106 protein-coding genes, 1 tRNA gene, 17 pseudogenes and 1 riboswitch (1 of these 125 running past the window's edge) are annotated in these 102,115 nt (G+C 54.0%); of the genes and pseudogenes, 75 read left to right on the top strand and 49 right to left on the bottom strand.

The window, feature by feature from the left end; all coding sequences use genetic code 11:
* From JCM15764_RS21990 to JCM15764_RS05495, 8 genes and pseudogenes are all read right to left on the bottom strand, one after another.
* On the bottom strand, positions 1 to 222 hold a 222-nt coding region (locus JCM15764_RS21990; RefSeq protein WP_243688423.1), incomplete at its 3' end, for a hypothetical protein.
* A 491-nt stretch (positions 223 to 713) separates the two neighbouring features.
* Complete coding sequence (gene cls, locus JCM15764_RS05525; protein ID WP_054693437.1) at positions 714 to 1,901, bottom strand: cardiolipin synthase; 1,188 nt, start codon at positions 1,899 to 1,901, stop codon at positions 714 to 716.
* A 94-nt stretch (positions 1,902 to 1,995) separates the two neighbouring features.
* On the bottom strand, positions 1,996 to 2,217 hold the full coding sequence (locus JCM15764_RS05520) for a NifU family protein (protein ID WP_012646841.1): 222 nt from the start codon (positions 2,215 to 2,217) through the stop codon (positions 1,996 to 1,998).
* A gap of 59 nt (positions 2,218 to 2,276) precedes the next feature.
* Positions 2,277 to 3,676: pseudogene (locus tag JCM15764_RS05515) on the bottom strand (aspartate ammonia-lyase).
* A 51-nt stretch (positions 3,677 to 3,727) separates the two neighbouring features.
* Positions 3,728 to 4,366 carry an HAD family hydrolase gene (locus tag JCM15764_RS05510; protein WP_054693436.1) on the bottom strand — a complete coding sequence of 213 codons (639 nt, stop codon included), beginning with the start codon at positions 4,364 to 4,366 and terminating at the stop codon, positions 3,728 to 3,730.
* A 94-nt stretch (positions 4,367 to 4,460) separates the two neighbouring features.
* Positions 4,461 to 5,608 (bottom strand): annotated as a pseudogene (locus JCM15764_RS05505) (class I SAM-dependent methyltransferase).
* A gap of 46 nt (positions 5,609 to 5,654) precedes the next feature.
* Positions 5,655 to 6,687, bottom strand: a pseudogene (locus JCM15764_RS05500) (helix-turn-helix transcriptional regulator).
* Positions 6,674 to 8,043 (bottom strand): annotated as a pseudogene (locus JCM15764_RS05495) (DEAD/DEAH box helicase). The pseudogenes JCM15764_RS05500 and JCM15764_RS05495 overlap by 14 nt, the downstream one beginning before the upstream one ends.
* A 172-nt stretch (positions 8,044 to 8,215) precedes the next feature.
* Here JCM15764_RS05495 and trmB point away from each other — a divergent pair.
* Entirely contained in the window at positions 8,216 to 8,845 is a 630-nt protein-coding gene (gene trmB, locus JCM15764_RS05490; protein WP_054693433.1) for a tRNA (guanosine(46)-N7)-methyltransferase TrmB, read from the top strand.
* Positions 8,846 to 8,861: 16 nt separating this feature from the next.
* On the opposite strand, the gene JCM15764_RS05485 is transcribed toward trmB, so the two are convergent.
* The 6 genes and pseudogenes from JCM15764_RS05485 to JCM15764_RS05460 all read right to left on the bottom strand — a co-directional run bounded on the left by JCM15764_RS05485 (position 8,862) and on the right by JCM15764_RS05460 (position 15,252).
* On the bottom strand, positions 8,862 to 10,517 hold the full coding sequence (locus tag JCM15764_RS05485) for a HAMP domain-containing methyl-accepting chemotaxis protein (RefSeq protein ID WP_054693430.1): 1,656 nt from the start codon (positions 10,515 to 10,517) through the stop codon (positions 8,862 to 8,864).
* On the bottom strand, positions 10,510 to 10,923 hold the full coding sequence (locus tag JCM15764_RS05480) for a hypothetical protein (RefSeq protein ID WP_054693427.1): 414 nt from the start codon (positions 10,921 to 10,923) through the stop codon (positions 10,510 to 10,512). Before JCM15764_RS05480 ends, JCM15764_RS05485 begins: the two co-directional genes overlap by 8 nt.
* Positions 10,924 to 11,014: 91 nt before the next feature.
* A complete protein-coding gene (locus tag JCM15764_RS05475; RefSeq protein WP_054693424.1) occupies positions 11,015 to 11,314 on the bottom strand; it encodes a hypothetical protein in 300 nt (99 codons plus the stop codon).
* 90 nt (positions 11,315 to 11,404) lie between these two features.
* Positions 11,405 to 14,352: pseudogene (locus JCM15764_RS05470) on the bottom strand (NAD-glutamate dehydrogenase domain-containing protein).
* A gap of 216 nt (positions 14,353 to 14,568) precedes the next feature.
* The gene (locus JCM15764_RS05465) at positions 14,569 to 14,769 is read right to left on the bottom strand and encodes a cold-shock protein (protein WP_054693421.1); all 201 of its coding nucleotides are present in this window, start codon (positions 14,767 to 14,769) and stop codon (positions 14,569 to 14,571) included.
* 132 nt (positions 14,770 to 14,901) lie between these two features.
* Positions 14,902 to 15,252, bottom strand: coding sequence for a DUF4136 domain-containing protein (locus tag JCM15764_RS05460; RefSeq protein ID WP_054693416.1), 351 nt, complete (start codon positions 15,250 to 15,252; stop codon positions 14,902 to 14,904).
* 375 nt (positions 15,253 to 15,627) lie between these two features.
* On the opposite strand from JCM15764_RS05460, the gene JCM15764_RS05455 reads away from it, so the two are divergent.
* Together JCM15764_RS05455 and JCM15764_RS21985 are read left to right on the top strand one after the other, a co-directional pair.
* Positions 15,628 to 16,620 (top strand): hypothetical protein, encoded by a 993-nt coding sequence (locus tag JCM15764_RS05455; RefSeq protein WP_243688422.1) that lies wholly within the window; start codon positions 15,628 to 15,630, stop codon positions 16,618 to 16,620.
* 5 nt (positions 16,621 to 16,625) lie between these two features.
* Positions 16,626 to 16,778, top strand: coding sequence for a hypothetical protein (locus JCM15764_RS21985; RefSeq protein ID WP_243688421.1), 153 nt, complete (start codon positions 16,626 to 16,628; stop codon positions 16,776 to 16,778).
* A 230-nt stretch (positions 16,779 to 17,008) separates the two neighbouring features.
* Here JCM15764_RS21985 and JCM15764_RS21980 read toward each other — a convergent pair whose 3' ends face one another.
* The 5 genes from JCM15764_RS21980 to JCM15764_RS26150 form a co-directional block, all read right to left on the bottom strand.
* Positions 17,009 to 17,161: a hypothetical protein gene (locus JCM15764_RS21980; protein ID WP_243688420.1), complete on the bottom strand. Its 153-nt coding sequence runs from the start codon at positions 17,159 to 17,161 to the stop codon at positions 17,009 to 17,011.
* Positions 17,140 to 17,274, bottom strand: a complete 135-nt coding sequence (locus JCM15764_RS26160; RefSeq protein WP_279384289.1) for a hypothetical protein — start codon at positions 17,272 to 17,274, stop codon at positions 17,140 to 17,142. Before JCM15764_RS26160 ends, JCM15764_RS21980 begins: the two co-directional genes overlap by 22 nt.
* Before the next feature lie 14 nt (positions 17,275 to 17,288).
* Entirely contained in the window at positions 17,289 to 17,885 is a 597-nt protein-coding gene (locus JCM15764_RS05445; protein ID WP_054693412.1) for a chemotaxis protein CheD, read from the bottom strand.
* 163 nt (positions 17,886 to 18,048) lie between these two features.
* The gene (locus tag JCM15764_RS26155) at positions 18,049 to 18,525 is read right to left on the bottom strand and encodes a DUF4382 domain-containing protein (protein WP_279384294.1); all 477 of its coding nucleotides are present in this window, start codon (positions 18,523 to 18,525) and stop codon (positions 18,049 to 18,051) included.
* Positions 18,431 to 18,943, bottom strand: a complete 513-nt coding sequence (locus JCM15764_RS26150; protein ID WP_279384288.1) for a DUF4382 domain-containing protein — start codon at positions 18,941 to 18,943, stop codon at positions 18,431 to 18,433. Before JCM15764_RS26150 ends, JCM15764_RS26155 begins: the two co-directional genes overlap by 95 nt.
* Positions 18,944 to 19,023: 80 nt before the next feature.
* Positions 19,024 to 19,100: riboswitch (cyclic di-GMP riboswitch) on the bottom strand.
* Positions 19,101 to 19,355: 255 nt separating this feature from the next.
* Between JCM15764_RS26150 and JCM15764_RS05435 the strand changes: the two genes are divergently transcribed.
* Positions 19,356 to 19,904 (top strand): class I SAM-dependent methyltransferase, encoded by a 549-nt coding sequence (locus JCM15764_RS05435; protein WP_054693409.1) that lies wholly within the window; start codon positions 19,356 to 19,358, stop codon positions 19,902 to 19,904.
* Positions 19,905 to 20,142: 238 nt separating this feature from the next.
* Here JCM15764_RS05435 and JCM15764_RS21975 read toward each other — a convergent pair whose 3' ends face one another.
* The 3 genes from JCM15764_RS21975 to JCM15764_RS05425 all read right to left on the bottom strand — a co-directional run bounded on the left by JCM15764_RS21975 (position 20,143) and on the right by JCM15764_RS05425 (position 21,645).
* The gene (locus JCM15764_RS21975; protein ID WP_243688419.1) at positions 20,143 to 20,475 is read right to left on the bottom strand and encodes a hypothetical protein; all 333 of its coding nucleotides are present in this window, start codon (positions 20,473 to 20,475) and stop codon (positions 20,143 to 20,145) included.
* Between the two features lie 23 nt (positions 20,476 to 20,498).
* Complete coding sequence (locus JCM15764_RS05430) at positions 20,499 to 21,269, bottom strand: Fic family protein (protein ID WP_243688418.1); 771 nt, start codon at positions 21,267 to 21,269, stop codon at positions 20,499 to 20,501.
* Positions 21,270 to 21,547: 278 nt separating this feature from the next.
* A tRNA-Sec gene (locus JCM15764_RS05425) sits at positions 21,548 to 21,645 on the bottom strand.
* A 208-nt stretch (positions 21,646 to 21,853) separates the two neighbouring features.
* On the opposite strand from JCM15764_RS05425, the gene JCM15764_RS05420 reads away from it, so the two are divergent.
* Positions 21,854 to 22,537 carry a hypothetical protein gene (locus JCM15764_RS05420; RefSeq protein WP_054693407.1) on the top strand — a complete coding sequence of 228 codons (684 nt, stop codon included), beginning with the start codon at positions 21,854 to 21,856 and terminating at the stop codon, positions 22,535 to 22,537.
* A 154-nt stretch (positions 22,538 to 22,691) separates the two neighbouring features.
* A pseudogene (locus JCM15764_RS05415) lies at positions 22,692 to 23,990 on the top strand (hemolysin family protein).
* 66 nt (positions 23,991 to 24,056) lie between these two features.
* On the opposite strand, the pseudogene JCM15764_RS05410 reads toward JCM15764_RS05415, so the two are convergent.
* The 3 genes and pseudogenes from JCM15764_RS05410 to JCM15764_RS05400 form a co-directional block, all read right to left on the bottom strand.
* Positions 24,057 to 24,984 (bottom strand): annotated as a pseudogene (locus JCM15764_RS05410) (TerC family protein).
* An 86-nt stretch (positions 24,985 to 25,070) separates the two neighbouring features.
* On the bottom strand, positions 25,071 to 25,928 hold the full coding sequence (gene htpX / locus JCM15764_RS05405) for a zinc metalloprotease HtpX (protein ID WP_054693404.1): 858 nt from the start codon (positions 25,926 to 25,928) through the stop codon (positions 25,071 to 25,073).
* Between the two features lie 234 nt (positions 25,929 to 26,162).
* Complete coding sequence (locus JCM15764_RS05400) at positions 26,163 to 26,738, bottom strand: ANTAR domain-containing response regulator (protein WP_279384293.1); 576 nt, start codon at positions 26,736 to 26,738, stop codon at positions 26,163 to 26,165.
* 130 nt (positions 26,739 to 26,868) lie between these two features.
* Between JCM15764_RS05400 and JCM15764_RS21970 the strand changes: the two genes are divergently transcribed.
* The 11 genes and pseudogenes from JCM15764_RS21970 (at position 26,869) to JCM15764_RS05355 (ending at position 36,518) form a co-directional block, all read left to right on the top strand.
* The gene (locus tag JCM15764_RS21970) at positions 26,869 to 27,156 is read left to right on the top strand and encodes an HlyD family secretion protein (RefSeq protein WP_243688417.1); all 288 of its coding nucleotides are present in this window, start codon (positions 26,869 to 26,871) and stop codon (positions 27,154 to 27,156) included.
* 32 nt (positions 27,157 to 27,188) lie between these two features.
* On the top strand, positions 27,189 to 27,878 hold the full coding sequence (locus JCM15764_RS21965) for an HlyD family secretion protein (protein ID WP_500778422.1): 690 nt from the start codon (positions 27,189 to 27,191) through the stop codon (positions 27,876 to 27,878).
* A gap of 40 nt (positions 27,879 to 27,918) precedes the next feature.
* On the top strand, positions 27,919 to 28,161 hold the full coding sequence (locus tag JCM15764_RS29350; RefSeq protein ID WP_439645262.1) for an ATP-binding cassette domain-containing protein: 243 nt from the start codon (positions 27,919 to 27,921) through the stop codon (positions 28,159 to 28,161).
* Positions 28,158 to 28,760, top strand: a pseudogene (locus JCM15764_RS05390) (ABC transporter ATP-binding protein); the annotation flags it as partial. The gene JCM15764_RS29350 and the pseudogene JCM15764_RS05390, both read left to right, overlap by 4 nt.
* A gap of 78 nt (positions 28,761 to 28,838) precedes the next feature.
* Positions 28,839 to 29,808: pseudogene (locus JCM15764_RS27890) on the top strand (ABC transporter ATP-binding protein).
* A gap of 223 nt (positions 29,809 to 30,031) precedes the next feature.
* Positions 30,032 to 31,164 (top strand): annotated as a pseudogene (locus JCM15764_RS05380) (ABC transporter permease).
* An 85-nt stretch (positions 31,165 to 31,249) separates the two neighbouring features.
* Complete coding sequence (locus tag JCM15764_RS05375; protein ID WP_054693398.1) at positions 31,250 to 32,380, top strand: ABC transporter permease; 1,131 nt, start codon at positions 31,250 to 31,252, stop codon at positions 32,378 to 32,380.
* A 132-nt stretch (positions 32,381 to 32,512) separates the two neighbouring features.
* Entirely contained in the window at positions 32,513 to 33,979 is a 1,467-nt protein-coding gene (locus tag JCM15764_RS05370) for a sigma 54-interacting transcriptional regulator (RefSeq protein ID WP_054693394.1), read from the top strand.
* Between the two features lie 316 nt (positions 33,980 to 34,295).
* Positions 34,296 to 35,318 carry a hypothetical protein gene (locus JCM15764_RS05365; RefSeq protein WP_054693392.1) on the top strand — a complete coding sequence of 341 codons (1,023 nt, stop codon included), beginning with the start codon at positions 34,296 to 34,298 and terminating at the stop codon, positions 35,316 to 35,318.
* A 94-nt stretch (positions 35,319 to 35,412) separates the two neighbouring features.
* Entirely contained in the window at positions 35,413 to 35,814 is a 402-nt protein-coding gene (locus JCM15764_RS05360) for a hypothetical protein (RefSeq protein ID WP_054693389.1), read from the top strand.
* An 89-nt stretch (positions 35,815 to 35,903) separates the two neighbouring features.
* Positions 35,904 to 36,518, top strand: a complete 615-nt coding sequence (locus JCM15764_RS05355) for a C39 family peptidase (protein WP_243688414.1) — start codon at positions 35,904 to 35,906, stop codon at positions 36,516 to 36,518.
* A 301-nt stretch (positions 36,519 to 36,819) separates the two neighbouring features.
* Here JCM15764_RS05355 and JCM15764_RS05350 read toward each other — a convergent pair whose 3' ends face one another.
* Positions 36,820 to 37,089, bottom strand: a complete 270-nt coding sequence (locus tag JCM15764_RS05350) for a hypothetical protein (protein WP_054693382.1) — start codon at positions 37,087 to 37,089, stop codon at positions 36,820 to 36,822.
* A gap of 147 nt (positions 37,090 to 37,236) precedes the next feature.
* On the bottom strand, positions 37,237 to 38,442 hold the full coding sequence (locus tag JCM15764_RS05345; protein ID WP_054693379.1) for a transporter: 1,206 nt from the start codon (positions 38,440 to 38,442) through the stop codon (positions 37,237 to 37,239).
* A gap of 265 nt (positions 38,443 to 38,707) precedes the next feature.
* On the opposite strand from JCM15764_RS05345, the gene JCM15764_RS05340 reads away from it, so the two are divergent.
* From JCM15764_RS05340 to JCM15764_RS05320, 7 genes are read left to right on the top strand one after another with little or no spacing between them, the layout of a single operon-like run.
* Positions 38,708 to 40,063 (top strand): cadherin-like domain-containing protein, encoded by a 1,356-nt coding sequence (locus JCM15764_RS05340; RefSeq protein ID WP_054693376.1) that lies wholly within the window; start codon positions 38,708 to 38,710, stop codon positions 40,061 to 40,063.
* Positions 40,060 to 40,680, top strand: coding sequence for a hypothetical protein (locus JCM15764_RS05335; protein ID WP_054693373.1), 621 nt, complete (start codon positions 40,060 to 40,062; stop codon positions 40,678 to 40,680). Before JCM15764_RS05340 ends, JCM15764_RS05335 begins: the two co-directional genes overlap by 4 nt.
* Positions 40,635 to 42,359 (top strand): Ig-like domain-containing protein, encoded by a 1,725-nt coding sequence (locus tag JCM15764_RS05330; RefSeq protein WP_243688413.1) that lies wholly within the window; start codon positions 40,635 to 40,637, stop codon positions 42,357 to 42,359. The genes JCM15764_RS05335 and JCM15764_RS05330 overlap by 46 nt, the downstream gene beginning before the upstream one ends.
* Positions 42,335 to 43,039, top strand: a complete 705-nt coding sequence (locus JCM15764_RS05325) for a hypothetical protein (protein ID WP_054693367.1) — start codon at positions 42,335 to 42,337, stop codon at positions 43,037 to 43,039. The genes JCM15764_RS05330 and JCM15764_RS05325 overlap by 25 nt, the downstream gene beginning before the upstream one ends.
* Positions 43,040 to 43,062: 23 nt before the next feature.
* On the top strand, positions 43,063 to 43,218 hold the full coding sequence (locus JCM15764_RS21950; protein WP_243688412.1) for a hypothetical protein: 156 nt from the start codon (positions 43,063 to 43,065) through the stop codon (positions 43,216 to 43,218).
* Between the two features lie 28 nt (positions 43,219 to 43,246).
* On the top strand, positions 43,247 to 43,609 hold the full coding sequence (locus tag JCM15764_RS21945; protein WP_243688411.1) for a hypothetical protein: 363 nt from the start codon (positions 43,247 to 43,249) through the stop codon (positions 43,607 to 43,609).
* Entirely contained in the window at positions 43,603 to 44,544 is a 942-nt protein-coding gene (locus tag JCM15764_RS05320; RefSeq protein ID WP_243688410.1) for a hypothetical protein, read from the top strand. Before JCM15764_RS21945 ends, JCM15764_RS05320 begins: the two co-directional genes overlap by 7 nt.
* A gap of 141 nt (positions 44,545 to 44,685) precedes the next feature.
* Here the strand turns inward: JCM15764_RS05320 and JCM15764_RS05315 are convergent, their stop codons facing one another.
* Positions 44,686 to 45,021 carry a hypothetical protein gene (locus JCM15764_RS05315; RefSeq protein ID WP_243688409.1) on the bottom strand — a complete coding sequence of 112 codons (336 nt, stop codon included), beginning with the start codon at positions 45,019 to 45,021 and terminating at the stop codon, positions 44,686 to 44,688.
* Positions 45,022 to 45,401: 380 nt separating this feature from the next.
* Here JCM15764_RS05315 and JCM15764_RS05310 point away from each other — a divergent pair, with 380 nt between their 5' ends.
* From JCM15764_RS05310 to galU, 10 genes and pseudogenes are all read left to right on the top strand, one after another.
* Positions 45,402 to 45,713: a YggT family protein gene (locus JCM15764_RS05310; protein WP_054693364.1), complete on the top strand. Its 312-nt coding sequence runs from the start codon at positions 45,402 to 45,404 to the stop codon at positions 45,711 to 45,713.
* A 2-nt stretch (positions 45,714 to 45,715) separates the two neighbouring features.
* The gene (locus JCM15764_RS05305; RefSeq protein WP_243688408.1) at positions 45,716 to 46,114 is read left to right on the top strand and encodes a DivIVA domain-containing protein; all 399 of its coding nucleotides are present in this window, start codon (positions 45,716 to 45,718) and stop codon (positions 46,112 to 46,114) included.
* A gap of 39 nt (positions 46,115 to 46,153) precedes the next feature.
* On the top strand, positions 46,154 to 46,462 hold the full coding sequence (locus JCM15764_RS05300) for a DUF167 domain-containing protein (protein ID WP_054693362.1): 309 nt from the start codon (positions 46,154 to 46,156) through the stop codon (positions 46,460 to 46,462).
* Positions 46,463 to 46,482: 20 nt separating this feature from the next.
* The gene (locus tag JCM15764_RS21940; RefSeq protein ID WP_243688407.1) at positions 46,483 to 46,689 is read left to right on the top strand and encodes a CBS domain-containing protein; all 207 of its coding nucleotides are present in this window, start codon (positions 46,483 to 46,485) and stop codon (positions 46,687 to 46,689) included.
* Complete coding sequence (locus tag JCM15764_RS21935) at positions 46,686 to 46,946, top strand: CBS domain-containing protein (protein WP_243688406.1); 261 nt, start codon at positions 46,686 to 46,688, stop codon at positions 46,944 to 46,946. The genes JCM15764_RS21940 and JCM15764_RS21935 overlap by 4 nt, the downstream gene beginning before the upstream one ends.
* 70 nt (positions 46,947 to 47,016) lie before the next feature.
* A pseudogene (locus JCM15764_RS05290) lies at positions 47,017 to 47,264 on the top strand (FmdB family zinc ribbon protein).
* A gap of 157 nt (positions 47,265 to 47,421) precedes the next feature.
* Positions 47,422 to 48,264, top strand: coding sequence for a bifunctional methylenetetrahydrofolate dehydrogenase/methenyltetrahydrofolate cyclohydrolase FolD (folD, locus tag JCM15764_RS05285; RefSeq protein WP_054693359.1), 843 nt, complete (start codon positions 47,422 to 47,424; stop codon positions 48,262 to 48,264).
* A complete protein-coding gene (locus JCM15764_RS05280) occupies positions 48,264 to 49,001 on the top strand; it encodes a methylenetetrahydrofolate reductase C-terminal domain-containing protein (RefSeq protein WP_243688405.1) in 738 nt (245 codons plus the stop codon). The genes folD and JCM15764_RS05280 overlap by 1 nt, the downstream gene beginning before the upstream one ends.
* Positions 48,998 to 49,876, top strand: a complete 879-nt coding sequence (locus tag JCM15764_RS05275; RefSeq protein WP_054693356.1) for a methylenetetrahydrofolate reductase — start codon at positions 48,998 to 49,000, stop codon at positions 49,874 to 49,876. The genes JCM15764_RS05280 and JCM15764_RS05275 overlap by 4 nt, the downstream gene beginning before the upstream one ends.
* A gap of 36 nt (positions 49,877 to 49,912) precedes the next feature.
* Positions 49,913 to 50,787: pseudogene (galU, locus tag JCM15764_RS05270) on the top strand (UTP--glucose-1-phosphate uridylyltransferase GalU).
* On the opposite strand, the gene JCM15764_RS05265 reads toward galU, so the two are convergent.
* Together JCM15764_RS05265 and JCM15764_RS05260 are read right to left on the bottom strand one after the other, a co-directional pair.
* On the bottom strand, positions 50,788 to 51,642 hold the full coding sequence (locus JCM15764_RS05265; RefSeq protein ID WP_054693353.1) for an energy transducer TonB: 855 nt from the start codon (positions 51,640 to 51,642) through the stop codon (positions 50,788 to 50,790).
* A 206-nt stretch (positions 51,643 to 51,848) separates the two neighbouring features.
* On the bottom strand, positions 51,849 to 52,328 hold the full coding sequence (locus tag JCM15764_RS05260) for a TMEM165/GDT1 family protein (RefSeq protein WP_243688404.1): 480 nt from the start codon (positions 52,326 to 52,328) through the stop codon (positions 51,849 to 51,851).
* A 211-nt stretch (positions 52,329 to 52,539) separates the two neighbouring features.
* Here JCM15764_RS05260 and JCM15764_RS05255 point away from each other — a divergent pair, with 211 nt between their 5' ends.
* Both JCM15764_RS05255 and JCM15764_RS05250 read left to right on the top strand, forming a co-directional pair.
* Positions 52,540 to 53,040, top strand: a complete 501-nt coding sequence (locus JCM15764_RS05255) for a substrate-binding domain-containing protein (RefSeq protein ID WP_054693350.1) — start codon at positions 52,540 to 52,542, stop codon at positions 53,038 to 53,040.
* Positions 53,037 to 53,285, top strand: coding sequence for a type 2 periplasmic-binding domain-containing protein (locus JCM15764_RS05250; protein WP_054693347.1), 249 nt, complete (start codon positions 53,037 to 53,039; stop codon positions 53,283 to 53,285). Before JCM15764_RS05255 ends, JCM15764_RS05250 begins: the two co-directional genes overlap by 4 nt.
* A gap of 48 nt (positions 53,286 to 53,333) precedes the next feature.
* On the opposite strand, the gene JCM15764_RS29345 is transcribed toward JCM15764_RS05250, so the two are convergent.
* From JCM15764_RS29345 to JCM15764_RS05240, 3 genes are all read right to left on the bottom strand, one after another.
* The gene (locus JCM15764_RS29345; RefSeq protein WP_243688403.1) at positions 53,334 to 53,606 is read right to left on the bottom strand and encodes an amidohydrolase family protein; all 273 of its coding nucleotides are present in this window, start codon (positions 53,604 to 53,606) and stop codon (positions 53,334 to 53,336) included.
* Complete coding sequence (locus JCM15764_RS29340; RefSeq protein WP_243688402.1) at positions 53,570 to 54,013, bottom strand: amidohydrolase family protein; 444 nt, start codon at positions 54,011 to 54,013, stop codon at positions 53,570 to 53,572. Before JCM15764_RS29340 ends, JCM15764_RS29345 begins: the two co-directional genes overlap by 37 nt.
* A gap of 91 nt (positions 54,014 to 54,104) precedes the next feature.
* Entirely contained in the window at positions 54,105 to 54,440 is a 336-nt protein-coding gene (locus JCM15764_RS05240) for a hypothetical protein (protein ID WP_243688401.1), read from the bottom strand.
* Positions 54,441 to 55,014: 574 nt separating this feature from the next.
* Between JCM15764_RS05240 and JCM15764_RS05235 the strand changes: the two genes are divergently transcribed.
* The 5 genes and pseudogenes from JCM15764_RS05235 to JCM15764_RS05215 all read left to right on the top strand — a co-directional run bounded on the left by JCM15764_RS05235 (position 55,015) and on the right by JCM15764_RS05215 (position 61,161).
* Positions 55,015 to 55,827, top strand: coding sequence for an electron transfer flavoprotein subunit beta/FixA family protein (locus JCM15764_RS05235; protein WP_012646894.1), 813 nt, complete (start codon positions 55,015 to 55,017; stop codon positions 55,825 to 55,827).
* 168 nt (positions 55,828 to 55,995) lie between these two features.
* Positions 55,996 to 57,323 (top strand): annotated as a pseudogene (locus JCM15764_RS05230) (electron transfer flavoprotein subunit alpha).
* A 49-nt stretch (positions 57,324 to 57,372) separates the two neighbouring features.
* A complete protein-coding gene (locus tag JCM15764_RS05225) occupies positions 57,373 to 59,355 on the top strand; it encodes a (Fe-S)-binding protein (protein ID WP_054693341.1) in 1,983 nt (660 codons plus the stop codon).
* A gap of 420 nt (positions 59,356 to 59,775) precedes the next feature.
* Positions 59,776 to 60,435: a type 1 glutamine amidotransferase gene (locus tag JCM15764_RS05220; protein ID WP_243688400.1), complete on the top strand. Its 660-nt coding sequence runs from the start codon at positions 59,776 to 59,778 to the stop codon at positions 60,433 to 60,435.
* Positions 60,436 to 60,558: 123 nt separating this feature from the next.
* Positions 60,559 to 61,161: a DUF4410 domain-containing protein gene (locus JCM15764_RS05215; RefSeq protein ID WP_054693338.1), complete on the top strand. Its 603-nt coding sequence runs from the start codon at positions 60,559 to 60,561 to the stop codon at positions 61,159 to 61,161.
* 95 nt (positions 61,162 to 61,256) lie between these two features.
* Here JCM15764_RS05215 and JCM15764_RS05210 read toward each other — a convergent pair.
* Positions 61,257 to 62,563: pseudogene (locus JCM15764_RS05210) on the bottom strand (acetate kinase).
* A 315-nt stretch (positions 62,564 to 62,878) separates the two neighbouring features.
* On the opposite strand from JCM15764_RS05210, the gene JCM15764_RS05205 reads away from it, so the two are divergent.
* Positions 62,879 to 63,160, top strand: a complete 282-nt coding sequence (locus JCM15764_RS05205; protein WP_243688399.1) for a cytochrome C — start codon at positions 62,879 to 62,881, stop codon at positions 63,158 to 63,160.
* Between the two features lie 72 nt (positions 63,161 to 63,232).
* On the opposite strand, the gene JCM15764_RS21920 is transcribed toward JCM15764_RS05205, so the two are convergent.
* Positions 63,233 to 64,294, bottom strand: a complete 1,062-nt coding sequence (locus tag JCM15764_RS21920) for an APC family permease (RefSeq protein WP_243688398.1) — start codon at positions 64,292 to 64,294, stop codon at positions 63,233 to 63,235.
* Between the two features lie 17 nt (positions 64,295 to 64,311).
* On the bottom strand, positions 64,312 to 65,217 hold the full coding sequence (locus tag JCM15764_RS21915; protein WP_243688397.1) for an APC family permease: 906 nt from the start codon (positions 65,215 to 65,217) through the stop codon (positions 64,312 to 64,314).
* A 412-nt stretch (positions 65,218 to 65,629) separates the two neighbouring features.
* On the opposite strand from JCM15764_RS21915, the gene JCM15764_RS05195 reads away from it, so the two are divergent.
* From JCM15764_RS05195 to JCM15764_RS05160, 9 genes and pseudogenes are all read left to right on the top strand, one after another.
* Positions 65,630 to 66,361 (top strand): hypothetical protein, encoded by a 732-nt coding sequence (locus JCM15764_RS05195; RefSeq protein WP_054693333.1) that lies wholly within the window; start codon positions 65,630 to 65,632, stop codon positions 66,359 to 66,361.
* Between the two features lie 94 nt (positions 66,362 to 66,455).
* Positions 66,456 to 66,794: a P-II family nitrogen regulator gene (locus JCM15764_RS05190; protein ID WP_012646905.1), complete on the top strand. Its 339-nt coding sequence runs from the start codon at positions 66,456 to 66,458 to the stop codon at positions 66,792 to 66,794.
* Positions 66,795 to 66,819: 25 nt separating this feature from the next.
* Positions 66,820 to 68,305, top strand: a pseudogene (locus JCM15764_RS05185) (ammonium transporter).
* A 220-nt stretch (positions 68,306 to 68,525) separates the two neighbouring features.
* Positions 68,526 to 68,651: a hypothetical protein gene (locus JCM15764_RS26145; protein WP_279384286.1), complete on the top strand. Its 126-nt coding sequence runs from the start codon at positions 68,526 to 68,528 to the stop codon at positions 68,649 to 68,651.
* Between the two features lie 39 nt (positions 68,652 to 68,690).
* Positions 68,691 to 69,266: a sensor histidine kinase gene (locus JCM15764_RS05180; protein WP_279384285.1), complete on the top strand. Its 576-nt coding sequence runs from the start codon at positions 68,691 to 68,693 to the stop codon at positions 69,264 to 69,266.
* A gap of 134 nt (positions 69,267 to 69,400) precedes the next feature.
* A complete protein-coding gene (locus tag JCM15764_RS05175) occupies positions 69,401 to 70,198 on the top strand; it encodes an inositol monophosphatase family protein (RefSeq protein WP_054693330.1) in 798 nt (265 codons plus the stop codon).
* A gap of 122 nt (positions 70,199 to 70,320) precedes the next feature.
* Positions 70,321 to 71,514 carry a pyridoxal phosphate-dependent aminotransferase gene (locus JCM15764_RS05170; protein ID WP_054693327.1) on the top strand — a complete coding sequence of 398 codons (1,194 nt, stop codon included), beginning with the start codon at positions 70,321 to 70,323 and terminating at the stop codon, positions 71,512 to 71,514.
* Positions 71,515 to 71,676: 162 nt separating this feature from the next.
* Positions 71,677 to 73,046, top strand: a pseudogene (locus JCM15764_RS05165) (sigma-54-dependent transcriptional regulator).
* Positions 73,047 to 73,245: 199 nt separating this feature from the next.
* Positions 73,246 to 74,694: a PAS domain-containing protein gene (locus tag JCM15764_RS05160; RefSeq protein ID WP_243688396.1), complete on the top strand. Its 1,449-nt coding sequence runs from the start codon at positions 73,246 to 73,248 to the stop codon at positions 74,692 to 74,694.
* Here the strand turns inward: JCM15764_RS05160 and JCM15764_RS21910 are convergent.
* Positions 74,664 to 74,981 (bottom strand): hypothetical protein, encoded by a 318-nt coding sequence (locus JCM15764_RS21910; RefSeq protein WP_243688395.1) that lies wholly within the window; start codon positions 74,979 to 74,981, stop codon positions 74,664 to 74,666. The two genes, JCM15764_RS05160 and JCM15764_RS21910, sit on opposite strands and share 31 nt — an antisense overlap.
* Between JCM15764_RS21910 and JCM15764_RS05150 the strand changes: the two genes are divergently transcribed.
* Both JCM15764_RS05150 and JCM15764_RS27880 read left to right on the top strand, forming a co-directional pair.
* Positions 74,969 to 75,973, top strand: coding sequence for a sensor histidine kinase (locus tag JCM15764_RS05150; protein WP_243688394.1), 1,005 nt, complete (start codon positions 74,969 to 74,971; stop codon positions 75,971 to 75,973). The two genes, JCM15764_RS21910 and JCM15764_RS05150, sit on opposite strands and share 13 nt — an antisense overlap.
* 93 nt (positions 75,974 to 76,066) lie before the next feature.
* Positions 76,067 to 77,511: pseudogene (locus JCM15764_RS27880) on the top strand (DUF4403 family protein).
* Between the two features lie 141 nt (positions 77,512 to 77,652).
* Here the strand turns inward: JCM15764_RS27880 and JCM15764_RS05140 are convergent.
* The 3 genes from JCM15764_RS05140 to JCM15764_RS05130 all read right to left on the bottom strand — a co-directional run bounded on the left by JCM15764_RS05140 (position 77,653) and on the right by JCM15764_RS05130 (position 81,658).
* A complete protein-coding gene (locus JCM15764_RS05140; protein ID WP_243688391.1) occupies positions 77,653 to 80,094 on the bottom strand; it encodes an HYR domain-containing protein in 2,442 nt (813 codons plus the stop codon).
* A gap of 98 nt (positions 80,095 to 80,192) precedes the next feature.
* The gene (locus JCM15764_RS05135; protein WP_054693314.1) at positions 80,193 to 81,212 is read right to left on the bottom strand and encodes a hypothetical protein; all 1,020 of its coding nucleotides are present in this window, start codon (positions 81,210 to 81,212) and stop codon (positions 80,193 to 80,195) included.
* Positions 81,213 to 81,244: 32 nt separating this feature from the next.
* Positions 81,245 to 81,658: a hypothetical protein gene (locus tag JCM15764_RS05130; protein WP_012646920.1), complete on the bottom strand. Its 414-nt coding sequence runs from the start codon at positions 81,656 to 81,658 to the stop codon at positions 81,245 to 81,247.
* Positions 81,659 to 81,874: 216 nt separating this feature from the next.
* Here JCM15764_RS05130 and JCM15764_RS05125 point away from each other — a divergent pair, with 216 nt between their 5' ends.
* From JCM15764_RS05125 to JCM15764_RS05115, 3 genes are all read left to right on the top strand, one after another.
* The gene (locus tag JCM15764_RS05125) at positions 81,875 to 82,156 is read left to right on the top strand and encodes a type II toxin-antitoxin system RelE/ParE family toxin (RefSeq protein WP_054693311.1); all 282 of its coding nucleotides are present in this window, start codon (positions 81,875 to 81,877) and stop codon (positions 82,154 to 82,156) included.
* A gap of 11 nt (positions 82,157 to 82,167) precedes the next feature.
* Entirely contained in the window at positions 82,168 to 82,473 is a 306-nt protein-coding gene (locus JCM15764_RS05120) for a HigA family addiction module antitoxin (RefSeq protein WP_054693308.1), read from the top strand.
* A gap of 95 nt (positions 82,474 to 82,568) precedes the next feature.
* The gene (locus JCM15764_RS05115) at positions 82,569 to 82,916 is read left to right on the top strand and encodes a hypothetical protein (RefSeq protein WP_243688390.1); all 348 of its coding nucleotides are present in this window, start codon (positions 82,569 to 82,571) and stop codon (positions 82,914 to 82,916) included.
* Positions 82,917 to 83,209: 293 nt separating this feature from the next.
* Here JCM15764_RS05115 and JCM15764_RS05110 read toward each other — a convergent pair whose 3' ends face one another.
* Positions 83,210 to 83,515: an addiction module antidote protein gene (locus JCM15764_RS05110; protein ID WP_054693302.1), complete on the bottom strand. Its 306-nt coding sequence runs from the start codon at positions 83,513 to 83,515 to the stop codon at positions 83,210 to 83,212.
* A complete protein-coding gene (locus JCM15764_RS05105) occupies positions 83,512 to 83,847 on the bottom strand; it encodes a type II toxin-antitoxin system RelE/ParE family toxin (RefSeq protein ID WP_054693299.1) in 336 nt (111 codons plus the stop codon). The genes JCM15764_RS05110 and JCM15764_RS05105 overlap by 4 nt, the downstream gene beginning before the upstream one ends.
* A gap of 179 nt (positions 83,848 to 84,026) precedes the next feature.
* Here JCM15764_RS05105 and JCM15764_RS05100 point away from each other — a divergent pair, with 179 nt between their 5' ends.
* From JCM15764_RS05100 to JCM15764_RS05080, 6 genes are all read left to right on the top strand, one after another.
* Positions 84,027 to 84,584: a class I SAM-dependent methyltransferase gene (locus JCM15764_RS05100; RefSeq protein WP_054693296.1), complete on the top strand. Its 558-nt coding sequence runs from the start codon at positions 84,027 to 84,029 to the stop codon at positions 84,582 to 84,584.
* 97 nt (positions 84,585 to 84,681) lie between these two features.
* On the top strand, positions 84,682 to 85,035 hold the full coding sequence (locus JCM15764_RS05095) for a zinc ribbon domain-containing protein YjdM (protein WP_279384292.1): 354 nt from the start codon (positions 84,682 to 84,684) through the stop codon (positions 85,033 to 85,035).
* Between the two features lie 34 nt (positions 85,036 to 85,069).
* Positions 85,070 to 85,411 (top strand): DUF72 domain-containing protein, encoded by a 342-nt coding sequence (locus tag JCM15764_RS26140; RefSeq protein ID WP_279384284.1) that lies wholly within the window; start codon positions 85,070 to 85,072, stop codon positions 85,409 to 85,411.
* A gap of 29 nt (positions 85,412 to 85,440) precedes the next feature.
* The gene (locus JCM15764_RS26135) at positions 85,441 to 85,770 is read left to right on the top strand and encodes a DUF72 domain-containing protein (RefSeq protein ID WP_279384283.1); all 330 of its coding nucleotides are present in this window, start codon (positions 85,441 to 85,443) and stop codon (positions 85,768 to 85,770) included.
* 330 nt (positions 85,771 to 86,100) lie between these two features.
* A complete protein-coding gene (locus tag JCM15764_RS05085; protein ID WP_054693290.1) occupies positions 86,101 to 87,729 on the top strand; it encodes a hypothetical protein in 1,629 nt (542 codons plus the stop codon).
* Positions 87,730 to 87,752: 23 nt separating this feature from the next.
* On the top strand, positions 87,753 to 88,211 hold the full coding sequence (locus tag JCM15764_RS05080) for a hypothetical protein (protein WP_054693288.1): 459 nt from the start codon (positions 87,753 to 87,755) through the stop codon (positions 88,209 to 88,211).
* 307 nt (positions 88,212 to 88,518) lie between these two features.
* On the opposite strand, the gene JCM15764_RS05075 is transcribed toward JCM15764_RS05080, so the two are convergent.
* From JCM15764_RS05075 to JCM15764_RS05055, 5 genes are all read right to left on the bottom strand, one after another.
* Positions 88,519 to 88,899, bottom strand: coding sequence for a PAS domain-containing protein (locus JCM15764_RS05075; RefSeq protein WP_054693285.1), 381 nt, complete (start codon positions 88,897 to 88,899; stop codon positions 88,519 to 88,521).
* 1 nt (position 88,900) lies between these two features.
* On the bottom strand, positions 88,901 to 89,443 hold the full coding sequence (locus tag JCM15764_RS05070; protein ID WP_054693282.1) for a putative zinc-binding protein: 543 nt from the start codon (positions 89,441 to 89,443) through the stop codon (positions 88,901 to 88,903).
* A gap of 140 nt (positions 89,444 to 89,583) precedes the next feature.
* Positions 89,584 to 90,012 (bottom strand): OsmC family protein, encoded by a 429-nt coding sequence (locus JCM15764_RS05065; protein ID WP_054693279.1) that lies wholly within the window; start codon positions 90,010 to 90,012, stop codon positions 89,584 to 89,586.
* A gap of 63 nt (positions 90,013 to 90,075) precedes the next feature.
* The gene (locus JCM15764_RS05060) at positions 90,076 to 90,504 is read right to left on the bottom strand and encodes a pyridoxamine 5'-phosphate oxidase family protein (protein ID WP_054693276.1); all 429 of its coding nucleotides are present in this window, start codon (positions 90,502 to 90,504) and stop codon (positions 90,076 to 90,078) included.
* 104 nt (positions 90,505 to 90,608) lie between these two features.
* On the bottom strand, positions 90,609 to 91,697 hold the full coding sequence (locus JCM15764_RS05055) for a 4Fe-4S binding protein (protein ID WP_054693275.1): 1,089 nt from the start codon (positions 91,695 to 91,697) through the stop codon (positions 90,609 to 90,611).
* A gap of 195 nt (positions 91,698 to 91,892) precedes the next feature.
* Between JCM15764_RS05055 and JCM15764_RS21895 the strand changes: the two genes are divergently transcribed.
* From JCM15764_RS21895 to JCM15764_RS05000, 13 genes are all read left to right on the top strand, one after another.
* Positions 91,893 to 92,273, top strand: a complete 381-nt coding sequence (locus JCM15764_RS21895) for a GntR family transcriptional regulator (RefSeq protein WP_243688389.1) — start codon at positions 91,893 to 91,895, stop codon at positions 92,271 to 92,273.
* Between the two features lie 77 nt (positions 92,274 to 92,350).
* The gene (locus tag JCM15764_RS05050) at positions 92,351 to 93,307 is read left to right on the top strand and encodes an aminotransferase-like domain-containing protein (protein ID WP_243688388.1); all 957 of its coding nucleotides are present in this window, start codon (positions 92,351 to 92,353) and stop codon (positions 93,305 to 93,307) included.
* A gap of 99 nt (positions 93,308 to 93,406) precedes the next feature.
* A complete protein-coding gene (locus JCM15764_RS26130) occupies positions 93,407 to 93,676 on the top strand; it encodes an MCP four helix bundle domain-containing protein (RefSeq protein ID WP_054693272.1) in 270 nt (89 codons plus the stop codon).
* Positions 93,676 to 93,906, top strand: coding sequence for an MCP four helix bundle domain-containing protein (locus JCM15764_RS26125; RefSeq protein WP_054693269.1), 231 nt, complete (start codon positions 93,676 to 93,678; stop codon positions 93,904 to 93,906). The genes JCM15764_RS26130 and JCM15764_RS26125 overlap by 1 nt, the downstream gene beginning before the upstream one ends.
* Complete coding sequence (locus JCM15764_RS05035; protein ID WP_054693266.1) at positions 93,882 to 95,078, top strand: GAF domain-containing protein; 1,197 nt, start codon at positions 93,882 to 93,884, stop codon at positions 95,076 to 95,078. The genes JCM15764_RS26125 and JCM15764_RS05035 overlap by 25 nt, the downstream gene beginning before the upstream one ends.
* The gene (locus JCM15764_RS05030; RefSeq protein ID WP_243688387.1) at positions 95,042 to 95,716 is read left to right on the top strand and encodes a sensor histidine kinase; all 675 of its coding nucleotides are present in this window, start codon (positions 95,042 to 95,044) and stop codon (positions 95,714 to 95,716) included. The genes JCM15764_RS05035 and JCM15764_RS05030 overlap by 37 nt, the downstream gene beginning before the upstream one ends.
* Positions 95,717 to 95,748: 32 nt before the next feature.
* Positions 95,749 to 96,921, top strand: coding sequence for a response regulator (locus tag JCM15764_RS05025; RefSeq protein WP_243688386.1), 1,173 nt, complete (start codon positions 95,749 to 95,751; stop codon positions 96,919 to 96,921).
* Positions 96,918 to 97,049, top strand: a complete 132-nt coding sequence (locus JCM15764_RS26120) for a hypothetical protein (RefSeq protein WP_279384282.1) — start codon at positions 96,918 to 96,920, stop codon at positions 97,047 to 97,049. The genes JCM15764_RS05025 and JCM15764_RS26120 overlap by 4 nt, the downstream gene beginning before the upstream one ends.
* A gap of 3 nt (positions 97,050 to 97,052) precedes the next feature.
* A complete protein-coding gene (locus JCM15764_RS05020; protein WP_054693256.1) occupies positions 97,053 to 97,883 on the top strand; it encodes a CheR family methyltransferase in 831 nt (276 codons plus the stop codon).
* Positions 97,884 to 97,911: 28 nt separating this feature from the next.
* Positions 97,912 to 98,454 carry a chemotaxis protein CheB gene (locus JCM15764_RS05015; protein WP_243688385.1) on the top strand — a complete coding sequence of 181 codons (543 nt, stop codon included), beginning with the start codon at positions 97,912 to 97,914 and terminating at the stop codon, positions 98,452 to 98,454.
* Positions 98,455 to 98,522: 68 nt separating this feature from the next.
* Entirely contained in the window at positions 98,523 to 99,425 is a 903-nt protein-coding gene (locus tag JCM15764_RS05010; protein WP_054693250.1) for a response regulator, read from the top strand.
* Entirely contained in the window at positions 99,410 to 100,084 is a 675-nt protein-coding gene (locus tag JCM15764_RS05005) for a sensor histidine kinase (RefSeq protein WP_054693247.1), read from the top strand. The genes JCM15764_RS05010 and JCM15764_RS05005 overlap by 16 nt, the downstream gene beginning before the upstream one ends.
* A gap of 14 nt (positions 100,085 to 100,098) precedes the next feature.
* The gene (locus JCM15764_RS05000; protein ID WP_054693244.1) at positions 100,099 to 100,506 is read left to right on the top strand and encodes a response regulator; all 408 of its coding nucleotides are present in this window, start codon (positions 100,099 to 100,101) and stop codon (positions 100,504 to 100,506) included.
* A 37-nt stretch (positions 100,507 to 100,543) separates the two neighbouring features.
* Here the strand turns inward: JCM15764_RS05000 and JCM15764_RS04995 are convergent, their stop codons facing one another.
* Together JCM15764_RS04995 and JCM15764_RS04990 are read right to left on the bottom strand one after the other, a co-directional pair.
* Positions 100,544 to 101,725 (bottom strand): NIDO-like domain-containing protein, encoded by a 1,182-nt coding sequence (locus tag JCM15764_RS04995; protein ID WP_054693242.1) that lies wholly within the window; start codon positions 101,723 to 101,725, stop codon positions 100,544 to 100,546.
* An 81-nt stretch (positions 101,726 to 101,806) separates the two neighbouring features.
* Positions 101,807 to 102,115, bottom strand: partial view of a hypothetical protein gene (locus tag JCM15764_RS04990; protein ID WP_054693239.1) — the 3' portion only. Its footprint extends 6 nt past the window's final position; only the last 309 of its 315 coding nucleotides appear in the window; its start codon lies beyond the right edge, outside the window; its stop codon occupies positions 101,807 to 101,809.

The raw sequence follows: 102,115 nt of genomic DNA, 5'->3' as shown, positions 1-102,115 counted from the left end.
CTCCTCTTCAGCCTTGACCCTGGCCGCTTCCTCTGCAGCCTTCCGTTCCTCCTCGGCCTTGATCCTTGCCGCTTCCTCGGCAGCTTTCCGCTCCTCTTCGGCCTTGATCCTTGCTGCCTCTTCAGCAGCTTTGCGCTCTTTATCGGCCGCAGCCTTTGCTGCTTCTTCAGCTTTTTTTCGTGCTGAGTCTTCCTCGACACGGCGCGTTTCTTCGTCTTCCATAGCTGCTGTTTTTTCTGTGGCTGCCTGTTTTCTGGCAGCAACCTTGCGGCGCTTACCGGACGGATAACGCGGATGCCGCGCAGCACGACTTCCCTCAAGGCAACACTGTAATTCAGGTCAACATGCTCCATTTCGAAGCCCATGTCCTTTAAAAATTCCAGGGCTTCCTCCAGCAGCAGTTCAGTTCCCGCCAGGATGGCTGCCTCACCTGCAGCAGTGTAGACAAGAGCTTTTTTGCTGTTGCGGGTGGCGAGTGCAACATACACCTGCAGCGATTCACCTTCTTTAATTGAACAGATGAATGCGTCGTATAGCTGCTTGGGAAGGCCGTTTGGGGTGATAGCAACGGCAGATCGCGATTTATGAATGTCTGTAATGTCCGATTCTGCTGCTTCTATGCAGTCAACGGATTCTTTCAAAGTGAACATGGAAACTCCATAAACAGGACTGCCGTGATAATAACATTAAAATTTACAACTTTATCAAAAAATTCACAAAAACCAGCTCACCGGTGCGCAGACCCGCTCCATCATGCGTACCAACCAGCCACGCTGCTCATGTTCGGCAAGTACAATCCTTTTTGATCTTGCCAGGTCAGCCATCAGCATCTGCGAAACCTGCGCGCCGAACGATGGGCTGTCGACAATGACATTGACCTCATAATTGCGATGAAAACTGCGCTGGTCCAGATTGGCCGAGCCTATCACCGACCAGCAGCTGTCGATGATCATTACCTTCGCATGAAGAATGGTTCCTTGACGTTCGTAAATTTCGATGCCGTTCTTCAACAGCGATGCGTAATAGCTTCTGCTGACGAGGCGGACTATGGGGACGTCGCTTTTGGCCGGGAGGATGAGGCGCACCTGTACTCCACGGCCGACAGCGCGAAGCAGAGAGCGGATTACACGTGGTCCGGGGACAAAGTAGGGATTGGCAATGACGATGCTTTCCGAAGCACCGGCAATGGCCATGCGGAAGGCGCTGCGAATGAATGAACGGTTATGGTGGGGGCCACCATTGACGATAAACACTTCGTCCTCACCGGCACTGTTCAGCAGGTAAGGATCAGCACAACCTTCAGGGATGGTCGACCTTTCTCTGTGCCAGTTTTCCCGGAAAAGCCGGTTCAATTCGAGTACGGCAGGACCTTCAAGGCGTATCCCCACATCGCGCCAGCGGTCGAAGTCCTCGCCGCATCCGGCATATTCATCACCGATGTTCAGTCCTCCGGTGAAGGCTGTTCTGCCATCGATGACGACAATTTTCCGGTGATCGCGCTTATCGAACCAGCCTATACCCTTGCTGAAGGTGGGGGGATTGAAGGGGCAGCAGACGATTCCCCCTTTTTCCAGCCCGCGAAAATATGCACCGGGGGTGTCGAAGCAGCCGATATAGTCGTAGAGGAGATAAACCTTTACCCCGCGTTCTGCAGCCTGGAGAACGGCATCTGCCAGAGCACGGCCGGTATTGTCGTCACGGATGAGATAGAATTCGAGGCAGATTACCTTTTCTGCCTGGCCAATTGCCTGAAACAGAGCAGAAAAAAACTCTTCCCCGTTTCTGAAGAGCTCCACCCTGTTTCCTCTGGAGGCAGCGGCATCGGTGTTTCTTCTGAACATGTTGAAGAAGCGGGGGGTGCGAAAGATGCGATATTTTCTTTTCCGCCGTATTAGGGACATGGAATCAGCCAATGCAGGTGAGGTAAAAGTCTCCGGGTTGCGTATATAACCCGAAAAAAGTAAAGGCGCGGTTTAAAGCCCGCGCCCAGGTGAATCAGACGGAAATTACTTCTTTAACTCCCGGCACTTTTTCTTTCAGGGTTCTCTCAATACCCATTTTGAGGGTCATGGTGGACATGGGGCAATGGCCGCATGCTCCCACCAGTTTAACTTTGACGACGCCGTCTTCACCGACCTCGACCAGTTCAACATCACCGCCATCCGCCTGCAGATTAGGGCGGATTGTATCGAGCACTTTTTTTACATCTTCGATCATTTCGTCTTCTCCTTTTATTTTGCGTTGCTTATTAGTATAGAACGTATTGCCCTCGTTCATCAAGCCTTTCCAGGCACTCCCGGATTGGTGAGTGGATACGGATCCAGGATCTGCGCGAGTTCTTCCGGTGACAGGAGGTTCCGGGCAAGAATTACCTCTTTTATGCTCTGTCCGCTGTTCATGGATTCCTTGGCCACTTCCGCTGCCGCAGCATAACCCACATAGGGGGCAAGCACCGTTGCCAGCCCCACCGACTCTTCCAGAAAACGGCCGCAGCGGTTTTCGTTGGCGGTGATGCCCAGGATGCAGTTTTCTCTGAATTTGGCGATGGTGTTTTTCAGGATCTCCAGGGAAAAAAGGAGGTTGTAGGCGATAACCGGCATCATTACATTCAGTTCCATCTGTCCTGCCTGGGCGGCCAGGGTGATGGTGGTATCGGCGCCGATCACCTGGAAGGCCACCATGTCGGTCACTTCGGCCATTACCGGGTTGACCTTGCCCGGCATGATCGATGAGCCTGGTTGCAGCGGAGGAAGATTGATCTCGTTGAAGCCGGTCCTGGGCCCTGAGGAAAGCAGGCGCAGGTCGTTGGCGATTCTGATCAGGTTGACGGCAAGCCCTTTGAGGGCTGAACTGAGGACAACGAAGGGTCCATGTTCTGGGTCGATTCTATCAGGTTACCGGCATTCATCACTGGCAGGCCCGTTTCCCTGGCAATTTCCTCCACCACCAGTTCTATGTATCGCGGTTCCGCATTGAGACCGGTGCCCACAGCGGTCCCGCCGAGACCCAGCTTGCTCAGGTCCGGCAGGCATCGATCAAGGCCGGCCACGTTCTTATCCATGGCAACGGCATAGGCCTCGAATTCCTGGCCGAGGCGGATCGGCACAGCGTCTTGCAGGTGGGTGCGCCCGGACTTGAGAATGTGGTTGAACTCTCGCCCTTTTGCAGCCAGAGCATCACGTAATTGCTCCAGTTCATGGCGAAGGAGGGCTACCATTTGCAGGGAAGCGAGGCGCATGGCAGTGGGAAACACATCATTGGTGGACTGGGCCATGTTCACATGATCGTTGGCGTTGACCTGTTCGTAACTGCCGATCGGGCAACCGAGAAGCTCATTGGCACGGTTGGCAAGAACTTCATTGGCATTCATGTTGTGGGAGGTGCCGGCACCCGCCTGAAAAGGGTCGACAACGAAATCCCCGGCAAATGCGCCGGCCAGGGCCTCGTCCGCCGCCTGAATGATGGCCGTGGCAATCTTTTCATCCAGACGGCCGGTGGCCATGTTTGCCTTTGCCGCGCATTTCTTGATGATTAGCGTTGCCCGGAGCAGAGCTGGGTGGGGTTTCAGGCCGGAAATGGGGAAATTGGCCACGGCACGGGCCGTCTGGGCGCCGTAATATGCCCCGGCCGGGACCTGGACTGTGCCGAGAGTATCTTTTTCCTGACGGTTTACCATTAGTTTACCTTTTACCTTCTACCGTCTGCCGGCCGATTACCTTCCTGCTGCTTATAGATTGTCCTTCGCCAGAAATTTGGCCAGTGAAAGCAGCTCGATGACGCTGCTGACGAGAAAGACGGCGCTGCCCATGCCCGCTGGAATGCGCAGGTCAACATCATAGCGGTCGCCGATAAAAAGGCACTCGCCGGGATCTCTCCCGATTTGCCTGAAGATATGTTCCAGGGCTTCCGGGTCAGGTTTTGGCCGCCAGTCATCTTCTATGGTAAAGACCCTGGTGAACAGCCCCTTTACCCCGATCAGCTCCATGATGCTGCTTGAGAGGCGCAGGTTGTTGTTGGTGTAGATATACATCTCGAACTTGTTGGCGAGCCCCTTCAGCATTTCCCCTACCCGACGGTCCCGGGAGAGGAAGTCACCGGGGGTGATTTCCTCGGAGAAGCGGTTGTGAAGGGTTCGCAGATCGCCGCCCAGGGCGAGAATGGTGTGGCTCAAGGTGGAATCCAGCCCGGTGGCCCGGGAAAGGTCCCGTCTCGTCTGGTTTATCAGTTCAGCGGCTTCTTCGTTGGTGATGCTTTTCAAATCGGAGACATATCTGCAGGCGGCACGTGATATTTCCATGCCCAGGTCGTTGTTGACATAGAGGGTCCCGTCCAGATCGAAGATCAGAGCTTTGATATCGCTTTGCACGTGAGGTTGTTTCCTTTCTTCCGGCTGTATGTCTGCCCAATGCCATCAGCAGCTGATTTTCAGACTAAAAGTCTAGCAACCGGATGCCGCACTGTCAAAATTTTCCCCAGTCTCTCATGCACAACAGACGAGGATCTTCAACTTCTTTTGCCTGGATGAGGACGCGAAAGGTGTCACCCATGCCGCCGTCCGGCAGCATGAGCTTTTTCAAGGCCAGGCGAGTCTTCAAAAGTTCCGTTTCCGTCGCCCCGCTCTTTTCCAGGGTGAGCATCTCCTCCATCAACCCCGCTCCCAGCAAAAAACGGTACTGTTCGCCGAACCAGACCTTGCGCAGTCCATGCTTCTCACCTTCACTGACAAGTGCGGTGAAATTGACGTGGCTGGTTATGTCCTGGGCTCCGACGCGGGTATACGGGTCTTCGCAGGTGGTGTGCTGATAATAGCAAAGCAAAGTGCCGTTCTTGCGCATGGGAGCATAAAGCTCATCTGCTTCATAGCCATAATCGATGGTCATGACAAAGCCCTTTTCCAGGGTGTCTGCCACCGACTTCAGCCAGCCCGTAGCGGCAAGATTTATTTCCCCCCGCTGTCCGGCAAGAAGAGTCACGCCGTTTCCTTTCAGATAATCGGCCAGATCCGGCGTGGACGGCTCATCGAGCATCTCGCCGAACTCGCCGTCAATTGCCGTCACATAAACTTCCATCAGTCCGGCAGGAGTCATCTCCACCAGGTGCACCGGCATGGCATCGATCAGCTCGTTGGAGAGCACGCAGCCCGAAAAGTGCAGTCTGCCCGCGGCAAGATCCTCCGGCGCCGACCAACTGAGGCGGGCAAGATGCCGGGAAAGTTTTTCCTGCTGGGCCTCTTTGAGGTCGGTTCTTTTTCAATCAGGCGGTAGGTCAGGACGTTGTAGAAGGAGCGGTTTGTCTCGGCGATGGTGTCCAGGATATCCCTGGCCAGCTGTCCGCCCCCTGCTCCCGCTTCGGCGATGGTGAAGCTCTCCGGTTTACCGAGAACCTCCCACATTCTGGAGATTTCCCTGGCAATGAGGCGGCCGAACATCAGATGCACGTTCATGCTGGTGTAGAAATCGCCTTCCGCGCCCACTTTTCGCCCGGGCGAGGTGTAATAACCGAGGCCCGGCTCATAGAGGCAGGCAGTCATGAAATCGGCGAAGGTGAGCCGTCCTGCCTTCCTTATCCTCTCAAGGAGAATATTTTTTAAGGCTGGTGTACTTTCCATCTGGTCTCCAGAAAATGTAACTTTATAAAACAAGGGTGGTCAATTGTCAACGTGACAACCCTTGGCCGCAATCAGGGGGAGGAGGGAATACACCATAGATGCCGGTCATTTCCATGGCGATGGCCTTCAATTCTTCCCGCAGGCCGGCCGGTTCCAGAACCTCCGCATGCCGGCCGTAGGAGAGGATCCAGGCAATCATTTCCATCTTTCCTCCTGCCGTAAAGGAGAGGACGATGCTGCCATCCTGCTCTTGGCGGATCGTTTGCGTCGGGTGCCAGACCCGGTCGTTGATGGTATGGGCAATGGTGGGGGAAAAGCGGATGCTGACCGCCATCGGTGCTTCTTCCACCATGCCGAATGCCGATTTGAACTGGTCCTCCGGGCGGAATTCCTCCGGCATCTCGAAGCGTTCCTTCGTCACTTGGACTTTTTTGATCCGTTCAGCGGCGAAGGTGCGGATTGCCCGGCGGTTGTGGGCATAGCCCAACAGGTAGAGCCTCCTTTGTTGTAGATAAGGGTGTAGGGATCGACCTGGTATTCTTCCGCCGATTTTTTGGTGGGGGGCCCATAGGTGATGATTAACCGGTACTGGTAGAGAAGAGCGTCGCGGATGGCTTTCAATTGTTCGGCGACGCCGCTGTAGTCGCGTCCCCCCTGCAAGAGCGGCAGGGATACCCGGGCTATGCGGTCCATATGGGCGGCATAGCGGGGAGGGAGAACCGAGTTGACCTTGTGAAAGATGGCCTCCATGTCGTCGTGGAAGGACGTGCCCTTGAGAATGTCAAGCTGGGAACGGAGGAAGGAGAGGGTCATCAGTTCCTGGAGAGTGAAGTTGATGGGAGGAACATCCTTGAAGCGGGTGAGGAAGCGGTAGGTCTTCGAGCCGTTGACCCAGTCGGAGACCAGCGGGTAGCCGGCCTCCTGGATGGCGTTCAGGTCCCGGTGATGGTGCGGCGGTTGACTCCGCCTTCTTCGGCCAGTTCTTCAATGGTGATGCCATGGCGGGCCTCGATCAGGCGGATGATGTCATGGAGCCGTCCGGCCTGGGAATACTTCTTTGCCGGCTTACCCTTCTGCATTTGGCGCCTGTCCCCCTTCACCGGCAGGATTCTTCCTCTTCGGACGCCGTCGCCTTTTTTTCTTTATTGCTTCTCCCTCTGCCGTCGCGGTTTCAACCGGTTTTTCCACTGTCTTGGCTGGAGGTTTCCCCCCCGACTTGCCGTGGTTTCTACCCCTTGGTTTAGCTGCAGGTTTCGGTTCAGACTTAGGCCGCGGTTTGGTCCGCTTGTAATCATGGACAAACAGCTCATCTTCGGCCCATTCCACCGGGATCTTTTCCTTGATGTATTCGTGTATGTCCTCGATGTGGAAGGCCCCGTCTTCGTCGGCCAGGGAGATAGCTTTGCCCTCGGCCCCGGCCCTGGCGGTACGGCCGATGCGGTGAACATAGTCTTCCGCGTCCTGGGGCAGGTCATAGTTGATTACATGGGAGACCCCATCGATGTGCAGACCCCGGGAGCAACGTCGGTGGCAATCATGATGGGAAGCTTGCCGTTTTTAAAGTCCTCCAGGATACGCATTCGCTTCCGCTGCTCCACATCGCCTGAGATGACCCGCGCCGGGAATTCGTTGGCGTTGAGACGGTCGTAAAGGTATTCCGCTTCCCGCTTGGTATTGACGAAGATCATGGTCCGGTCCATGCCCTTTTTCCTCAAAAGTCCCAACAGCAGCGGGAATTTCTCCTTCCTCGCCACATGGTAGAGGACCTGTTCCACCCGCTCCGCTGTCATTTGCTCAGGGGTGACGGCCACCTTTTCCGGCACGTTCATGAACTCGTAGGCCAGCTCCATGACTCGCTGGTTGAGGGTCGCCGAGAACATCAGGTTCTGCCTCGCGTCAAAGGGGGGAAGACGGCGGAGGATGAAGCGCAGGTCGGCAATGAAGCCCATATCGAACATGCGGTCGGCTTCGTCGATGACCAGCGCCTCGATGTTCTTGAGGCTGTAGACCTTCTGCTTCAGGTAGTCGATGAGCCGTCCCGGTGTCCCGATGACAATATCCACCCCCTCCTTGAGGGCATTCTTCTGTTTCATGTAATCGACGCCGCCATAGATGGCCTGGATGTTGAAGCCCGTGTATTTGCCAAGGGCTTGTGCATCCTTTTCGATCTGCACCACCAGTTCCCTGGTCGGGGCGAGGATCAGCGCCCGTGGATGGTGTTCGGTGCCGGCTTTTTCCTGGTTCAGCAGTCTGGTGAAGAGGGAGATGAGAAAGGCGGCGGTCTTGCCGGTGCCGGTCTGGGCCTGGCCAGCCACGTCTTTTCCTGAAAGGGCCGGAGGCAAGGCCTTTTCCTGAATCGGCGTACAATCGGTAAAGCCGGTGTCGGCGATGCCCTTCAGCACCTGTTCCGGCAGATTCAAATCGGTGAATTTCATGTGGATTATCCTTTTATTGCCTTATTTCAAGAGGATATCATTAACATACCATCGTGCAAATGACAATGGAAAGCCTCGGTCGGGGCCGGGAATGGGGCACTGCAGTAAAATCACCTTCACCAGGCAGGTATCGTGTGTTATGTTAGTTTCCAGCCACATGAAAGGACAAATAATGCAATCCTTCATCCACATCGAATCCCCCAACTACCTGAAAACCGAAACCCTGGCCAGCCCGGCCGACTGGTCGGCTGTCTTCGGCAACGACCGGCCGCTGGCCCTGGAAATCGGCTGCGGCATCGGCGATTTCATGGTGAAAACAGCCATGGATATGCCGGAGACCAATTTCATCGCCATTGATTACTACAATAAGGGGTGTTACAAGACCTGCCGCCGCATCGATCTCCACGGGCTGAACAATGTGCGGGTACTGCGGGAGGAGGCACGGCAGTTTATCACCGAGCGCATCGCCAAGGGCTCCTTGTCGGCTGTCTACATCAACTGTCCAGACCCGTGGCCGAAGAAGAAGCACCGTAAACGGCGGTTGGTGAACCGCCAGTTCATGGAATTCCTCCGGGACTACCTGGCTCCTGGGGCAGATTTCTATTTTGCCACTGATTTCGACGACTACGGTATTGACGTGGCGGGGATGCTTCCCGGCGTGGAGGGATTCGAGAACTGTCTTGCACCGGACCTTTACCGGCATGAGTTGGAGGGATACCATCTCTCCAAGTACATGCTCAAGTTCATGGAAGAGGGGAAGCGGATCTACTTCGTGCACTATGGGAAAACAGGGGCCCTTTGATCAGGCGCCTGTTTGACTAATCTTCCTGAAACTGTTCGACAGCTGCCTGCAATCTGCCTATCTGCCTCCCGAGCTTGTCAAGGGAGTCATTCAGAGTCTGTACCGAACTCAGTTCTTCATCTGTGGCAATGCGGATATTTCCCACCGAATTTATGATGCGCTCACTTCCCTTGCCCTGCTCCTGTGTTTCGACCATGATCTGACTGATCATGTCGCTCACATGCTCGGTTGCCTTAGTGATCTGTCCCCCCACGAGACATTGCTCCTGGGTGGCGTTTTTTACGATCCTTGCCAGGTCTCCCATGCTTGAGGCGGCCTTTTGAACTATTTCTCCACCTTTCTCCTGCTCCCGGTTGGCCGTTGCAATCTGGCTTGCCATTTCACTCATCTGATGCATGGCCGCACTGACATACTGACTGGTGGTCGCCTGTTCATCCATGGACCGAGCAATCAAGTCGACCCTTTGTGAATTCTGTTTCACTCCCTCGACGATCTTGATGAGAGCCTCTTCCGAGGATCGGGAAAGTTTTTCTCCCTGCGCAACCTGGCTGGTCGCATCCTTGATGGCCTTGACTGCGCGCTCCGTTTCCCCCTGAATGCCGCGGATGACGTCGGCGATCTCCCTGGTGGAATTCTTTGTCCGGTCAGCCAGTTCTTTGATCTCATCGGCCACTACAGCAAAGCTCTTGCCGTGCTCGCCCGCCTGCGCCGCAATGATCGATGCATTGAGGGCAAGCAGGTTTGTCTGGCCGGTCACCTCGTCGATGACCGCCAGAATGGTTCCGATATTGTCCACATTGGCAGACAGATTGTTGATGGCGTCTGCAGTGACCATGGTTGAAGAGTTGATGGCCTTAATGCCCTCGATGATGGCGTCCACCGACTGTTTCCCGTGGTTGGCGTCATTCAGTACCTGCTCCGCTATCAACACGCTTTCTCTTGTCGTCTTCTCAACCTGCTTGATGGTGGCATCCATCTGGGTGGCAGATGCGGAGGTATTTGACGCCGAGTCAGACAGGGTAGTTACGTTGGCGCCAACCTGGTGAATGGCTGCCGTCATCTGGGTAACAGAGGCGCTTACCTGTTCCACCATGTCGGCAAGAGCGTCCATGTTGATAGCCGTCTCTTCGATGCCGGCAACCATTTCCGTAATCGAGGAAGAGGTCTGGGAGGCGGAAGAGGAAAGACCATCGACACTGCCGGTAACCTTTTTCATGGATGAACTGATTTCCATGACTGCAGCTGAAGTCTGCTGAACATTATCCACCTGCTGCCTTGCCGAAACCACAACCTGGGTGGAAACCTCTTGCAGCGTTGATGAAATCTGTGCCAATTCATTGCTGGACTGGCGGACACGATTGACAACCATGCTCAGATTTTCAGTCATGTTATTTATATCAACTGCGAGCTGACCTACCTCGTCGGATGTGCCCACTTCCAATTTCTCTGCCAGATCCCAGTTTGTCGTCACATGCTGGATGTGATTTCGCAGGGAAGTGAACAGTTTCATGCTTTTCTTCAAGGATAAATAGAGCGGCAGCAGTGCTCCTGCCATGATGCCTGCGAAAAGCAGTATATTGATAAGGATTCCCTTCCAAATGGAAGTATAGAGCGGAGAGACATCTTTTGTGGAAAGGAGGATGCCGGCAGCGGCGCCGGACGCGTCAAGCACAGCTGATTCCGATCACATATCTGCTGTTGCCGAGGGCGACGGTTTGCACAAGATCTTTTTTCAGGCCCTGGTTTAACTTTTGGCCCAGCTTGGCCGCCAGTTGCAGTGTCTTTTCAGGGGCTGTCGATTCGAGAATAGTGAAATTGCCTGCCTTTTTCTTGTTTATCTCCGCCTTCCTCAGTTTGATGAAGTCTTCCACAAGAAAAAGGCTCACGTCATTGCCGGTAATCCCCTTCATCTGGTCAAAAACGTGGTCGATTTCCTGGGCTACTTCCAGATACCCGACCGGGCTCCCTGCGTGGGAAATGGGACGGACGCTGCGCAGTGAGAAGAAATTTTTTCCCATTTCGAGGCCGCTTGCTATATTGCCGGTGGCAGCCGCCTTAAGATAGGTCTCCCTTTGCAACCGGTCTCCTGACTGCTCGGGCTTGTGGCTCTCAGAAACACCGTGCCGCCAGGTTCGATGAAATAAAGATGGGTAATGTTGTTGTTCTGTTTCAGTTCTGCGAGAACTGCCGTAGCGTTTTGCACGAGGAGCTCGCGGTTTTTGCCGCAAAAGGGGCGATTATGTCATCGAGCCGGTCCAGGCCCGAATGGGCGCGAGCAAGTCCTTCGCCGTCGATGGCGATGATTGATTTGAAAAGCCGGCTCTCATCGTGGGCCAGTTGGCTATGACTCTGCTCTATTTGGCGTAACTGGCTAAAGTAGCTCCATAAGCCCATCACCAGACTTCCAGCGAAGAATATGCCGGCCAGGGTAACCAACACCCGCTGCTTAATGGTGAACCCCTTCTTCATGAAACCCCCTCTTCAGTCATAATAGAAAAAGGGAGGAGCAAATGTTGTACCGTGCTCATTAGGTGAGGGTCCTTCAGGATATGAAGACGCTTATCCGTGGCCTAAAGTCCGCAACAGGTGCAGTCTGACGGCATCGGCGAATGCCTCGTCCCGATCACCCTCATAGACAAGCGATGAGCCTATCTCGGCTGCCAGGATGGCAAAAAGGTATTTCTGAGGCAATTTTTTGACACGTTGCCGGTAACGGGGCTCCTCCCTGAGCATGCGGGGGAGGTGATTGAGAATGGCTTTGCGGAACAGCGGCTGCAGGCACAGCTCCGGGTGGCTCTGGAAATATCTGAAGAGGCGGGTGTAATGACCATTGATCTCGCTGCTCAGTGCATCGGAAATTTCCGTGTAGAGGAGTAGCGGGTCCTCCCGGTGGCGTTTCAGAATGATCCTTGCTTCATCGGCGGCTCTTTTCTCCAGGATCTGCAGCACGTCTGACACATACCGGTCCTTGTGCTCCATGAACTCCTGTTCGGTCAGGAGCAGATTGGCTATGATCTCGTAGGAAGAGGAGATGACGCCGCATTTGTTGGCCGAGGCATCGCGCATGATGATGACCCCCTTTTGCTGCAGCTGGACACGGGCTTCCGGCGTGAGAAAGGAATTGGCTCCCTCGATGACGACCCTGGACGATGGTCTGCCGTCGGCCAGGAAATACTGCTGCCAGTTGTCCCGGTCGATGGTCTCGGGGCGTCCCCCTGCGGGTATGAACAAATCGGCTTCCACCGTGAAAGGCAGGCTGTCGAACTCCCTATGAAACTCATCATTGGAGATCCACTCCTCTGCCAGACCGGTTTCGGTTTTCCTGACCTTGCGGTAGAGCTCCTTTAACCCGTCCTTGCGGCTGCCGGTGCGAAAGAGCATGAATCCCCCCTGGTGCAAAGCCGCCGGATCAAAGGCATCCAGATCGTTTTTCAGCACTATCCGCGAGAGCTCGTTCCGGTCTGCCCCTGAAGGATCAAAGAGGGCAGCCGTGCCGTCGAGGATGAGGCGGATGGACATCCGGGGACAGCGGTCGAGCATGATGCGCATGGCGTTGCCGGCCACATCGCCGTTAGGCCCGCCGGTGAACTTGACGCTGAAAGGATCCCGACCCATTTTTATGCCCAGATCCTCCATGGTGATCTCGGCGAACCGCACCACGCCTGTGGAGGTTACGCCATACTCTTTGTGGTTGATGCCCACTTTCTTGCTGGAGATGATGCCGATGCCGAGCATGTAGCCCCTTTGGGCGGAAAGTCTGGCGATGGTTTCGATCATGGAGTCGTGCATATTTTCATCGGGCCCTATTTCAATGGGCTCGTCTTCCCGATAATAATCCTTGACCCGAGGATCGCTGGCAATACCGCCGTCGGTTATGAAAATATCCAGGAAGGCGTTGATGATGCCGTATTGCAGCTTGTAGAGGCGCCAGGTCTCCATTTCCCGCTCCCGCGGACTGAGATCGGAAACATTCAGCACCATCACCAGTTTGGAGCCCCCCTCGTAAATATCCTTGTTTTTCAGGTGCTGTGTATGGGCGAGAACGAAGTTTTCCCGAAAGAGGGTGCTGACTGCTGCACGAAAATCATCATCGTTGCGGGCGATGATCGTGCGCCAGCCTCCCCGGGCGATGTCGGAAAAACCTATGTGATAGCCAAAACCGAAGCGACTGAAGAAAAAGGTAATGCGAAAAGGTATTGCCTGGGGCAGGTCGGCGGTGAATTCGGGGCCAAGTGCGGCCAGGTAGGCAGGGTCCAGGCGAAAAGCCAGGGCTTGTTTCTCAAGGACGAAAAAATTTGTCTTTAAAGTATGGGTGATGAAGACCAGGCAAGAGCGGAAGATCGTCCGGCGAAGTTCGTCAAAATGTTTATGCCCGGTGTTGTACTCGTCCACCTCCCGTTTGGTTTCGGCGAGCATCGTTGCATAAGTGGCTTCAGTAGTACCGGTTGGATCGAAGCGTGTCCGGAAAAGACGGACCAATTGCAGGGCCATTTCCGGATGTGAGTGGAAGGCACTTTTCACTTCCGATTCATCGAATCTATCAGGATTGTTGTGGGACAGACTGGTATGACAGAAGGCCATGAAGGCGCTGATCAGGGAAGCATCTTCGCCGTTCATCAGGCTGTTCATGACCAGATCACGGTACAGCAGGGATTTCGTGGATAAAATCTGGGTATTGTAGAGCTCCTGCTGCAGACGGGTGAAAACCTGATCCTCTTTTGCCAGCGGTTCTCCGTCCCGGTGCAGCACATAGAACGTGCCGAGGAAATATGGGTGGACGCCGTTGGAGACGGTCAGGCAATAGGCACGGTTGACGGCCAGCGACAGCCGGTTGAAGACCTCCATGACCTGAAAGAGAAAATCCTTTTGCGGGGGATTGCCGACAGCAAACAGGATTCTGGACTCCCTGCCGCCCGGCAGTTGTTCCAACCCCAGATAAAGCCCCCCCTGCTGATTACCCCTTTGGAGCAGCTGCAGAATCCGGGCAACCCTGATCGGCGGCGATATCCTGACATAGTTCTCATTATTCAGCCAGAGGATGCGGAGTAGCCGGTCCAGGTCTTTCAAATCAAAGGCGGGAAACCGGCTCTTCAGCTCGCTGACGATCTTTCTTCTGATTGGAGACGGTACTTCCACGTTCCTGCCGCCAACTATCTCTTCATTACTTTTGCGGTCGAACTCGAAACGCTGGATTTCCAGTGCCTGTTCCATGCCCGGCATCAATCCTTGGGAATGGGTAAACATGGCATAGGAAATATCCCGCTCCTGAAACCGGCGGAGTGAATCATACAGGGTTCCGGGAGCATTGACCATGGCCATGATGAAGGTCTTGTCCCGGTCGGCAAGGATCAGTCTGCGGTTTTCCCGCAGTGTCCCCAGTCCCTTCTCCAGCAGGGCGAGTGCTCCGGTTCATCCTTCATGGAGATGAAAAAGTAAGGGTTCATCTGCTCTTTGAGCCAGTGAACGTTTGCGTTTTCGCCTTTTTTCCCGGTGATTGGACTCTTCATTGCTGTCGCCTCCCTGGCGCCACGAGCTGGCGCTCCATACCCCCTGAGAGTATATCCTTAATTAGAAAATAAACCATGGGAGTGGCAGGGATGCAAGGTGAAAATTAGAGGGAAGCAGCGGAGGCAATTGGCAGACAGCATGCAATGGCAGGTATCTGAGGTAAAAAAAAGCCCCGGTTTTCACCAAGGCTTATTAAGCATCCATTTGTTCGAGAACTACGTTCTGGTCACATTTGCCGCCTGGAGGCCCTTGGGTCCCCTGGTTACGTCAAAGGTCACCTTATCGCCTTCGGTAAGGGATTTGAATCCGTCACCCGTTATGGCAGAAAAATGGACGAACACATCTTCACCGTTCTCCTGCTCAAGAAAACCGAACCCCTTGCTGTCGTTAAACCATTTTACCGTGCCTTTTTCCATTACTTTTTATCTCCTGGTTGATGTGATTTTATCCGGAGTTTTGCCGGATATTGAAAAAACTCTAACAAATATTTCAAGGTTGTCAAAAGAGGGCTAATTATATTTATTTAATTTTTAAATGCAACAAAAAAATCATATCAAACCCTCCCTGGAGAGGGAGTCTGTAATCTCATCAGCCAGATCCTTGCTCACACTTACGGCATTGGCCGGTTCCGAACTCTCAAAAGTAGCTGCCCAGACCAGTTTGCTGCTGCTTGTATCGAAGAGATGCACCTGTATGGTGGCAACGTTATAGGTGGTGACCACGGGGGGCTCATAAAAGGTCGATGCGCCTCCGTAATAGCCGTACATGTCCCAGTATGGAAATGCTGAGGGATACCAGTAGCCTGGATAATTATCCATATAGCCGGGCTGGACATTGGTCCTTTTTTCCATGTTGGTGGTCTGCATGCAGAGAATCCCTTCGGCTCCCGATTCCTGCACCGCTTTTTCCAGCGCCTGCCTTTTGGCAGAGTATCTCCGTTCTTCAGATACATGTGGGCAGGCACCGCTTCGACACCTCTCTGTTTGAGTTCTGCACTAAGGACGTCTTCATATATTTTCTGGTTACTGTGGTTTTTGGTAACCCGTGAGACCAGCAGCTTCTGATACTTCTTGCCCTGATTCGGCGCATGCCATGAGTCGACCATACGGGTTGCTGCACATGAAGTAATAAACATCATCAACAACAGGAGCACCGGGAATTTTGCATGGAATGGCTGCATGTGGTAACCTCCTAAATGAAGTGTATTTAATTATACCCATGAATCTATTCGGTGCAAGACAGGTTGGGAGCAATGTGGCTGGATCGGGGGAGGAATGCCTCAGAAGGTATTCGAGACAATAAGGACCGGCATCGAGGCCTTTTACGGTGGGGCCGCCGCCCTGGTTGTAAAGTACGATGATGTTTCAAAAGCCGAGCGAAACGGCAGGTTTGCCTTTGCCAGGAAAATAAGGACAGAGGCGGGTGATTTCGCCTTTCACTTCAAGCGGAGCGATATTCCCTTCACCGATACTGAGATAAAATTCGGCGAGGAGCTCGCCTCTGCCTTCCAGGTGCTGTTCAACGGCTTCAAGAAAAACGGCCATGAAGCCCATTACCGGACAGCCCTGCTTTCTTCCCTGATGGATATAGCCATTGCCCGGTATCTGCGCCGTGAGCACCATCGGGCTTTCTGGTCCATCCAGAGGCTCATCCAGCTGCTGAAGAACCTGTCCTATCATCGCAACGAGGGGGTACCGGCCACTACCGGCTTTATCATCTACCGGAAACAGCTGCATGCCTTCCGCGATGCCTGCAGCGGTCCCGAATTTTCCTGGAATGTTTTTAAACCGAACCTGAGTATTTCCCCGGAATTCTTCGCCTCTCCCCTGACATACCGGCTGGTGGACGGCATGGGAACCTACTTTACCAGCAACATCAACATGCGTGTTACCGGCATGATCAAGTTCGACAGTTATGGACACTGCGATGCCGTGGAGCGCCTGTACCATGCCAACACGTTCGGTCTTTTGAACAGGGCAGGGAAAGGGGCTTTTGCCGTGGATATCAACTTCAGTTCCGAGCTGGAGGTAATGACCTGTCCCGACAAGCTCTTTGTCTGGCGCAGGGGAAACTGGAGCCTGTTCGATCCGGACATCTACAAGTATTTTCTCGATGGGAGCATGGACGAACGGGAACAGGAGCTGTTGATCATGACCCTGTACTCACTGTCCAAGATCCGTCACGGTACCATTGTTCTTATCTGCGAGCAAGAAAAGCGAGTTCTGGATTCCCTGAAGAAGGCTCGGTCGGGGGGCATGATTCGCTGAGCAGCATGCTCATCGACCAGGTGAAGGATCTGAAGGTGAGTGATCTGAAGAATTCCGGACAGTTGGTGAGGATTCTTTCCTCTGATGGCCTGACGGTATTCAACGAAAAGGGTGAATTGCTGGATACGGCTGATAATAGACACATCCCTGACCCCTGACCTCATAACCGGCGGGGGGAGAACAACTGCGGCAAGCGCTGCGTCGCTGTTGGGGAAGGTGATCAAGGTCTCGGAAGATGGGCCGATACAGCTCTATGACAAGGGGAAACTGGTATACATGTTCGGCTGACGACAGGAACCCAGGCGTACATCGGTACTTTCCAACCCCTCGCTCCTTTAAGCCCTGCATCTCGGCTGCCTGATCGCATTATTCAAAGGTCCCTGACAAGTCAGATGAAAAAACCGCTCAGGCGTGAATGGAGATCGGTGTCGGTGCCGGCTTCCTTTGTTATCAGCGCTTTGCGCTCCCTGAGGGGCATCAGCTTGATGATATGTCTCCGTGCACCGGCTTCATTGCCGGCTATGGCAGTTGCATGGTGCAAAGGATCGGCAAGGGGAGTCCGTTCCGGTATCCTTCGATGAGCTTGCCGATCTCTTCCCGCCGCTTTTCATCGGTCCATGATCTGTAAATATCAGCACCTATATTTTCAATCATACATACCTTTCCTGTTACCAGATGTCGATGGCCGGCAGAGTCTTTTCCTGCATTTCGATGGCTTTCTGCCAGCAGTCCCGGTCTCTTATGAGGAGGCTTTGGCTTCTGTTCTGGCCAATCTTTCGCACATAAACGGCAAAATCTCCGTTGGAAAAGTGGATAACGCGGCCATGGTCTTTGCCAAGGTCTTCGGCGACAATATCGATATTCTCGTTTTTGAGAAACTCCCGGATGAACCTGCAGTTTACTTCGCTGACACAGGCGAAATTGCCTAATGATTCCCTACTGACCATGATATTGGCCCCGCCGAATACCTTTGCCTTGAGAAAGCGCTTCTGCGCCCCCCTTTTCAGCATCTCGTTGATCAGGAGTTCCATGGCATGAATGCCGTAACGACCGGCTTCTGAGACATAGAGAGGAAGATCCCTGGAATATCGCCGGTTGCTGAGCAGGAAGTGGTTCATGCCAATGACCTTGCCGATCGGATCATAGAGGCATGCGGAAACGCATGAACCGAGCAGGGTCGATATAACGGTGGCGTCGGCTGCGGCGTGAAATTCGCCCGGGTCGAGGATAACCCTTTTAAACCTGTCGATTGTCTCAATTCTCATACCAGATTTTCACATGCGCTTGTTCCGGTGGTGGTCGCTATAATGAGAAAATAGCATAGCAGGATGTGACAAGGAAACAACTATTTACCCATAACCGATGGGAGAAACGGCAGTCTAAGGGGGGCAGGGGCACCGTTGCTCGGTGCCCTGGGGAAGAGTATCGCTACTTCAGAAGCTGGATGATGCCCACGGCAGTCGGATTACCTGTCGTGACCGTTTGCAGAGGGGATGAATAGGGAAGGAAACCGCTCGCGTCAACATGGACACGATAGGTTCCGCTGGGGACGAAGGAGCTGAACGGAACCCGGGGACCGCCGCTTGTGGCGTTGGCGAAAATGCTGCCGGCGGCGATGGCGGTGCTGCTTGCCTGGGGGACGACGGAGACGGTAGCCGTTGACCAGTTGCCCAGGGTCGAGACGTGGCCGGTCAGGGAACCGAAGCTGTTATAAACATCTCCGGACTGAACGATGCGGATGCCGGTCGGTTTGAGGATATACTTCTGATTGTTCTGGTTGCTACCGGTGATGACAATGGCGGTATTGGGGTCAAAATCGATGACGATGGCGTTGATGACTCCCGCCTTGACATCGACTTTCCCGACAATCTTCAGCCCCGACTGCTGCCCGCTGGGGGTATCCAGAGGGATGGTCTGACCCGTTTTCAGCACGACGTAGTTGGCGGTGTTCTGCTTCATTGGGTGCCAGGACAAGCCGGATCTGGTTATACTTCCCGGCCGGCAGAACGACCTCGCCCAGAGCTTCCTGTACAAAGCGCAGCGTCAGGATGTCGATCTTCCTGGGTGTTGTGAATGTGGCGACGACGGGGAGTCGGGCATCGTCGTCCTTGGCATTTTCCAGGCCTGCCGGTACGACGCGGACTTCCTTGATGGTGATGAACACGTTGGCAAAGGCATCACTCTGGGCATCGGTCAGCCCGACCTTGAGTGTGCCGGTGGGGGTGGAACTGCCGCCACCGCCACAACCCGGCAACTGCGAAACCGCCAGTGCCAGCAAAACCGCCAATGTCAATCCCCACAAACTTCTTACCTTCTTAAGCATGACAACCTCCTAGCAGCGAATTTCCCCTTGTTCCCGGCCTTTCGGAAAAAGAAAAGCCGGGGCAGAAATATCGATGACATTTCGGCAACCCGGCTGTCTCAGAGAGACCCTTTAGGCTTTCCGCCCCATCCTCGCGGATGGTTGAGTATTATCGTCTACCACCAGGGGTATTAATGTTGCCGACATTATGCATGGCGTCCGGTGAAAGTCAAGGCATTCAGAAATGGGATTATTGCAGGTGACGCCATATTGGTTAGGATTAATGTGCAGGGTGCGACCTAAGCTTTTTTCGTTACAGGGGGTGGAGAAAACTCTATAAAAAAAGTAGTGTATGTAAAAATTTTGTTGATCATTTTTATGGTAAATGCTTATATGGATTTAGGTTGTATTTAGCTTGAATGTGGGAGGCAATATGAACGCAGCGACCAGCATCATGCGCTATTACAGGTTCTTTCAGCAGCGGAATGCAAGGCGCGTCCTTGATTATGGTGCCGGCAAGCTTCGCAATTCTCTCTTCCTTTCCGGTAAAGGATTTAACGTTTTCGCCGCCGACTTGCCGGAGCAGATAGGCCGGATGAAGGAAGAACCTGCTGCCAGTCGTCTTGCCGGACTGATAGAAGCTACCGAACTGGAACAGACAAGGCTCAATGTGGATCTGGTCATCTCGAATTTTGTCTTTAATATTATTCCTGATGGTCTGGAGAAACAGCTTTATCTGAGAAACACGGTGAGAAACCTGCGCCGGGACGGCTATCTGCTGGTTGAGGTGCGCTGCCGTCAGAACCTGGTACCTTGCGGCAGCGGCTGTACCCATTACATGAAATGCAACAGCTGCATCAAAACCTATTCCCATGATGAGTTGGACAGGCTGGTCAATCCCTACGGCTTCAGACGCATTTGTCATTATTACCGTCACCGGGCACTGGCAGCCGTTTATCAGCTGGTGGACGACCATGGCTGAGAACTCCGGGGGCGACCTCAGGCGTTTATTGCTGTTAAACCAGGCGAGGACCTTTGCTCGCTCTTTCTACTTTCTTGAGATTTTCAGCACACACGGCGCGGAACGTGGATGAAATCCTGTTGTCGCCGGCGGCCCGGCCCCAAAACTCCCTTGCGCACTTTTCTGCCGAACTGAGCTGATTCATTTTTGGCGAGATAACCGGCGTTGGAGTATAGCTCCAACGACAGTTATGAACTGGTTACGAGCGGTCTTCCATTGCCGATAAATTACGAACAAACTGCCGATATTTTGCCGATAAAGTGTAGCCGCGATTTTTTCTGGCGCTGCTCGTCGCCTCAAGGAAGCCCTGGCGTACCCATTCCGTGCAGAGCGTCCGGCAGGTCCGTTCGGAGAGCCCCAGGCATGTCACCAGATTGGCGGTCGTAATCCGTTCGGTCCGGACAAAGAGGGTTAGCACTGCTCGGGCGCGGGGATCGAGAGCGCGTATCGCATCCGGTTCCACAATCACTCCTTCGGCGGCATAGCGAGCGGCCATATCAAGCGCCGCAGCAAAGACCCCGGCCAGCGTCATGGTGAAATACTCCAGCCATGGTGTCAAATCAGTTTCGGCCCTGCTTCGTAGTAGTTGTGGTGCGGATGGGTGGATAAAGCAATGTAGTAAGCGGCCAGGTCGCGAGCGTGCTCCTCCTCCAGCGAGTAGAAGCCATGAAGCCCGTAACCGCCGCTATGGAGCAGGAATGCTGCCAGCAGACGTGCCGTGCGACCGTTGCCGTCATAATAGGGGTGAATGGTCACGAACTGGTAGTGGGCCAAGCCGGCAATGAGCGGCACCGGCATACCCTCTGCCACGGATAGTTTGATCCAGCGGACGAGCTGTGCCATCAGTTGCGGCACATCAGAAGCCTCCGGAGGAAGGTAGACAATGCTTCCCGATGCGGCATCACGGATCACGTTCTGTCCATCACGGTAAGGGGTTGGCTTGGCACGTTTTCCTTGTTCGACCAGGGCATGGAGACGCCGTATCAATTCCTCGGTCAAGGGAACGTCCTTCGCCACCCACTCTTCGACTCGCAGCAGGGCATTCCAGTAGTTGCGAACCTCGCCCGCATCCCGCTCGCGCCCCAGGAAACGAGCGCGCTGCTGCTCGATGGCTTCCGCAGTTTCCGCCAACGTCAAGCGGTTCCCCTCGATTCGGGTTGAATAGTGGGTGGAACGGAGGCGTACCTGACGGCGCAATTCCTCCTCTGCCGCCGGAGCCAACGGCGTATGCTCCACCGCCACCCGCACCGCCTCAATGTTCATCAGGCGGCTGGCAATGGCCGTGGTTATGGTATAGCGTGGATGCCAGGCAGGAGTTTTGGTCATGATGATCTTCTTTTAACGGCAAAAGTTTTGCCGTTATTTTATCACAGCTTTGCCGTTATTCTGCCGTTATTTTTACCATGAAAGGCAAATCCCCTGGAAATTTCACTGGATGGATTCTTTTTGCGCCCTTCCACAAAGGCTATGATGGGTTAAAGTGAGGAGCCAGCTACTGCACCGGCTTTCTTTGAAAGAGGTGTTTCTGGTAGAGGAAATATAAGTTGCAGAAACTGCCAAGTTATGTTTCAAGGGACAGTCAATCAAAACAGTAGGTTAGGGTCTGGCGGAAGCACATGGGAATCGAACCCACCAGGGAGATTTCTCATCCCCCTCACCGGTTTTGAAGACCGGGCCGCCCACCAGCGACGGTCGTGCTTCCCCTTTGTTTTCTGTATAGATAAAGCATCGGGTCTTGCTAGTCAACACAAAGTTTATTTCAGGAAATTTCCCTATCCATATTCGTTATCGCGACCGAAACATGCTTCGGATGCTGCCGGTTTGCCTGAACATTACAGGTGCTTCATTTAGGCAGAACTTTTGCAGGAGGACAAACGCTGTGACAGAAAAAAGGATCGGAGATACCGAACATGAGACTGACGATTTTTGCAGTTATGGCATCCTTCCTGTTTGGCTGCACCAGCTCCTTGCATCCTACCTTGAAAAAGCTGGATACCCTTGAGCCTGGCGTGGTGAAAACGGCGGTGCTGGGTGGGACCATGTATGAAATAGGCTATATCAGGGCTTTACCCGGTTTTGTTGCTTCGGCTAACTACTACCTGCCCGAAATGGACAATCTGGTCTTTCCACCGGTTAAAAAAGGGACTGTCTGGGTGTGCAACGGAAAATTGTCCAGCGGCGATTACCTTTGTCTCTGTCCTGATATTTCCGAAAAGGATGTTACCACCAGCACCGGGATTCCACTGGCGACCAAGCTGCCCCTGTTTATCATCAAGCCCTGGGGGGAGTTTGCCGGCTTGTATTACACCGATACCGATCGGGAGTCCGGGCAGGTAAATCATCTCCACGGGCTTTTTGTTTACACGGATGTTCCTCTGGAAGACAGCTACAAGGCGCGCCTTGTCTACAGCGGCAGAACAGATTCCGTCATTAGCCTCACCTATCAGGAGTTCAACGGGACGATGAAAACCCCGGCGCTTTCCCAGGTCCTGACTTACGAGATGACATCGGCGAATATGATCAACGTGAAAAATGTCATGATCGAGGTGATGGATGCGACCGAATCGACAATTAAATATGTTGTGAAGAACTGAAAAAAACTACAGTTTGTTTCTTCAAAGGGGGGCATTGCCCCTCTTTTTGTTTTGATGCCCAGACTCACACTTGGTGGTGCTTCGGCAATATCAACAGTTGACAAAGCCGGTTGTTGAATGGAAAATGAGAAAATTTTTTTAACGGGAGGATTTTTTGGAAACCGTTTCAGTGGAACTTGTTGTAATTGCAATCCTCATTGTCATCAATGGTTTTTTTGCCTGTTCCGAGTTTGCCATTATCTCGATAAGAAAAAGCAGGGTAGCTCAGCTTGTGGCTGCCGGCGACGAAAGGGCGATGATAATTGAAGCTTTGCAGAAGGATCCCCACCGTCTGCTCGCCATTGTCCAGATTGGGGTGACGGTGGTAGGTTCGACTGCCTCGGCAGTGGGGGGATAATCGCTGCGGAGCACCTGAAGCCACTTTTGCAGCAGGTCCCCTACGAACTGGTCAGTGATGCGGCCGAGCCCCTGGCTGTGTCCATCGTCGTCATCATTGTCTCCTACCTGAGTCTGATTATCGGGGAACTGGTACCGAAGACCATCGGCCTTCAATATGCCGACACCATGGCCTTATATATAGCCAAGCCGTTGAACCTTCTGGCAAGGGTCAGCACCCTCGCCGTTTCATTTCTGACCGTTTCAAGCAAGGCAGTCCTTTCTTTAATGCGCATAAAGGGGGAGGGGCGGGCCTTCATTACCAGGGAAGAAGTGCAGCATATTGTTGCCGAAGGCCATGAAACCGGGGTTTTCAGTGCCGCCGAATCGGAATATATCCGCAATATCTTCGACTTCACCCACACCAGTGTCCGCGAAGTAATGGTTCCACGCACCAGGATGGCTGCCCTCGACCTGGACCTTTCCCGCAAAGAAATGCTGGATTTTGTCCTGGAAAACGAATATACACGCTATCCGGTATTCCATGGCAGCGTGGAGAACATTGCCGGCGTGGTCCACCTGAAGGATCTCCTGGGGCGAATCGTCACCGAGCCTGATTTTGATATCAACACCATTATCCGGCCTCCCTTTTATGTCCCGGAGGGAAAGCGTGTCAATGACCTGTTGAAGGAGATGCAGCGGAAGAGGACCCACATGGCCCTGGTTGTGGATGAATATGGAGGCTTAAACGGTCTGGTGACCACGGAAGACCTGCTGGAGGAACTGGTGGGAGAAATAGAGGACGAGCATGACATCGGACCGGGACGGGTGCAGAGACTGCCTGACGGCAGCCTCATGTTGATGCCCTCATTTCCATCAATGATGTGGAAGACCTGCTTGGCATCAAATTGCCGGAGGATATCCCCTATGACACCCTGGCCGGCCTGATCCTGGACCAGTTGGGAAGGTTTCCGGAGAAGGGGGAACGGTGGAATGGCATGATTACACCCTGGTTTGTGAAGAGGTGAAAAAGACCTCCATAGTCAAGGTGCGGATTGTCGGGAAGAACGGTGATTAGTGATTGGTGATTGGTGATTGGTGTGACGAAATGAGAGAGGGGCGCTTTTGGGCGCCCCTCTCTCATTCAGGCATGTCTGCTTTTCCGTTTGTTGCCGACCATTACCGAGATGAGTATGGCAATGGTCAGTGAGCCGACGATGACGCCCAGGGAAAAATAGATGGGCATTTCGAATACATCGCCGAGCAGCATCTTTGCGCCGACAAAGCAGAGGATGAACGAGACCCCCAGTTTCAGGTAAACGAACATGTCCATGACGTGGGCCAGCAGGTAGTAGAGTGACCGAAGCCCCATTATGGCGAAGACGTTGGATGTGTAGACGATGAACGGGTCGTGGGTGACCGCGAGAACGGCGGGAATTGAATCGACGGCAAAGATCACGTCGCTGGATTCCACCACCAGCAGGGTGAGGAAAAGAGGTGTGGCGGCAATCTTGCCGCACTTTCTGATGAAAAAGCGGTCGCCGGATACCCGCTTGGTGACCGGAACAAATTTCCTCACCAGGCGCACCAGCAGGTTTTTCTCCGGCTCGATATGATCGTCTCCGCCGAAGGCCATTTTTATGCCGGTGACTATCAGCAATCCGCCGAAGACATAGATCATCCAGTGGAACCGCTCGATCAGCGATACCGAGGAGGATGAAGATCCCTCTCATGACCAGCGCACCCAGTATGCCCCATTTGAGGATCTTCGGCTGGTGGTGTTTCGCCACATGGAAATAGGAAAAGATCATGATGAAGACGAAGAGGTTGTCCACCGATAACGATTCTTCTATAACGTAGCCGGTCAGGAACTCCAGCGCCTTGTCCGGCCCCATGAAATAATAGATGCCGGCGTTGAAAATCATGGCCAGGGAAACCCAGACAATGGTCCAGGTGAGGGCCTCGCGGAATTTGACCTCATGGGTTTTGCGGCTGAAAACTCCCAGGTCGATAACGAACATTACGGTCATTACAGTGGCAAAAGCCACCCACATGATTGTCTGATTTGACACAAAGAACTCCTGACAGCATATTTATTTGATTCAAACAGGAAAAAACGAGGAGAGCCTGAAAATTCAGGCTCTCCTCCATCGTTGGATTACCGGGAGCGGTAGGCCATCGCCTCAAGTTTAGCGATCCGCTCTTCCATGGGGGGGTGAGTGGAGAAAAGATTGAGCAGTGCGCCGCCTGTCAGCGGGTTGACGATGAATAGATGGGCTGTTGCCGGACGGGCTTCGTGCATGGGAAGCATCTGTGATGCGTTCTGCAGCTTGCGCAGGGCACTTGCCAGGGATAAGGGGTTGCCGCAGATTTTTGCCCCCGAATCATCTGCCATGTATTCACGGGAACGGGAAACTGCCATCTGGATCAGCATTGCCGCTATGGGGGCGACGATGGCCATGGCCAATCCGCCTATTGCACTTCCCCCTCCTTCTTCGTCGTTATGTCTGCCGCCGCCGAAGATTGCCGCCCACTGGAGCATGTTGCCGAGCATGGAGATAGCGCCGGCGATGGTGGCGGCAATGGTGGAGATGAGAATGTCGCGGTTCTTCACGTGGGACAGCTCATGGGCCATCACCCCTTCCAGCTCCTCTGGGGTAAGGATGCGCAGGATTCCTTCCGTGGCAGCCACTGCCGCATGCTCCGGGTTTCGCCCGGTGGCGAAGGCATTGGGGCTCTCCGACGGGATGATGTAAACTTTAGGCATGGGAAGGCCTGCTTGAATGGCCAGCCTGCGGACCATGCCGTAAAAGGCCGGGTTTTCCATCTCGGTTATCTCTTGGGCACCGTACATGCGGAGAACGATCTTATCGGAAAACCAGTAGGAGAAGGCGTTCATGGCGCAGGCCATGAAAAAGGCGAAGACCATGCCGCTTCTGCCGCCAATGGCGCTGCCCATGGCAACCATCAGCAGGGTGAGGCAGGTCAGGAGCAGGGTAGTTTTCAGTCGGTTCATTTTTAACCTCCATTGAGTTTCGTCCGGGCAAACATAAAAGACCTTTACCCAGACGTGTTGATATCGCGTTGGATAAAGGTCTTGCATGCGTTGACATAAAGTCGTTGCCCCGGGTCCGGGCCTTCCGGCCGTCCTGACGAACTGAGGGTCGGCCATTTCTCCGGCCGATTGCTACTCCCCTTTACTGCTACAAATATATGCAAAGCGGTGGGCTATGTCAAGGATTGTGACAATTTAAGATTCGGTCAACAGGATAGCATCGGCTATCTGGCGCAACGACTTTCGCTTGTCCATGGCCAGTTTCTGCATTTTGCGAAAAGCCTCCGGTTCTGTCAGACCCTGGCTGCGCATGAGCACCCCCTTTGCTCTTTCGATGACCTTTCTGCTTTCGATGGTTTCCTTCAGATCTTCCACCTGTTCCCTGAGTTCGTCCATTTCGTGGGCGTGGGCAAAGGCCAGCTCCAATGCAGGCCACAGGTCCTGATCGCGGAACGGCTTGGTCAGGAATGCGGCCACACCCGCCTCTTTTGCCTTGGCCACTGTCTGCTGGTCCATGCAGGCGGTCAAAAGCAGAATCGGCACTTTAAGTTTCTTGCGGATGGCCTTTGCTGCGCTGATGCCGTCCATTTTCGGCATGGAAACATCTAGAATGGCAATGTCCGGCAGGCGGCTCAAGGCCGATGCAACAGCCGCCTCTCCGTCACTGCATTCTATTATTTCGGCAAAGCCGAGATCCTTCAGCTTATTTTTTAGGCTCATCCTCAGAACCGGCTCGTCGTCGCATATCAGTACGCTTCTCAATAGAATCACCACCTTATCATGATTTTTGCCCTGTAATTCCAGCTCTCTACATTATTGAAACAGCACAAAGCATTCCAAAGGCGATGAAGTGGTGGTATATAGATAGGCAGTCTTGTTACAAATTTTTCAGGAGTCAAAATTGAAAAAGAAAATTGCCATTATTGCCGCACTGGCCATATTGGTGGGGGCAATTGCTTACTTCGTGTTGCGTGAAGAGCCCGATACAAAAAGACTGGCTGTTTCCGGCACCATAGAGGTGGTTTCGGTGGAGGCCAGCTTCAAGGTCCCCGGCAGGATGAAATCCCGCCTGGTGGATGAGGGGGAGACGGTCCGAGCCGGCCAGGTTCTGGCCCTCCTGGAACCGGAGGACCTGAGCCATGACGTGGCACGCCTTGAAGCGGATAGGTCGGTGATGAAGCTTCACTAGCCGAACTTGAAGCCGGGTCGCGCCGCGAGGAAATTGCCCAGGCCCAGGCAGCTGCAGCCAGGGCAGAGGCTGAAGCCAACCGGCTGGAAAAGGAATATCAGAGGGACAAAGCCCTGTTTGCCAGGGAAGTGATTTCCCAGAGACAACTGGATGCATCCGGAACTGCCTTCGAGACTTCCCGGGCGGCTGTCCGCGAGGCAAGGGAGGGGCTGGCTCTGGTGCGTAAAGGCCCTCGCCGGGAAAAGATCGATCAGGCCAGGGGACGGCTTAAGGAGGCGCAGGCGGCCCTCGCCCAGGCTGAGACGAGACTTGGATATGCCACGTTGACCTCCCCCATTTCGGGACTGGTGCTGTCCAAACATGCGGAACCGGGTGAACTGGTGGCTGCGGGCACCCCCGTTGTTACCCTGGGGGACATCACCGATACCTGGCTGCGCGCTTACATCAGCGAGACCGATCTTGGTCGCGTCAAGGTGGGACAAGCGGTGCTGGTGAAGGTAGATACCTATCCAGGCAGGAGCTATCGCGGCAAGGTAACGTTCATTTCTCCGGAGGCCGAGTTTACGCCGAAAAATGTACAGACCGAAAAGGAGCGGGTAAAACTGGTCTACCGCATCAAGATTACGGTGCCAAATCCGCAAATGGAGCTGAAGCCGGGCATGCCTGCCGACGCGGAGATTCTTCTATCTGCGCAACCCTCCTCAATCCCCCCTGTGGAATAGGAGGGTTGCGAACGCAAGTGAGCAGAGGGATGTGAGAATTATGGATGCCATCAAGATCGACAACCTGACCAAACGCTTCGATGCCATGATTGCCGTTGATGGTCTGACACTCACCGTCTCCAGAGGGGAATTGTTCGGCCTGGTCGGTTCCGACGGGGCAGGGAAAACCACCACCATGCGCATGCTCGCCGGCATCATGGACCCAAGCTCCGGTGATGCATGGATCATGGGCAGGCATGTGGGGCGGGAGGGAGAGTCCCTTAAAGGAGCATCGGATACATGAGCCAGCGTTTCGGACTGTATCCCGACCTGACGGTGCTGGAGAACATCCATTTCTTCGCCGATATCCACGGCTTGCCACAAAAGGGGCGACAGGAAAAAATCGACCGGCTGTTGGCCTTCAGTAACCTCACCCCGTTCAAAAAACGTCGCGCCGGTAATCTTTCCGGGGGCATGAAGCAGAAACTGGGGCTGGCATGCGCCCTGATCCATACGCCGCAGGTACTTTTCCTGGACGAGCCGACCAATGGCGTCGACCCGGTTTCGCGGCGCGATTTCTGGCGCATTCTTTATCAGCTGCTCAAGGATGGCGTGACCATCTTCGTCGCCACCGCTTATCTGGATGAGGCTGACCGGTGCAACAGGGTGGGGCTGATCCACAAGGGAAAGCTGGTCGCCTGCGGCACTCCCCAGGAGTTGAAACAGTTGATGCCGGGGGGGATTCTTGAAGTGCACACCGGCAATGCCCGCGCCTGTTTGCAGATTCTGCATCGGAAGCTGGAGGGTTACCAGGTCGGACTGTTCGGCGATCGTCTGCACATTGTCAGCGAAACCCCGGAGAAGACGCAGCTCCTGGTGCAGGACCTGCTGAGGGGCGAGGGTGTCGAAATTGTCAGCATACGGCAGATCGAACCGTCCCTGGAGGATGTATTTATTTCGGTGATGGGGGAGAGGACGGCCATGCCACAGCCGGATGAATATGCCGTGTCCCTGCGCAACCTGGAAAAGCGCTTCGGCGACTTTGCCGCCGTGGACAGGATCAGTCTCGACGTGGGGAAGGGGGAGATCTTCGGCTTTCTGGGACCGAACGGCGCAGGTAAATCCACCACCATCCGTATGCTCTGCGGCATCTTGCCCCCCAGTGGCGGATCGGGAACCGTTGCCGGTTTCGACGTCGTCAACGAGACCGAGTCCATCAAGAAGAACATCGGCTATATGAGCCAGCGGTTTTCCCTCTACGAAGACCTGACCGTCGAGGAAAATATCGACTTCTACAGCGGCATCTACAGGATTGCGCCTGAAAAACGGCAGGTGCGCAAGGATTGGGTCATCAGGATGGCCGGGCTGGAATCCCACCGCAATTCCCCTGCTTCAGTCCTTTCCGGAGGTTGGAAGCAGCGCTGGCACTTGGCTGCGCCATTCTCCATGAGCCCCCATCGTCTTTCTCGACGAGCCCACCTCCGGCGTGGACCCGGCCAGCCGCCGCAATTTCTGGGATCTCATCTACCGCATGGCCGGAGAAGGCACAACCGTCTTCGTCACCACCCATTACATGGACGAAGCTGAGTACTGCGACCGCCTGGGCCTCATCTACCGGGGCCAATTGATCGCCCTGGGAACACCCGCCCAGCTGAAGACGGAGTTCATGACGGAAGAGGTTCTAGAGCTGAAATGTCATGGGGCACAGGAACTGATGGAGGAAGTGGAGGCTCTGGATGGGGTGAAGCATGCCGCCCTTTACGGCAATGGCCTGCATGTGGTGACCGCTGACGGGGAAAAGTCCATTTCAGCTATCCGTGCGCTCTTGGCCGGGAAAGGGATTGCCGCCGACCGGCTGGAGAAGATCGTGCCTTCCCTGGAGGATGTTTTTGTTTCCCTGATCGAGATGCGGGACCGGCAGGATTCTCCCCAGCGGGAGTTCAGCCGCTAGGAGTCTGTCGGACTTAGGGATCGAAGCGAGAGAATGGAAAATCGAGGACGGATATCTGGAAATTTGAGAGCGAATAGTGGACCTATTTGTCGAAAATTTACGGATATCCGGACCGATTTGCCATTTTCGCAGCCGATTCATTCTAAGTCCGACAGACTCCTAGTAATGCCCTCTCTTTTTTACCCCCTGTCCCCCTTTGCAAAAAGGGGGGTAATGAGGAACTATGAAGATACAGCGCATCAAGGCCATTGCCCGAAAAGAATTTCTCCATGTCTTTCGCGACTGGCGCAGTTTGGGGATGGGCATTGCCATACCCATGATCATGCTTTTTCTTTTCGGCTACGCCCTGACCCTGGATGTGGACCGGGTTCCCCTTATCGTCTGGGACCAGAGCAATAGTCCCGCCAGCCGGGAATTTGTCAGCGGTTTTACCGGATCGCGCTTTTTTGCCCTGCAGGGTCATGCTGCCGGTTACCAGGAAATAGAACAGGCCATAGATGACCGCTCGGCGCTGATTGCCCTTGTCGTTCCCCGCGACTTCGCCCGTTCCGTCGAAGCGGGAAAAACCGCGGCGGTGCAGGCCATACTTGACGGCAGCGATCCCAACACCGCCACCTTTGCCCTGGCTATGCCGAGGCCGTTACCGGCAGCTTCTCCCGCAAGGTGGTCCTGGAGAGACTCAACAGAGTGGGGATGCCTCCGTCCCGTGCCGGGATAGACATAAGGCCGCGGGTCTGGTTCAACAGCGACATGGTCTCAAAGAACTATATCTTTCCCGGGTTGATCGCCATTGTCATGATGGTGATCGCCTCCCTGCTTACCTCACTGACCATAGCCAGGGAATGGGAAAACGGCACCATGGAGCAGCTCCTGGCGACGCCGGTGACAGGACCCGAGTTGATTCTGGGAAAGCTCCTGCCGTATTTTGCCATCGGCATCCTCGATCTCGTCCTGTGCGTCATTGTCGGCGAATTTTTCTTCGATATTCCACTGCGGGGAAGCCTGCTGCTGCTTTTTGCCCTGTCTTTGCTGTTCCTGCTTGGTGCGTTGGGGCTCGGCATGCTGATCAGCATTGTCACCAAGAGCCAACTGGTCGCATCCCAACTGGCTCTGGTGGCAACCATGCTCCCGGCCTTTCTTTTGTCAGGCTTCATCTTCCCCATCGACAACATGCCTTTACCCATCCAGTGGGTCACACGGTTGGTGTCGGCCAGCTATTTCGTGGTTCTCATCAGGGGCATTTACCTGAAGGATGTGGGACTGGATATTCTGGCCGTAGAGACTGCCTTTCTGACTGTGTTCTGCCTGGTGGTCATGACGCTTTCCGTATTCAAGTTCAGGAAAAAGATCGAATAGGAAAAACGAATCCACGATTAAACGGTTACTCTGATTTTGAAAACCGCAAAACAAAATCTGCGGGAAGGCTTTACACTGAGGTCCTATGCTGGAACGGCTCAAAGCCATGCTGATCAAAGAGTTCATCCAGGTGCTGCGGGACCGCCGCATGCGCTTCATCATCTTTGTGGTGCCGGCGGTGCAGACGATAGTTTTCGGCTATGCCGTAAATACCGATGTGAGGAATGTGGCAACGGCAGTTTATGATCTGGACAACACCAGGGAGAGCAGGGAGCTGGTGGCCCGCTTCGTTTCCTCCGGATATTTCAATATTAAGGAATACATAGCCCGCGAGAGCAGAGTGCGGGATCTGGTCGATCGCGGCAAGGCAAAGGCGGTGCTGCGCATCGACAGCGGCTTCGGCCGGACCCTTGGCGCCGGCAATACTGCCCCGGTGCAGCTGATACTCGATGGGACCGACTCCAACACGGCCGGTATCGTCCTAAGTCACGCGGTCAGGATTGCCGCCCGTTATAGTGAGGATCTACAGGCAGGACAGCTGGCCAGGAGCAGCGGCCGCGTGCAGTCTCCCGGCGGCGTGCGCCTTGAGAGCCGTGCCTGGTTCAATAGCAACCTGGAGAGCCGTAATTTTTATGTGCCTGCAGTCATCACCAATATCGTCTTCATCATTACCATGCTCCTTTCCAGCATGGCCATCGTCCGGGAAAAGGAGATCGGCACCATTGAGCAGATCATCGTCACCCCCATCAGGAAGACCGAGTTTATCCTCGGCAAAACAATTCCTTTTGTCATAATCGGTTTTATCGATGTGGGACTTATCTCGGCAGTTGGCGCCTACTGGTTCGATGTACCGATCAGGGGAAGTTTCACACTTCTCTTTGCCGCCACCGGGCTTTTTCTCATGAGCTCCCTTGGCATCGGGCTTCTCATCTCAACCGTCAGCCGGACCCAGCAGCAGGCCATGATGAGCGCCTTTATGGTCATTTTCCCCGCCATGCTGCTCTCCGGCTTTGCCTTTCCCATCGAAAACATGCCCACCCCTGTCCAGTGGCTGACCTTGCTCAATCCGATCCGCTATTACCTGGTGATCATTCGCGGTATTTTTCTCAAAGGGACGGGCATGGATATCCTCTGGCCGCAGTTTGCAGCCCTTGCTGTTCTCGGCCTGGTAATCCTTCTCTTTTCCGTGCGGCGCTTTCACAAGACGCTGTCCTGATTTCTTTGCTTCCATTCCACCAGACTACAATTCCAAACAATTAATTTTCCAACTTCCCCGTTGATTGAATAAATCTCCCGGCGTGGTACACTCCATTAATAATTATATTTTAATGTGTGGTTGGAGAAATTTATGTCGCGACAGAGTCCAAGGATAAAAGCGATTCTTCCCGCAAAGCTCGACACCCCTTCATCAAAAATTGAGACAGAAATTATCGATCTTGGTCTCGATGGCGCCTATCTCAAAGTTTTACCTCCTGCTTTCCGCGACAAGATCCCATTGAACACCCAGGTCCTGGTGCAGTACGACCTTTTTGGTCAGGGACTTTTCGAGCATCGGGGAAACATTGTCAGAAAGGATGGACTGGGCTACGGAGTGCAATTTGCCGGCATCGACCGCATGACAAAAAACAAGCTTTGGCAGCTCATTGCCGGGAATTTCAACAACACGGGGAGCTGCCCCTTCTGCGGTGAAAGTTATGGCCTTCTGCCGCCGGTATGCAAAAGTTGCGGCTGGCAGCTGGATTTCAATCCCCCTGGTTATCTTGACTACCATGAAAGGACCTGTCTGCTGAACAGGGTAAACGGCAACCTTGCAAAATTCGATCTGGACCAGCTGCAAAAGGTCTCCGGTTTTATCGATACGGATATCCTCAAGCTGAAAGGGAATGATGACCTTGACCAGTTTGTCGGCACCGGCAAGGCGATGCTGGATGTTTTTGCCAATATCCGCAAGGTGGCGCCCACCGATCTCACGGTGTTGATTTTGGGCGAAAGCGGGACCGGCAAGGAACTCACCGCCCAGGCGATCCACGAAAGAAGCCCACGCAAGGACAAGCCGTTCGTGGCGATAAACTGCGCCGCAATCCCGGATAATCTCCTGGAAGCCGAGCTGTTTGGTCACGAAAAGGGCGCTTTCACCGGTGCACACACCACGAAGAAGGGAAAATTCGAATATGCCGACAACGGCACGATCTTTCTCGACGAGATAGGGGATATGCCTTCCAACCTCCAGGCCAAGCTGCTGCGCTTTCTTCAGGACAAGATCGTGGAAAGGGTCGGCACCGTCGGCGGAAAAAAGGTAAACGTAAGGGTTATTGCCGCCACCAACAGGGATCTTAGCGTGGCCATTGCCGAGGGCAAATTCCGCAGCGACCTGTACTACCGCCTTGACGAATTCGCCATCAACCTGCCACCGGTACGGGAAAGGGGGGAGGATACCCTGATATTGGCCAAATATTTCCTGAACAAGTTTTCACGGGAGGGAGGGCTGGCGAAGACCTTTACCAAGGAAGCCATCGATGTCATCAATAATTACGACTGGCCGGGAAATGTCAGGGAGATAATCAACAAGGTCAGACGGTCCATCGTCATGGCTGCGGGCAGATATGTGACCCCGGCGGATCTGATGCTGGACGTGGCGAAGGTTGAGAACGGAGCAGGCAACAGCGATCTGAGCAGTGCCGTGGCAGTTCTGGAGAAGGAGAAGATCAAAGAGGTATTCAAAAGCTGCAACTACAACATTTCCACGGCTGCCAAGCTGCTGGGGGTGAGCCGCCCCACCCTCTATCGGCGGATGAAGATCTACGGCATAGAGTGAGGTGTAACAAGGGAATGGAAGGCCCGGTGTATCAGAATTTTACAGATTCACTGCTCCGTTGGATGTCCAAGTTGCTGAAAAATAAAGAACCACCGATGACCGTAACACCTGCTTAACGGATAACAGGTTACACATTTTCAATAATCTTTACAGAAAGGGCTGCCACAGGAACCGGTACCGGAAGCAAAAAATAATAAAGATGCAGGAATAGCAGTGGGTTACAAATAAATATGAGAGCTGGCACATCAATTGCCATAAGAGAAATAAGAGCAACGGCAGAGCGCCTTGCCAAAATCTAATTCTAGGAGGATATGTTATGAAAAAGGGAAAAATGATCGTGACGATGGCTGTGGTCTCTGCCTTGGGGTTTGGCGGGCAGGCATTGGCAAATGATGAACTCGAAGTGGACGTGGATATCACCAAGACAGTGGAAGTGAACAAAACCATTGATTCGAACAACACAATTGAAGTTAAAAAAGAAGTAGAAGTGAACAAAACCATTGATTCGAACAACACTGTGGAAGTGAACAAAACTCTCCAAGTCGATGCCAGCAAAAACATCGAGGTTTCCAAAGAAGTAGAAATAAAGAAAGCTGAAGGCGAAGCTGAAGGTAAAGGCAATGCAGTAGCCGTCAACGGCTCCACTTCTGACGTGACCGACAATTCAAAAAAGCTTGAAGTCGGTGACGTCAACATAGACAAATCTACCGACAATTCAAAGAATCTTTCTGTCGGAGATGTGGACATCGATAAATCAAGCAAGGAAGTAGAGATTGAGAAAACCGAAAACGAAGCCCAGTATGGAAGCGTTGCTGCCATCGGGGGTAATGCTACGAAAGAGGAAGTGGACGGCGACATAGACAATCTGTCAGGCGGCGCCGTGGCAGCTACCACCGGCGGCACTGCTTCCATGACAGACAGCTTCAACACTGACTCCAGCATCAACGCTACCGCCGAAGAGGGCGCCATTGCCGTCAATGCCGCAGGCAACGCCGACATCAGCACAACCGAGGAATCTTACAACAACCATGCCGAGGATCACAGTGCAGCTGCCTATAACGGTGACGCCTACGCCCAGGAAAACTTCAACAATACCACCAACAGCAACAACCAGACCCTGACCGTCGGTGATGTGGATGTTGAAATCGCCTCCAGTGTTCTCAACGGTACAGTATCGAGCAACGTTGCGCCGACCGACGCAGAGGACGTGCCTCTGACCGGATACAATGAAATCAACGATTCCCTGGAATCTCCGAGCGGCATCACCGTCCTTTCCCAGAACACCGGCTTCAGCTCACTGGTACAGCAGTCGGTCAATGTTCAGGTTAACAGGCCGTAAGTGTAATCACATGTTCACCCCGGTGATGCATAAGCGTCACCGGGTGCTTTTTTGCCGCATTTAAATTTAGCTGCACCCATAAGGAGGCAGGAAAATGCGAAGATCGACAAAAGCCCTGTTTGCCCTACTGGCTTTGTCTGCTGCCACCATCTCGGCTCAAGGGGCTTCGGCCAATGGAATCGGCCCAGGATCAGCCGGGGAGATGGTGACTACGGCCGACCTGGAACTGGGGCAGTCATTAACCAACGAAAACCTGGATGACTTGACCGGACGGCAGAACATGAACGTGGACCAGCTCGACATGCAGCTAAGCACTGCAACGCAATTGGGTGAGGCAGATGGTAACCTTATTAATGATTCGAACCTCACCTCCGGCGCCAACGGCATCAGCGGCAACGCCTTTGCCCAGGCGAGCGGCCTGGTGACGGTGATCCAGAACTCCGGCAACCAGGTCCTGATTCAGAACGACCTGATCATGAATCTGACGGTGAAATGAAGCGTATGAAGCATTCCATATTACACGTTGCCTTTTTTGCATTGCTACCCACTTTTTTTGTGATATCGCCGGTTGAGGCGGGTACCATAGTGGTGCCAGGGGTGACCGGCGGTGCTTTTACCGTGAAGGTGACGAGTATAAAAGAAGCGCGTTTCCGCACCACGGTCCACCAGCAGTACGACTTCAGCTGTGGATCGGCGGCGCTGGCAACGCTGTTGACCTATAATTACGAAGAGCCCGTTACGGAACAGCAAGTATTCAAGGCCATGTTCGACAAGGGGAATAAGGAGAAGATCCGTAGGGAAGGCTTTTCATTGCTGGATATGAAGAATTACCTGGAGGAGAATGGCTACAAAGCTGCCGGGTACAAGGTAACCCTCGACCGGCTGTCGCAAATCGGCGTGCCTGCCATTGTGCTGGTCAATATCAGGGGGTACAAACATTTTGTGGTGGTCAAGGGGGTTTCGGCAAAGTCGGTACTGGTCTCGGACCCGGCCGTTGGGGCCAAGACCATTCCCCGTGCCGAGTTTGAATCCACCTGGAACGGACTGATTTTCATCATATTGAACAAGAAAAACGTAGCTAAAAACTACTTCAACCGCGATCGAGAATGGCATGTCAAGGAGAAAGCGCCACTGGGCTTGGCCTTGAGCCCCAGCGAGCTTGCCAGCGTAACCTTGATGCTGCCGGGAGTATTGCGATGACGCCAAAGGGGAAAGACCATATGTGGAAAATCGCCCTATTGTTGGCAATAGTGATGTCTGCTACAAATTCGGCTCATGCGGATTGGGTCGAATGCAACGACTGCCGTGCCATTGCCGGCTCGGAACTGGAGCTGACACGTGGTGGCTATCTTGGTGGAGATGGCCTGGAGGTCTCCTTCGGCATTGAAAAGGCTGTGTTTATTAACGGCATACTGCAGGCCACAAGTACGTTGAATGTTCCGCTCCTGGGGGCAGATTCGGGCCAGTCTCTATCCGATCTCCAGAGTCAGAGGATGGTCGTTCAGAATGGCTTGGTAATACCATCGATATTCCCGGTGGCCAGAGCGGCCTGTTTACATTCATCCAGAACAGCCTCGATTTTGCCGCAATCAAGAACGTTACTCGCATAGATGCCACGGTTAATGTCCTCAATACTTATCGCAACATGAATCTGAGGTCTTTGATCAACGAACAGCTGATCAATGCAATGAAATAAAAATATCTGCCGATGATGGCCCATATGAAAAGCCGCCAGTCCCAGTTTTGGGGCAGACGGCTTTTTTTCGGACAATGGACAGCCCCGGCTGCCGCGACTTCGTCCGTTAGTTCTGTCGCCGCAGCTGCGGACCTTGGGCCTTAATCCCCCTATTCCTAGGGGGGAAGCGAACAATAGTGAGCAGGGGGGTGATTTCCTGCAAGAATTAAAAAACACGGACATCTACTTTCCCGTGAGCAGGAAACTGGTGGGAAGCCTCAAGGTCAACTGCACATTGGAGGCGGCCGGCGTCAGTCCAGCGCCTATGGAGAAATTAGCCGACGTTTTTTCGGTCAACTTGTAGGAAAAGCCGAAGAGAAGACTCCCCACCTGGGTGATGATGGAGCCGGGAATTTCGGTGCCGTCGATCTTCGGCTTGCCCAGGACGATATGGTCGTAGCCGATGCTGAAGGAGGATTTTTCGTTGAGTGCCACACCGATACCGAAGTTGAAGCCGATGGTGTCCCCTGGGTCCATTCTGCCTTGGCCAGGGACCTTTCTCGCCATATTCCACATGTAGCTCACGGTGCCGAAAAATACTGCCGGGTCGGAAGAAAAGATGGCGCTGATCCCCGGCTGGATGCCCCAGAAGCCCGACCCCGTGGGAAGTTCCGTCTGCAACGGTACCCCCGATGGGCTGGTCACGTTGGCCGCTGTGGGAACCTCGAAGGGATCCTTGCCGGTGATGGATTTTACCCGCAGGTTGGCGATGAAATAGGGACCGTTTCCCCCCGGCTGGTTAAGCTGAAAACGGGGACCGAATTCAACGTCACCCATATTGTTCCCGTCGGCGGTGAACACACTTGCCGGTATCCGGTTGCCCGTATTGGGATCGGTAGTCGGTTCGAACGAGGTGGAATCGGAACGGTAGACGTAGGGAACCCTGGCTTCGAATTCCACCCGGTTGGTGATGCCGTAGCGTGCTCCCAGGGAGACGACGTAGGTATTGCTGTTGACGTTCCGCACATCGATGAGCCCGATGGTGAAGGAGGGAATGATAGTATAGCCGCTCAGTGCCACACGGTTGGAGGAGGAATTGGAGAACTGGAATGATGGCTCCAGGACCAGCGTTCCCTTGGGGGTCAGTACCCCCGGTTGATCGAAGATCGGAGCTATATCCGGTGTCCGTGCTTCTCCAGGCTGCCCTACCGGCGGCTCATGAATATGCGTCTTCGTTGCTTCGGTGCGCATTTCTTCTTTCGCCTCGCCTGCTTTGGCAGTTGCCTTCTTTTCGTTTCCTTTTTTGGTGGAGGTAATTTCCCGGTACTGTTCCGGCGGCCGGTTTTTCCCTTTGCCCGGGGGGGAAGACTCTGCGCAAAATGAATTTGCAGGCAGCAACATCAAAGCCACCCAAACGCAGGCGGTAATGGTTTTTCCATGAGCGGGCATCGAAACCTCCAGAGAAAATTAATTCAAATTAATTCGATTGATTAAATTAATCCAATGGCGGCCGGATGTCAATGACCAGCTCAATTTATTTTTTAAGGAAGCAAAAAGCAAAAATATTTTTAGGTATATTTGTAAAAATTAATTTGTGATATATAATTAGTCACGCCCGCCGGTCACATGGATGACAGGTGGAGAGTAAGGTTAAGCGATCGGCGCCCAACCAATGAATACTTGTTTCTCTTGTTATCGGACAGGAGGGGGTAACGTGAACGGTACAAAAACCACTATCTGGTTGTATATCCTCATTGCATTCGCTGTTTTCTCGGCCGTTCCCGACATTCATGCCGCCACACCTTCCGCAACACCAATAGCAGACGTCGCCCAAAACGAGGCTGATACCATCAACCTTGACGTGGCAGGCTCTTTCAGCGATGGGGATGGCCACACGCTTACCTTCACCGCCACTGGCCTGCCCGAAGGCATTGGCATCAGCTCCGCCGGGCTTATTTCGGGAAAGCTGCCGAAGGTGACGGCGAATACCTCCTATGGGGTGACGGTGACCGCCACAGACCCGGGTAATCTTACTGCCGACCAGAGTTTCGCCCTGACGGTCATCAACAGCATTAACGAGCTTCCTGTCCTGGCCCGCAATACCGTGCTCAGAATCAACCAGGATGCCGCTGCCGGTACCATCGGTAACAACTATTTGCAGCTCACGGATGAAAACAATCCCGGTGCCGGCTCCCTGACCTACACCCTGACCGCCGTGCCGGTCAAAGGGACCCTGCAAAAAGGGAACTCAGCCCTCGCTGTCGGCGCCACCTTTACCCAGGCGGACATCGACGTCGGTTCCATCAGCTTCGCTCCTTCGGGGAGCGCCAACGGCGCCGACGGTTTTTCCTTTACCTACACGGACGACTTCGGGGAAACACAGGGACCAGCGGTTTTCACCATCACCATCGTCGATAATATACCGCCGACCATGAACGGCACTGCCGTATATGTGGACTCGACCCATGTGGAGGTGACCTTCAGCGAGGAGGTTAAAGGCGCGGATGCTCCAGCCAATTATGGGGCAGGCAATGACCTGAAAATCAGCCAGGTAGCCTGGGTGAGCGGCAATATCTATCGTCTTACCACATCCGTCCAAACAATCGGTGTCGCCTACACCATCACCGGCAATGCTATTACCGACCTGGCCGACAATGGTTTGGCCGCCGGCAGCAAAACTGCGACATTTATCCGGTCCGAAACTGCTAACAGTGCGCCCACTACGCCGGTCCTCAAGGCGCCGGCGAGTGGGGGAGCCAATACGGCAGGTGAAGTTTCCACCTTGACGCCCACCCTTTCAGTCAATGCCGTCACCGATCCGGACAGCGATCCAGTTACCTATACGTTCGAGGTGAGTACCACCAGCGACCCTCCTGTCGTTGTGGCTTACAAGGAAGGAATTACCGCCGAAAACGGTGCAGCTTCCTTCACCGTACCGACATCCCTTGCGGAGAACACCATTTATCAGTGGCGGGTTCAGGCCTATGACGGCCACCTGTACAGCGGTTACATGCCGACGGTACCTTCTTCGTCAACACAACCGCGGAGGCACCGACCGATCCAGCGGTGAGCTATCCTGCCGCCGGCACCGAAGTGCCCTCACTGACACCGGAGCTGTCGGTCACCAACGCTACCGACCCGGACCAGGATACCCTCACTTATTACTTCGACCTGGCAACGGACCAGGGATTCGCCGCCGGCAATATCGTGGCCAGTGGCACCGGCATTGCCCAGGGCACTGGAGGGAGCACAGCCTGGACTGTCCCCCCGGACAAAGCAAAGGATAACAGCCGGTACTTCTGGCGATGCCGGGCCGTAGACCACGATGGGAAAACCAGTAACTACATCACCTCATCCTTTTTCATCAACACTGCCAACGACGCCCCCACTGCACCCACTTTGAGCGCACCGGCAAACGGCTCGCCCAATGTCAATGAGGTGAATATCCTCACCCCCACACTGGTGGTCAATAATGCAACCGATCCCGACCCGGTGAAGGCGGCTCTCACCTACACCTTCGAAATCGATACGGTCAACACCTTCGATAGTGCCGGCAAGCAGGTGTCGCCGGCTATTCCCGAGGGGGCGGGGACCACCGCCTGGCCTGTAGCGGCAAATCTTACCGAGAACACCACCTGTTATTGGCGCGCAAGGCGAACGACGGTGCAGCTGACGGCCCATGGATGACCACCGGCAGTTTCTTCGTTTCCACGAAAAATATCGCTCCCAACATTCCTGCGCTGGTGAGCCCACCGGCCGGGGGCGAGGCGGATTCCCTGACGCCGGTGCTTTCGGTGCAGGGAAGCGACGTCAACGGCGATACCATGACCTATACCTTCGAGGTCTTCACCGATAGCAGTATGGAACAACGTTTTCGGGTTGCCTATGCCGTGGACCAGCCTGCATCCTGGATAGTCACTCCCCCCCTCACGGACAATACACGCTATTACTGGACAGCCATGGCGAAGGATCTCCACGGCACCTTCAGCAGGACAATGGCGGCACAGTCGTTCATCGTCAAGAACAAGGATAGCGGCAATGCTGCGCCGACCATGACCATAACCGCTCCCGGTGCAAATGAACCAGTGATGAACAAATACTCCATAAATTCCTATACCATTACCTGGACTGCCGCCGACCCGGACAGTCCGGCCCTTATCGCCCTGTACCACGCCCCGGATGCCGGCGGTACCGGGGGAACCCTGATTGCCAGCGGCCTCAGCAAGAATGTGACCAGCTACACCTGGGATACCTCGGTCCTTCAGGACGGGAGCTACTACGTGTACGGTGTCATCGCCGACGGCAAGTCGCAGGTTACGGCAGTTTCGGCCGGACCCATCGTCATCGACCGCACTCTACCCACCCCCCCGGAGGTGTCGGGTGTGACGCTGACCAACAATCCCACGCCCACCTGGAGCTGGACCGGGAACGGGGGAGGGAGCGGAACTTACCGCTACAAGCTGGACAGCGAAGATTTGACAACCGGTGCAACCGAGACGCCAGACCTTACCTTTACTCCGGCGTCGGCACTGGGCGGAGGTGAGCACACGCTGTATGTGCAGGAGCGGGATGTTGCCGGCAACTGGTCCCCAAGCGGCAGCTACAGGACCAATATAGATCTGATCCTCCCTGAGGCCACAATCAGCGGCGCTCCCGTTCAGGCAACAGCTGATACCAGCGTTACCCTGACTGTCAGCGGAGACGACGTGGTCATCTACCGGTACCGGCAGGATGGTGGCGAATTTTCCGGTGAAAGACCGGTAGGTGATCCCATCCAGTTGGCGGCTCTCGGGGATGGTGGACATGCCGTCGCCGTTATCGGCAGGGACAGTGCCGGAAACTGGCAAACCACCGAATCGACGGTGCAGTGGATCGTAGACATAACCCCGCCGGGTGCTGTTATCACCAGCGTTCCATCGAGCCCAACGAACAGGACGGCGGCCACTCTGGTAGTCGGTGGGGAAGGGGTTACTGCCTACCGTTACAAGTTCGACGACGGTGCATATTCCAGCGAGACGCCCGTTTCCACCCCCATAACGCTTGTCTCCCTGACTGAGGGGAACCATACGGTGTCGGTAATCGGTCGGGACGGCGCCGGAAACTGGCAGACCGAGGGGAGCGCCGCCACCGCCGCCTGGATGGTGGATTTGACTCCTGCGGTAATGAATGTATCCACCCTTTTGGATGGCAACTTTACCAACGTGGCAGAGTTGAACATTTCCGGGACCGTCACCGATGCCAGCGGCATCGCGAGTCTTGCCCTTGAATATGCGGCCGAAGGCACTACCGGCTCCGGAGAGGTCATACTCGACGGGAAGGGAGCTTTCAGCCACATGCGACCTTGGCCGTCGGGGCCAATAAGCTGACCCTGACTGCCACTGACCGTGCGGGTAACCGGACCGGCAATACGAGAACCATCAACTACGATCCGTTTGGACCCGAGCTTACCATAACGAGCCCTGCAGACAATCTGAAGACCAACCAGTCATTCGTCAAGATCAACGGGACGACCAACGAAACTGCCACCATCGAGGTCACTACCTACGACCGGAATCAGACACCTGCTTCCCCCCAATTGGCGTCCATCAGCGGAGCGGATTTTACCGCCACCGCCAATCTCTTCGAAGGACTCAACACCGTCGTCATCACCGCCCAGGACCAGACCGGGACCAGAAGCTCCTACAAAAGGACCGTTACCTACGACAACCAGAAACCCAATCTGGCCATTACCGAGCCTGTTCAGGACCTGAGGACCAATTTGCACATAATGACCATCAAGGGAGCTGTTTCCGATGCCCTCAGTGAGGTTGCCGTGACGGTGAAGCAGGATGGCAATGAACCAGAGCCGGTTCTCCTGGTCACAGGCGAGTCGGGGCAGTCCTTTGAGAAGACGGTGACCTTTACGGATAGTAAGGTCTACCATTTTGTGGTGACGGCAACGGATGCAGCGGGGAACGAGACAACTGTCCAGCGGAACGTCATCTTTGCCGCTCCAGCCTGGGGGGATATCAACAGCGACGACAGGGTGGATATCCTCGACGCCTGATTGCGCTGCAGATTTCCAATGGCATGCTGACCCAGACTGATTTTGACCTGATCCGTGGGGATGTTGCTCCATTGATAGACGGCAAACCGGTCTCCGACGGCAGGATCAATGTGGGTGATGCCGTCGTCATTCTCCAGGCGGCGGTCAAACTGATCACCCTTGAGGCACCACAAAAATGAAAAGAAAGCGAGTGTTGCAGGTATGAAAGTGAACAGAGCGATATTATCAGGTTTTATCCTGTTGGTTTCCATTCTTTCCGGTTGCGGTTTCGGCGGTTTCACCGACAATCCAAACAACGATGCAGCATCCGCCAACCAGTCGAAGACCGACACCGATACCAAGATAACCGGCGTCGTTGCCAAAGGATTATTCAAGGATGGTACGGTGCGGGTTTATGCCCTCAACACCGACGGCACCGAAACGTTGCTCAGGACCTCCAGGATCAACGCGTTCGGCAATTATTCCTCGCGCATCAGCGCGTTCAAGACCAGTACTACCGGGTCCTATAACGGTATTTACCTGATCAAGCGACCGGCTCCTATCTCGACGAATCGACCGGCTCGGTGCTGACCATCGACGAGGGAAATCCCCTCAGGGCCGTTATCGCCAATCCGTCGGGGATCTTTACTGCCTCGGTGACCCCGCTGACGGAGCTTGCCGCCAGAAAAGTCCTGGCGCTCCAGCAGGGGGGAAAGAGTCTGGCCTCCACCGATGTAACGGCAGCAAATGCATTGGTTTCGGAGATGTTCAGGGTGGACATTATCGGCACGAAACCGGTGGAGCCGGATCAGACGCCAGCCGGTATCAAAGCCGATACCGGGCAGGGGCAGAGGGATTACACCCTGGCGCTTGCCGCCATCTCCCAGATGGCCAAAGCTGATGCAGGGGCACTGGCCGGGACCTTGAATGCCCTGAGCGGCGATATCGCAGACGGCGCCATGTCGGTGGAGAGTGCCGGCGCCTTTCAGGCGGCGCTGACCGCTTTTCTCGGCTCGGATAAGAATGCCACCGGTATCACCAGCATCAACAATACCAACTTGGCCAACGCCGGCGGCACGACAAAAACCATCAAGATTGCCACCTCTGCAAAGGAGGGTGCCAACGCCCTTATCCGGGGCATAACGGTGACGCTGGTGTTGCCACCCGGGGTAACGCTGAGGGCGAATTTTGTAACCTCTAAAGAGAAAAAAGAACCCTTGTCCGCGGTTGTTACCCTGCCAAGTACCATGTCCACAAATACCCAATTTCAGTCGGCATATAGTCCACCTGCCTCGGGTGCTCGGGGGATGATCACCATATCTCTGGGTAATGCATACGGTTTTACAGCCGGGGAGTTTTTGACGATCAAATGCGATGTTGCCCCAGGGGCGGTACTAGCGACTTCGGATTTCACCATCTACCGCAATCCCGACAATCCTGACGACCCGAAGAATTTCCAGGCGGTAGACGGCAATGGGGCACTCTTCCCGCCTGAGATGCTAAGCGCGGAGATAATGCCCGAGTAAACGGGGTCGATTTCACCGAGAGAGGCCGATCCGGATGTATGGCAAGTCGGGATCGGCCTATCTTTTGGATTTTTAGCAGCTCGGGCGATGGGGCGGCTACGGCAGCCGTCCTGGAAACACGGCAGCAATCTTACTTGCTGCCTATGGTGGAAAGAGTAATTCTCCGGAGACAATTGCCGCTGTCGGTAATGCCTTGTCTGCTTCGTCCCACAGTTTTATTTTCGATGCCGCCAGTTCCAGCTTGCCGGAGAACAGGACCCCAATGGGAATGGCAGTCTCAAGGCCATGCCCCACTATCTGCACCAGTTCTTCGTCATTGACATTCACCTCCGAAAGGAGGCGGTCACGCCAATCTTCTTCCTCTGCGGACGGTTGCAGGGTGTAGTTCGGTTGTGTCGAAGGGGCAGGCTCCTCTGCCTTCAGCCAGGCCGGCATCAGGCAAAGGAAAAGACAGGCAAACGCGGCGGTCTTTTTCATGTTAACGGCTCCTTGATGGGATATTTCGCGAAGGGCACTCCTCAATGGGACGCACTTTTGCTGTCCATTGAAAAAAGGAGAGCAATTCAAATGCCAATGTGCAACTACCTGGTTTTCCACAATTTTATTGCGGCAACACCTTGAGCTGTAAAGAAATCGTACAGGCGGAAATTCCATTCATTCGCGGCGATGCGGTCAAAATGCAATCATTTCAGTATGTTAAGCCTGCAATAGGGGGTGGTTGCCACCTGTAATGATTCCATACATTCAGGAATGATGATTCCATTCCGGGCATGCATTTGTCAGGTTGCCGTCCTTGACAGGCTATTCCTTTTTCTGTATAAAATTCTGTGCTTTATTAAAGCAAAAAGGGGCGCCTGATGTTCATAATTGCCAATTTCCTCAATGCCATTGCCTATGTCCTTGAGTTCTCACTCAACATTTACATGTACATCATAATTGCCAGGGCTATCCTTTCCTGGGTCAATCCTGATCCATACAATCCGATAGTCAATTTTCTCTATCGTGCAACCGATCCGGTACTTTACCGGGTCCGGCGCATGCTCCCGGACATGGGGGGGCTGGACTTGTCCCCTATGATCGTACTGCTTGTTATCTTTTTCCTGCAAAAGTTTCTGGTCAATTCCATTTTTGAATTGGCAAACAGGCTGAAGTTCGCCGTGGGGGCATAACTGTGAAAATAACTCCCATAGACATCCAGCAGCAACAGTTCAAGGGGAAAATGATCGGTGGCCTCGACCCGGAGGATGTGGATGCCTTTCTGCAGATGGTAGCCCAGGAGATGGAAGGGCTTCTTCGGGAAAATAACGAGCTCAAGGAGCAGCTGAATCGCAACAGTGCAGCCATGGCAGCCATGGAAGGCCAGGAAACGAAGCTTCGCGATGCAGTGCTTGCTGCCCAGAACATAGCTGAAGATATGAAGGCCAATGCCCGTAAAGAGGCTACTTTGCTTGTTTCTGAAGCCGAGTTGAAGGGCGAAAGAATTATTGCCGCTGCAGAACAGAAACTGGTGGAACTGACCAGCCAGATCCAGGACTGCGCAGGGAGAAAGTGCAGTTTGAAACTTCCTTGAAGTCTCTTCTCGATGCCCACTACAAAATGCTCTCCTTCAATGAAGAATGACGGCGACACAGGCAGTCTCAAGGTAACTGAAACCGCTGATGGGGTGATTTTCACCGTTCACGTCCAACCCCGTGCTTCTCGCAATGAGATCTGCGGCGTTCAGGGAGACGAACTCAGGCTCCGCCTCACCGCACCGCCGGTCGATGACGCGGCCAACAAGCTCTGCATAGAGCTTTTGGCCAAGGCTCTCGGCGTGGCAAAATCCCATTTGGCCCTGACCTCTGGGGCGAAATCCCGGCACAAGACCATCAGGGTCGAAGGTGTCTCAAGGAATACCGTTCTTTCTCTGGTAAAATGATTTGCAGTGCAGGAGGATATATGAAAGCCAGAGATATAATGGTTTCGGATGTTCCGGTCATTACCACCAAGGCCACAGTCGCACAAGCGGTGCAGATGCTGAAGGATAACTATGGTGACGAGAGCTTCATCAATGCCGCTCCCGGTCTTGTGGTGCTATCCGAACGTGGCGGTCTTGCAGGCATCCTCACCCCTCTCAGCGTCATCACGGCCTTATCGGGGACATGACCGGCGTGACATCGGCGGCAAAACTTGATGATTCTTTTTTTTCCGAACGCTGCGACATGATAAAGGGGCTGCCGGTTTCGGAGATCATGGAACGTCAGGCAATCTCCGTCACCGAGGACGCCCACGTTGCCGATATCGCCGAACTCTTCGTCAAGCACCGGTTTCAGCGTCTGCCGGTGGTCAAGGGAAGCCGGGTCGTCGGCATCATCTACCGTTCGCGTCTGCTCTTTGCCATGACTGAAAAAATGACAACTTGACTTGACAAAACTAACTGCAAATACCTATATTAGCTACTGTGATTCATGAGAAAAAGGAGGTAGTTGGAAAATGCCACTCTACGAATATGCATGCGACAATTGCGGAAATAAGTTCGAATTGCGCCAGAAGTTCTCGGATGCCCCTGCCAATGAATGTCCCAGCTGTGGTGGACCTGTACAGAAGCTGATTTCCCAGGCAGGTTTCTCCCTCAAGGGGGGCGGATGGTACAACGATGGGTACAGCAGTAGCAAAAGTTCCGATGCCCCGACTTGCCTTCGGGTGGCAGCTGCGCCGGATGTCCGTCTGCCGCTGCATAGCAACATCCCAAAAGACTGCAGCTCCGCAAGGAGCAGGGAAAATCCTCCGGCGACGGGGGATTTTTTTGCCCGGATTTCCCAGGAAAATACTTTACAAAGGTCCCGCTGTTACTTATTATTTCTAGTTTCTACAAATGGTTAAAAGGAGCTTATCTTTATGGCGAAAATAATAGACGGCAAAGCAATTGCGGCAAAAATTCGCGGTGAAATTACCGCAGAGGTGGCGAAACTGGCCACTCAGGGCATAACGCCGGGTCTTGCCGTGGTGCTTGTGGGCGAAGATCCGGCAAGCAAGGTTTATGTCAGCATGAAGGAAAAGGCGTGCAAGGATGTGGGTATCTTTTCCGACGAATACAAACTTCCTGCGGAGACGACAGAAGAAGAGCTTTTGCAACTGATTAACAAGTTGAACAAGGACCGGAAGATACATGGCATTCTCGTCCAGCTTCCGCTGCCGAAGCAGATAAACACGGAAAAGGTGCTGGAGGCAATCTCCCCGGAAAAGGACGCCGATGGGTTCCACCCCTACAATGTGGGCAGGCTGGTCATCGGCAAGCCTCTTTTTCAGCCCTGTACACCTTATGGAGTCATGGTCATGCTCAAGGAGGCGGGGGTCGATCTTGCCGGCAAGGAGGTGGTCGTTGTCGGCCGCTCCAACATCGTCGGCAAGCCGGTTGCCTTCATGTGTCTGCAACAGAATGCCACGGTAACCCTCTGCCACTCCAAAACACGTGACTTGGCAGCCAAAGTGGCCATGGCCGATGTGGTAATCGCCGCCGTCGGCCAGCCCGAAATGATAAAGGGTGCCTGGATCAAGAAAGGGGCGGTGGTCATCGATGTGGGGGTGAATCGCGTCGGTGAAAAGAAGCTGGTCGGCGATGTTGAGTTTGAGGCAGCTTCTGCCCGCGCTGCTGCCATCACCCCGGTTCCCGGTGGGGTCGGGCCGATGACTATTACCATGCTCCTTTACAATACACTCCAATCGGCGAAAAGACGGTAATGATGCGGACGGAGGTCGCAGTCGGTGGTGAAAAACTTCAAACCGCCGACTGCCGACCACCGACCGCTTTTAAAAATATGATAGTCAGCAAACAAAAACCAATAGATGAAATCCTTGCCGTTCTCGCCGATGATGGTAAAATTTTTCTCATTGGCTGCGCAAAGTGCGCCACTGTCTGCAAGGCGGGGGGCGAGGAAGAGATTTGGCAGATGCAGGATACGTTGACTGCCGCCGGCAAGGAGGTGACCGGATCGGTGGTCATCGACGAGGCCTGCCACATGCTGCGGTCAGGCCGGGACCTGCGCGCCAAGAAGGAGATGGTGGACGAGGCGGATGCGCTGCTGGTACTGGCCTGCGGTGCCGGCATCCAGTCTGTTTCGGCAAGTACCCCAAAGAAAACGGTTGCCGGTCTGAATACCCTTTTCCTCGGTAACATCCGCCGTTTCGGACACTTCGAACAGAAATGCTCCCTCTGCGGCGACTGTATCCTCACTGAAACCGGCTGCATCTGTCCGGTAACCGTCTGCCCCAAGGGACTTTTGAATGGACCTTGCGGTGGCATGGACAACGGCCGGTGTGAGACGGACAAGGAAAGGGAGTGCGTCTGGTCCCAGATCTACGAGCGCCTCAAGGCCAGGGATGCATTGGATAAGCTGAAAAAAACCGTTTCTCAGAAGGATTATTCCGGAATGCTCAAGCCGGGAACCCTGAAGCTGGAGAAAGAAATTCCCCGATGACCTCCCGACTGCAGCAAAAACTCATGAGAGGCAGCTTTGTCCTGACTGCTGAGGTCTGTCCTCCCAAAGGATGCGACTGCAGCGAATTTCTGGAAAAGGCTCGAAAGCTGGCACCGTTGGTGGATGCTGTCAATGTCACCGACAACCAGGGGGCGACAATGCGAATTTCCCCCCTGGCTGCAGCTGCTCTCCTGGTGCGGGAAGGGATTGAGCCGATCTATCAGATTACCTGTCGCGACAGAAACCGGCTGGCCCTGCAGAGCGACCTGCTTGGTGCGGCAGCGCTGGGCATAAACAATGTCTTGGCACTGTCCGGAGATCACATCTCTTTCGGGGACCACCGTGCAGGCAAACCGGTCTTCGATCTTGATTCGGTCCAGCTGCTACAGGCCATAAGGGGGCTCGGTGAAGGGATGGATCTGGCAGGGAAGAGCATCACAGGTTTACCGTCTTTTTTTGTCGGTGCGGCCGCAGCCCCCGAAGCCGAACCTTTTGAACTTACCACCTTCAAGCTTGAGAAGAAGGTGACGGCAGGAGCAAGCTTTTTTCAGACCCAGGCCATTTTCGACCCGGAGCGCCTCGCCCTTTTCGCTGAGGCGATAAAACCGCTTCAGGTGAAGGTCATAGCCGGCATCCTGCTTCTTAAATCGGCGGGCATGGCAAGATATGTCACTAACAATATCCCCGGCCTGAAAGTGCCGGCGGCATTGATAGAAGAACTGGAAAAAGCGACAGATCCGCTGGCAGCCGGTGTCGACATTGCCAAAAGGCTTGCCGCTGCCTGCAAACCCCATTGCCATGGGCTGCACATTATGGCCATGGGGAGAGAAGACCTGATTCCTGAAATCCTGGAGTCGGTGAAGAGTGAAGAGTGAAGAGTGAAGAAAAAACATCTATCCAGGAGCTGAATCATGCAGGTGAAAAAAGCAATATTTCCCGTTGCCGGCCTTGGCACCAGGTTCCTTCCCGCAACAAAGTCGACCCCCAAAGAGATGCTGCCCCTGATAGACAAGCCTCTTGTGCAGTATGTGGTTGAAGAGGCCGTTGCCTCGGGCATCGAGCAGATCCTCTTCGTCACCGGCAGGAGCAAGCGGGCCATTGAGGACCATTTCGACATCTCTTTCGAGCTGGAATCACTGCTGTACGACAAGGGGAAGGACGCTGAGCTGAGCCAGATCAGGGATATTGCCGAGATGATGAATATCTTCTACGTGCGGCAGAAACAGGCACTTGGTCTTGGCCATGCCATCCTCTGCGCCAAGGAATTCATCGGCAATGAACCCTTTGCCGTTCTACTGGGCGATGACATCATCGACGGCAAAAAACCATGTCTGGGACAACTGCTGGAGGTCTACCGCAAGTATCGCGGGCCGGTCCTGGCGCTGGAACAGGTGCCCTTGGAGAATATCTCTTCCTATGGCTGTGTCGCCGCCAATACTATCTCGGACCGGATCTATGAGGTGGTGGATATGGTGGAAAAGCCGAAGCAGGAGGATGCCCCGTCCGATCTGGCGATTATCGGCCGCTATATCCTCACCCCGGATATCTTCCCCATTCTTGAAAAACAGGAGCCGGGCAAGGGGGAGAGATTCAGCTTACCGATGCCATAAAGAAACTGGCAAAGGATGAAGCTATTTACGGCTGCCGTTTCGAAGGCATCCGCCATGACTGTGGCGACAAGCTGGGCTTTCTCAAGGCCACGGTGGATATGGCTCTGAAGCGGGAGGAGTTCAACGGCGACTTCGAGAGGTTTCTGCGGGAACGGCTGGACTGCATCAAACGCTGATCAGCGAAGTGATCCTCTGATGCCGCTGCTGCTGTTGATGTACTGGAAAAACGCTATCAGCTTGAAGGTGTCTTTCGTATAGCCGCGGGGGAATGAACCAATCCGGCCGATTTCACGCAAAGTCCTCAGGACCTCTTCATCAAGAATCCTGCTCCCCGAGCTCTCCAGCAGTTTGACATCAACCACTTCGCCCTTTCTGTTGAAGGTGATCCTCACCGGCGTTACGCCCTGTAAGCCTTGTCGCGCCGCTTCCTGAGGATAACGCCATACCCCGTAAACTGCCGTCTCGAACCGGCGCAGGAATGACCCGAACAAAATATCATCGGTGTTAAGAAAAGAAGCCTCGCCGTCCTCCACCTCGTGCCCATATTTTTTGCGGTAGCTTTCTTCTATTTTGGCCATTTTGCCGGAGCTTGGAAAAAGCTTGGCCAGGGACGGCTGCTCCTGCCGGTTTGGTTTAAAGACGCTTTCTCCCCGTGGGGCTTCCTCACGGGGTATGGTGCCGCGCTCCTGCCGTTGCGGTATTCTTATCTCCTCTCTTCTCGCCTGTTGCCCCGGTTTCGCCACTGGTGGCTGTACCGGCGGCGCCAGCCGCTCTACTTCCCGCTCACCTTTAGGTGCAATCTCTTTCGGCACCCGTCTCTGCTTTTCCGCCAGTCTGCTTGTCTTTTTTTGCTCCCGAGGGGGCGGTGCCTTCACCTCCGGCAGGTCCCGCAACTCGACCATGTACGGTTCCTGCTTCCGGGGTTTCTTCTCCTGGGGGAATAGGATAAAGAATGCGAATACCGCCACGTGGAGGAGGAGGGATATTGCCAGTAGATAAAGGAATATCTTTTCTATGTGCTTATCGGACATTCACTTGCCGGAGAAAATGGATTTCTCGAAAATTGTAAGCTGTCAGCGGCCAAATTGCAAATGGCGTTAAAATTTACCAGTGTCTTGAGGAGGAGTCAAAGGTACCGGATCAGAATGCCTGGTAGAGAATGGCGATGCCGAAGATAAGAAAAAGGCAGCCGGCTCCCCTGTGAATGGTGGAAAGAGGGACAAAACGGGTAAGTTGCTTACCGACGAATATACAGCAGGGAAACAATCCACAAGGCCAGTGTTGATCCGGCAAAAACAGACAGCGTGGAATCATGCTGGGCAGAGAGGCTGGTGGTTACCAACTGTGTCTTGTCACCCAACTCAGCCAGCAGAATCATGATAAACGAGGTTGCGACCGGTCCCTTTGACTTCAACTGCTTTTCTTCCGACTCTTCTTCCTCCTGGGAAAACCCGGCCGACTTCAGGGTGGTGATGCCGAAGAAAAGGAAGAGGATGCCTGAAACCATCTTGATCCAGAACAGGGGAAGGAAAGAGAACAATATCTGGCCGATGACGACCGCACCTATATTAAGCACGGCAAAGGCTGCAGCTATGCCGATGAAGATCCTTTTCCAGGGATATTTGGTCGCCAGTGCCATGGCGGTAAGTTGCGTCTTGTCCCCTAACTCTGCAAGGAAAATTATGCCAAAGGTGCTGATAAAAACGCTGAGATCCATTTGAACGCTCCGGGTATGTAGTGGAGGGATGGTAAAAGATAGCCGCACCATTTGCAAGAATGAATTTGTTGCCGGAAGGGCCGGTGTGGGTGTTGACCACACGACAGCAACAACTTGACCTGCGCAATCCAATACTTGCATCTCTCATTAAAAGGGTGTAGCTTCAAGCTTTCCGTCGGTATACCGATAGGATAGGTAAGAGGAGGCATCAATGAAGATATTAAACCTGGTGATGTGCACGCTGGCATGGCTGTTCTGTTCCACTGCCTTTGCCGAAGCTCCGAGGGAGATAAAAATAGGGGGTGGGGGAGCATCGTGCAAGCAGATATTTGGTTCCATCCAGGACAACTTTGAACGCGAAACCGGGATCCATTTGGCAATAAATACTACAACTCCGGTTCAGGGGCTTATTGAGCTCAACAACGGTTCGGCGGACATTGTCGCCTCTCCCTTACCTTTTTCTTCTATGGTCAAGGGGGCGGCAAGGAATGGCGTCATCATCGATTCGGGGCTTTTCACCGTACGGAATGTGGGCAAAAGCAATGTGCTGGTCTTTGTCCATAAATCCAACAAGGTTGCGGGCCTAAGCAAAAAGCAGCTTCAGGACATTTTTTCGGGAAAGGTGCGAAATTGGAAGCAGGTTGGTGGAGACAACCAGCAGATCGTAGTGGTCTGGGGAGTATCCACCCGGGGCAGAATGAGCTCTTCATGAAGAAGGTGATGGATGGCAGACCGGTGACGGAGTCTGCAGTGGAAGCTTTCGACTACTACGAGATCAGGGACAGAATATCACGGACATCAGGGGCTATCGGTATCGATCCACAGGGATTTGCCAGTGCCAACACCAGGAATCCGAAAACCGTTCCTGTCAGGTCGGAGATTATTGTCGTCACCAAGGGACAGCCAAAGCCGGAGGTGGAACAATTGCTGAAATTTATCAAGGACTACAACTGGTAAGAAGTATCTGCCGATGGTTCTGTGCACCCTTTTGAAGGGGGTCCCCTGTCAGAACTGTTCCTGGATCAAACCGTAAAAAGCAGCGGCATTTTGCCATAGGACTCGATGGGCTTTTTCTTCCCCCAGCGTTTCCACCACCAACCTGAAATCCTGATCCGAATATGGCTTTGGTGCCCTGGTGGATGGAAGATCGGTGCCGAACATCAATGTCTGCGGATTTGCCTCGTATAGTTCCATGAGGGCCGTCGGCACATGAAAATCAACCCGGCCGAAGCCTGTCGCCTTCACCCGTACCCCCCGTTCTGCCAGCTTGAGGAGCACGGGAAAACCGTCACCTGACAGCCCCAGGTGATCGATGCTGACAGCAGGCAGGCCGACCAGCGTCTCATACAGGTCCCCCAGCTCACGGCATCCACGTACAGCTCCACATGCCACCTTGCCAGATCGTATACCCGCCGCGCAAACTTTTCCAGGTGCCGGATATCCTCCGATCCCCCCCGTTTCAGATTGAACCTTACGGCGCGGACTCCTGCCCCGTTCAAACGCAGCAGCTCCTCATCGGAGGCTGAAGCCGGCAACTGGGTCACACCTACAAAGCCGGGCCCCAGGTTTTTCAGGGCGTCGATCAGGTAGCTCTGGTCGTATGCCTGAAAGGAGCCGGAGACTACGGCACCCCCGGCAAGCCGGTACCCCTTCATCCTGGCAAGATAGTCCTCGCAGGTGAACATCTCGGCAGGTAGCCCTGGTTCGGAACCAGAGGAAATCGGCCGTCAATGATGTGAAAGTGGGCATCAAACAATTTGAAATCTTCAGCCGGCTTCATTGTTTGACCCGTTTCTGTATCTCCTGGACCTGGGGGTTATTGAGGATCTCAAGGAATCGAGGGTTTCCGGTCAGTGCGTCGATGTCCCCATTGGTAACTGCTGTCACCACATCAGGATCCTGAAGAAGTGCCTGCACTTCCGGGTTGTCCTTAAGCATGAGTATCAGGGCGACTATTTCCTTGTCCGCCAGCAGAGCATCCTGCAACTCCTCCAACTGCATCTTGACCTGCGGTTGCTTGATAGTGCTGTCGGCAGGTTCCAGTGCGGATGCCTCAAGTTGGCTGCAGCTCAGCACAAATACCAGTAAAGCGAGAATGCGGAATTTCATCATCTACCCCGGTGTGATTTGATCTGTGCACCTCAACGACTAAATAATATGTCCAGGCACTGGATAATACAAGAAACACTTTCCTTGTCGCCCAAACTTAAAAAAATCCCATGTATCAATACTGGCAAGCCTTTTGTAAAGGGTTAAATATCCAGCCGGTGATCCAGCATTGGTTCCAACGATCGACTTTCCAAAAGAAAGCAGGTGCGAACGCCGTGTTTTCAAGTTTTGCAGTTGCCACTACCTCAAATCGGGATAAGATTAAAAGTCTGATCAAGGTGGGGAAAAAAACTACATCTGCCTCTTTTTTATGCGACAGCGCAGCCAGCTCTTTACTTGACTATCTTTGGGTTTGATGACATTCAGCAGGCATTAGTAGCGGAAATAATTTTATTAATACTAAAAAAATTTGCTCAAATTATAAGCAGCTCTGTGCTTGTTTCTCTGCGGGCTTTTTGTTATTATCCCGCCTGCACAAAATTTAGACTCTGATTCATTCCACGTTATTGATCCGGCTCAAGGCCCAAACTTTTGCCACAGCTCTAGTTTGCTTATTACTTTATTACGAGGTTTTCCCATGCTGATAGTCGCCTGCATCAAACAGGTTCCGGACACCACCCAGGTGCAGATCGACCCGGTTACCAACACCCTGGTCCGGGAAGGAATTCCCTTTATCGTCAATCCCTACGACACCCACGCCCTGGAAGAGAGTCTGCGCCTGAAAGACCGTTTCGGCTGCCGGGTTGCCGCCATCTCCATGGGGCCTCCCAATGCGGAGGCCACACTGAAAAAGGCACTGGCCCTGGGCGTTGATGAAGCGATACTGCTCAGCGACCGGGTTTTCGGCGGCGCCGATACCCTGGCCACGAGCAATGTTCTGGCTGCAGCAATCCGCAAATTATCGGAAGAGGAAGAAGTGGGGCTGGTCATCTGCGGCAAGCAGACCATCGACGGAGATACGGCCCAAGTCGGCCCCGGTATTGCCACCCGTCTCGGTTTCACCCAGCTTACCCTCATCGACCGTGTCGAGGATTTTGACCCTAAAGGCCGCAAAATACGTGTCAGGCGCAAGCTTGAAGGGCGTCACGAGATGGTAGAGGCGCCGCTCCCTGCCATGCTGACCGTCGTTCGCGAACTGAACCGTCCCCGTTACCCGACGGTTCCCATGCGCCTGGCATCCGTGGATGCGGAGGTAAAAGTATGGAACAATCAGGTGTTGAAGCTCGATGAGCAGAAAATAGGACTGAAGGGCTCGCCAACCTGGGTGAGCCGGATCTTTTCCCCGGAACGTGAAAAGGGGGAGATCATCGGCGAAGGCATCCAGGACCCGAAACAAACCGCCCGGCTGCTGGTGGAGAAGCTGTTGAGCAAGGATTTGCTATCCATTTAGAAACAGTGATTGGAAAAACAGTGATTGGTGATTGGAAAAACAGTGATTGGTGATTGGTGACGGGTGACGGGTGACCTCGAACTTCGAACTTCGAACTGAACCTAGAACCTAGAACATAGAACATAGAACATAGAACATAGAACATAGAACCGCTTCCACGAGGCTTACATGACTGAAGAAATCAAAAAACCCTTGAAAAAACCGCGCGGCAAGGCCTGCGTCCTGGAAGGTAAGTGCATTGCCTGCGGCGCCCGCTGCCAGAGCTCCTGCCCGGTGGATGCCATAGAGATGAATGAAGCCGGTGAACCGGTGATCAACCCGGATAAGTGCATCGGCTGTGTCAAGTGCGTCAAAGTCTGTCCTGCCCAGGCTATCGAGATGTTCTTCACCCCCGAAGAGCAGAAGATTCTCGACGAGATCCTGAAGCAGGGTGCTCCTGCCGTTGAGGAAATCGATGAAGAGGCTGCTTCCCTGGCGAAGAAGCTCGCTGCCTACCGGGGAGTCTGGGTTTTTATCGAACAGACCGAAGGTGAAGCCGCCAAGGTGTCCTGGGAATTGCTCGGCAAGGGGAAGGAACTGGCTGCGGCCCTTGGCGTTGAGCTTTCCGCGGTGGTCATTGGCGAGAACGTGGAGCATCTCTGCCGTGAAGCCTTCGCCTACGGTGCCGTCAAAGCCTATCTCATGGACGCCCCGGTCTTCCATTACTACCGTACCGAAAGCTATCTCAGGGGTATCAACCACCTGATAGACAAGTACAAACCGGAGATCATCCTTATGGGCGCCACCGGTCTGGGGCGCGACCTGGCCGGCGCCGTGGCCACTGTCGTCGGCACCGGCCTTACCGCCGACTGCACCGGTCTTGCCATCGACGACAAGCGCAACCTGATGCAGACCCGCCCCGCCTTCGGCGGCAATATCATGGCCACCATCATGTGCGATAAGTTCCGCCCCCAGATGGCCACCGTCCGCCCCCACGTCATGCCCATGGCCGAACACAAGCCCGGCGCAATGGGTGAAATCATCCGCGAAACCTGTCCCGTACGTGAAGAAGACATCCTGGTCAAGGTGCTGGAGATTATCAGCGACAAGAAAAAAGACCAGGTGGATGTGGCCGGTGCCGATTTCATCGTCTCCGGCGGCCGGGGCATGATGGGCAAGGAAAACTTCGCCATGCTCCAGGAGCTGGCCAATGAATTGGGCGGGGTGGTAGGCGCTTCGAGAAGTGCCGTGGATGCAGGCTGGATGCCGCAGGAGCGCCAGGTGGGGCAGACCGGCAAGACCGTCCGCCCCAAAATATATATCGCCTGTGGTATCTCCGGAGCTATCCAGCATCTGGTGGGGATGCAGGATTCAGATGTCATCATCGCCATCAACCGCGACAAGGAGGCCCCTATTTTCGAGGTGGCTACCTATGCATCGTCGGCGACCTCTTCCAGATCATCCCGGCGCTAACAAATCTGCTGAGAGAGCTGAAATCGGCGAAAGGCTCAAAGTAACATTGAAAGCCAGAACCTGTTTTACCAATAACCAGAGATGAGGATAACCATGTCACCCAATCCGACACTTTTCACCATATTACTCGTTGCTGCCCTGGTTTTTTTCGCCTGGAGCTGCTACAGGCGTTTCAGCCTCATAACCCTCGGACGGGAGGAGAATCGCTACGATAACCCCGGGCTGCGCATCTGGGACATGCTCCTCTATGCCTTCGGTCAGAAACGGGTTGTGCAGAAGCCGTTCGGCATCAACCATTTCGTCATTTTCTGGGCGTTCGTCATTCTTCTCATCGCCAATCTGGAATTCCTGGTCCATGGCGCTTTCCCGCAATTGGGCCTGTCCGCTTTACCGGCACAGATCCACCATTTCCTGCTTTTCGCCTTCGATGGGGTATCTCTTCTTACCCTGATCGCCATTGCCTTATCCTTTGCCCGACGGATCTTCTTTCCGCCTCCATACCTCAGTACCCAGTACGTAAAGGCGAGAAGCCCCGAGGCCTTTCTCATCCTTGCTTTCATCGGCCTGCTCATGCTGGCCTATTTCGGCTTCCACGGCGCTGAAATCGCCCTGGGAGAAACGGAAGCCGCAGCTTATATGCCGGTTTCAGCCCTTGTTGCACAGTTCATCGCACCTTACCCCTCACTCCTCGCTCCTTTCGCTGCCATAAGCTGGTGGATCCATGCCCTGGTGCTGCTCGCTTTCATGTGTTTCCTTCCCCACAGCAAGCATATGCACATTCTTACCGCCATTCCAAACTGCTTCTTCCAGACCCTTGGCAAGGCCAATACCCAGCCACGGGAGGAATTCATCAAGGGTAACTCATTCGGCGTTGCCAGGGTGGACCAGTTCACCTGGAAGGACCTCTTCGATGGTTACTCCTGCACCGAATGCGGCAGATGCCAGGATGCCTGCCCGGCCACCAACACCGGAAAGCCGCTCAATCCCCGTCAGGTGATCCATGCCATCAAGACCAATCTCTTGCAGAACGGACCGCTCGTGCAGGAAGGGGGCAAACCGGTGGTGCCGCTGATCGGCGAAGAGGGGGAGGGGACCAATACCGAGGAGACCATCTGGTCGTGTACCACCTGCGGCGCCTGTCTGCAGGCCTGCCCGGTGATGATCGAGCAGATGCCGAAAATCATCAAGATGCGCCGCCACCTGGTGCAGATGGAGAGCAAATTCCCGGAGGAACTCCTGAATCTGTTCGAGAACATGGAGCAGCGCTCCAACCCATGGGGTATTGCACCGTCGGAGCGGACCAAATGGGTTTCGACCATGAACGTGCAAACCTTTGAGACGGGCAAGACGGAGTATCTCTTCTATGTGGGCTGTGCCGGTTCATTTGATTCCCGGGCCAAGCATATCACCGTGGCCATGGCCACCATCCTTGATGCCGCCGGTGTCTCCTGGGGCATTCTGGGCAAGGAAGAGAACTGTTGCGGCGACAGTCTGCGCAGGCTCGGCAATGAGTATGTCTTCGACAAGATGGCAAAGGAAAACGTCAGGCAGTTCCAGGAGAAAGGCATCACCAAGGTTATTACCCTTTGCCCCCATTGTTTTACTACCTTCAAGAACGATTATCGCCAGTACGGACTGGAACTGGAAGTAATCCATCATACGGAGTTCATCAATCAGCTGTTGCAACAGAACAGGCTGAAGCTGAACCATCAGGTGAAAGAGCTAGGCAATATCGTTTTCCATGATTCCTGCTACATGGGGCGGCATAATGATGTCTTTGACGCTCCCCGTCAGGTGATAGAGGCCGCAACAGGCAACGTGCCCCGAGAGATGGAGCGCAGCAGGGAAAATTCCTTCTGTTGCGGCGCCGGTGGCGGCCGCATGTGGATGGAGGAGTTCAGCGGCGAGCGGATCAACCTGAACCGGGTCAGTGAGGCTCTGACCACCAACCCCGACACCATCTGTGTCAGCTGCCCCTATTGCATGACCATGTTCGAGGACGGCCTCAAGGACAAGCAGGCGGGGGGAACCAAGGTCAGGGATGTAGCCGAACTGGTAGCCGAAGGCCTCAAGTAGGACGAGACGCGGCAAAAGTCCATCTGCTGCGTTATGCTCACCCTTCTTCGCTGCGGCGTAGCCTGCTACGCCTCACTCGGCAGGTTCGCAAGCCTTGCAGCTGGAACTTTTTCCGCGCTCGTGCACCATTGGCTGAGTTAACAGACCGTGCTAAAATCTTCAGGCCTCAAGTAGGACGAGACGCGGCAAAAGTCTATCTGCTGCGTTATACTCCCCTTCTTCGCTGCGGTATAGCCCTACTACGCCTCACTTGGCAGGTTTGCAAGCCTTGCATATGGAGCTTTTCCTGCATTCGTGCAACATGGATAGAGCCAACCGGCATTCACTGCAAAAAACCTTCTGAACACACCTTCCGCTCCTTTTCTTATCCCCCTTGATGGGAGAGGTAGGGGGATGGGGAGAGTGAAAATGAGGCCACCCATGCTGCTCGTCGTACAAAACGATCCGCGAGTCCCCCTTGGAACCTATGCCGACTATCTCGCGGAGGCCGGGGCACCATTCCGCACCATCCGTCCCTATGCCGGCGAAGCGCTCCCTAATCCTGCCGGTATCGGTGCCGTCATCGTCCTCGGCGGGGCAATGGGGGTGAACGATGTGGCGAAATATCCCTTTCTTGACGGAGTTAAAGATTTTATCGCCGATACCGTTGCCTGTAAGGTGCCGCTACTCGGTATTTGTCTAGGCGGCCAGCTCCTTGCCCACGTCCTTGGGGCACCGGTGGTCTGCAATTCACCTTGGGGAGAGAAAGGAACCCTGCCGGTGACGCTCACCGTGCCAGGCTCTGCTGATCCCCTCTTCAGGGAAATCGATCGCCGGTTCATGACCTTCCAGTGGCATAATGACAGCTTCGCCATCCCCAACGGCGGCGAACTCCTTGCTTCCTCATCCACCTGTCCAAACCAGGCCTTTCGCTTCGGCGCCAATGCTACGGCACCCAGTTTCACCCCGAAATCAACCGTGAGATCATCGAAAACTGGAGCAGTTGGTCCCCCGAAACCATGGCATGCAGCAGAGATCTTCTTGCTGATTTTGCTGCCAGTGCTGCTGCCTATAATGCAGCCTCCCACCGCCTGCTTTTAAATTTCCTGCAGCTGTCCGGGCTGGGCAACAAAACCCAAACACAATAATTTTCTTCTCGGGAAAACTGTGCTATAAAGCTGCTGGCAGCAATCATCTTCATTTATTTCAATATCAGGGGGAATTATGAAACTTGTTCGTGCAGTACTTTTGGCGTCGGTTGTATCCGCATTTAGCGTATCGCCGCTCTTTGCGGCCGATGAAGCGCCGCTCCCCAAGCCTGACGTGCTCACGGAAGAGGCGGTAATGACTTCCAAGCGCCTTTCCACTTACGATACCATCATTTTGCGTGATCTGAAGGTGGAGGGGGCGGAATACTCCAACATCGATGAAGAGGAAAAGCCGAAAGTTGAAGCAATGAAGCCGTTTCTGGTGCGTACGGTTGCAGAGTCACTGGAGATGGAGTTGAAGAGACGGAACATGTTCAAAAAGATCCAGAAAAATGGCGAGGCAAAGCAGAAGGCGGTAATACTGGAGGGAGATTTCACCGAATTTAATGCCGGTAACCGTGCCGTACGTTTCTGGGTGGGCTTCGGCGCAGGCAAGACCTATCTTAAGATGAAGGGTCGTTTGATCGATGCCGAGACCGGCAAGGAGCTGGCAACGTTCGAAGACCGTGAAACCGGCTACCGTGGTTCCATGACAATGGAGAGTTTCGACGATCTGTTTCCCCATCAAGCCAAATCCCTTGGGGAAAACATCGCCAACTTCATCGAAAAACTTTACTGATCAACCGACGAAGGAAAAAAAGCCGGGACTGTCACTGCAGTCCCGGCTTTTTGTTTATAGAGGATAAAGGCCGCTGTGGAAAATCTCTTCAATTCTTATCCCTCGCCGGCAGCTCTGCGGCTGGAGTCCGGCAGGTGGTACGTCCTTTTGAAGTCTGCCCGGGCGAAGGAATAGGGGAAGTGGGCCGGGTCGGTATAGGTCCCGGCAGGATGGCAGCAGTGTCCTCGGCAAAGACCAGCTCCTCGGCGGTGGGAATGACGAATATCTTTACCCGCGAATCAGCGGCGGAGATCTCCATTTCGGACTCCAGGGAAACCGCCCGGCGGTTGGCCTCCTTATCCGGAACAATGCCGAAAATTTCCAGTCCCTGCAGCGTCTGCTCCCTTATCTGCCAGGCCATGACTCCCACTCCTGCGGTAAATACCAGCGCATCAAGCGGGCCGATGGCAGCCAGATAGGCGCCAATATATTTTTTCAGCCGGTACGCCTCTATCTCGAAGGCGAGCCTGCACCGGTCATCCCCTGCCTCCATTTCACGGATGATGTCCCGCCGGTCCTTGTATCTGCCGGTAATGCCCAGCATGCCGCTCTTCATGTTGAGGATGGTGTCCATCTCTCGCGGCGAAACGTCCTTCTCCTGCATGATGAATGGAGGAATGCCAGGGTCGATGTCGCCGCAACGGGTGCCCATGGCAGCCCCCTCGATGGGCGTAAGTCCCATGCTGGTGTCGATGGATGCGCCGTCCTTGATGGCACAGAGCGACGCGCCTTTGCCGATGTGCAGGGTGATCAGATTGCACTGGGTGGCCGGTTTACCGAGAAGGGCTGCAGCCCGCCTGGAAACAAAAAGGTGGGATGCGCCATGGAAGCCGTAGCGGCGGACGCCGTATTCTTCATACCATTCGTGGGGGAGGGGATAGATGAAGGCATGCTCGGGCATGGTCTGGTGAAAGGCGGTGTCGAAGATGGCCACGTGGGGGACGCCGGGCAACAGGGCCTGTGCGGCCTCGATACCGGCTATGTTGTTGCTGTTGTGCTGGGGAGCCAGTTGAACCATCTCCCGCACCGCTTCCATCACTTCATCATCGATGAGCAGCGAGTGGGTGAACTTTTCTCCGCCATGGGCAACGCGGTGGCCGACGGCGCCGATTTCAGAAATTTCGCCTATAACTCCCAGTTCGGCACTGGTCAGCGTTCCCAGAATAAGTTCGATGGCAGTGCGATGGTCCGGGCAGTCCTGCTCGATGCGGACGGTCGGAGAGCCTGGTATTTCATGATCGAAGTAGGAGTCGCCGATAATGACCCGCTCAACAGTGCCTCCGGCCAGGACCTTGTTGTTGTCCCAGTCGAAGAGCTGATAACGTACCGAGTAGCTCCAGCAATTGATGGTTAAAATGATCACGGACACTCCCGAAGCGGACAGGAGCCAGGCAAATAAAAAAGCCGGCCTTCAAAAGCCAGCTCCGTTGCCGATTAAGTTTCTGGAGCAATACTGTCCAAGCTTCTATAGATTTCGCTGCTCATCTTCTGCTTTTATACACCTATTTTTCTACTCCATGCAACCGGTCGAAATCAACCCAAAACTGCGATAAAATTTAGGATGATTAGGGCAAGCAAATGCGGTGGTGTGGTCGGGAAATGAAAAGAGGGCTTCTTTTCCTTTGTTTTTTCGTGCTATAACAATCGACCCAGATCACAGAATATACGGGAGTTGTACATGAAACCAGCCTGGTTATCCATCCTCTGCCTGCTTATCTTTGCCACTTCAGCATGTGCCGTTTCGGAAGTGATTCCCATGAAGAACAAGGTACGCTTCAACCATTTCAATCATATGAACTATACGGAGACCTGTTTCCAATGCCATGTGGAAGAACCGGCGAGAATCAAGGGGTTCGGCAAGGACTGGGGCCATGAAAAATGCAAAGGCTGCCACACCAAAATGACCAGGGCCCCAGCGGTGCTCCGGGTGCCACAAATGGGACGAAAATGCGCCGAATGAGTAGTTCCTTATGCATTTTGACAAACAGATATCAAGCCTACCCTCATCTGCTTTCATTGCTTGACAGACCGTTCACACCTTCACCCGGATCGGCAGGATCACCGTCGTGATTCCTTCCCACTGCAAGCGGCGCTGGATGGCAAAGGCCGTCTCATTGTGAAGTAGCCGGTGATAGAACTTTTCCAGCCTGAAGGTGAGTTGTCCGGAAAACACCGCTGAGCGGGGGAACTCCTCCGCAATTTCTCTGCATAATTTTATAGCAGTTTCCACCACGTCGATCCCGGTTGCCATGCGATACTCGGCGGCAAATCCGAGACGCCGGGCCAGATCCACATATTTCTCCAGCCCTTCCCGCACCGAATCCTCCAATGCCTCCATCTCATGCACCCCTTTGAAAGACCCGGAATCGATGACCGCCACCGAGACGAAGACGATATTTTTATAGGTTTCGGGAAAGGTCGTAAGAACTGAGAGCAGGGTGTGGATGCCGAAACCATTGTAGGATGTGACGAGTTGGATGGCGGTGGAATCGTTGGGGTTGAGGGGATCGGTATTGACCGGTCCGCTGGTGGGGAAATCGAGCAGTGTTTCGTCCAGCTCGGCAATCCCCTTGCGTACCCTTAGATAATGGCTCCTGATCAGGTAGCAGAGCCCGATCACCAGTGACGTGATGACGAGGGTCAGCCAGCCCCCTTCGGTGAATTTCTCCACCGTAGTTATCACCAGTATGGTGGCACAGAGGGCGAGACCCACCAGGTGAACGGACAGGTGCTGCATCCATTTCGGGTCCTTGTCCCGCCGTTTAAGATAGAGCCTGGACATGCCGAGCTGGGACAGGGTAAAGGTGACAAAGACATTGATGGAATACATGACCACCAGTGCGGAGACCGAGCCGCTCGTATAAATGAGGAGCGCAATCGCCGCCCCCCCCATCATGAAGATGCCGTTGCGCATGGTCAGCCGCTCCGACAGGGCGGCAAAGCGGTGGGGGAGCCATGAATCCACCGCCATGTTGGACATTACCCTGGGGCCTCCGACAAAGCCTGTCTGTGCTGCTACCAATAGAAGTGCACCTTCTGAAAAGATGGTGACGAAGGCGATTGCTCCCCCCAGGGGCCAATCGGAGAACAGCATGTCGGCGAGAACGGCGTTCAGCGTTTTGCTTCTATGGGTTTTACTCCTAAAAGTGCATAGCAGATGAACAGCGCTGCTGCGGTAAAAGCAAGGGATGTGGCCATGTAAAGCATGGTCCGCTTGCCGGTCTTGACTCGCGGCTCGCGCATGATCTGCATGCTGTTGGAAACAGCTTCGATACCGGTATAGGTCCCGCCCCCCAGGGAGTAGGCGCGGAGGAAAAGGAGGGCAATGCCGACGAAGCCCATGGTGGAAAGATCGTAATCCAGTCCGCGCCGGAACTCCTCCGCCAGCGGACCGAAGCGGTCCCGGTGGGTGATGACCCCGTCCAGCAGCATGGTCAGGTGCATGATGACGAAGACGATGAAGATCGGAGCCATTACGTAGATTGATTCCTTAAGTCCGCGAATGTTGAGGATAATGAGCATCAGGGCCATGAGGCAGGCGAAAGGGACCTTGTAATGGTGGAGGTGCAGCGGCAGATAGCTGAAAAGGGCATCGGCACAGGAGGCGATGGAAACGGTAATGGTTAAAATGTAATCGACCAGCAGTGCGCAACCGGATATTACCCCCGCCCGTTGTCCCAGCATGTGGGTGGCCACCATGTAACCCCCGCCGCCATGGGGGAAGACCTCGATGATGCGGGCATAGGCATAGGAAATGATGAAAACGGTGATGGCGGTTGCCAGCCCAAGCAGGATCGCCAGATAGGTATGGGAGCCCAAGGCACGGAAAGCTTCTTCAGGGCCGTAGGATGAGGATGACAAGCCGTCGGCGCCAAGCCCAATCCAAGCCAGCACCGGAATGAGCGACATCCTGTGGAACAGGGTCGGATCATTGAGCTGTTTGGGGGCGCCTACCACGGCCCGCCTGATTTTATTGGCAACGCCCGGCCTTCTCTGATCGGGGCTGTAAGGGCTCACCTTGCCTCCAGTAATTACTCCATTAGCTCTCCTTTATTAACTATACGATGTGGTCCAGCATTTTCAATTGGCCCGCCACTGATGGTTTTTATTCCTTCGTTGCATAAAAAATAATCAGTTGTCCCCTGTTGGCAAAATGCCTGTCATTTTCCTTATTATTCAAAATTCACATTCTTCTTGTAAGTAATTGAAAAAATAGGTGCTGCCTTATTTGGAAGCATATGGCACGGCTTGTGCTATTTTCTTCCCAAAACCAGTGCACAAGGTGGTGCAGGTTAAAGTGACGGCAATGGCGCCTCTTCACCTTTGGTGAGAGGCGCCTTTTTATTTAAGAACCGGAAAGGGGGCTCACACTTCAACACTTGTTGTAACGGATATTAAATTCCATGGATTAACTACAAAGGAGTATGAAATGAAAAAGATCACAGGAATTTTCGCAATGGCAATGATGCTGACAATGGCAGCAACCGGTATGGCACTGGCAACCCCGTCAACCCAGATATGGATTCCTTCCACTGATGTGAGGGATTTCAAACAGGTCCACCTGGATGTGGACAACTATGTGAGAACCTCCACCACCAAGGGGGGCAACACCTACGATCTTGGCCTGGGCGTCGGCGTCCTTCCCTTTGAGAAGCTGAAGCTGGAAATCGGCGTCGATTATATCAGCACCGCCGGATCTGCCGATGGGCACCCCATATATTTCAATGCCAAGCTCGGCACCCCTGAAGACTCGATGTTCAAAGGTTCTCCGGCCCTGGCTGTCGGCGGATTCGGCATCGGGACAAAAAAAGACGTGACCAACCAGAATGTGATTTATGCCCTGGCTGCCAAGACGGTTCCTGTGCTGGGCCGCCTTTCCGCGGGTTATTACAATGGCAACGGGGACGTCCTTTTGAGCCTGGAGGATGGTCGCAAGGACAACGACGGCGTGCTTCTTTCCTGGGACCGCACTTTGAGCGAAATTTCCGACAAGCTCTGGGCTGCCGTCGACTACCAAGGCGGCAAGAGCTCGTTAGGTGCCCTCAATTTCGGAGTCGCCTGGTGCTTCACTCCAAAAATCTCCCTGATTCTGGGTTACGATATCTATAACGCAAAAAATACAGCCGATACCTTCACCACTCAGCTGGATATCAACTTTTAACAGGCTGTCAGTCTCCTTCAATGTTATGGGGCTTTCCAGCCCCCATTTTTCCGGGAAGGGAAACGACAAAAGGCCGGCAAAGGGGAGAAACAACATGAAAATCATAGAAGCGATCATAAAGCCGTTCAAGCTGGATGAAGTTAAAAACGCACTCAGCGAGGTGGGCATAGAAGGAATAACAGTGACCGAAGTAAAGGGTTTCGGCCGGCAGAAAGGCCATACCGAGCTTTACCGCGGTGCAGAATACGTCGTCGATTTCATTCCCAAGGTGAAACTGGAGATCGTGGTGGCCGACGAATTGGTGGCAAAGGTAATTGAAACAATCGCAGAAAGCGCAAAAACAGGGCGGATCGGCGATGGCAAGATATTTGTCCTGCCCCTGGAGGAAGCACTGCGGATCAGGACCGGTGAAAAAGGAAATGACGCAATTTAAGCAATTAATAGTTCTGGAGGCTATTATGAAAATCAAACTTTCTTTAATCAACCTGCTCATGGCTGTGACAATTGTCATGGCGCCGGTGGCAGTCCTGGCTGAAGAACCGGCCAAGGGCACTGAGTCAGTGGCAGCTGAGACTACACTTGCACCAGCACCAGCCCCTTCGGCTTCCGCCGCGGCCCCTGAAGCTGCTGCATCGGCCGCTGCCGCCCCTGCCGAGGCTGCTACGCCTAAACCGGTCGATCCGGTGCTCAATACCGGCGACACCGCCTGGATGCTGATCTCCGCTGCTCTGGTCCTATTCATGATCCCCGGCCTGGCATTCTTCTACGGCGGCATGGTCAGGAGCAAGAACGTCCTCTCCACCTCATGCATTCCTTTGTCGCCATGGGTATTGTCGCCGTGCAGTGGGCGATCATAGGCTACTCGCTGGCTTTCGGGCCCGATGCCTTCATGGGGCTCATCGGCAATACCAGCAAGGCGCTCCTCAATGGGCTGATCACCTTCAAGGACGGCAATCCGGTCTATACCCTGTTCCAGAACGTGACCACCGAACCCGGTTCAATTCCCGAGTATGTCTTCGCCATGTACCAGTGCATGTTCGCCATCATTACCGTTGCCCTCATTTCCGGCGCCCTGGCCGAGAGGATCAAGTTTTCCGCCTACTGCCTCTTCGTCCTGCTTTGGACCACCCTGGTCTATGATCCCCTGGCCCACTGGGTATGGATGGTCGATGGTTGGTTGTTCAAAAAAGGAGCACTGGACTTTGCCGGCGGTACCGTCGTCCACCTTTCTTCAGGTATCTCAGCCCTGGCAGCGATCATGTTCCTCGGCAAGCGTCATGGATTTCCCCAGGAAAGGATGGCCCCCCACAATCTGCCCCTGACCATGCTCGGCGTCGGCATGCTCTGGTTCGGCTGGTATGGCTTCAATGCAGGCTCGGCCATTGTCGGCGTAAACTGTTCCGATGCGGCAGGCGGCTGGCAGGTCTCGCCTTTGCCACAACCACCATCGCCCCGGCAGCAGCCGGCCTTTCCTGGATGATTGCCGAGTGGATTCATGCCGGAAAACCGTCGGCCCTTGGTTTCGGTTCGGGCGTGGTGGCGGGGCTGGTCGTCATCACCCCGGCAGCCGGTTTCGTGCAACCCGGTGCAGCCCTGATCCTTGGCCTCGTTGCCGGTGTCGTCTGTTACGGCGGCGTCTTGCTCAAGGCTAAGATGAAGTATGACGACTCCCTGGATGCCTTCGGCGTTCACGGCATCGGCGGCACCACCGGCGCCATCCTGACCGGCGTCTTTGCCACCGTCGGCGCCACCGGTCTTATGTCGGGCAATTTCAAGCAGTTTGTGACCCAGATTATTGCCGTAGTGGCGGCAGGCGCCTATGCCTTTATCGTCACCCTGATCATCGCCTTTGTTCTCGATAAGACCATTGGTCTCAGAGTCGAAAAAGACGATGAGATCGTTGGACTCGACCAAACCCAGCATTCGGAAAGTGCATATAATTGATCATCTGCAATCGCACCTGGCATCCCAGGCCGCTTCCTTAAGGGGGCGGCCTTTTTTCTTTGCATTGTTTTTGTGCAGAAAACTGCCTAATTTTTACGCATCCCTCAGCTATGCATAGGGCTTTATACTGGTAACTAGCTGGAATTCTGTTCAGGTTCTCTTGGCACGACTTGTGCCTCGTAAAAGGCACATCTAACGCGCCCCGGTTATGGGGGGATTAATGGAAAAAAGTCTGGGAAAAATAGTTGATGCCAACGGCCTGCTGCTGGACGAGCAGGTTCTGGAACAACTGGCGTTCAACGAAAAGATGGCTGAGCTGGGCAAGCTTTCAACCGTTGGTGCATGAGCTGAATTCTCCCCTGTCGGTGATAGTTTCCGCTGCCAGATGATCCTGCGCGAAGAGCAGCTTCCCGACTTCGTCAAGGAAATGGTTGAACGGATCGGAATGGAGGCCCAGCGTCTGTCTTTTTTTACCAGAAGCCTCCTTTCCTTTGCCCGTAGCGATGCCGATGTCGATACGGAAGCGGATGTGAACCTGGTGCTGCAGGAGGTGATGGACTTTCTCAGGTATGAGGCCCGGAAAGATTCCATAATGGTGATCGAGGAAAAAGATTTCGACCTTCCACCCATTGCTGCGGACGCCAACAAGCTCAAGCAGGTATTCATCAACCTGATCATGAACGCTTTCCAGGCAATGGAAGACGGCGGGACGCTACTGCTGAAAACCTACGCTGCCGATGGCCCTTTTGTGGCGGTGGAACTGGCCGATACCGGTAAAGGAATCCCTGTCGGGGCCATAGATCATATTTTCGAGCCCTTTTTCACCACCAAAGCGGCCAATGAGGGGACCGGCCTTGGCCTCTATATCACTCGCCACATCATCGAGCGCCTTGGGGGTAAAATACAAGTCCGGAGTGTCGTTAACGAGGGTACGACGTTCACTCTCCTGTTTCCTCTCTGACCTGGTAAGGAAAAATCAAGATTCATGTTGCCCCTGCCGTTCATCCTTGAGGTGAGCGGCTTTTTTGTCCCTTGATTTATCCTTTTTAACGGTTTAGCATGCCGCAATTGCCAATTCAAACGGAGGAATCGACAATGCAGCGATATCTGGAAACAGCCGTCCGTGCCGCCAAGGCTGCCGGGGCAATGCAGAAGGAGCGGCTCTGGTCCGAGCATGACATAGAGTTCAAGGGCGAGATCAACCTGGTAACTGAGGTGGACAAGGCTTGCGAAGCCTTGATAGTCGAGTTGATCCGTGCCGAGTTCCCCGATCATGACATCCTGGCCGAAGAGAATGATTATGCCGCCGCCAATGCCCCGTGCAAGTGGATCATCGATCCCCTTGACGGCACCACTAATTATGCCCACGGCTTTCCCTGGTTCTGCGTCTCCATCGCCCTGGAGATCGAGGGAATTGTCCAAACCGGTGTCATCTACCATCCGATGATGGATGAAATGTTCACCGCCATTAAGGGGCAGGGGGCCTTTGTCAACGGCAGACAGCTCCATGTCTCATCGAGGGGGCCGCTGAAGAACTGCCTGCTGGCCACCGGCTTCCCCTATGACCGGACCTGGGACAACGAGAACAACTTCAACAACTTCATGAATTTCCAGATGTCCGCCCGCGCCGTGCGCCGTTTCGGCGCAGCTGCTCTTGATCTTGCCTATGTGGCGGCAGGGCGGCTGGATGGCTATTGGGAGTGCAAACTGAAGCCATGGGATGTGGCGGCTGGCCAGCTGCTGGTTACCGAAGCCGGGGGAAAAGTTACCAATCATGCCCTTGAGCCTTTTTCCACGTACGATCATCGCATTCTAGCCACAAACGGAATAATTCACCAGGAAATGGCCGGAGTGCTGGCAACCAAAGAAAGTCGCTCCGCTCTCGCCGATTGATACCATCCTGTCTAAACCAGCGCCTGCCACCATGGAGCGCTGCACCATTCTCTCATTCCCCTTGCCCCCCGATGATGAATATGCTAAAAGTGTTGCACAAACAACACACAGGGGGGCGGGCCATGGCCATAGCAACAAAAATTCAGACATCCATCGAGAGCGCCTCGTGGATTCGCAAGATGTTCGAGGAAGGGGAACGGCTGCGCAAGATCCATGGCGCTGATAATGTCTATGATTTCACCCTTGGCAATCCAAATATAGAGCCGCCGGCTGAATTTTACGCCGAGTTCCGCAACCTGGCCCAGAATCCGCTGCCGGGCATGCACCGTTACATGAGCAATGCCGGTTACGAAGATACACGCCGGGCGGTGGCGGAATTCATGGCCGGGGCATCGGGCCAGGCAGTCACCGCTGGCCAGGTAATGATGGCCTGCGGTGCCAGCGGTGCCCTGAATGTTGTGTTGAAGACCATCCTCAACCCCGGCGAAGAGGTGATCATCCTCACCCCCCATTTCGTCGAGTATAAATTCTATATCGACAATCACGGTGGCGTTCCGCGAGAGGTCTGGACCGACCGCAAGAACTTCCAGCTCGATCTTGCTGCCATCGAGGCCGCCATCAACAGCAAGACCAGGGCCATCATCGTCAACAATCCCAATAACCCCACCGGCGTCGTTTATGGTGCAGAGAGCCTGAAACAGCTGGGGGACCTGGTGCAGAAAAAAGAGCGGGAGCTGGAGCGGCAGATCTATGTCATCTCCGATGAGCCCTATTCCCGCATCGCTTACGACGGCAAACAGGTGCCGAATATATTCAACGCCGTCGACAACTCGGTCATCGTTACCTCACATTCCAAGGATCTGGCCCTGCCCGGAGAGCGGATCGGCTTTCTGGTTGCCAATCCGCGCATGACCCATGTTGATCTGTTCATGGAAGGCGCCGTTTTTTGCAACCGCACCTTGGGCTTTGTCAATGCTCCGGCCCTGATGCAGCGGCTGGTGGCAAAACTGCAGCATGCTTCGGTGGATATGGGCCCCTATGAGAGGAAGCGGGATCTGCTCTACAACAATCTGACGGCGATGGGCTTTCGCATGGTCAAGCCGGACGGGGCATTCTATCTCTTCCCCCAGTCCCCCCTGGCCGACGACGTTGAGTTCGTAAGGGTGGCGCAGAAACATCACATCCTCCTCGTGCCGGGAGCCGGCTTCGGCGCACCCGGCTTTTTCCGCATCGCCTACTGTGTGGATGAAGCCATGATCGAGCGGAGCCTCCCGGCCTGGAAGGCCCTGGCAGAGGAAATAGGGGTTAAACAGTGAAAGAGCAGTGATTGGTGATTGGTGATTGGGGACTAGAAACAGTGATTGGTGATTGGCATTATACGGTGATTGGTGATTGGGCTTTTAACTTCGAACCTCGAACCTCGAACTTCGAACTTTGACCAAGAACATAGAACATAGAACATAGAACCTGAGGTTGTAATGAGCGCAACGATATTGGTGGTGGACGATGAGGAGAGCATCCGCACTTCTCTGGCCGGAATTCTTGAAGACGAGGGTTACAAGACAGCCTTTGCCGTGGATGGTGTCGAGGCACTGACCGTGGTCCAGCAGGAGATGCCGAGCCTGGTGCTCCTGGACATCTGGATGCCGCGCATGGACGGTATGCAGACGCTGCAGAAACTGAAGGACCTTTATCCAAACCTGACGGTGGTGATGATGTCGGGCCACGGAACCATCGAGACCGCGGTCAGATCGACAAAAATGGGGGCCTATGATTTCGTCGAGAAACCCCTGTCTCTGGAGAAAGTTCTCGTCTGTGTCAATAATGCCATCAGTATGAGCAGGCTCAAGGAAGAGAACACCTCCCTGCGCAGCATCGTCCTCAAGGATCATGAGATGATCGGCAACTCAGCGCCCATGAAGCAGTTGCGCGAGCACATCAGGCTGGCCGCCCCCACTAACGCATCGGTCCTTATCACTGGTGAAAACGGCACCGGCAAGGAACTGGTAGCCCGCTCCATCCACTATGGCAGCCAGCGGGGGGACAAGCCCTTCATCGAGATCAACTGTGCCGCCATTCCTGAGGAGCTGATCGAGTCCGAGCTGTTCGGCCACGAAAAAGGGGCCTTTACCGGTGCCATTGCCCAAAAGAAGGGTAAATTCGACCTTGCCGACGGTGGCACCATCTTTCTCGATGAAATCGGCGATATGTCCCTGAAGACACAGGCCAAGGTCTTGCGCATTCTCCAGGAGCGGAAGTTCGAGCGGGTCGGCGGCACCAAAGTGGTGGAGGTGGATGTGCGGATAATTGCCGCCACCAACAAGGTATTGGAGGAGGAGATCCGGTCGGGCAACTTCCGCGAGGACCTTTTTTACCGGTTGAATGTCGTGCCGTTTCACGTGCCCCCCTACGGGAGCGGCAGGACGACATTCCACTACTTGTGGAGCACTTCCTGGATAACTTCTGCCGGCGGGAAGGTCGTGACCGCAAAACCGTCGTTCCCGAGGCAGTGGAGCTGATGAAGCGCTACGAGTGGCCGGGTAACGTGCGCGAACTGAAAAACATCATTGAAAGGCTGGTGATCATGACCCCCGGCCGCACCATATCCGCCGCGCAGGTTCCCTCATATATCGGGGCTCAGGAAGGTCCACGGGATGGGGCGAAACAGGGCAGCGCACTGGAACTGAGCTCACTGCGCGAGGCAAGGGAAGAATTCGAGAAGGAATTCATCATTCAAAAACTGGAAGAAAACGACTGGAACATCAGCAAGACCGCCGAAGCCATAGAGCTTGAGCGGAGCAACCTGCACCGCAAGATCAAGAGCTACGGCATCGATATGAAGAAGTGACCTGCCGCGTGCCGCTCCGACGCTGCCGGTGATCGGAGCGGCAGGTATTCCCATCCTCCTGCCACTCGCTTGTTTTCATTAGACAATTTGTGTTTTCTCGAATCGGCTTTACTATTTAGGTAGAGTCCATCCGGAAACTCCGGATGTTATCGCCACCATTGTATTTCTGAGCCACATGCACCCGGAGGCAGAAATCAAAATGGAGCGTCGCCTGCGATGCTTTGCCGTCGGGGCCGGAGCCGTTGCTGCGGCAATTGGTGTCGTCTGTCTCCTCGCCTGGCTCTCTGGCGCCATGACCTACCGCGGTTTATCCAGCCTGACAATCAAAACCAACGCCTCACTCTGTTTGATTCTATGCGGTACGGCCCTGATGCAGGCAGTGCCGGCCGACCCCTCCCCCCTATTGCGCTGGACAGCACGCTGTTTTGCGGCAATTTGCCTGGTGGTGGGAGGGCTGACGGTCATGGAATACCTTCCCGGCTGGGAACTGGCCATCGACCAGCTGTTGGCTGTCGAGCCCCCCGGTGCAGTGGGTGTCGTAAGCCCCAATCGCATGGGGCCGCCTGCCGCTGTCAGTTTTATCCTGGGAGGAATCGCCATTTTGTTCCTTCTGCACACCCCCAGGCCTTTGGTGCGCCAGAGCCAGTGGATCGGCATCATACTGTGCCTGATTGCACTGCTGGGCCTGCTTGGCTATATCTATGGGACCGGGACATTTCATGGCGTTTCCAGCTATACGTCTGTTGCCTGGCCGACGGCCATAGCTATTGCCTTTCTTGGAGCAGGACTCCTCTGCGCACGACCAAAGGAGGGGCTCATGGTTTCGATCACCTCTGCCGATGCGGGAGGTGTTGCAATCAGGCGGTTGCTTGCAGCCGCGATTCTGGTTCCCATAGCTCTGGGATGGCTTCACCTGCAGGGGGAGTCGCATGGGCTTTACGGGCGCATTTCCGGCACCAGCTTTCTGGTCATCACCTGGATCGTCATCTTTTCATGGCTGGTGCATCAGACAGCGAAACGTCTTTTCCGCGCTGACGAGGCGAAGCGATCGGCACTGACGGCGCTTCAACGGACCCAGGCCCTTCTCCTGGAGGCAGAAAGACTCTCCCACACCGGTGCCTGGGAATGGGACCTGACCAGCGACATCTGGACGTTTTCCGACGAATGGCAGCGGCTTCACGGCACACGTGACCGGTCCCTGTGTCCCGATGAACTCGTCTCCATCGCCCATCCCGAAGATCGTCCGGCCATACGGTCAGCGTTTGATGCGTTGCGCGGGGGGGTAAGCCCATACGAGATGGAGCACAGGATCGTTCGCCAGGACACGGGTGAGGTGCGTACCGTCAAGGCCAGTGGCCAGTATCTCAGGGACAGATCTGGCCGGGTGGTGAAAATATATGGGTTCGTTCAGGACATAACAGAGCAGAAACGGGCCGAGGATGAGCTGCGGAAGAGCGAAGCACGCCTGAGTACCGCACTGGATAACCTTCGTGAAGGTGTCGTCATCGCCACCGAGGGGGGAGAGGTGTTCTACTGGAATCCGTCGGGCTGGATGATGCATGGCTTTGCCAGTCCCGAAGAAGGACGCCGTCATCTGGCCGAGTTTGAGCAGATCTTTCAACTCTCCCTGGCCGACGGCCGGTACTGACGCTGGATGAGTGGCCCATGCCCCGCATCATCCGGGGGGAAAAGGTGCAGAACGTGGAACTCGTGCTGCGCCGCATGGATCAGGAGTGGGAGCGGGTGGTCTCCTACTCCGGCACGATTCTCCAGACCCTGGGGGGAGAGCGGCTGGTCTATCTGTCCATTTATGACATGACGGAGCAGAGACGGGCGGAAGAGGCCCTGCTGGAACGGGAGGAGCGGCTGGGAATTTTTATCGAGCACGCCCCTGCCGCCCTGGCCATGTTCGACCGGCAGATGTGCTACTTGCATGTGAGCCGGCGCTGGCTCACGGACTACGGCCTGGAAGGGCGCCATCTGCGCGGCATGTCCCATTATCAGGTCTTTCCCGAGATCTCCGATCACTGGCGCCAGATCCATGCCCGTGCTTGGCAGGGGAGGTTTTACGGGCCGATGAGGAGCAATTTGTTCGCAGCGATGGTTCCATTCAGTGGTTCAGGTGGGAGGTGCGCCCCTGGCATGACGCCAGCGGAAGGGTTGCCGGAATACTGGTATTCAGTGAGGATATCACCCACCGCAAGCACGCAGAGCAGGAGCGGGAGCGGCTGATTACCGAATTGCAGCGGTCGAACGCAGAACTGCAGCAGTTTGCCTATGTCTCGTCCCACGACCTTCAGGAGCCCATTCGCATGGTGACCAGTTACGTCCAGCTTCTGCAGAAACGCTACCAGGGAAAACTGGATGAAAAGGCAGAGATGTACATCTCGTTTATTGTCGAGGCTGCCCACCGCATGTCTTCCCTCATCAACGACCTGCTTGCCCTGTCCCGGGTAGGAAGGCGGGAACGGGAGTTCATGCCGGTGGAAACGGAACTGGTAGTGAAGGAGGCGTTGGATAATCTGCGGGTTGCCATGGAGGAAAGCGGAGCAAGGATAACAAAAGATCCGCTGCCGATGGTCATGGGGGACCCAGTGCAGTTGCTGCAGCTTTTCCAGAATCTGATCGGCAATGCCATCAAATACAGGAAGAAAGAGGTGACCCCTGAGGTGCAGATCTCGGCAGAACGGAAGAAAAACCAGTGGCTATTCGGAATTCACGATAACGGCATCGGCATCGAGCCCCAGTATCATGACAAAATTTTTGTCATCTTTCAGCGGCTGCACCAAAGGGAGGAATACCAGGGAACCGGCATCGGACTCGCAATCTGTCAGAAGATCGTGGAAAATCATGGCGGGATGGTCTGGGTCGAGTCCACTCCAGGGGAAGGTTCCACCTTTTATTTTACCCTTCCGGCGGAAGGATAAGTGGCTGCTTGAGGGAAGATGCCACGCAGCCGTACAGCCTGTAAATTGACGCTGCTAAAACTATTTTAAGGCGGTGGCAACTGTGCTATAGATATGCAGGCATTCCTGCTACAACTCTTACCCTGCACACCCCACCAATCGAAGGAGCCAGTCATGTATCTGTTGCGAAAGGCTATTTCTCTGCTGAAAGTGGCAGCACTTTTCATTATCCTGACATCCTGCGCTGCCGGCAATGCCCCACTCACCAAGGGAGCGAATACTCTGAATGCCGAACGCCCCAAGGATGAAGCATGCCGCACGGAGTTGAAAAGGGAAGTTTCCACCTTGAACGTGGGGGTGGAGGCGTCGGCGGGGGATCTTGCGGCCATGTTGAACCGGATGATACCCAAGGAGCTCTACAAGGGGTCGACCAAGACCAAGGGGCTTACTGCCGACCTGCTGCGAACCGGTCCCATTGCCGTCAGTGCCGCCGATAACTTCATCCATCTCACCATTCCCATCTCCATGTCCCTGAGCTACGGCATGTTCGAGACTCCGGCCGTGGCCACCAAGCTCAAGTTCAAGATGGGCGCCAGGGTCGCCCCGGACTGGAAAGTCAACGCCGAGGTCTATTATGTGGGACTTACCGACCTTCTTGCTGAAAATGTGGGCATCGGCCCCATCTCCATCAAGCCGCGCAGCATCGTCGAGGGAATCATCCAGCCGGTGCAACGGACCCTTTCGGAGCTCATCAGCAGAAAACTCAACGAACAGTTCCCCCTCAAGGCCCAGGTGGCAAAAGCCTGGAGCTCCGCCCAGAAGCCGGTTCTCCTGGATAAGAACTACAACGCCTGGCTGACCATCAGCCCCAGGAGGTGATCCTTTACCCGCTCTATGCCCAGAAAAACCAGGTGAAGCTCAGTGTCGGGCTGAAATCCTATGCCGAACTGGTGGTGGGACCGCAACCGCCAGTGCGCCCCCCGGTGCCCCTGCCGAACCTGAAGCTGATCAGCGGAAGCGAGCGGAACTTTCGCGTCGCCCTCAACACCGACCTCTTTTACAGGGATCTTCGCGCCATTGCCCAACCGCTTCTTCTCAACAAGGAACTGGGCAGCGACGGCAGAAAAGTGATGCTGAAGGACCTGGACCTGTACGGCAACGGCGAGCTGCTGATGGTAAAGGTGGTGACGACCGGCGACCTGGAAGGAACCTTTTATCTTACCTGCAGACCGGCGTTCAACCCCCAGACCAACGTCTTTTCCGTGGAGGACGTGGACTTCGAGATGCAGACCAAGAGCCTGCTCCTCACCTCCGCCGACTGGTTCCTCCACGGCACCATCAGGAACACCATCAAAGAGAAGCTCAACATGGACCTGACCCAGCGCGTAACACAGGCCAGGGAGATGGCGGGGAAGGCCATGGCAAAGGTCAGCCTGGCGGAAAATGTCTTTCTCAACGGCAGCGTCAAGACTTTGAAACTGAATGACGTCATGGTGCAGAAGGACAAGATCTCCATTCAGGTCTATGCGGAAGGGGAGACGGCGGTGGTGTTTCATTGAGGTGATCTTGGGAGCCGCAACACAGCGGGATGATCGTTTTGAGGCTGCAGATGATACAACAAACCCCGCTGGCAACAGCGGGGTTTGCTTTTTGTGGTGTGGACTTCCCCAAGGGGAGCCCACTCATATGGCAGGGAGGAGCTACTGCTTCAGTAAGAGGGAAATGGTGCTGGTCGATCCGTCGTCCAGGACGGCCCGGATCTGGTAGGTGCCGGAAGTAAGGTCCTTGGTGTAGAGATTGTAAATGTACATGCCTTCACTGACCCTGAAGTAATTTCCGGTGTCTGCGTTGGTGGAAGTCACTTCTATGGGTTCTCCAACCGGCTCGCTGGCCGAGTATTGCTGCAGAAAGAGCATTGCGACTGCCGAAGTGACGGTGGAGCCGTTTGCATCGCACAGAGCAAGTTTTACCGGTATTGTGGAGCCAAGTTTGAAGGGCCTGAGCAGGCTCACCGGGGTTAGGAAGTTGCCGCTACAACCGTATCTGACGTGAATAGTCGCTGTAGCGGTTGTAGTGTTGCCGAAATCGTCAACCGCGGTGAACACTACCTGTTTTGCACCGACACTGTCAAGAACGGGGGGTGTGAAGGTAATGGTGACCGATTGATCCACATAATCAACGGCTGTAGCACCATTGAGAAAAGCTTGCACAGCCGGATCATTGACAGAGGTGTTCAGCAGTACGGTGATGGCGGCAGGCACCGTCAGAAGTGGTGATGTCGTGTCGCGTACAGTAACGGTGAAGCTTCGCGTGGCTTTATTGTTGTAATCATCGGTTGCTGTGCAGGTTACGGTCGTTGTCCCCAGAGGAAATACAGACCCGGAAGGGGGTGTGCAGACCACGGTTGGCGCCGCTGTAACGAGATCTTTTGCGGTCACGCTGAATTGCACCGTCGCACCGTTTGCAGACAGAGCTTCGACGGTCTGATCGGCAGGGATGGAAAGTTCCGGAGGGGTGGTATCGACAATGGTTATGGTCTGTGCGGCCGTTCCCTTATTACCTGCCTTGTCCACTGCGGTCCAGGTTACGACGGTTGTGCCGATGGGGAATCCTGCAGGAGGGGCATCGCTGGTGACGGAGACGACGCCAACGAGATCTGTAGCGGTGGCAGTGCCGATGACTACGGCCGTTAGCTTACCGGTTGCCTCGACGGTCAGGTTGGGTGGGGGCGTGACGAGCGGCGCAGTGGTGTCGACGACTGTGGCCTTTCGGGTTACCTCTGGGGCGGGGTTGCCTGCGGCATCGGTGACGTTATAGGTAATGGTGTAGTCGCCGGGCTTCAGGGTATCCACCGGATTGACCGTCACGATGCTGCTGGTGATGTCACCGTCACGATCGTCAAAGGCTGTGGCTCCGGCATCCGCATAGGCATTTCCTGCTTCCACCGATACTGTCGGGGAACCAAGTAGGGTGATGACCGGCGGAACCATGTCGCGGGCCAGATAGACTTCGATTATGCTCTTGAATGTGGTGCTGTTTCCGGCCAGATCGGTGGCAACGGCGGTAATGACGTGCTCGCCGATAGAGGGCCGGTCCAGGGTTCCTGCATAGGAAACGGCAACCGGTGTCGTGTCGTTTTCTGCACCGGTAGTTGTGCTGATCAGAGCGCCGTCCAGATAGACCTGAAGCGTGTAGCCATACCCCTGATCGGAGGCCTGGACGGAGAAGGGAATAACCGTCTCGGTGTCGGGGAAGCGGGTGCCGCTAGCTGGGGTTATGGAAACCGCAGGCAGCCAATGATCGGCAAATACCACACGTTGGTCGGTTGCCTGGGCGTTGGACACATCGGTGACGGTTATATTCAGGATATTCTTGCCGGCAGAAAGGGGGATGGTGTGATCGAAGGTAACCTCATTGGTCGAGCTCCCCGGTACGGGGGTGACGACCGCGGCTTCACCGTTCACGACTATGTTTTCTATGGTGGAGCCACTGTACGACCTTCCTGTTACCGGTACGGAACTGGCACTGGTGATCAGATCCTCCTGGGGGGACATGACGATCAGCGTCGGACCGGGGATGTCGAAAAATTTCGTCGTATTGCAGGCCAGACTGAAGGTTATGGGAGGGAAGATGATCTGGCTGCCGTCTTCCGCATAGACACGAACTGTGTTCAAGGTATAGTTCGCGGCGGGGCCGAAAATTTCCAGATCGGGGTTGGCAACCTTGTTAACCGAAGAGTATGCACTGACACTTGCGGAAAGGTCGTCAACATTATTGGTTTTGTGGGTGCCGTTGCCGGACATGTAGGGGGAACTCAGCAAACCGCCTCCCACGGCGCGGAACCTGAAAATAGCCGAGCCGAAACAATAGTTGAAATCTTTCTGGTTTTCCGCTCCTGAGGCAATGTGCACAGGAGTGCCGAAATAGCTTCTGCCATCGTAGCTGAGTTTGTAATCGTTAAAGCTCAAGGTTGAATACTTTATGTATGGAGCGACGAAGTCCTTTCTCAGGCCGAAACCAACGGTATCCCAATCGCCGGGGGTCATGAACAATTTGTACTGACGCACCGGCGGACGCTTGTAGTTTCCCGTTACATCTCTGCGGAGGTAGACGTAGGCATAATTGGTGTTTTTATAGGCCAATCTGTTCGTTTCCCAGACGGAATCCTGCCCGTTCAAGGTCATCGTGTAGTATCTCAGATCCTCGTTCTTGACGGTGCCGGAGAAGTTGATCGAACCGTTCAGGAAGCTCCTTCGCCGGAAAAATCGAGAAGGGTTGTCTGGTTGGGATATACCGTGAACCTGTTGTTGATTTGGCTGCCGTTTTTGTACGGCCAGCGCAGGTTGCTGTCTATGCTGCTGTCAAAGAAGGTGTAGGGATAGACGTAATAGCTGTAGGCGTTGCCGGAAAAGGTGTAATTCCTGGTGTAGCTTCCAGGGTTTGCAGGTATGGTGATGCCGGCAGCCGAGTGGCTGGCGAAATTTGCAGCGGGCAGCCCGGCGAGGTCGATATTCCCGGCCAAAGTACCTGTATAAGTGGTAGGTGGTGGGGGCGGGTCGCTGGGGACAGGGGCGACAAAACTGATATTCAGGGGGACGATCACCGTTTCACCCGGTTGCACGTCCTGCAGCGGCAGGTTGTATGGGGCGGCTGCGTTCGAGTTGAAGGAATAATACCTTCCTCCGGTGGAGCTATGGACATACACCGAGGCGGCAAGGGCAATCTGCTGGTTCGGCACTACGGGAATGTCCCAATAATAGCTTCTGGTCGTAAAGTTGGGCGTATAGGAGCTGGTCGTATATGTTCTTTCACCCGTCGTTACATTTTTAACAGCGCTGGAACTGTGGCCATAGGAATAAGTTGTGGGATCGCCGGTGATATTCACCTGGAATCGCACCGTGCCCACGTTGTAGATGTAGTCGTTGGCTACTGTCTGGTTGGGTGCGACCTTGATGGTCCTGTTGTTGAAGGAGACGGTCGTGTAGGGTGCATTCGTCCCCGAGACACCGCAGGAAGCGGCTACGCTGTAATTCCAGTCTCCACTCTGGACTGTAAGCTGATAATTGGGACTGTTGTAGGTGGTTTTGCTTGCCGTGTAGCCGCCCCCGGTGGCGTTCAATGAAATACTGGTAGGGGTGTAGCCGGGAAGGCTGACCTGACCCGCGATGTAACCTGGGTCGAGTGTAACTGCTGCGGCTTGTGACACGGGAAGTAGAGTGACAAAAAGCAGCAGGATTATCCTGAGATAGTGTGATGTCATATCTGAACTCCTCTGAAATGTTCATTATAAAATCAGAACCCGTTCTCTCCCTTGACGTCGACCGATGTACGTTCACCGGCCTGGTTGGTGTATTCGATCCGCCACACCAACTTTTCTTCAGGCTCAGCTGCCGCAATGATGTCGTTTGCCAATGTCGCTATCTGTAGCACCTCTGACTGGCGGCCATCGGGAATAGTGCCGAAAAAAACTGGAACATCGTTGGGCAGGTAGGGGTTCTGCATGGGAATTGAGACAAGGATGTCCTGGGCATCACTACCACTGCGGTTGATGACATTGATCATCACGTTAGCGCTGGTTTTCACCTCGTCCTTGACTACGTTTTCCTGCCGGAAAATCAGATGAAACGGGGGCGGGCCCTCCGCCGCCAGGGTCGGTAGCGCGGGTAAGGACAGGAGCAGACATACCACGATAAGAGCTTTTCTCATTGACGCACCTCCATAGATTTATGACCTCGACAAGTCGGCAATGTAAAACAATTAAGTAGAAAAGTGTAATATTATAAAATTAATTTTCACATATTAAGGGTGGTGCTCGTCCCCTGAAAGGTTCTGCTGAAGTCCCATCGGGCAGATACAAAGCATTGGCTGAAAATCTGTTTATTATCCCTTGACGATAATATCTGATGGGGATACTATTTCCCCATGATCAAGTCGTTTAACTGCAAAGAGGCCGAAAAACTTTTCTTCGGGCGCTTTTCCACGAAGTTGCCGCAAGCGATCCAGCGCTCGGCTGCGATCAAGCTCAAAATTCTTAATGCTGCGACTATTCTTGAGACTTTGCGAGTACCTCCTGCTAATCACCTGGAAGCTTTGCACGATGACCGGGAAGGGCAACACAGCATCCGGATCAACAAGCAGTGGCGCATCTGCTTTGTTTGGAAAGACAGTGATGCATATAACGTCGAGATCGTCGATTATCATTGAGAGGTGACATTATGGCAAAACGTGATTTTTCCCCCATTCACCCTGGCGAAATCCTGTTGACGGAATTCCTGGAGCCCATGGGCGTTACTCAATATCGGCTGGCCAAAGATATTGGCGTGACGCCACGGCGGATAAACGAGATCGTCCATGGACGGCGCGCAATAACCGCAGACACTGCACTGCGCCTTGGGCGCTTCTTTAATATGGAAGCACAATTCTGGTTGAATCTTCAGACACATTACGATATGGAGGTGGCCCTGGAAAACCTTCAGGACCGTCTTGACAAAGAGGTTCATCCACTTTCCCATGCTGCATAGGGGGGACAACTACTAAACGGCTCCAGGCGCGAGGGGGCGGACCAAGCTGAAATTTAAGACGCAGCTTGGAATCTGGGCAAGTCGAGGAGGAGAGATTGATGCGACTCATAAAGTTGAGCGTGGAGGAGTTCGAAAGTGACCTTAAGCTCGATGAATATTTTTCGAAGGAACTTCCAAAGAGGAATCCACCAGGCCTCTTCCGTTTCACTGAAGGCAGAATCGCCGAGGGGAGGATCGTGCCTGGTGAAACTATTTTATTTTCTTATAGAAATAGTCTTTGCTTCATAACAACCGCCAAAACAGGAAGAATGCTTAACACATACATGCCTGCCATAGAGTATCCTTACTGCGTTGTTATTGACTTGCCACCCAGAAAAGTAAATGTTCCGATTGAGGACCTTGAACTGATGCTCCAGGAAAAAGCAGACTTTAAAAGTCTTTAAAAGGCCGCGGCTGGACGAAGATCCCCGACAGCCCGAATACTGGACTTGTTGTTAGGGAGCTTCTCGGAACACAGTCAATTTACTAGGAAAATGTAGCGGTTGCATGAAGGAGAAGAACAGTGCCAGGCTTGGAGAAGAACAGTGCCAGGCTTGCAATTTTGCAATTAGCGTGTAGTTGCACAATCGCAATCGAAAGCCTTTTACGGGAAAACTGCACGCACAGTCGATGAGGAAGGGCAGGGTGAACCTGCTCTGACTTACTCGGAATTCCGGGCCAGAACCTCAAAGGGCAGTTATGCTTCAACCTCTTGCATCGGTTGTATGGTAATGGTCAATCCCATACCGTGGAGGATGTTAAATAGGCTGGTGAGTTCTGGGTTACCTCGTTTGGAAAGCATCTGGTAGAGGCTCTCTCGCTTTACGTGCGATTTTTCGGCAATTGCAGCCATGCCACCATTAGCCTGCGCCACTTCCCGCAATGCCAGCAACATGGCTGATTTATCTCCCTCCTCAAGAACTGCGTTCAGATATGCAGCTGCATTTTCAGGAGATTTTAGCCACTCATGGAGATCGGATTCATAGTCGGTCATATGTTTCATTTTGGTTGCTCCTTATGGTTTTTCCAAAACCTCTGGGCCGTTTCAATATCGCGTTGTTGAGTCCGCTTGTCGCCACCGCACAACAGCAAAACAACCGTTCCGGCGTCAATTGCATAATAAACTCTGTAACCAGGTCCATGGTCAATCTTCAACTCGATGACACCTTCGCCGACATTGCGAACTGTACCGAAGTTGCCAGACCTAACCCGTGTGAGGCGGGCGCGGATGCGGACTGCTGCTATTTGGTCACGCAATGCCTGTAGCCATACTCGAAATGGCTTGTTTCCGTTTTCGTCTGTGTAATATGCTATTCGATATGGTTCTGTATGCATTATAAATACTGTAAGTTATATCTTACATGAAGTCAAACGAATAACCTCACAAGCTTCGAACTAGGATTATGAACCGCCCAGCAATGCAGATGTTGGAAAAGGGATATAAAAGTTGGAAGAAGGAATGCTGCGGATGGGGCAGCGGGTAGATTGGGCACGGTAAAGATGGGGAGGAGATCATGAGCCATGGAGTCTGTCCGCATTGGGTGGGTTATTTTCTTGTCAGCCCCCTTCGCCGGCTGTTCCACAACCCGGAGAAAATCCTGCAGCCATTCGTTAACCCCGGCATGACGGTGCTGGATGTGGGGTGTGCCATGGGCTGGTTCACCATTCCCCTGGCCCGGATGGTGGGGCACCAGGGGAAGGTGGTCGCCGTGGATGTTCAGGAGAAGATGCTGCGTTCGCTGGCAAAGCGTGCCCGTAAGGCAGAGGTTGGCGAGAGAATCGTTCCGCGTGCCTGCACGGCAACGTCCCTTGAGGTGCCGGAGTTTGAGGGGATAGTTGATTTTGCGGTCGCCTTCGCCGTGGTACATGAAGTCTCCGATGCCGGACTTCTTTTTCAGAATATCGCCCGCGCTCTGAAGCCGGGTGGCAGGTGCCTGGTGGCAGAGCCCAAAGGCCATGTCCGAATCGAGGAGTTCCAGCGATCACTCTCCATGGCCGAGAAGGCCGGTTTATATGTGCTGGACACGCCCAAGGTGGCGGGGAGCCATGCTGCACTGTTGCGGAAGGGCTGAAATCGCCAAGTCTCGGCTCAATAAATCTGCATCGTGTGCCGGATGCTTCATGCCGAATACGTGGCGATATAATTCATAGTGCAACGATTTACCAACCATACAAAGGACAAAACATGACCACTTTACCAAATGCCCCTCATGCAGCTCTGAATATACCTATGAAGACGGCGAAATGTACGTCTGCCCCGAGTGCGCCCACGAGTGGCCAAAGACAGCAGTGGAGAGCGCAGAGGCCGACAGTGTCGTCCGTGACGCCTTCGGCAACCTGCTCAGCGACGGCGATTCGGTGACCGTCATCAAGGATCTGAAAATAAAGGGATCGTCATCGGTGGTCAAGGTCGGTACCAAGGTCAGGAACATCCGCCTTGTATCGGGAGACCACGATATCGACTGCAAGATCGACGGCATCGGCGCCATGCAGTTGAAATCGGAGTTCGTCAAAAAGGCTTGAATGCCCAGCAATCCCCCTTGCCCCGGAGCGACACATGAACCTCTACGTCGGCACCAGCGGATATTCCTACAAAGAATGGAAGGGCACCTTTTACCCAAGGGAACTCCCCGACAGGCAGATGCTCCATTACTACGCCGGGCATTTCCGGGCGGTGGAGATCAACAACACCTTTTATCGGATGCCCAAGGTGTCGGTTCTGGAAACATGGGCGAGCCAGGTTCCGGCGGAATTCAAATTCGTGCTCAAGGCGCCGCAACGGATCACCCACGTGCAGCGGCTGCAGAACGCCGACGATTCCCTGTCATATCTCCTGGAGGTGGCAGGAACGCTGAAGGACCGCCTGGGGCCGCTGCTGTTCCAGTTGCTCCTGGCTTGAAAAAGGATCTGCCGAGGCTGGCGGGTTTTTTGTCGTTATTGCCGCCCCGGTGCCGCGCGGCATTCGAATTCCGGCACGCATCCTGGTTCGTTGATGAGCTTTTCGACCTGCTGCATAAGCATCAGGCGGCGCTGTGCATTGCCGATGCCGAAGGGGACCTGCAGGCGCCTTTTGTTGCCACCGCCAACTGGGGCTATTTCCGGCTGCGCAGGCCGGACTATGGCGACCATGAACTGAATGGATGGGTAAAGCGGTTGCGGGAGCAATCTTGGGAGGATGTCTTCGTCTTTTTCAAACACGAGGAAGAGGGAAAGGGTCCACAGCTGGCGAAGCAATTCGTGAAACTGGCTGATAATTAAGTCGAGGAAAATTATTTGTCATTAATAGTTTGTGACCGAAACCGGAATAATATCGAGAGCGAGAGGCTCCCAACCTCTTGCAGAAAGGGATGATGCATGACAGTTAAAACCAAGGTTTTTCAGCAACCTTCTTTTTGTCCGGCAGAACCCCCACTTGTTTATCAATTTGGGTGAGGTAAATTATGTGCAGATTAAAAACGCCCATAAGGTTGCCATATCCACCAACCCACCAGACCAACGCTAAGACAATCCATAAAACAGGCTGTCCAAAAAAAACAGCTGCCTGATCAGGATTTGAGATGCCGATGCAATTTTCGAGGGAGGTGCAGAATGTATAAACGGACCCTGTTTTTGATTTTGATCTGTCTGCTGCTGGCGGGTGTCATCGTTTCGGGATGTTCAGACGACAGGGGCAATTCCCGGACTGTTTCCGACAATGTCACCAAGGTTTATTACGATTATCTGGCAGAGGGCAAGCATGTGGCGCTTGCGGCAGCCCAGCCACAATTTCCTGCCAGCGGCGAACTTTATTCCGATAATGCAAGCATCTTTAAACTGTTGCCGGCGAAAGCGACCGCACTGCAAAAAAGCCAGGCTGAGCCCATACTCACCGACTTCGTCCTGTATTCACCTCCTGCTCCGTTGAGCAAACGGGTAGCATCGACGGTCACTGACGCCCCGTTTTCCACCGCACCAGGTATCCCGAGCCTCAAGAAACCGGATGTTATTCCGCTCGCCTGCTCGGGGCTGACCGGCACCGAACTTCGGATCTGCCTGGACAACCTGGGGGTAAGCTCGGCCCCTGAGAGCGAGCATGTTTCCCAGCATGACCCGCAATCACTGAGTATCCAGGTGGGGCAATCGATCACCGATGCAATACCCGACAAAAGCATCCAGTCTCTGACCTCCAACGTTTCCAAAGCGGATCGGGATGCCATACTGGCCAAGCTCACCGATTTCACCAATGATGATTCAGCCCATGCAACCATCCATATGGCCGCGTTCGATCCCTTTGACGAAACGGACTACTCCCTCAGCACGGTAGCCATCTCCGACAACAGCAGTTCCGACATCGATGGTGACGGCGCACTGGAACCACATTCGACAATGATCACGGAAATTGTAAAGCCCGTGGCATACAACAGGAATCCCTCTCCAACCCTGGATGCCTGCATCGGCAAGTATGGAGGGGCGATCAAGGATCGTTATGTGGTCAAGCTGACAACCTATGTTCACCTGGACTATCTGAAATCGCAGCGACAGGTAATACCCGCGGTGCAGGACGGATCTTCCGGAGATGCCATCGATGTGGAGGCCTCTCTTAGCAATTACGAAGCCACCCACAATCTCAGAGCCATCAATCAGGCACTGGACGCGAACATAATCAAGGCAATATACGGCTCACCTGCCATACTGCCCGGATCAGCCACTGAATATACCTTCATGTTCCAGCTTGCGCCCGATCTGATCAGTGGCGATTACAAAGAACTATTAGGTCAGATATCATCTGCAGAAGATGCTGCTTGCCAGGAAGTTGTCGAGCAGCATATCAATCCCCGTACCGCCATTATCAGCGGCGTCTCCTCGGTAGGCAGCCGCCTGCAGAAAGGCGCCGGCAATTCTCTGAGCGTTTTTTACCAGGTTCCGGCTGCCTTCAGCCGGCAACTGTCCGCCAAGCTTGCATCGGCTCTAACCGGTGAGGCTGCTGCGTTTACAGCGGATGATGAGCCCATACGCGACTATTGCATGGTTGACGGCAATGGTCAGAAAGTTGCCGTGATCGATCCGGTGACCGGGACCGTCATTCCCGCCTGCGAAAAATTCGATCAGAAGAGCATGGCCAAAATGGCGCTGTTCACCAAAAGCGGCGCCTGTAGCAATAATAAAGATGACTGGCTTTTTACTACCCGTCACGGGCACGAACGCCGCGCTTCGGCAGGGGCATCCAGTTCATTCTGACCGAGTGGCTTCTGCACGACCAGGTGGGGGATTATAAAAATATTCACTGGTATCAGAGCCATTGGAAGAGCGCCTTTCAGGTGCTGGTGAAGGGTTCGAAATTCGTCGCTGCCACCTATTTCAAAGTCCAGCTGGGTGCGATCAAATATCCAAAACAAGCAGAGGCCACCATAGCTGTCTACATGGTCAATGCCCTTTTCCCGCTCATGGGGGACATGCTGGCTAAATCAACCGGGATGAAGATTGCCGGCGTGGCCTTCTCCATGCCGGCCTATGTGGTGAACTTCTTTCTCGACATGGGTGCTGCCGATGCCGGCAATGCAACCTTCGGCGACAAGGTGGCTGCCGGTATGAAAGGTGCGCTGATCGGTTTTCTCGTCGACCGATTCACCGATGCGGTGGCCCAGATGGTTGATGTGGAGGTGACCGGCTGGCAGGATATTTCCGATGACAGCCACCATGGGTGCTTTGAATTTGATTGAACAGGGGAGTAGCAATCCCCGTAAAATTTGGGTTTTTCAAGGCATTTCCAGGGAAGGCAGTCGTGGCATCGGGAGAGAGCGACGAGCTACAGCGGCGAGCGGACACCCGCCGCATGTGGAACAGAGGCAACAGGCAGATCCAAGCATCATGCACGATTATGCGGGCGGCACCACAAGGTCCGCAGCTGTGGCGACAGAGCGAACGGACGATGTCGCGAATGCCTTTACTTCACAGAATTCCCGGATTAACTAAAATTTAACCCTGGATCGCAGCAGTGACGCTGCTGCGATCCATTTCTCCTCCCCCTCAGGCATTTTCAAAACGCTCGATTTTTACCAAAGCCAAGTCACCAACCTTCTCAGTTGAAACCTGCAATAGGTATGGAATTATCTGATCCGATTTCTGAATTTGCAGCGAGGTTGAAACCCCGTTGTGTGACTTGCCGGTCGTGAAGGTATCTATGATCCCATCTCTGATCTTGCAACCTTCGCAATGACTATCTTTCCCGCAGCCGTCTTCTGTAAATGCATAAATGCAGTCAAAGACCTGCCCGCCTCTGCGCCCTTCAACTTCATGGAGTTCTTTCCCGAACAACTCAAGAGCTTGATTGTTTGCCGTTATAACTTGCCTAGGATTCCCCTGCATTAAAAGAAGTGGTACATCGACTGCTTTAATCCATTCACGCAACTCAGCTCACCTGGTACTTGCTGGGATGATTTTTCACTGATGCCGTATCTAACGGCAATCTTCTCGGCACGGTGCCGGCATGGGACTGAATCTCCTCGGCTGACATTTCCTCGACTCCAAAAAGCTTCCGGTCAAAATCATAGAGCTGGTCGACTAGTATCACTTCCGGTTCGAGCCCATCAATCACGCCATTCATCATGCGTGACGAACAGTTAATGAAACAACCTTCCAAGGCAATGAGACGGGTGGCCTTGCGGACAAGATCGCGTTGTCCCGTGTCCTTGGTGAATGCTCCACCCAGGCAAATCCTGGCAGTTTTCTCAGGGGCAAGAGTGTGGCAGAGGATATTGGCTGCCTTACGGGCAATCTCGCCTCGCAGACAGGCCCCTTCGCAACACATCACGGCTACCGGCTTGGCTTTTTGACGCTCGGCGTAGTCGTCGCAGAGCCGGCAGTTATTTTTTGCCTTCTCAATGCGTACCAGTTCATAACCCTCGTCTGTTCCCACTTTGCTTCCTGTTCCACAACAATTTGTCTGTCTCATATGTGCCTCCATCTATGGAATTGACTGCTGCGGGCTCTATCAACGCATTTTTTACCATCATATATAGGCAGCATCATTCTGATAATCGAAATAACAGTTGCAGCGCACAGCGAGTTTGACAGTTCTAAAACATGAGTGCATCATAAAGCTTGAATGGTTACAGGTGTAACATTTACAATATTGTCTGAGACAGGACACCTTGCTCGTATTTCTTTTATAAAATCTTCATTTGATGCATTTGAATCAATATTGAGAATGACATTTATGTCAGTCATTCCTGGCCTACCTTCTTCGCTTCTTCCGAGCAATATATCTGTATCGAAAACACCTTCAATCTTTATGTCCATGCCATTCAATTTGATATTTTTCTGATTCGCAACAATTCTCGCTGTTGTGGCAATACACCCTGCCAGAGATGTAAAGAAAAATTCCATTGGATTCGGCCCTGCATCAGTCCCACCGGCAAATTTGGGTTGATCGACATAAATAGTGCGATCTCCTGCTGTGACTGCAACTTTAAATTTTTCGTCTAATCTTGCCTCGATGCAGATTGATTTCATTTTTGCCATGGTCTTCCTCCCACCGTTATTGAGTTACATGTAATTACCCCCGGCTTGACTTTGTGATGCTGCTTACCAAATTCCCTCTCGCCCCGTCATCGACTTAATCCTCAGCTCCCAGACAATCATGTTTAAATTGCCCAGTTCTTCTCTCTTAAACTGCCTGCATCCGTGCCCCTCCATGCTTTTAAGCACAAATGCGTCAAACATTTTGTATTTGGCTTCTATTTCCGTTGAAATCGAAACCATTCCATAGGCAATTACGCTGGACCAGTGGTTCTTCTCCAACAGATCGACTTCGAAACAAACTTTGGGGTTATACTTGGCAATCTTTAACTTTTCTCCTTTCCCCCTGGAATGCAGGTAAACTTTTTCATTGGAGTAAGCGTATGACATAGGAATTACATGTGGTTGGCCTTTGCAGGATAAACCTAGTCTGCCATAACGGGAGGTTGAAAGGAGGGCAATGCACTCTGTTGCTGTAAGTTCTCTTGGCTTCATAGTAATTTGCCTCACCCGTTTTTCTTGTTTAACGTTTAATATAAGCTGGAATCCTCCTCAGCTCAGTCAGGAGAGATATAACTTGTGTGTTACTGTTTTATGGTTCACGCGGCTTCGTCTATGTCATGTCTGGTTGAGCTATTAGCGAAGGAAATAGGCGAAACCAATCCATAATTAAGGGCAGAGAATTTACATGTGTCAATGCAATCTCCACAACATATGCAATTTTTGTCAATTATAGCAGGACTTTTTTCAGTAATGTACTTGTCTATACCTACACCCATTTGACAATTACGGGCACATACATTACAGTTTTTGCATTTATTATGATCTATTTTTATTTTCAATAACCCAAGACGAGAATATATGCTTGTCAATCCGCCGACAGGACATAAATACTTACAGAAGAACCTGTTCCCGAAATAGTACGTTAGAAACATTGTAAGAGGCAGCATAGTAAGCATTCCGCCCCAAAATACCCACAAGTCAGCGACCTTATAACCATTAGTTAAATTGAAGGTAAGCGAATCGATGTGCAGAGCATATTTCGCAACATTGTAAACAACGCTTCCCCAGAATACTGACGTTATTATGTAAATAATTTTATTATTCTTAACTATATTATGTATTTTCTTTTTGAATCCGGTGAGGATATTATTAGACTGCTCCTGAACAAACGAATAAACACAGAACCATGAACACAAGACTCGTCCCCATATGAATACCAGAAGGTACATGATTAGCCAAAATACAGCAGACAATCCGAATTTGCCGGCAGTGGTTGCCAAGTCAGTAGATGATCTTGGGCAAATGGAGGGTATGTTTAAATTTTTGTAGTGAACGAGTGCGATATGAAACGTTATTAATCCCAAGATGAAGAGTTGGAATAAAGTTCTCCTTTTCTTCCATGCGCCAAATTGGCTCCATTTGAAGCTTTGAATGTCTTTCCGTAACTCTTTATTTTTTTCCGGGATCAAGAAGATCAAGGATAAAACCGTTATGAATGTTCCGGCCATTACTAAATATTTGCCCGTTTCCACATTAAAAAAGGAGAATACCTTTTTGGAAGTAGTGCCAAAAAAATACAGCACGCCGGAAACGGGCATTAAAATACATCCAACCATCTCTTCAGTCGCACAGGCAACTCCAAGTACCAGCAAAAATACTCCAAAAACAAGCACGTACTTTCTCATAAAAATCCTCCTATCTAAGGTTATCTTAAGAATAGAGGCAATAAAGAGAAATGCACAGATGCAACTCCGCACTTTTTTAACACCAACAGTTGGGCGCAAAAAGCAACTGTTACCCTGATATTTCGCGTGAACTGTACCTGTTTTGCATGACTGCCATGTCAACATAAAAATCGAAGAATACAAGGAGAGTGCGGAGTGCTGCTCTACGAAGAGATTGTTGCCAAAGTCCGCGAGATGATTAAGGTGGGTACCTACCTGCCCGGCGAGCGGATACCATCTGTCAGGACCCTGAGCAGACAGATGCGCGTCAGTGTTAATACGGTCATGGAGGCTTACCTCCGGCTGGAAAATGCGGGGTTGATCGAGGCTCGCCCCCGGTCCGGCTACTATGTCTGTGCTCCCCAACGGCAGGCGGTATGCCGGCAGGCAAGCGGCGCGCCTCTGTCCGCCATCGTCCCTAGTCCCGTAACCATAGATGATGCCGCCTTGCAGGTCATGCAAGCCATTGGGAACCTAAGCTCGTCCCGCTCGGCTCCGGGGTTCCCAACATCGACTTGCTGCCGATTGATCGACTGAACCGAATGCTTGGCTCTGAATCGAAGCGTTTCCCTCTCCAAAGTGTTGCTTATCCGTCTGCAAGGGGGCACAAGCGTTTGCGCACGGAGATTGTTAAGCGATTGCTCGACGCCGGCTGTTCCTTGATGCCCGATGATATCATCATCACTTCGGGCTGCGTGGAAGCGACTACCCTCGCGCTCCAGGCTGTCTGCCGCCACGGCGATACCGTTGCCATCGGTTCTCCGGTTTATCCCACCTTTCTCAGGGCGATCGAGTGGATGGGGCTGAAGGTGCTTGAAATCCCCTCCAATAGCGAGGGAATGAACCTGGATGTTCTTGACTATGCCATCAGGCAAAACCCCGTCCATGCCTGTATCACCATCGCCAATTTCAATAATCCACTGGGAAGCCTCTTGCCAAATGAACGCAAGCATCAGCTGGTGGAGCTACTGGCGAAACACGAAATCCCTCTGATCGAAGATGATGTTTATGGTGACTTGTGTTTTGGCTCTAATCGTCCCGCCGCCATCAAGTCCTTCGACAAATATGGGCTGGTTCTCTACTGTTCCTCGTTCTCCAAAACCTTGGCACCTGGCTACCGGGTCGGCTGGATAGCACCCGGCCGATTTTTGGACAAGGTGTTACATTTGAAGACGTTGCTCAATATTGCTACTGCGTCACCGACTCAGCTCACCGTGACGGAGTTCCTTACCAACGGAGGCTACGATCGCCACCTGCGGACGCTCCGCAAGGTCTATGCGAGGCAGATTGCAAAGATGCTGGATGCCGTCGGACGTTATTTCCCCCACGGAACCCACGTCAATCCCCCTGACGGTGGCTATATTCTCTGGGTGGTGATGCCGGACGGATTCGATAGCTTCAAACTCTACGAACTGGCCTTGAATGAAGGTATCAGCATTGCTCCAGGGAACATCTTTACATTAAGTGACAGGTACCGAAATTGTTTTCGGCTCAATGCCGCTTTATGGTCGGAACAGATCGAACAGGCACTGGAGACTTTGGGGCGGCTGGCAAAAACGTTGATAAAATAAATCCCCCGCCATAGCATTTTTCCCCCCTTATTAATTGAATCTCCTGCGAAAATGCCGATAAGTAAAGTGGACTGAAACACCGGTGACGGAGGTTGCGACATGGGGTGGTACGCCAATCTGAAAATAGGCAAGAAGCTGGCCTGCGGTTTTGCGGTCGTCATCGTCTTTTCCATTCTTATCGGCATCATCGGGTTTCAGGGCATGTGGAGCATGGACGACACCCTTGATGAAATCCACAACAAAAGCATGCAGTCGGTCTTTCTGTCCAACAAGCTCTATGTGGAAGTGCTGTACCACTATCGGAGGGTCTACCGCCACGCTTTGGCTCCAAGCCGGATGTCAAGGATACCGTCGCCTCACAGACCCTGATGAACGAAAAGGCCATTGCCGAGGCTCTTGCCAAGTATCACAAGATGGACCTGAATGCGCAGGAGATCGAATTGGTGGACCGGTTCGAAAAGATCTGGCCTGAATATCTCCAGGTCAAGGAACGGGTCTTCAAGTTGTCCAGGGACAACAGGCGCCGGAAGCGGATGCTGTTCTGGAAAAAGACGGGCGGGAGATTTTCAAGAAGATGGACGACACCCTGGCAGAGCTGATCACCAGGGAAATGTCCCATGCAAAGGAAAAGCGGGATCATGCTTCAAAACTGTTTCACTCCCGCATCGGCTGGTTTTTGGGTATGGTGCTTTTTGCCGTAACGGCCGGGTTCGTCATGGCTTCATACATTACCCGGAGCATTGTTCGACCCATAACGGCCATCCTCGATGCTCTCCTCGGTATTTCCGGCTCATCCATGGAAAAATCACATCTTGCCGAGGCTATCGCTTCGGGTGACCTGAGCCGCGACCTGCCCGACAGCAGGCCTATACAAATTGATCGCTCCTCCATCGCGAAGGATGAGGCCGGCGATCTGGTCAGGGCAGTCTGCAACCTGGAGGAGGCGCAAATCACTCTGGACGGCGCCTTTCGTCAGATGACCAGTTCTCTGCGCCACAACCGCCAGGTGGAGCAGGACCTGGACTGGCTGAAAACGGGGCAGAACGAGCTCAATGCCCTGCTGCGGGGCGAACAGGACATGGCGGAGATGGCGGAAAAGGTGCTGGCCTACCTGGCCCGATACCTGGATTGCGGGGTCGGAACCTTCTACTTTCATGATACGCAGGAGCAGAATCTGCGCATCATCGCCACCTATGCCTTCACCCGCAGGAAAAACCTCAACGACCGTCTCAATATGGGCGAAGGAGTCGCCGGCCAGGCGGCAAGGGAGCGGAAGATGATCTGCCTCTCCAATGTCCCCGAGGACTACCTGGCCATCGCCTCTTCCTTGGGAGAGGCGGCGCCGCGCAATGTGGTGGTGCTTCCCCTGGTACACGACAATACCCTGCTGGGGGTGGTGGAGCTGGGGGCTTTCCACGGTTTTAACGAAAGGGAGCTGCAGCTGCTCGATTCGGTGATGGAAGGGCTGGCGGTGGGAATCAGCGTCAACATTTCGCGGCAGAGGGTCAATGAACTTCTGGAACAGACCCAGCAGCAGACCGAGGAGCTGCGCGTCCAGCAGGAAGAGCTGCAGCAATCAAACGAGGAACTTGAGGAACGTGCCAGATGCTGGAACAGCAGCGGGAACAGATTCGGAACAAGAATAAAGAGGTGGAGGAGGCGAGCCGGGAACTGCAGAGGAAAGCCGACGAACTTGAACGAATCAGTGCCTATAAATCGGAATTTCTGGCCAATATGTCCCACGAGTTGCGCACGCCCCTCAACAGCCTGATGATCCTTTCCCACCTGCTCATGGACAACAAGGAAGGGAACCTGAGTGAGAAGCAGGTGGGATTCGCCCGCACCATGAACGATGCGGGAAACGATCTCCTGAACCTGATCAACGACATCCTCGATCTGTCCAAGGTGGAGGCGGGGAGGCTAGAATTCCACTTCGAGGAACTGAAAGTAATCGATCTGCTGGAACCCCTGGAGACCATGTTCAGACCGTTGGCCGAGCAGAAGGGGCTGGCTTTCCGGATAAAGACCGGGGCAGGGGTGCCGGAATGCATCAGCACCGATATGCAGCGCACCCAGCAGATCCTGAAAAACCTCCTTTCCAATGCCTTCAAATTTACCAATAACGGGGGTGTAGAAGTGCTGGCCTCGATTCCGGCCCCCGGCGAAAATATCCTGCCGGTACCGGCCCTGGCCATTGCCATCAGAGACAACGGCATCGGCATTTCTGCGGAAAAACAGGAGATCGTCTTCAATGCCTTCCAGCAGGGGGACGGCAGCACCAGCCGCAAGTTCGGCGGTACCGGCCTTGGCTTGTCCATCTCCCGTCAGCTTGCCCGCGGCATGCAGGGCGAAATTACCCTGGCAAGCCGCGAAGGGAGGGGAGCGTCTTCACCGTTTACCTGCCATTGACCCTTCCGCCCGATAACTCTTCAACCAAAGCCGTGCCGGATAACTCCGCTCCGATTCAAGGCGCTTCTGCCGCTGGCCTTGCCCCGGTTCGGCCAATACAGGCGCCGTCTGCTGCATCAATCCTGGCCGATGACCGGGAGAAGCTCCAGCAGGGACAGCGCAGTATTCTCCTCATCGAGGATGATCTCAACTTTGCCCGAATTCTGATGGAGATGGTCCGGGAACGTGGATTTGCGGCCCTGGCGGCTGCCAATGGCGAGGACGGGCTCTACCTTGCCGATCATTGCCTGCCCGATGCCATCATCCTCGATGTCATGCTCCCCCATGTGGACGGATGGGGAGTAATGCGCCTCCTCAAGGAGAATCCCCGCACCCGCCACATCCCGGTGCATTTCCTGACCTGCCTGGAGGATCGGCAGAAGGCCATGTCCATGGGGGCGATCGGCTTCGTCACCAAGCCGGTGGACCCGGATCAGCTGGCCGAGTTGTTTGCCACCATCGAAAATGCCATCTCCCGCTCGGTACGCAAGTTGCTCATCGTCGAGGATGATCCGGCCGAGTCCAAAGGGTTGGTGGCACTCCTGGAAGGGCGGGATGTGGCGATCAGTGTGGCGGGGAGCGGCAAGGAAGCCATGGATCTGCTCTCACGGGAAGCCTTCGACTGCATGGTCCTCGACCTGGGCTTGTCGGACATGTCCGGTTTCGATCTGCTGGAGCATATCGAGCATGAGGACGAAAAACGGCGTCTTCCGGTCATCATCCATTCGGGCAGGAGCCTTTCCCATGAAGAAGAGCTGAAACTGCGCCACTACACGGAAAGCATCATCATCAAAGGGGCGAAAAGCCCCGAGCGCCTGCTGAACGAGGTAACGCTCTTCCTGCACCAGGTGGAGAGCTCGTTGAACCCGGAGAAGCAGCGTATGCTGCGCGCCTCCCTTGACAAGGAAACCATGCTGGAGGGGAAAAAGGTCCTGCTGGTGGATGACGACATGCGCAACATCTTTTCCCTGACCAGCATCCTGGCGGAGAAGCACATGATCGTGGTGGAGGCGGAAAACGGCCGGGAGGCCCTGGCGCGCCTGCAGGAACACCCCGATGTGGACCTGGTGCTGATGGACATCATGATGCCGGAGATGGACGGCTATGAAACCATCAGGACGATCCGCATGGACCCGGCTTTGCCAGGCTCAGCATCATCGCCATGACCGCCAAGGCACTGAAGGGAGACCAGGAGAAGTGCCTTGAGGCGGGGGCGAGCGATTACATTCCCAAGCCCATCGATGTGGACAAACTGCTTTCCTTGATGCGGGTCTGGCTCTATCAAAAGGGTTGAACCATGGAAAACGACGACCGATTCGCCATAGAGAGCGATCTGCTGCTGGAAGCCCTCTACCGCATGTACGGGTACGACTTCCGCGACTATGCCGAAGCTTCCATCAGGCGCAGGCTGAGCGCATGGCTTGCCGGTACCGGGTTTGCCAGCCTTTCGGAAGCCCAGGACAAACTGCTGCGTGACCGTTCCCTCTTCGACCAGTTCGTGCGCGGCATCACCGTCAACGTTTCGGAGATGTTCCGGGACCCCCTGTTCTTCAAGGCGTTGCGGGAGCAGGTCGTTCCCCATCTCAAGACCTATTCTTTCGTCAAGATCTGGCACGCGGGCTGCGCAACGGGAGAGGAAGTCTATTCCATGGCTATCTTGCTCCAGGAGGAGGGAATGGGGGGACGCTACCGGATTTACGCCACCGACATTAATGAGGATGTGCTGGGCAAGGCCGGGGAGGGAATCTATCCTCTTCAGGAGATGCGGCACTTTACGGAAAACTATCAGAAAAGTGGTGGACGCCGGGATTTTGCCGACTATTACACTGCCCGATACGATCACGCCATGCTCATGCCGGCCCTTAAGAAGGACATCGTTTTTGCCGCCCACAACCTGGCGGTGGATGCGGATTTCGGTGAAATGAACATGGTTTTCTGCCGAAACGTGCTTATTTATTTCAAGGCTTCCCTGAAGGAACGGGTGTTGAGCCTTTTCGACCGGGCCCTCCTGCCGGGTGGATTTCTCTGTCTCGGTACCAAGGAAACCCTGGAAAACCGGGATATTTTCGCATACTACCATGAAATCGGGCGGGGTACGCGCATCTATGCCAAGTGCTACAAGTCATGAAAGCCTAGAACGTTTCCGGGTGGTGGTCATGGGTGTTTCCACCGGCGGCGTGCAGGCGCTGAAAAGGGTATTGGGAGGTCTGGCGGCAGACTTTCCCCTGCCGATCCTCATCGTCCAGCACATGAGCCCGGCATCGGGAGACGGCCTGGCGAAGCTGCTGGATCAGCTGTGCCTTTTGCGGATCAAGGAAGCTGACGAGGAGGAGGTTATGCAAGGGGGATGCGCCTATCTGGCCCCGCCCAACTACCACCTGCTGGTTGAAAGCAACGGCAGCCTGTCCCTTTCCGCCGAGAAGCCGGTCAATTTTGCGCGGCCTTCGGTAGATGTGCTCTTTGAATCGGCAGCCGCCGCTTTCGGCCCGGCGGTAATCGGCATTATTCTTACCGGCGCCGGCTATGATGGTGGGCGAGGCTTGCTTCGGATCAAGGAACAGGGGGGGATGGCAATTGTCCAGGACCCGGCAGATGCCGATGCCTCGTCCATGCCGGAACATGCCTTGAGCCTTGTGACAGCCGACCATGTGGCAAGGTTGACGGAGCTGCCGGGATTGCTGACGAGACTGGTATCTTAGTGACGGCCGCAACAGGCTGATGGGCAGGTATTATGGTGCAGGAGCGGGAATAGAAAAGGAGAGCTGCAATGTGGAAACAACCAGTTTCCATTCTACTGGTGGATGACAGGGCGGAGAACCTGACGGCGCTTGAGGCGCTCCTTGGGGACCTGGGATTGGCCATGGTTAAGGCCCTGTCCGGCAATGACGCCCTGCGGCTGGCGCTGAAGCAGAACTTTGCCCTGGTGCTGATGGATGTGCAGATGCCGGAGATGGACGGTTTCGAGACCGCCGAACTGATGCGGGCCAACCCCAAGACACGGCACATCCCCATCATTTTCGTCACGGCCGGCATGAAAGACCTGAGTTACCAGTTCAAGGGGTATGACGCCGGAGCGGTGGACTACCTGTTGAAACCACTGGAGCCGGCGATCCTGCGGAGCAAGGTCAGGGTCTTCTGTGAATTGCACGTCCAGCGGTGTGTCCTGGAAGAGCGGGAGGCCACCCTGGAAGCCCTGGTGGCGGAACGGACCGCCATATTGGTGCGGACGGCGGAAAACCTTCTGGAAAGCGAGGAACGGTACCGGAACGCATTCGAACTGGCGGCGGTCGGCATTGCCCATGTGGCACTGGACGGGCAGCTGGTACGGGTCAACGTCAGCATGTGCGACGCCCTGGGTTATGCCCCCGGAGAACTGCAGAAGCTTGCCTTGAGAGATATCACCCATGGGGATGACCAGGACCTGGACAAGGAGCAGGTGCAGCAACTGCTTGCCGGGAAATCCACCACCTACGAGATGGAAAAGCGCTTTCTCCGCAAGAACGGTTCCATCGTTTGGGGGCACATGGCCGTGGCCCTGGCCCGTGGAGAGAGCGGCGAACCGATCCACTACATAACCGTTTTCGAAAATATCACTGCCCGCAAACAGCTGGAACAACAGCTGCGGCAGTCCCAGAAGATGGAGCCATCGGCCAGTTGGCAGGGGGCATAGCCCACGACTTCAACAATCTGCTCAGCGTCATTATCGGCTATGGTAACCTGGCGCAGATGAAAATGGATGCTGATGATCCGCTGAAATGCAACCTGGACCAGATTGTTGCCGCTGCAGAAAAGGCTGCCCAGCTGACCAAAGGGCTTTTGGCCTTCAGCCGGAAACAGGAGATGAAGCAGCAGCCGGTGGAGCTGAACGGGTTGATTGAAAGCGTAACGAAGATTCTCAAGCGGGTGATCGGTGAGGACATTCAGCTTGAGACCTCTTTCCATGAAGGAACCCTTTTCATCAATGGGGACAGCGGCCAGATCGATCAGGTGCTGATGAACCTGGCCACCAATGCCAGGGATGCCATGCCGGATGGCGGGAAATTCACCGTTTCGACGGATCTGCAGGAAATAGAAGATTCCTTCATCACCATGCACGGTTTCGGCAAGCCCGGCACCTACGCCCTGATCAATGTTTCCGACAGCGGCAAGGGAATGGACCAGCATACCCTGCAGAACATCTTCGATCCTTTCTTCACCACCAAGGAGGTGGGCAAAGGGACGGGCCTCGGCATGTCCATAGTCTACGGCATCGTCACCCAGCACAACGGCTATATCAAGGTGTACAGCGAACCGGAGATCGGCACCACCTTCAGGTTGTATCTACCCTGATCGAAACCGCCGAGGTGGAGGAAGCAAAGCTGTCTCCCGCTCTGCCCAGGGGGGGCACCGAGACCATCCTGCTGGCCGAGGACGACCAGGCCATTCGGGATATGGAAGTGAGTATTCTGCAGGATTTCGGCTACCTGGTCATGGTGGCCAGGGACGGGCAGGAAGCGGTGGATATTTTCCGGGAAAACCGCGGCAGTATAGATCTGGTCCTCCTGGATATGATCATGCCGAAAAAGAACGGCTCGGAGGCCTGCCGCGAGATCAGGATGCTCGCCCCACAGGTGAAGGTGCTGTTCATAAGCGGTTATACCGCCGATCTGATCCAGGAAAAGGGGTTGCTGGAGAAAGGGGTTGAACTGGTTATCAAGCCGGTCTCCCCTCCGGATCTGGCGAGGAAGGTCAGGGAACTGCTGGATGGATAGGTGTAAAAAGCCATCTTTTGTTTCTTGTGGAATAGACTTATCTGATGCTCAGCCCATCTACGATCAGTGTTCCGTCTGCTATTGTCAGGGCTCCGTCTACTACCGATTCACCCACTATTGATCCATAGCTGCTGTCATACCCTCCTTGCAGCGTGACGGTGATCGCCCTGTTGCAGGTCAAGGATTCGGCATAGCTCGTAGCCCACAACTTGATGATAGAGGCATCAGGTGTCGCATTGTAAGCCGCTTGTACCGATGAATAGGGGGTAGTCCCAACCATTACCTGCCGGGCGGTGTCATATGTGAAGGTAGCTGTAACGGTAATATCGGTCGATGGTGTGAGCAAGCAATCACCGTTGCCGGTGCAGCTGCCATCACCCCAACCGCTGAAGAGGGAATACATGGATGCTTCCGGATGCATTGTTACGGTGGTTCCGCTTGTGTAGGTTTCGCTGCAGGTGGTATTGCAGGCGGTTCCGGGTGGGGTCAAGGTGACAGTGCCGCTGCCGGTGCCGGCAAAGAGAACATTTACGGTCACATCGGTTGAAGCCCCCGCCGGGGTGAAGAGGAATGAGCTGGGGGCCGCGAAGGTTTTCGGTGAGCCGTAGTTGGTGGACACACTCAGGTGGCTTGTGCCATCGTCCTTTGAAATCCCGGAGCCGCTGTCCGTGGTGCTTTGGGTGTTGAAGGGCTTATAGTCGTAACGAATGGTGCCGTTTTCGAACAGGACCGCTTCAAAATTGTTGAAGAGTGAGTTGCCTTCCTCGGTCATGGTTTCCGTCTGCCATTCTATGACAATCCTTTCCGGATTGGTGCGGTGTTGAATGAAAGCGCCACCTCCATAGAGGGACGACAGGTCGTCGTTGAATGCAGCACTGACCGGTCCGAGACCGGCATTGGCAAGGGGGAAGGAATAGGCCGCACGGGCCGAGCCGAACCAGATATTGCCGTTGGTATCGACGGTAATCTGTGAATATGGCAGGCCGTAAAACTTGAACTGCCAGGAGACAGGCAGCGTATAGGTGAGATATTCATCGTCGCCGGATAGGTAGTCATAATCGCTTGTCACCGGCTTGAGCAGGCTTGCCTCAGTGCCTTCCCACAAGGTTGTATCCAACTTTGTCAGCGTGTATGAACCGTCAGTCACGGCAAATGCCGGTGCAGCAAGGGTTGTCAGGGTGATGGCTGTGGCGATGAGTGCTTTTGTGAAGTGGCGCATTTGGCACTCCTTTTTTAGGACTTTTTTTGTGTGAGACTGGCCTGAATTTGGAGGACTGACTTTTATCGTTGCTGTGATCATCTATTGGTGAAACTTTCTACTTTTCTTTTCACTAAAGTGCGCTATGCGTGTGACGTTGATCGACCCAGAAGACAGTCCTAAATGCCCGCGAGTATTTTTATCAAAGACGCCTTCTATAAGAACATATTTCTTTGTCAAACTTTTTAGGCTCTTTGCCTTAGCAACCATTTGCCTACGTTGCTCAGGATCAGACGGTTCTTTCTCAGGAATGCCAAGCTTTGCGTAGTCTATCTGTAATGAGATCGAGTTTTTAAAAATATGGTTTTCTGCATCAGCCTTAGTAATGTAAATAGCGTCACCTTCAAATTC

The sequence above is a fragment of the Geotalea toluenoxydans JCM 15764 genome, assembly GCF_001311985.1.
Classification (GTDB): Bacteria; Desulfobacterota; Desulfuromonadia; order Geobacterales; family Geobacteraceae; genus Geotalea; species Geotalea toluenoxydans.
The sequence above is the reverse complement of the archived record's forward strand: the minus strand, read 5'-3'. Positions and strand labels throughout refer to the sequence as shown.

Excerpts from the sequence above, each read along its gene's own strand:
- cls (WP_054693437.1), bottom strand. The coding sequence starts at position 1,901 with ATGTCCCTAATACGGCGGAAAAGAAAATATCGCATCTTTCGCACCCCC.
- JCM15764_RS05520 (WP_012646841.1), bottom strand. The coding sequence starts at position 2,217 with ATGATCGAAGATGTAAAAAAAGTGCTCGATACAATCCGCCCTAATCTG.
- trmB (WP_054693433.1), top strand. The coding sequence starts at position 8,216 with ATGCAATCCTTCATCCACATCGAATCCCCCAACTACCTGAAAACCGAA.
- JCM15764_RS05475 (WP_054693424.1), bottom strand. The coding sequence starts at position 11,314 with ATGAAGAAGGGGTTCACCATTAAGCAGCGGGTGTTGGTTACCCTGGCC.
- JCM15764_RS05465 (WP_054693421.1), bottom strand. The coding sequence starts at position 14,769 with ATGGAAAAAGGCACGGTAAAATGGTTTAACGACAGCAAGGGGTTCGGT.
- JCM15764_RS05455 (WP_243688422.1), top strand. The coding sequence starts at position 15,628 with ATGCCTCAGAAGGTATTCGAGACAATAAGGACCGGCATCGAGGCCTTT.
- JCM15764_RS21985 (WP_243688421.1), top strand. The coding sequence starts at position 16,626 with ATGCTCATCGACCAGGTGAAGGATCTGAAGGTGAGTGATCTGAAGAAT.
- JCM15764_RS26160 (WP_279384289.1), bottom strand. The coding sequence starts at position 17,274 with ATGATTGAAAATATAGGTGCTGATATTTACAGATCATGGACCGATGAA.
- JCM15764_RS05445 (WP_054693412.1), bottom strand. The coding sequence starts at position 17,885 with ATGAGAATTGAGACAATCGACAGGTTTAAAAGGGTTATCCTCGACCCG.
- JCM15764_RS26150 (WP_279384288.1), bottom strand. The coding sequence starts at position 18,943 with ATGCTTAAGAAGGTAAGAAGTTTGTGGGGATTGACATTGGCGGTTTTG.
- JCM15764_RS05435 (WP_054693409.1), top strand. The coding sequence starts at position 19,356 with ATGAACGCAGCGACCAGCATCATGCGCTATTACAGGTTCTTTCAGCAG.
- JCM15764_RS21975 (WP_243688419.1), bottom strand. The coding sequence starts at position 20,475 with ATGACGCTGGCCGGGGTCTTTGCTGCGGCGCTTGATATGGCCGCTCGC.
- JCM15764_RS05430 (WP_243688418.1), bottom strand. The coding sequence starts at position 21,269 with ATGACCAAAACTCCTGCCTGGCATCCACGCTATACCATAACCACGGCC.
- JCM15764_RS05420 (WP_054693407.1), top strand. The coding sequence starts at position 21,854 with ATGAGACTGACGATTTTTGCAGTTATGGCATCCTTCCTGTTTGGCTGC.
- htpX (WP_054693404.1), bottom strand. The coding sequence starts at position 25,928 with ATGAACCGACTGAAAACTACCCTGCTCCTGACCTGCCTCACCCTGCTG.
- JCM15764_RS29350 (WP_439645262.1), top strand. The coding sequence starts at position 27,919 with ATGGATGCCATCAAGATCGACAACCTGACCAAACGCTTCGATGCCATG.
- JCM15764_RS05375 (WP_054693398.1), top strand. The coding sequence starts at position 31,250 with ATGCTGGAACGGCTCAAAGCCATGCTGATCAAAGAGTTCATCCAGGTG.
- JCM15764_RS05370 (WP_054693394.1), top strand. The coding sequence starts at position 32,513 with ATGTCGCGACAGAGTCCAAGGATAAAAGCGATTCTTCCCGCAAAGCTC.
- JCM15764_RS05365 (WP_054693392.1), top strand. The coding sequence starts at position 34,296 with ATGAAAAAGGGAAAAATGATCGTGACGATGGCTGTGGTCTCTGCCTTG.
- JCM15764_RS05360 (WP_054693389.1), top strand. The coding sequence starts at position 35,413 with ATGCGAAGATCGACAAAAGCCCTGTTTGCCCTACTGGCTTTGTCTGCT.
- JCM15764_RS05345 (WP_054693379.1), bottom strand. The coding sequence starts at position 38,442 with ATGCCCGCTCATGGAAAAACCATTACCGCCTGCGTTTGGGTGGCTTTG.
- JCM15764_RS21950 (WP_243688412.1), top strand. The coding sequence starts at position 43,063 with ATGCTGACCCAGACTGATTTTGACCTGATCCGTGGGGATGTTGCTCCA.
- JCM15764_RS05315 (WP_243688409.1), bottom strand. The coding sequence starts at position 45,021 with ATGAAAAAGACCGCCGCGTTTGCCTGTCTTTTCCTTTGCCTGATGCCG.
- JCM15764_RS05310 (WP_054693364.1), top strand. The coding sequence starts at position 45,402 with ATGTTCATAATTGCCAATTTCCTCAATGCCATTGCCTATGTCCTTGAG.
- JCM15764_RS05300 (WP_054693362.1), top strand. The coding sequence starts at position 46,154 with ATGAAGAATGACGGCGACACAGGCAGTCTCAAGGTAACTGAAACCGCT.
- JCM15764_RS21940 (WP_243688407.1), top strand. The coding sequence starts at position 46,483 with ATGAAAGCCAGAGATATAATGGTTTCGGATGTTCCGGTCATTACCACC.
- JCM15764_RS21935 (WP_243688406.1), top strand. The coding sequence starts at position 46,686 with ATGACCGGCGTGACATCGGCGGCAAAACTTGATGATTCTTTTTTTTCC.
- folD (WP_054693359.1), top strand. The coding sequence starts at position 47,422 with ATGGCGAAAATAATAGACGGCAAAGCAATTGCGGCAAAAATTCGCGGT.
- JCM15764_RS05280 (WP_243688405.1), top strand. The coding sequence starts at position 48,264 with ATGATGCGGACGGAGGTCGCAGTCGGTGGTGAAAAACTTCAAACCGCC.
- JCM15764_RS05275 (WP_054693356.1), top strand. The coding sequence starts at position 48,998 with ATGACCTCCCGACTGCAGCAAAAACTCATGAGAGGCAGCTTTGTCCTG.
- JCM15764_RS05265 (WP_054693353.1), bottom strand. The coding sequence starts at position 51,642 with ATGTCCGATAAGCACATAGAAAAGATATTCCTTTATCTACTGGCAATA.
- JCM15764_RS05260 (WP_243688404.1), bottom strand. The coding sequence starts at position 52,328 with ATGGATCTCAGCGTTTTTATCAGCACCTTTGGCATAATTTTCCTTGCA.
- JCM15764_RS05255 (WP_054693350.1), top strand. The coding sequence starts at position 52,540 with ATGAAGATATTAAACCTGGTGATGTGCACGCTGGCATGGCTGTTCTGT.
- JCM15764_RS05250 (WP_054693347.1), top strand. The coding sequence starts at position 53,037 with ATGAAGAAGGTGATGGATGGCAGACCGGTGACGGAGTCTGCAGTGGAA.
- JCM15764_RS29340 (WP_243688402.1), bottom strand. The coding sequence starts at position 54,013 with ATGTTCACCTGCGAGGACTATCTTGCCAGGATGAAGGGGTACCGGCTT.
- JCM15764_RS05240 (WP_243688401.1), bottom strand. The coding sequence starts at position 54,440 with ATGATGAAATTCCGCATTCTCGCTTTACTGGTATTTGTGCTGAGCTGC.
- JCM15764_RS05235 (WP_012646894.1), top strand. The coding sequence starts at position 55,015 with ATGCTGATAGTCGCCTGCATCAAACAGGTTCCGGACACCACCCAGGTG.
- JCM15764_RS05225 (WP_054693341.1), top strand. The coding sequence starts at position 57,373 with ATGTCACCCAATCCGACACTTTTCACCATATTACTCGTTGCTGCCCTG.
- JCM15764_RS05220 (WP_243688400.1), top strand. The coding sequence starts at position 59,776 with ATGCTGCTCGTCGTACAAAACGATCCGCGAGTCCCCCTTGGAACCTAT.
- JCM15764_RS05215 (WP_054693338.1), top strand. The coding sequence starts at position 60,559 with ATGAAACTTGTTCGTGCAGTACTTTTGGCGTCGGTTGTATCCGCATTT.
- JCM15764_RS05205 (WP_243688399.1), top strand. The coding sequence starts at position 62,879 with ATGAAACCAGCCTGGTTATCCATCCTCTGCCTGCTTATCTTTGCCACT.
- JCM15764_RS21920 (WP_243688398.1), bottom strand. The coding sequence starts at position 64,294 with ATGCTGTTCTCCGATTGGCCCCTGGGGGGAGCAATCGCCTTCGTCACC.
- JCM15764_RS05195 (WP_054693333.1), top strand. The coding sequence starts at position 65,630 with ATGAAAAAGATCACAGGAATTTTCGCAATGGCAATGATGCTGACAATG.
- JCM15764_RS05190 (WP_012646905.1), top strand. The coding sequence starts at position 66,456 with ATGAAAATCATAGAAGCGATCATAAAGCCGTTCAAGCTGGATGAAGTT.
- JCM15764_RS26145 (WP_279384286.1), top strand. The coding sequence starts at position 68,526 with ATGGAAAAAAGTCTGGGAAAAATAGTTGATGCCAACGGCCTGCTGCTG.
- JCM15764_RS05180 (WP_279384285.1), top strand. The coding sequence starts at position 68,691 with ATGATCCTGCGCGAAGAGCAGCTTCCCGACTTCGTCAAGGAAATGGTT.
- JCM15764_RS05175 (WP_054693330.1), top strand. The coding sequence starts at position 69,401 with ATGCAGCGATATCTGGAAACAGCCGTCCGTGCCGCCAAGGCTGCCGGG.
- JCM15764_RS05170 (WP_054693327.1), top strand. The coding sequence starts at position 70,321 with ATGGCCATAGCAACAAAAATTCAGACATCCATCGAGAGCGCCTCGTGG.
- JCM15764_RS05160 (WP_243688396.1), top strand. The coding sequence starts at position 73,246 with ATGGAGCGTCGCCTGCGATGCTTTGCCGTCGGGGCCGGAGCCGTTGCT.
- JCM15764_RS21910 (WP_243688395.1), bottom strand. The coding sequence starts at position 74,981 with ATGCAAGTAGCACATCTGCCGGTCGAACATGGCCAGGGCGGCAGGGGC.
- JCM15764_RS05135 (WP_054693314.1), bottom strand. The coding sequence starts at position 81,212 with ATGACATCACACTATCTCAGGATAATCCTGCTGCTTTTTGTCACTCTA.
- JCM15764_RS05130 (WP_012646920.1), bottom strand. The coding sequence starts at position 81,658 with ATGAGAAAAGCTCTTATCGTGGTATGTCTGCTCCTGTCCTTACCCGCG.
- JCM15764_RS05125 (WP_054693311.1), top strand. The coding sequence starts at position 81,875 with ATGATCAAGTCGTTTAACTGCAAAGAGGCCGAAAAACTTTTCTTCGGG.
- JCM15764_RS05120 (WP_054693308.1), top strand. The coding sequence starts at position 82,168 with ATGGCAAAACGTGATTTTTCCCCCATTCACCCTGGCGAAATCCTGTTG.
- JCM15764_RS05110 (WP_054693302.1), bottom strand. The coding sequence starts at position 83,515 with ATGAAACATATGACCGACTATGAATCCGATCTCCATGAGTGGCTAAAA.
- JCM15764_RS05105 (WP_054693299.1), bottom strand. The coding sequence starts at position 83,847 with ATGCATACAGAACCATATCGAATAGCATATTACACAGACGAAAACGGA.
- JCM15764_RS05100 (WP_054693296.1), top strand. The coding sequence starts at position 84,027 with ATGAGCCATGGAGTCTGTCCGCATTGGGTGGGTTATTTTCTTGTCAGC.
- JCM15764_RS26140 (WP_279384284.1), top strand. The coding sequence starts at position 85,070 with ATGAACCTCTACGTCGGCACCAGCGGATATTCCTACAAAGAATGGAAG.
- JCM15764_RS05085 (WP_054693290.1), top strand. The coding sequence starts at position 86,101 with ATGTATAAACGGACCCTGTTTTTGATTTTGATCTGTCTGCTGCTGGCG.
- JCM15764_RS05070 (WP_054693282.1), bottom strand. The coding sequence starts at position 89,443 with ATGAGACAGACAAATTGTTGTGGAACAGGAAGCAAAGTGGGAACAGAC.
- JCM15764_RS05065 (WP_054693279.1), bottom strand. The coding sequence starts at position 90,012 with ATGGCAAAAATGAAATCAATCTGCATCGAGGCAAGATTAGACGAAAAA.
- JCM15764_RS05060 (WP_054693276.1), bottom strand. The coding sequence starts at position 90,504 with ATGAAGCCAAGAGAACTTACAGCAACAGAGTGCATTGCCCTCCTTTCA.
- JCM15764_RS05055 (WP_054693275.1), bottom strand. The coding sequence starts at position 91,697 with ATGAGAAAGTACGTGCTTGTTTTTGGAGTATTTTTGCTGGTACTTGGA.
- JCM15764_RS26130 (WP_054693272.1), top strand. The coding sequence starts at position 93,407 with ATGGGGTGGTACGCCAATCTGAAAATAGGCAAGAAGCTGGCCTGCGGT.
- JCM15764_RS26125 (WP_054693269.1), top strand. The coding sequence starts at position 93,676 with ATGAACGAAAAGGCCATTGCCGAGGCTCTTGCCAAGTATCACAAGATG.
- JCM15764_RS05035 (WP_054693266.1), top strand. The coding sequence starts at position 93,882 with ATGGACGACACCCTGGCAGAGCTGATCACCAGGGAAATGTCCCATGCA.
- JCM15764_RS05030 (WP_243688387.1), top strand. The coding sequence starts at position 95,042 with ATGTCCCACGAGTTGCGCACGCCCCTCAACAGCCTGATGATCCTTTCC.
- JCM15764_RS26120 (WP_279384282.1), top strand. The coding sequence starts at position 96,918 with ATGACCGCCAAGGCACTGAAGGGAGACCAGGAGAAGTGCCTTGAGGCG.
- JCM15764_RS05020 (WP_054693256.1), top strand. The coding sequence starts at position 97,053 with ATGGAAAACGACGACCGATTCGCCATAGAGAGCGATCTGCTGCTGGAA.
- JCM15764_RS05015 (WP_243688385.1), top strand. The coding sequence starts at position 97,912 with ATGGGTGTTTCCACCGGCGGCGTGCAGGCGCTGAAAAGGGTATTGGGA.
- JCM15764_RS05010 (WP_054693250.1), top strand. The coding sequence starts at position 98,523 with ATGTGGAAACAACCAGTTTCCATTCTACTGGTGGATGACAGGGCGGAG.
- JCM15764_RS04995 (WP_054693242.1), bottom strand. The coding sequence starts at position 101,725 with ATGCGCCACTTCACAAAAGCACTCATCGCCACAGCCATCACCCTGACA.